We start from the raw sequence: 97,428 nt of genomic DNA on the forward strand, positions 1-97,428 counted from the left end.
AAGGCCGTACTGAAGGCCGTTGTCCCCATCAGTTGATCATGACCGCGACGCCGATTCCGCGCACGTTGGCGATGAGCGCCTACGCCGATCTTGACACCTCGATCATCGACGAATTACCGCCCGGTCGCCGTCCGGTCAAAACCGTGGCCGCGCCTGATCATCGCCGCGATCAGATTATCGAACGAATTCGTCAAGCTTGTCGCAACGGTCGCCAGGCGTACTGGGTCTGCCCGCTGATCGAAGAGTCCGAGACGCTGCAATGTCAGGCGGCTACCGTGACCGCCGAACAATTGACCGAACTGTTGCCGGAACTGCGCATTGGCCTAGTGCATGGCCGGCTGGCGGCCAACGCCAAGGAGGCGGTGATGGCCGCTTTCAAGGCCGGGGAGCTGGAGCTGTTGGTCGCTACCACCGTCATCGAGGTCGGGGTCGACGTACCCAACGCCAGCCTGATGGTTATCGAGAATCCCGAGCGCCTGGGCCTGGCGCAACTTCATCAACTGCGCGGGCGCATTGGGCGCGGCAGCATCGACAGCAGTTGTGTGCTGCTCTACAAACCGCCGCTATCCCAGGTTGCGCATACCCGGCTGGCGGTCTTGCGGGAATGTCACGACGGTTTTGAAATCGCTCGCCGCGATCTGGAATTGCGCGGTCCCGGCGAAGTGTTGGGCACCCGGCAAACCGGCGAGCAAAGTTTGCGCATTGCCGATCTGTTGCGCGATCAGGATTTACTGAATGTCGTGCGTCATACCGCCGATTTATTGTTGCGCGACCATCCGGACTGCGTAGAGCCGCTGATCCGCCGTTGGATTGGCGCCGGGGCGCGTTACGGCGAGGTGTAACCAACGGCCCGCCTTGTCGAGAAGGCGAACGACTGGAGGAAGGGCTGTTGTTGGAAGCAGTGACCGCCGACGGTGCGGTTCTACGTCAAGGCAGTCAGCGATTTCAGTTGCCGGTGCGGTGATCTATCGTAATTCCTTCGGCAACGCAAACACGACGTTTTCCTCCCGGCCTGCGCTTTCCACTACGGTTTCTGTCCCCAGTTCCCGTAGCCGGGCGATGACCTGTTGCACCAGCACCTCGGGCGCGGAAGCGCCCGCAGTGACGCCGATCGCGGTTTTACCAACCAGCCACAATGGATCGATATCGTCCGGCCCGTCGATGAGTTGCGCTGGCGCGCCTGCCTTCTCGGCCAGTTCCCGCAAGCGGTTGGAATTGGAACTGTTGCGCGAACCCACCACCAGGAGCAACTCACAATCTCGCGACAAATCCTTGACTGCATCCTGACGGTTCTGGGTGGCGTAACAGATATCGTCCTTACGCGGACCCTGGATCGCCGGGAAGCGTTCGCGCAAGGCGGCCACGATCCGCGCTGTGTCATCTACGGATAAAGTGGTTTGGGTAACATAAGCCAGTTCAGCAGGATTGCGCACCTCCAATGCTTGCACATCCTGAACTGTTTCCACCAGATACATCCGTCCGCCGGCGCTCTCGTCATATTGGCCCATGCTGCCTTCGACTTCGGGATGGCCGGCATGGCCGATCAGGATCACCTCGCGCCCGGCGCGGGCATGGCGGCTGACCTCCAGATGAACTTTAGTGACCAGCGGACAGGTTGCGTCGAAGACCTTCAATCCCCGCTGAGCGGCTTGTTCCTGGATGGCGCGCGACACGCCGTGGGCGCTAAAAATGACTGTCGCTCCATCCGGCGCTTCGTCAAGTTCTTCGACGAACACGGCCCCGCGTTGTCGCAAGTTGTCGACTACAAAGCGGTTATGCACCACTTCATGGCGCACATAGATCGGCGCTCCAAAAAGATCCAGCGCCCGCTCGACGATGCCGATGGCGCGGTCCACACCGGCGCAGAAGCCGCGAGGGTTAGCCAGGTGAATGTGTGCGGTCATGGGGTATCAGGCATCCGGTTCAGGTTTTGGAGGGCCGCAGCCAGAGACTTTCTACGATCAGCAGCACTGCGCCAGCGGTAATGGCGGAATCGGCGATATTAAAGGCGGGCCAGTACCAGCGGTCATAGTAGATCTGGATAAAATCAATCACCTGGCCCAGCCAAGCCCGGTCAATCAGATTGCCAATCGCGCCGCCTAGAATCAGCGCAAGTGCGACTGCTAGCCATTTTTCCTGCGGTTTAAGCCTCGTCAGCCAAATTACCAACCCAATGCTGACCAACATACCCAGTCCCAAAAAGAACCAACGTTGCCAACCGCCTGCGTCAGCCAGGAAGCTGAAAGCCGCACCGGTATTGTAAGTCAGCATCAAGTTGAAAAAGGGTATCACGGGTACTGGCTGATGCATCACCAGCAGCGTCTCCGCAAGGTATTTGGTGGCCTGGTCAAGGACGATGACCAGCAGGCTCAGCCAGATCCAGGGTTTGATCATTGGTTTTTTCCAGGCAAAGCATTAATCTGCCTGGCGCTGCTGTTGTAGCACATTGGCCTATTCCTAAAAACCCCTTCAAGGGTATCAGTTTTCAGCAACCGCTTGGCCCACTGTTCCAGTTGCGGCGCAGTTCCTTCAGCGTTTTCCACGGCGAATCAAAGTTGCCCAGATGATCCGGCAGCTTGCGGTGCTTGCGGGAGGGATGGCTGCTGTTGTGCCAGAATGCGATCATGTGATTGCTCCAAAACTCGACAAACGTCGAAAACCCTCAATCGCCCCGCTCCACCTTGACCACCTTGATCATATTCGCCCCACCGGATACGCCCACCGGCACCCCGGCGGTGAACACCACGATTTCCCCTTCCTGAACCATACCCTTGTTCAACAGAAACTCGGTCGCTGAACTCAATAAATCATCCACCGAGGTCACGACCGCGCCTAGTTGCAACGGCTCCACGCCCCAGACTAATGCTAATCGTCGCAAAGTCGCCGGCTTCGGACTGAACGCGATCAGCGGCATTGAAGGCCGGAATTTGGCCAGTCCCAGCAGACTCGACCCACTGTTGGTGAAACCGACCAGGTAACGGGCACACACCTTGTCGGCCAGGTCCATCGTCGCGAAATGCACCGCATCCTCGATACGCAGACAGGCGTTAGCCAGCAATTCCTCCTGGGTCAGCACATTCTTGCGCATCAGGGTTTTGAAAATCTCGCTGGCCTCGACGTTAAGCGCAATGTTCTTCATCATCCGCACCGCGTCCACTGGATACTGACCCATCGCCGTTTCCGCCGACAGCATGACCGCATCCGTGCCGTCCATGATCGCGTTGGCGACATCGTTCGCCTCGGCGCGGGTCGGTCGCGGGTTGTTGATCATCGATTCCAGCATCTGCGTTGCCGTGATCACCGGCTTGCCGGCAATGTTGCATTGACGAATCAACGTCTTCTGCATCAACGGCACTTCCTGTGGCGAAGTTTCCACGCCCAGATCGCCACGCGCCACCATGATCGCGTCCGCAACGGCAATAATGCCCGCACTGGACCGGAAGGCTTCCGGCTTCTCAATCTTGGCGATGATCGGAATCTTGCGGCCATGCGTGGTGAGCATGACGTTGATTAGTTCCTTGACATCGTCAGCGTCGCGCACAAACGACAACGCCACGTAATCCAGTTCGTGGTCGTAGGCAAACTGCAAATCGCCGCGATCCTTGTCGGTCATCGCCGAAATTTTCAACTTGACGTTCGGCAGATTGACGCCCTTGCGCGGCTTCAGTCGTCCGCCGTTAACCACGCAGGTGAAAATTTCCTGTCCCTCAATGCGATCAACCGTAACTTCAAACAAGCCATCGTCAATCAGCACACGGTCGCCGGGGTGTACTTCTTCATGCAGAGTGCGGTGATCAATGGCGACTTTCTTAACGCCATCGTGGACGCCGCCCGTCACATCGTTGGTCGTCAACACCAGAGTCTCGCCGGCAGCGACCTCTAGAAACTCCCCATCCAACTGACCCAAGCGAATCTTCGGACCTTGCAAATCCTGGAAAATCGCCACATGCCGGTTCAGCTTCCGCGCAGCCTCCCGCACCATCTGGACAGATAGCGCATGGTCTTCATGATTGCCGTGCGAGAAGTTCAACCGGATCACATCCACGCCTTCCCGCAACAGGGACTCGATGGTGTCTGCGTTGTGGGAACTCGGCCCCAGCGTCGCAACAATCTTGCTGAATTTCATAACTTTGGACATATTCGCGATGATCCAGGCATGGAAAAATCCGTTGGTTTGCAGGGACGCATATCTCTACGCCCCTGCAATGAATGGATCAATCCGGCGTGCGACAGAATTCGATCAACCCCACGGTCGACGCATCATGCCCAGCGACCGGTCGTTCGCCCTTCAATTCCGGCAGGATCGCATTGGCCAATTGCTTGCCCAGCTCCACGCCCCACTGATCGAAGGAATTGATATTCCAGATCACGCCCTGGGTAAAGACCTTATGTTCATACAGCGCCAGCAGGGAACCGAGCACTTTCGGGGTCAGGCGACGATAGAACAGGCTGGTGCTGGGCCGGTTGCCAGGGAACACCTTGTACGGTAGCAATTGCTCCAGCGCCTCGCCGCTCAGGCCCTGCTTCTCCAGTTCCGCCCGGGCCTGCGCCTCGGTCTTGCCGACCATCAGCGCCTCGGCTTGCGCCAGACAGTTGGCCAGCAGAATCGGGTGATGATCGCCAATCGGATTCGGACTGTGCGCCGGGGCCAGGAAATCCGCCGGGACCAGGTGCGTGCCCTGGTGCAGCAACTGATAGAACGCATGTTGACCATTATTTCCCAGACCGCCCCACAGAATCGGGCCGGTGTTGACCTGCACAGTCTGGCCTTCCCGGTCAATGCTCTTGCCATTGCTCTCCATATCCAGTTGTTGCAGATAATCTGGCAAGGAGCGCAGGTAATCATCATAAACCAGCGTCACCTGGCTATCCGCGCCGAAAAAGTCGATATACCAGACGCCGAGCATGCCCAAAATCACCGGCAGGTTTTCCTCCAGCGGCGCGGTGCGGAAATGCTCGTCCATTTCATGTGCGCCGTCCTGCAATTCCAGGAAATTCTCCATGCCCAGATACACAATGATCGGCAGGCCAATCGCCGACCATAGCGAATAACGCCCGCCGACCCAGTCCCAGAACTCGAACATGTTGGCGGTATCAATGCCGAACTTGCTGACGCCTTCCGCGTTGGTGGACACGGCCACGAAATGCTTGGCCACCGCCGATTCATCACCCAGTTCACGCACCAGCCAGGCCCGTGCGGTATGGGCGTTGGTCATGGTTTCCTGGGTGGTAAAGGTCTTGGAAGCGACGATGAACAGGGTGCTTTCCGGATCGCAATCGGCCAGCACATGACTGATGTGCGCGCCGTCCACATTGGAAACAAAGTGCATCCGCAAGGTCGGGTCGCCATAAGGCTCCAGCGCCTGACACACCATTTTCGGCCCCAGATCGGAACCGCCGATACCGATATTGACCACGTCGCGAATGCGCTTGCCGGTATGGCCACGCCATTTGCCCCGGCGAATCTGCTCGGAGAACTTGCGCATGTGCTCCAGAACTTCATTGACGCCCGGCATGACGTCCTGACCCTTGACCAGAATGGGTCGATTACTGCGATTGCGTAGCGCGACATGCAGCACCGCCCGCTTTTCGGTGTGATTAATGATCTCACCGCTGAACATCCGCTCGATCCAGACCGGCAACTGCGCCTGACGGGCCAGTTCAGTCAACAAACCAAGCGTCTCCCCCGTTATGCGGTGCTTGGAGAAATCGACCAGCAAGTCGCCGAATCGTCGGGAGAAAGTGGTGAAACGTCCGGGATCGGCAGCGAACAGATCGCGTAGATGCAGGTTGGCGATCGCATCATGATGGGCTTGCAGTTCTTGCCAAACCGGCAGGTTGCTGGGAACAGACATGGACAGCTTCCTTATTCAATGTGTTTAAATGCGGGCAAAACCGGATGGAGCAAACCGCCCCGCTGCAGTCGATTAACGACATTGCGTGATCGATTTTCCGATGCGGGGTTCCTGATTACTATAGTTTCTCCTGAAATTCCTGTCGAATGCTGACAGCTCTTTCCCTATCGTAACCGTTCAGTCCCCCCTTTTAGCAAAGGGGGTGAGGGGGGATTTTGGCCCCGTCGCTCGTGCGCAATCCCCTCCGGCTCCCCTTTTCCAAAGGGGGGAGGTGAACGCTCACTCCCCCCATCATAGATAGCGGATTTATCCTGAGTATAAATTTTCAGGGCGATCTGCAATATAATGCGGCCCTTGCTTAAAATCAGCACTTAACGCGTTACTCAGACCACAAGATCACTGCCCCTATGGTGGATATAGCCCCTCCAGAAATTGACGTGGACCTGCTCATGCGCCGGGTGCGCGAGGACGCTGAACGCTTTCGGCGAGGGTTGCCCCTGCAAAACGGCCTCCCGATGGCTTTCGCGACTCCATCAAACGCCACCTTTAACCTGCCTCGCCTGTCTGAAACCGCCAGCGAATTGGCGTTCAAGGCTCGTTATACGCTGGATGAATTGCTTGACCGTCACGATGAGGATTTTCTCCGCACAGCCTACCGGGTTCTGCTGGGCCGTATGCCCGACGCCAGCGGCCTGCAAAGTTTTCTGGGAGGCTTGCGCGCCGGTCGTCTTTCCAAGATTGACATTCTCGGACGATTGCGTTTTTCCCAGGAAGGCCGACAACGCAGGATTCCCGTGCAGGGACTATTGTTACCTTGGCTGGCACAGACCGCCTACCGTCTGCCGGTGCTGGGTTATATTTTGGCGTGGTTGAATTACCTGGCGCGTCTGCCTCGTCTCGTAGGTCACTGGAGCCGCTTCGAAGCGTTTGTCATGTTCCGCCAGCAGGAACAAACGGCCCGACTCAACGACCTGCTGGCGCAATTGGAAACCGAATTGCGGACTACGCGGCAACGGTTGGCCGTCTGTGAAATGCGACTACAACAGTGGGAGCAATCCAGCCGTGATCCTCGATCCAAAGATAAAGGGTGACTATGTCTTCCAAGCGGCGCACGCTCGCGCTGGTGATCCCCTGGTTTGGCCATAACCTCAAGGGCGGCGCCGAGCAACAAGCCTGGCAGATCGCCACCCGGCTCGCGGCGCGCGGTCATCAGGTCGAGGCATTGACGACTTGTTGTCGCTCGTTTCTCAATGACTGGGCGGAAAACCATCTGCCGGCTGGCGAGACGATTGAGGATGGCGTAACCATTCGTCGTTTTCCAGTAGATCGACGCGACCATGTCCGCTTCGAACGCCTGAATGCAGAGCTGCTGGCCTTGCCTCGTGACTGTCTCAAACCCGGTGTACCTCCAGTCGAACCGGAATGGGGCGCTATCTGGACGCACGAGAACATTCACTCCCAGGCGCTCTACCGTTACTTGGACCAGCAGCGCGCCACTGACACCGTTTTCCTGTTCATCCCGTATCTATACGGCCCAACGCTGACCGGCTTACCCCAAGTCGCCGACCGGGCCTGGCTGCAACCCTGTTTGCATGATGAAGCGTATGCCTATTTACCCGAAGTAAGTTACGTTTTTCATCAGGCGCGTGGCCTGCTATTTAACTCGGCGGGAGAACAGCAACTGGCGGCGCGGTTATATGGCCCCCACGTCTGGGCCAGGAGTCTGGTGACGGGCGAAGGCATTGAGTTTGCCGACATCGCCGATGATCATCGCGCGTCGCTGCCGGAATCCTTGCACAGCCAGCCCTTTCTGCTGTGCCTGGGGCGGCGCGATCCCGAGAAGGGCGTCGAACGCCTGATAGACGCTTTTCACCGTTTCCAGGCGGCGCAACTGGCAAGTCCCCTCGCTTTGGCGCTGGCCGGTCCCGGAGTCCGTGATTATGGCGATCCGACGGCTGGCGTCATTGATCTCGGTCTGGTCGACGAATCAACCAAGGCCGCGCTACTGCAAGGTTGCCGTCTGCTGTGTCAGCCCAGCACGAACGAAAGTTTTTCCCGGGTGCTGTTCGAGGCTTGGTACTGCGGCAAGCCGGTCATCGTGCACCGTGATTGCCTGGCGACCGCGTTGGCCGTGCGCGATGCCGATGGAGGTTGGCTGGCGGGTTCAACGAAAGAGTGGAGCGAACTGCTGGCCGATTTGGCGACATTGCCGGAAACCGAACTAGCCGCACGGGGTGAGCGCGGACGGCAATACGCCTTGACGCACTGTGACTGGGAACGAGTGATCGACCGTTATGAACAGGCGCTGGGCCTGATTGCGAGCGATGCCCGGTCAGCGGTTTCTCTTGCATCTGGTGCGTTGTCCCGGCAACCCGCAATTCATCAGCTCTTGCCCAATTTGTCCTACGGCGACGCCATTTCCAACCAGGCCATGCAGTTACGCGACGAATTACGCACTCAGGGCTACCGTTCAGATATCCTGGTTCGTTTCATCGATCCCCGTGTGGCTGGAGAATGTCAGCGTTACACAGAGGGCGATCTCGCTCCAGAGGATGGCTTGTTCTATCACCATTCCATTGGTAGTGAGCTAACCCCCGTCGCTGTGGCGCATTCCGGCCCAAAGTGCCTGATCTATCATAATATTACACCCGCCGAATTTCTTACTCCCTATCGTCCTGATCTCGCCAGGCTGCTGCGTGAAGGACGCGAAGCGCTTTGGCGACTGGTTCCGGCGTTTTCTTATTCAGTGGGCGATTCCCATTACAATGCCGAAGAACTGGCTTTATTCGGCTTTTCCGAACCGGGGGTATTGCCGCTGGTAATCGATCCGGGCCACTGGCGAGTTCCTGCCGACCCGGCGCTCATGCGCCAACTTCAGGATGGCCAGCGCAATCTGCTGTTCGTTGGCCGTTACGCGCCTAACAAATGCCAGCACCAATTGATTGAAGCTTTTACCCATTACCTCAGGATGGACCCCCAGGCCCGGTTGATTCTGATCGGCGGCGGCGAACCGGAAGATCCTTATGCGCACTATCTGCAATCGATGATCAATGCCCTGGGCTTACGCGAACAGATCGTGTTGCCGGGTCAGATCAATGATGCCGAACTCCAAGCCTATTATCGGACTGCGCACCTGTTCTGGAGTATGAGCGAGCATGAGGGTTTTTGTGTGCCGCTGATTGAAGCGATGTGGTTCGATGCGCCCATTCTTGCCTTCCACAGCTCTGCAATTCCTGAAACGCTGGCAGGATCAGGCGTTCTGTTTACCGATAAAGGCGATTTAGCGGCAGTCGCAATGCTGGCCCAACAACTGGCTGGCGACGACGCGCTCAGATCGACGGTGCTGGAAAAACAGCGCCAGCGCCGCTGGGCTTTCGCGCCCGAAGCCATTCGTCCGCGCCTGATCGAACTGCTGGCGGGTTTAGCGCCTGCCGATACAGGATGCGCCCATGCCTAGAGTCGCCTTCGTTGTGCAGCGCTGTGGGCGCGAGGTCAATGGCGGCGCCGAGGCGCTTACACTGGCGATTGCCCGGCGAATGGCGGATTATTGGGATACCGAGGTTCTAACCACCTGCGCATTGGATTATATCGATTGGAAAAACCATTATCCGGAAGGCGTCGAAGCTATAGATGGCGCGCTAATTCGTCGTTTTCCGGTCGCCGCGCCACGCGATATCGAATCGTTCAACCGCCTGTCTGATCAATTGCGCACCCGTTGCCGGGACGCCAAACTGGAGGAACAGGAACATTGGATGCGCGCTCAGGGGCCTTGGTCGCCAGCCCTGTTCAATTATATTGAACAGCAGGTCAACGCCTATGATGCTTTCATCTTCTTTGGCTATCTTTATGCGCAAACCTGGTTTGCCTTGCCCAAGGTCGCTCATAAAGCGGTTCTCGCCCCATTGGCCCATGACGAGTGGGCCATTTATCTGAACTTCTGGGACCGCTTGTTCAAACTCCCACGAACTTTCATCTTTAATACGGTAGAAGAGCGTGAATTTCTGCATCAGCGCTTTCCTGACGCTCGTCTGGAGGGAGCGGTAGCCGGGGTGGCGGTCGACCGTCCAGCGAGCATCGACCCAGGCCGTTTTCGTAATGAATATGGCATCGATGAGGATTTTTTGCTGTATGTGGGAAGGATCGATCCCTCGAAAGGCTGCGATGAATTATTTGACTTTTTTATTCGCCATCGCAAACAGGGCGGAATACCCGGCAAGCTGGCGCTGCTTGGCAAACCGGTGATGACCATTCCCGATCATCCCGATATTCTTCCGTTAGGCTTTGTCACCGAACAGACCAAGTGGGACGCCCTGGCGGCCTGTGCAGCGCTGATTATGCCGTCGCCGCATGAGAGCTTGTCCATGGTATTGCTGGAAGCCTGGTCGGTGGGCAAGCCGGTGTTAGTGAATGGACGCTGCGCAGTGCTAGTCGGTCAGTGCCGACGCGCCCATGGCGGTCTCTGGTATGAAGATTTTGCCGAGTTCACGCGAGGACTGGCGACCCTGCTGGAAGGACGAGTTCCCGGCGTGTTGGGCCGCCAGGGCTGGCGCTTTGTCAGGGAGAATTATTCCTGGCCGGTGATCGAGAAAATCTATCTGGATACCGTCGATGCGATGGTTGCCGTAAATAATTTGCGAAGCGGAGAATGAAGTCCATGGAACTTTCCTTCTGGCATGAACGCTGGGAACGCAGCGAGATCGGTTTCCACCAGCAGGACATCAATGTTCATCTTCAGCAGTTCTGGACTCTGTTGGGCCTGCAACCCGGCCAGCAAGTCTTTGTTCCCTTGTGCGGTAAAAGCCGGGATTTGCTGTGGCTGGCGGGTGAAGGTCATCCTGTGACGGGAGTGGAAATCAGTCCGATTGCTGTCGCGGCCTTTTTTCAGGAAAACGGCTTGCAACCACGCCGCTGGCGGGAAGGAGCGTTTGAGATTTGGCAACAGGACGAACTGCGGATCATGCTCGGTGATTTCTTTGCTCTAGAACCGCGGCATTTGGCCGATATCGCCGGAGTCTATGATCGCGCCTCGTTGATCGCGCTGCCACCAGCGATGCGTGAACGCTATGTTCGTCATCTCGACGCCATCCTGCCGACAGGCATTCGGACCTTGCTGATGGCGCTGGACTACGATCAAACGGTGCTGAGCGGCCCTCCCTTCGCTGTTAGCGAAGCGGAAGTGCGCACACGCTACGAAGCCACACACGAGATCGAGTTGCTCCATATCCGTGATGCGTTGTCCGAGGAATCGCGCTGGCGGGATCGCGGCCTGACCTGGCTGTTGGAGCGGGTTTATCGACTCACTCATCGCTTGGATGGTCCGCACACCGCGCCATGAGCGTTGCAACGCCGCGTTCACCCGCCGCCGTCGTGTTGCGGGTGTTTCTGCCTTTCGCCGCGGGTTACTTTCTTTCCTACCTGTATCGCACCATTAATGCCGTGTTGTCGCCTTACTTGGTGGCGGAACTGCATCTGGATGCAACTGATCTGGGACTGCTGACCAGCGTTTATTTTCTGACCTTTGCGGCGTTTCAACTCCCGCTGGGAATGCTGCTGGATCGCTTTGGGCCGCGCTGGGTGGAAGCCATTTTGTTGCTGTTCGCCGCGAGCGGAGCGGGTTTGTTCGCGTTGGGCGATAGCGCGATGGAGTTGGTTATAGGCCGGGGCCTGATTGGTCTGGGCGTGTCCGCCTGCCTGATGGCCAGCTTCAAGGCTTTCGTCCTCTGGTTTCCACCCGCGCGCCTGCCAGTGGTCAACGGTTGGGTGCTGGCGGCGGGCGGGGTGGGCGCGCTGGTCGCCACGGCGCCGATTGAAGCAGCGCTGAAACTGACCGACTGGCGCGGCTTGTTTATGCTGTTGGCCGGTCTAAGTCTCGCGGTGGCTGTTGCCCTGCTGGCGATCGTGCCTAAGCGCAGTAGCGGCGCGGCGGCGCACGGTTGGCGGGAGCAGTGGCGCGAAATGCAGGGTATCTTTCGCCATCGCCGATTTTGGTGCATCGCGCCGGGCGCGGTGCTGTCGCAGGCGTCCTTTCTAGCGATTCAAGGGTTGTGGGCCGGGCCGTGGCTGCGCGATGTGGCGGGTCTGGATAAAGCGACAGCGGCGAGTTATCTGTTTTGGATTGCGGCGGCCATGGTCGGCGGTTTTCTCGGCATGGGGCAGTTGACCTACAGGCTGTCGCGCCTGGGCGTTCCGCCACTGGGCGTTGCCAGCGGCGGCATGGCGTTATTCATACTGACCCAGTTGGCGATTCTATACAGCGGCGGGTCGTTGCTACCGTTGTGGGCGTTGTTTGGTTTTTTCGGCACCAGCGGCGTGTTGAACTACGCGATCTTGTCGCAATCTTTCCCGCCAGCGCTGGCGGGGCGAGTGAACACTGCCTTGAATTTACTGGTCTTCGTCGCTGCGTTCGCTGGACAATGGGGTATGGGCGCCATTATCAATCACTGGCCGGTCGCTGGTGGCGGTTATGCAGATGTCGGCTATCGCTGGGCGTTTGGGTTAGTGCTGGCGTTGCAGGCGATGACCTGGGGTTGGCTGGCGCTGGACGGGCGGCGCACTGCTTCAGGTCAACAGGATTTCCAGAATAATAAGGCTTATGATGAATGATATACTGTAACTCAACAACCACCGGCTTTTAGCCGGTGGTTGTTGAGTTACAGTTCCTTACCAAAATCGCAACCTCTCAGCTTAATATAACAGAGCCGTTGCTCTAGCCACCAGAGTCCGTAGCCGAGCAGCAGCAGCAATGGAACCAAGTTGGCGATGCCGAAGTACAGCGCCAGTTGCCGCCAGGCATCGGCGCGCAGCGTCTCGGGTACGGCGACAGCCTGGAATACCAAGGGCCGGCAACCGCGCTCGGTGTCGTTTGGCCCACCGATGGCGCGGCGGTAGCGGTCTTCGTCATCATGTCCAGCGACATCCTTCCAAATCACCTCACGCAACCAGCGCGGTTCGGTCTCACTCAAGCGTTGCGCACGGTCGCGGCGTACGCTTTCGATCAGACCTCGCGCCGCGCCGTCAGGTCGGGCCGAGAAGTCGTCATGCCGAACCCCGAGCCAGACGCAGGCGTTGTCCAGAGTGACGGTATTTGTACCCAACGCAGCGCGGCGACGATCTGTCAGAGGCGTCACGTAAACGCGATAATGATTGATCTGGGTAATACGATCGGCGCCCCGAACCCGTTCGCTCCAGCCGTAAGACCGAACTCTCGGGGGATGCCTGGGAACCACGCCCTCGACGCCGAGCAGCACATTACGCCCGCCATAGGCCGGTAGATCGGCCAGGCGCAACGCATCGACCACCTCGACGCGCTGCAAAAACCCGGCCTTGACCGCCTGCAGGGAACCCACGACGCCCAGCCACAGGGCGGTGAATCCTAACAGAAAATAGTAACCGGTCCCCGGACCCCAAGCTTTTTCGTTGCGCGAGACCGCTGGGCGCAGCCGCGCGGAGAGACCCTGGAGGAGAAAGGGGAACATGAGAAACAGGGGCGCGCTGAGTAAGAAACCGGTCAGCTCACCGGCAAACGCGCCGAACCCAGCGCTGACCCCGACCGCCAGCCCGAGGATCGCGAGCATGACCAGATTGAACGCCCCGTGCGCGCATCCGACGATCGGCAACCAGGCGCGGACGGTGGCGCCGATGGCCAGCGCCTCCGGGCGCTCCGCCAGCACAACTCGGCGCTGGTTCCACGCCGGCCGGATGCGCCACGCTGACCAGAGACACCCGCCCGCCAGCAGCAGCGCGAAGACGGCGGTATCCGCTTGGACCTGGCCTACCAGTAGATTCCATCCCAAGACCATCAGTAGGCTTAAACAGCCGAGCCCCACCAACACTGGAGTCAGCAAGGGAGCAAGCGGTTCTGGCGACGGGTCGGGTGTCGGCATGGGACGCGCGCTCGCCTTAACGGGGAGCGTGTTTTCCCAAGATTCCTTGGTCAGCGTTAACCGCTGGCGTCGCTGGCGCCGCCGCTGACCCCAACGACCGCCGAGCGCCGCCAGCACCGCCAGCACCGCTAGGTTGCCTATTACTTCGACCCGCAGCGCGGCATCGACCCGCGCCTGATTGACACCCAGCCAAAGCGCTATGGTCAACAACGTCGGCGCGGCCAGCAATAGCCCCCAGAGCGCGCCATGTCGAGGCCAGCGGGAGGCGAAACCGAACGCCAGCGCGCCCAGTGCGCCCGCGGCGGTCAGCGCCCCGAGCCAAGACGAGAAAACGTCCGCCCCCATTCGCTCGAACAGACTCGCCAGGTTTCCAAACAGCCAGACGCTGGGCAGCGCCAGCGCTAGCGCCAGGACGTAGACCCACCCGGTGGGTCGCCCGGCTTGAGGTAGTTCGGACGCCATCTTGTAATACTCGGAATGTCGTGGTCAGCACGAGCAACAATACGACTGCCTTGGCGATCTGGTCATGGTGGCTGTCAGTCGGTTGCGGACTCCACCGGAAGGGCGGCTTCCTGCCGCCGTTGGTTGGCTCTCTCCGTGATCGCCTCCAGACGTTGTCGGGCTTCCTCTCGCGAAGCGGCCAGGTTTTCCTGCATGCTCACGCGCGCCTCGTTCATGCGCGCGGCAGACTCCTCCCGCAGTCGAGCCGACTGCGTTTGGCGTTCCGCCCGCAGCGCATCGAGTTCCTTCTGCAGGGTGGTCCGAGTTTCTTCCATCCCGCGGGTGATGCCCTCGGTGGAAGGCAATTCGATGTCCAGTTTGGGAACGTCAATCTTATAGAAGCGGGCCAGGCGCGGTTGTTCCCCCTCCAGCCCGTTGACGATATCCAGCGCGCGCTGGACGTCCAGCCGCATGGCGCTGTTGAACAGGCCGGGGTGAAATTCCGCGCTGATGGATTGGTTTATGGCTTGGGCCAGCGACCCCGTTTCCAAGCCGGAGGTAAAGAAGGCATACAGGCCAGCCAGCCCCATCCGGTAGTCGTCCATCGCCGCCAGGCGCGCCACAAGCGGGGCGGTGAAGGGTGGACGGGGCGGGGCGCTGTCCCCCATCCAGGTCGGCCACCCTGGCGCCGTCTCGAAAGCGATAAGGATTCCGAAATGGCGCGCCGCTATGTTCAGGTTGGTCTTGCCGGGACGGTAGAGGGCCAACTCACGCACCGTATATTCAAATAGCCAGAGTCGGGCGCCGTCCTCGTCGCGGGTGAGGATCGGCCCCAGCTCGCCGATAGAGCCGGTCAGGGGTTCAAACGCGGTCAGCGCGTCCCGCAACGCGGATTTCGAAGCGTCGTCATTGCGTTGCGCTAGTCCCAGCTCCCCTTCGAGAGTGGAGAGCTGCTCTTGAGTGGAGGGTTCGTCCTTCCGCACCACAAACTTGTCGATAGCCAGAATCACTCCGCCAATCATCATAATGATTGTGCATACCTGCAATATCCATTTTTGCGATGTGCTGAGTACAGTTCTTGGTTTTTTCAACGTACTGGACATGGTTCCTTATTTCTTCTGAGTGGTTTTTCGCTATCAGGCAATGGTTGCTCGGAATGCTCCCATCGTCGCTCTTTGGTGCGATCCGGCGAGAAATATCTGTAGAACTCGACTATCAAGGATTTTGGGTTGACCTTTTTGGATAAGATCGAGCGATACCTTATCACAACGGTTTGCGCAGGAGGACCCGAATGATTTTCACCCAGCCCCTCGCGTTCATCACGGAATTTGTTGAACAATTGGATCAGGGAATTCGGGAATGTGCGGCAAACCGCAAACTATCGACCATCCAGCGTTACTGGCTGAGCTTTTGTGTCACCGGGATTCTGCTCTCTAATCAGGTGTGTTGGGCAGGATTTGAACGCGTCGGCTTAGAGACTAATGGAATGGTCCGCCCCGCTCCTCCAACGAGCCCAAAGCGGGCAAGATAGTGAATGCTGACTCACATCATATTAACCGAGATAACGGAGCGGACCCATGAAAGAGTATACCAATGAGCGCGTCATTAAGGTTGTCGGCATTGATCTGGCCAAGCGGAGTTTTCACGTTTACGGCGTGGACGAGAACGGTCAACGGGTGATCCGCAGGACCTTCAACCGGGTACGTCTGAGTGAATTCATGGCGAATCTGCCCGCCTGTACGGTGGCCATGGAAGCCTGTGGCAGTGCGCACTATTGGGCGCGGCAGTTCCGGGAGGACGGCCATGAGGTACGGTTGATCGCGCCCCAGTTCGTGAAGCCCTTTGTGAAATCCAATAAAAACGACGCCGTCGATGCCGAGGCGATTTGCGAAGCGGCCCAGCGGCCCAGGATGCGGTTGGTGGCGATCAAGAGCGTGGAACAGCAAGATATCCAGGCGATTCACCGGATGCGCAGTTTGGGGGTGGAACGCCGCACCGCCCAGGTCAATCAGATTCGCGGTTTTTTGTTGGAATACGGCATTGAAATCCCGCAGGGGCGTGTGGCGGTGAACCAGCGCCTGCCGGAGATTCTTGAGGATCCAGAGAACGGCCTCAGCGAGCGCTTCCGGGCTGAGCTACGCGAGTTGGCTGACGAACTCCGTCACTTGGATGAACGGGTTGCTCATTATGACGCCCAGATTGAGACCCTGGCGGAAAGCCATCCGCAGGCGCAAGCGTTGATGACGATCCCCGGTCTGGGCGCCAAGGGCGCGACCGCGTTGGTAGCGGCCGTCGGCGAGGATCCCCGACTCTTTAAGAACGGGCGGGGTTTGGCGGCTTGGCTGGGCCTGGTGCCGCGCCAGCACTCCACCGGTGGACGGGACCGCTTACTGGGTATCAGTAAACGGGGGGATGTCTACCTGCGGCAGTTGCTGATTCATGGCGCCCGCGCCGTGTTGCGCTGGGTCGAGCGCAAGGACGATCCGACGAGCCGCTGGGCCCGGGGACTGAAAGGCCGTCGCCATGCCAACGTGGCGGCCGTCGCGTTGGCCAACAAGATCGCCCGGATCGCCTATGCGGTGATGACGACCGGCCAGCCCTATGATGCGGCCAAAGGCGCTCTGGCTCCGGTTTGAGTCTTTCTACGCTTCATCCGCGACCCGGTCGCTACGACCACCCCAGTACCTCCCACCATAAGTTGCGAAGAGTGAATCTCACGGTGATGGCATGAAAGACCAGTTCTGCATTTCCGAAAACCTGATTCGTACAAAAGCCGGCTCTGCCGAGACTGCGAGACTGATAAGGACGGAGATGCGCGCGAATTCCATCAGGGCACGAGGGCAGGCGAGCGCCTCAACACGATGCCGGATATATGGCCGCAACTTTTCCTTCAGCCAAACGGCGATTTCCTCTTGCATCGCGGGGCGGACCATATATGTACGAAAAATAACATATTTATTTTATTTATTGTTTTTTTGATAGAATTACCCAAAAAAGCCCAAATTATTTTAGTTTCGAAATTTTTGTTCGAGGTACGCGATGTCTTGGCCGAAGGAAAAACCGTTTAATCGCTATCCCAGTGATCTCACCGATGCGGAATGGGAGAGGGTTCAACCCCTTTTGGAAGAACGCGAGCCAAATACGCGAGGACGTCCCCGAGAAGTGGATCTCCGCGAGATTTTAAATGCAATTTTTTACATCAATAAAACGGGTTGTCAGTGGCGATATCTTCCCAAAGATTTTCCGGCGTATACCACCGTCAGCACTTATTATCATCAATGGATCAATAACGGTGTTTTCGAGAAAATTAACACGGCGCTTCACCAAAAATTTCGTCAAGAAGTAGGGCGAAATGAGACCCCAAGCGCCGCGATCATTGATAGCCAATCGGTGAAAGGCACTCAGGAATGTGCGGATGAAACAGGATTGGATGGAGGCAAGTTAGTTAAAGGAAGAAAAAGGCATATTCTAGTGGATACAATGGGTTGTCTAATTTATGTCGGGGTGCATGCCGCGAATATTCCGGATGTAAAAGGCGCACCACAGGTATTACAAGGTGGGCTATCCATCGCCAATACGATCCGGAAAGTTTGGGCCGATGGTGCTTATCAAGGTGAGCCCCTGGCTCAATGGCTTGAGAAAAACTTTAACTGCACGATTGAAGTTGTTAACAAAAATAAAGAAGAGAAAGGATTTCAGGTTTTACCTCGGCGATGGGTTGTTGAAAGAAGCCTCGCTTGGTTGGGGCGATCTCGTCGATTAAGTAGAGATTACGAAAGGAAGCCTGCATCGAGTCAAAGTCAAGTCTACCTTGCTTCAATTCGATTAATGTTGCGAAAAATATTTAAGAATCGTGAATTATTGCAGGAACCCATTTTAGAGGCTGCGTAGGATATTAAGTTTTCGTACATATATGGTCCGCCCCGCGATGCAAGAGGAAATCGCCGTTTGGCTGAAGGAAAAGTTGCGGCCATATATCCGGCATCGTGTTGAGGCGCTCGCCTGCCCTCGTGCCCTGATGGAATTCGCGCGCATCTCCGTCCTTATCAGTCTCGCAGTCTCGGCAGAGCCGGCTTTTGTACGAATCAGGTTTTCGGAAATGCAGAACTGGTCTTTCATGCCATCACCGTGAGATTCACTCTTCGCAACTTATGGTGGGAGGTACTGGGGTGGTCGTAGCGACCGGGTCGCGGATGAAGCGTAGAAAGACTCAAACCGGAGCCAGAGCGCCTTTGGCCGCATCATAGGGCTGGCCGGTCGTCATCACCGCATAGGCGATCCGGGCGATCTTGTTGGCCAACGCGACGGCCGCCACGTTGGCATGGCGACGGCCTTTCAGTCCCCGGGCCCAGCGGCTCGTCGGATCGTCCTTGCGCTCGACCCAGCGCAACACGGCGCGGGCGCCATGAATCAGCAACTGCCGCAGGTAGACATCCCCCCGTTTACTGATACCCAGTAAGCGGTCCCGTCCACCGGTGGAGTGCTGGCGCGGCACCAGGCCCAGCCAAGCCGCCAAACCCCGCCCGTTCTTAAAGAGTCGGGGATCCTCGCCGACGGCCGCTACCAACGCGGTCGCGCCCTTGGCGCCCAGACCGGGGATCGTCATCAACGCTTGCGCCTGCGGATGGCTTTCCGCCAGGGTCTCAATCTGGGCGTCATAATGAGCAACCCGTTCATCCAAGTGACGGAGTTCGTCAGCCAACTCGCGTAGCTCAGCCCGGAAGCGCTCGCTGAGGCCGTTCTCTGGATCCTCAAGAATCTCCGGCAGGCGCTGGTTCACCGCCACACGCCCCTGCGGGATTTCAATGCCGTATTCCAACAAAAAACCGCGAATCTGATTGACCTGGGCGGTGCGGCGTTCCACCCCCAAACTGCGCATCCGGTGAATCGCCTGGATATCTTGCTGTTCCACGCTCTTGATCGCCACCAACCGCATCCTGGGCCGCTGGGCCGCTTCGCAAATCGCCTCGGCATCGACGGCGTCGTTTTTATTGGATTTCACAAAGGGCTTCACGAACTGGGGCGCGATCAACCGTACCTCATGGCCGTCCTCCCGGAACTGCCGCGCCCAATAGTGCGCACTGCCACAGGCTTCCATGGCCACCGTACAGGCGGGCAGATTCGCCATGAATTCACTCAGACGTACCCGGTTGAAGGTCCTGCGGATCACCCGTTGACCGTTCTCGTCCACGCCGTAAACGTGAAAACTCCGCTTGGCCAGATCAATGCCGACAACCTTAATGACGCGCTCATTGGTATACTCTTTCATGGGTCCGCTCCGTTATCTCGGTTAATATGATGTGAGTCAGCATTCACTATTTCGCCCGCTTTGGGCTCGTTGGAGGAGCGGGGCGGACCATTCCATTAGTCTCTAAGGCGGATTATGTTGCATCTCTTTATTAGGATTAATTCTCATCCATTTATTACTGTGACCAACGTTAATATTCCAAGTCCTAAAAGGACTAGGGACGCAGTAAAGAGAAGTATCGTGTTCTTAGAGTGGGCATGCTTTGGGTTTCGCGGATTGATAAGAATAGGAATCTTTTGGCCGATCACGTATTGACACGGCGAGATCCAAATGGGATTTTGACACTCGAAGACTTCTGTTTCTCCTGGCAAGTAATATGCTATTGTCTTGCTAATAGTTATCCCCACAAAAATCATGCTGGAGCTTTTTCAGGATTAGCGTATTGAGTATCAGGGAGCCTAAAAAATGATTTGACCCTTTCCTGAAATTCTTTTAGCTTTTCCAAAGCAGAATAAACGCGCGCTCTGAAATCAGCCCGGTTTTTAATTGGCTCCTTTTCCAGATGATCATTTTTGATCTCATTCCAAACCTGTTCATCCGGATTTAACTCTGGCGAGTGGGGGGGAAGAAAGAACAAGCGGATTTGTTTTCGATGCGTCTCAAGAAAGGCTTTGACTTCTTTCGAGGTATGATAAGACGCATTGTCCGTGATGACAATTAATGGGCGCTCTCGACCCTCTAATGCCTTCTCTAAAAAGGCAATGAAAACCCCACTCACTCATTTTTGAGTGGTCACTTCAAATATTAACTCGCCCGTCGCCGTAACCATCGATAAAATGTGAAACCCACCCCGGTCATCACTCACTTTAATTTCAGGCGGATGACCGACTAAGCCCCACGTCCGTCCAGAACGCGTATGGCCTTGAACCCATGACTCATCCTGAAACGCAATATCCGCTCCAAGTTCTTGAGCCCGCTTCTGAATCTCTTTAAATTCTTCATTAATAAACTTTTTAACTTCCTCCTGATCCTGGTTTAAGGCATGATAACAAGGTTTTTGACAACTCAGTCCTAATTGATGTAAATGCAGACGAACCGTGGCATCCGATACCCATAAACCAAAGTACTCTTTCAATAAATTAACCATGATCTCTAAAGTCCATAAAACCGTATCATAGCCATGATCCGCCGGCGTCGTATTGAGTATCGTTTCTTTTAACCATCGATCAATATCCGGAGTCATCACACACGTGGCGCCGAGCGCTTTCCGGGTATCCAGGGCTTCTTCTCCTTCATAACGATAGTTGCGAAGCCAATCATAAATACTCGTTCGGTCGATACCCAAAAAATCAGCAACAAGCTCCGGACCATAATGCTTCTCTTCGACCGCGCGAACCGCAATACGCCGGATGTAATTCATCACTTCATCCGGTATTTTACGTGCATCAAACATCCATTCCGCGTTCATTGCCGCACCTCCTCTATAAATTTAGAGTCTCTAAAGAGGTCTTCTATAGTTATTAGACAATTTGATTAACGCTCAGTTCGTTGATAATGTAGGGATAATCGTTGGCAAGCCTATAGTCTTGATTCTTCAGGGTATTGAAGACTTGGTTTTCAATATGCCAACGGCTGCGACTTCCTTCCATCACAAGGGATACATTTTTTGCGGTGAGTTTAATCTCAGTTACCCAGGAAAAGTTAAATTCTTTGCCGTCGCGAATTTCCCAATAATCGAGAAAATTGACGAGTAAATCGGGATGGGATTTATTCAAAGGAATCTCATTAATCCACCAATAGCCCTGGAGAATTTTGTCATCTCCCAAGACCTCAAATTCTTCATATTGACCCTTGAGAATACGACGTTTAACCTCCGCAAAGAGCGCGTCTTGACCCTCAGGTTTTACAGAAATAATGTAACCAACAATTCTTTCAATAACTTGATGTGCAGACCGTTTGCCGATAGGCGATCTTCGACCACCCGCAAAGGCCACTTTGGAAACGCTTCACGCAGTGCTTTTAACAGGCGTTTACTGGCATTCGCTTCACAATCGTTTTTGGTTTGACCGTCTTGATGCGTAATGGCTTCAGGAAACAGGGGTATGACTTGTTTCTGGTCAGGATGAACCATCACCGCACCTAACAATTGATGATAATCACTGATTTCACCATTTCGATGCTGGCGGGTACAGCATTGCGGGCAATGAATGTGTGATGAAGCGAATTCTCCTGTGCCATCAATACTGATTAAAAAACACCCAAGATAACGAAAACCTTCCAAAATATCTCGCTCATAAAGTCGCTGGTTAATTTGAATGAAGGGTGCGCGAACTTCGATCGGATCGACCCGATCAAGCATCGACCGCATCTGTGTATCACAGGGCGCTTGTTGAACACCATCTAATGCTTTTAGATTCGCACGAATTCGCGCTTCATTGCGGTGCTCATCAAATTTTAACAAGGAGGGATACTTTAAACAGAAAACTGCTAACCCAGACATCAGAACATCGGTTAATGAAAATTGCTGACCATAACGGCAGGGGTCAGGGATCTTTTCAAAAGCCTGGCATGCTTGGTTTAACAACGCCGGTGCTGACACCGATTGATTTAAAGCGTTTGGTAAAGGGCGAGAAGGTAATTTCTTCATGATCAAACCACACCGGATGCGTCTTAAATCCAAACATGCCAAAAAATTCAAAATTGAGGCCAAGAAACGACTTTTTATAATACACTGATTAAATAGAACTTTTCAAGAGGCCGGGAATTGCTGTAAATACTCGTTCGATCAATACCTAAAAAATCAGCAACAAGTTCTGGGCTATAATGCTTCTCTTCAACCGCTCGAACCCCAATTCACCGAATATAGTTCATCACTTCATCAGGAATTTTACGTGCATCAAACAGCCATTCAGCGTTCATCGTAGCACCTCCTCTATAAATTTAGAGTCTCTAAAGAGGTTTTCTACAGTTATTAGACAATTTGATTAACACTCAGTTCGTTGATAATGTAGGGATAATCATTAGCAAGGCTATATTAGAACGCACGCGTCGTCGGTGTGTCCGAGCGTTGGCTCCAAGGTGAACTCAGGATTGATAAATACTCATCAGCAAATCGTCCATAGAATACGCAGGCAATTCGCCAATCAACCGGCGTAATTTGTGATTATCGCCAATGAGCCGATGCACCTCGTTGGCGCGAACGAAGGCGGGATTGACCCGCACCTCGATTGAGTAACCGGCAATCCGGTTCATACTTTCTATGATTTCACCGAGCGCTACGCCCACGCCGGAGCAAATGTTGACCGTTTCCCCGGCGACCTCACTGTCCAGTAACCGTCGATAGGTTTCCACCACGAAACGCACATCGGAGAAATCGCGGATCACCTCCAGATTACCCAGTTCAATGGTCGGTTGCCGCTGACGGTAATGGCTGACGATCTTAGGAATCAGGAAACGTTCGTCCTGACCCGGTCCCGTATAGTTAAATGGACGAGTGATCAGAATCGGCAGCCGGTCCTGATAAATGCGAACGATATGCTCCATCGCCAGTTTACTGTTGGCGTAATGATTGACCGGCGCTGGGCAGATGGTTTCGTCGATCACCTCTACGGGGGGATTGCCATACACATTAGCGCTGCTGGCGATCAGCACCTTGTGGGGTTGCCCGCCGATTGCCAGAATGGTGTCGAGCAGATTGAGCGTACCCAACAGGTTGGTCTGATAAATCTCCAGAGGATCGCCGTGAGGGACGAAAGTGATGGCGGCTAGATGGACGATGTAATCTGGTTGAACCGTCTCCAGGGCGGCGCGCAGTTGCTCAGGATGCATCAGGTCAGCGCAAATGTCGTCCGCGTCATGCGCTGATTCACGGACCAGTCCGACGACCTGCCAGCCAGCGTTTCGCAAATGCGCGCGGAGATGTTGACCGGTAAAACCGCGCGCGCCAGTGATCAGAACAGTTTTAGAAGGAGAACCCACGCCGGTTTCTCCGCAGATCAGCCTCGACCATCAAACGACACAACTCGGCTAGATCGGTGTGCGGCTCCCAACCCAGTTGCTCCCGGGCCTTGGCCGGACTGCCTTGCAGGATGTCCACTTCGCAGGGTCGATAGTAACGGGGGTTGACCCGGACCCGGACCTGGTGAGTTCGCGCGTCGCGCCCGACCTCGTTTTCCGCCTGCCCTTCCCAGGTCAGTTCGATGCCGACCGCCTGAAAGGCCAACTCCACGAAATGACGCACGGTCCAGGTCTGATTCGTGGCCAGAACGTAGGTGTCCGGCTCGGAATGCTGCAACATTCGGTACATGCCCTCCACATACTCCGGCGCATAACCCCAATCGCGCTGGGCGTCGAGATTGCCCAGTTCCAGCATATCCTGTTGCCCCAAGTGGATGCAGGCAGCGGCGTCGGTGATCTTGCGCGTGACGAACTCCTTGCCGCGCAAGGGAGATTCATGATTGAACAAGATGCCGCTGCAAGCGAACAGTCCGTAGGATTCACGGTAATTGACGGTGGCCCAGTGGGCAAACAGTTTGGCCACGCCGTAGGGACTGCGCGGATGGAAAAACGTGGTCTCGGTTTGCGGCAGTTCGTGGATTTTGCCGTACATTTCCGAGGTCGATGCCTGATAGAAGCGAATGTTCGGGTTGACGGTGCGGATCGCTTCCAACAGGTGCAATGGACCGATACCCGTGATCTGGGCGGTGGTGACCGGCTGTTCGAAAGAGACGCCGACGAAACTCTGAGCAGCCAGGTTGTACACTTCTTCAGGTTCCACCTGTTGCAACAAACGGATGCTGGCGCCTGGATCAGTCAAATCGTATTCGACCAATTGCAGTTCCGGGTGATCGAGCAGCCCCAGCTCTTCCATTCGCCAGAAATTGACGGAACTGGTGCGGCGATACGTTCCATAAACTCGATAGCCCCGGTCAAGCAGGAGTTGGGTCAAATACGCGCCGTCCTGACCAGTGACGCCCGTGATAATTGCACGTTTCATCGGTTCCTCGATTGGATGAATCTGGTAAAGTTTAAAATTTAAACGGGTCGACTTCCCGAAATCCGGCGCAGCCGGTCCCCAATCCTCAACTCCTAATCCCGGTTCCCCGTTGTAGTAGCCATAGACTGTAGCCAAACAGGGCGGCAATGAACAATAGGATGAGGGTAAACGCTACCTGGATATCGATATCGGAAACGCCCAGGATACCGAAGCGGAAGGCATTGATCATATACAGGATGGGATTGAACAGCGAGACCTGCTGCCAGAAATCCGGCAGCATCTTGATGGAGTAGAAAATCCCGCCCAGATAGATCAGCGGCGTCAACACAAAAGTCGGGATGACGGAAATATCGTCGAAGCTCTTGGCGTAAATGCCGTTGATCAATCCCGCGAGCGCGAACAGCACCGAGGTCAATACGATCACGGCGAAGGTCAGCACGGGATGTTGCCAATGCAGGTCGGCGAAGAACAGCGAGATTGCGGTGACCGCGATGCCCACCGCCAGACCCCGCGCCAATCCGCCGCCCACGAAGCCGAGTACAATAATCGCGTTTGGCAGCGGCGAGACCAGCATTTCCTCAATATGGCGCTGGAACTTGGCGCTGTAGAACGAGGACACCACGTTGGCGTAGGAATTGGTGATCACCGCCATCATGATCAGACCCGGCGCAATGTACTGGGTATAGCTCAGCCCTTCCACCGGGCCGATTTGCGCGCCGATCAATTTGCCGAAAATGATGAAATACAGGGCGGTTGTCACTGCTGGCGGCAGAATGGTCTGAATCCAGATGCGCAGAAAACGCAGAGTTTCCTTGATCAGGATAGTTTGCAGGGCGATCAGTTGGGCGTGAATAGGCATGGGAGCGTCAAGCGGTTGTCAAGGGAGCGTCAAGTGTCCGGGTATCGCCTGGCATTTTAGGCGATTTCCGGCGGGAAGGGCTGGCGCTTTTAAATCCGCCTCACATCGAATAGCCGGCTTGGCGCGAGTCGCCGGGCGCTCCAGTGGGAATTTGAACGGATTCGCGTGTCCACTTCGCTCAGCACACGCTCTGCCCAACCGCGATCCTCTGGCGAAATGACCAAGACTGCAAACTGATGATCCATACCCTCCATGGCAACCCCCAGCGAATCGTCAATATGCAGGTCAATTTGGAAGGCTGGCGGGTATTTCGAGGGGCCACGCAGGCCGACCTTTTGTTCGTGCCGGGTCTGGTTAATCACCCCCTCCACTGGAATCCCCATGCTTCTGAACCAGGATTTCAGGTAGTAAGCAGGGCGATCCGAACTGGTGTAAATCCAAATCCGGCAGCCTCTCCGGGTTAATTCATTCATGAGTTCGCGGGTTCCACTGCGCAGGCGTTCGGTATATCGCCAGCGCGCCCACCAGGGAACGTATTGCTCGGTGGGCGTGGACGGCCCGCATATCAACGTATCGTCAATATCAAAAGAAATCCGCACATATTTATCCACAGTAGAGTTAATCGGAAGCCGATGGGTCGCAAATCCATAATCGGCGCAATCATTCAATACAGCGTCAGGACGACCTCAAACACTCAAATGAATCCGGAGCGAGAAGATAAACCTCATCGGTATGTTCTTCCAGAAATCGGGCAAAGCGCTTTTTGATGCCCGGCAAGCGGAACAGCGCCATCGCGCCAAGCTTGCTGGTATCGCGGATCACTGTCGAAGGATCGAAATAGGCCAAGGCATTGTCCACGCTGAGCACAAAAGGCGGCTTACCCTTGCGCAGCAACACATAGCTCATGATCAGCACACCGGTGCGGTGATTGCCTTCGATAAAAAGCTGCGGTTTGCTGAGAATGCGCATGTAGGCGCCTGCAGCCAGTTTCCAGACCGATTCGTTCCAATGACGGGAGCGCCACTCCACAAGATCCTCGATGCCGCCTTCGCGTTCTTCATAAAACCGGCGCTCGGTAGCGGCGATATGCGGGGCAAATTCGGCGCGACGAGCCGGATTTTGACCACATAGGACAAGTGTATTCAATTCCAGCAGATGGTGATGCTGACCCATCGAAAAAACGTCGATGCCGGACTCAACCAGGGCATCGACGAACTGATAACCGGCCAACAAATTTTCAACAACCTCATCGCTCAGCGGGTCACGCTGGGCGTTTAACCGCTGGTTGATGACTTCAAACTCCTGCTGCACCCGGCGTAAAGACGCCTCAATCGCCAGGAGATTCAACAACAATCCTGTAGTTCCTTACTGCACGGCGTTGACCGCCACGCGGGCAGTGGTCGCCACAGCATCCGGCAGGGGAATATAACCCATATCAGCGCTGTAGCCCTGCCCATCGGTCAGCGTCCAATCCACGAAGCGCTTGACCGCAGCGCCTTTCCGTGAATCCTCATACCGCTCATGCAATAAAAGCCAGGTGAAAGTCACAATCGGGTAGGCATCCTCGCCTTCCGGGTCCGGGAGAAATACACGCAAATTGCCTGGGATCAGGTCGACATTCGCCGCGATCGCTGCTTGGCCACTCTCTGGGGCAGGTTCAACGAACCGTCCGGCTTTGTTTTCCAGATAGGCCATGGGCAGACCCAGATGCTTAGCGAAGCCGTATTCTACATAACCGATGGCTCCCCAACTGCGCTTGATGCGGGCGGCAACGCCTTCATTCCCGGAAGCCATCATGGTATTGCCTGGCCAGTCAACGAGCTTGCCCACGCCGGGACCTTTTCGCCACTCCTCGCTGATGGCGTTCAGATGATTGGTCATGGCATAGGTCGTTCCGCTGCTGTCCAGACGAGCGACCAGCGTAATGGTCTGTCGGGGCAACTTGAGGTCAGGGTTGAGCGCCTGAATGCGCGGATCGTTCCAAACGCGGATTTTGCCCAGGAAGATATCGGCGTAAACCTCCCGGCTTAATTTCAACGCTCCCTTTACATCCGGCAGATTGTAGGCGAGCACCACGATGCCTGCCGTGGCAGGAATTAATTTGACCCCCGCCTTCGCCTGACTGATCTGCTCATCGCTCATCGCGGCGTCGCTGGCACCGAAATCCACGACGCCCGCCAGAAACCGCTTAATTCCCTCGCCGCTGCCGACCGCTTGATAATCAATGGCGACGTTCGGATTCATCCGGGTATAAATATCGATCCATTTGCGGTAGAGCGGCGCGGGGAAAGTCGCTCCGGCCCCCTGCAACGCAACGCCTACGCCCTCTACCAAGGTTTGCCCAAATGCCGTAGATACCCCGCCCATCAATCCAAACGCGGCCATCGCCGCTAATAGCCAGCGCATCGCCATGACGCCTCCTTGGGCTTTAACTGAATTCGCCACGGACATATTCCCGAGTCAATTGCTGCTGGGGATTCTCGAAGATTTGCTGAGTCGGCCCCATTTCCACCAGATAACCGGTGCGGCTGCCTTGAGAAATGTCCACTGCAAAAAAAGCTGTCGTGTCGGCGACGCGCATGGCCTGTTGCATGTTATGGGTAACGATGGCGATGGTGTAATTCTCCTTGAGTTCCAGCATCAGCTCTTCGACTTTGCGGGTGGCGATCGGGTCCAGCGCCGAACAGGGTTCGTCCATCAACAGCACATCCGGTTCCGTCGCAATGGCGCGGGCAATGCACAAGCGTTGCTGCTGGCCGCCGGAGAGCGATAACCCGCTGTTTTTGAGCTTATCCTTGACCTCATTCCACAGCGCCGCGCCGCGCAGCGCTTTTTCCACCCGTTCATCCATATTGTCCTTAAAGCGGTTCAGGCGCAGGCCGAAAGCAACGTTATCGTAGATGCTCATCGAGAACGGATTCGGTTGCTGGAACACCATGCCGATATAGCGGCGCACCACGACCGGATCGACTTTTTTGTCGTAGATGTCCTGACCGTGGTAAGTAACCTTACCCTCGAAGCGGAAGACCGGGATCAGATCGTTCATCCGGTTCAGGCTGCGCAACACGGTGCTCTTGCCACAACCGGAGGGGCCAATAAAGCCAATGATCTTGTTTTTCTCAATCGGCACATGGCTGTTGCGCACCGCCAGAAAATCGCCATAGAAGATTTTCTGGAGTTCGCAATTCATCACCACATTGCCGGGGGTGATAGCCGGGGCGGATTCAACCGCCGCCGTTTCTGCTATTGCATTCATCATTCGATGACCTCACAAGCCTTAGAATTTCTGGCGACCAATAAAACGGGCGGTAATGTTCAGCACCAGGACGATCAGCACAAGAACCAGCGACGCCGCCCAGGCCAGTTCAATTTGGTTGTCGTAAGGCATACCCGAGAAATTGAAAATCAGGATGGACAGCGAAGCGGTCGGTTCGGTCAGGCTCGACAGGAAATAGTTACTGAACAGCGCAGTGAACAACAGCGGCGCCGATTCACCAGCGGCGCCGGCCACCGCCAGCATCACCCCGGTTAAAATGCCGGGCATTCCGGTGGGCAACACGACTTTCCAAATGACCTGGGCGCGAGTGCAGCCCATGCCAAACGCCGCATCCTTCATTTTCTTCGGCACAGTGGTCATGGCCTGTTCCGCAGCCAGCACCACAGTCGGCAACATCAGCACGGCCAGAGCAACGCCGCCTGCCAATGCGGAATAGGTCTTCATGGTCACAACCATAGCGGCATAGACGAACACGCCGGCGAGGATGGATGGAAAGCCGGTCAGCACCTTGGCCAGAAAGCGCGCGGTGTGCGCCAGCTTGCTGTCGGGATCAAGGATTGCCAGATAAATGGCGGCGAACAGACCGATGGGCACGCTGATCAGCGTGGCAATGCCGACCATGACTAGGGTGCCGATAATCGCGTTGCCGAAGCCGCCGCCCATTTCAAAGGCGGAAGGCGGCAGGGCGGTGATGGCTTCCCAATCCAGCCGCGAACCGCCTTCAACCAGCAGCATATAAATCACAGAGAACAAGGGAATGCTGGCGAGCACCGCCATCACCCAGGTTAAGCCGGTTAGAAATCCGCTTTTCAGCGCCCGGCCCTCGAAAGGCGTGCGGCGGAGACTGGGCAAGCGTGGCGCGGTAGCTTGAATCATCGATTCAGCCATTAAATTAGGCTCGCTCATCGTTCAGCCTCGAATTTCCGGGTGGCGAATTTCATGACCGCCAAGCCAACCACATTGACAATCAGCGTGATCGCCAACAACGCCAGGGCGGCGTACATCAGCGCCTGGACCTCAACTTCACCGGCTTCCGGGAAATTGGACGCCAGCAAGGCCGCCAGGGTGTTAGCGGGAGCAAACAGCGATAGGCTGATCTGATTGGAATTGCCGATCAGCATGGCCAAGGCCATGGTTTCGCCCAGGGCGCGACCGAAGCCCAGCACCAGCGCGGCGAGAATGCCGGAGCCAGCGGTCGGCAGCATAACCTTAAGAATGGCTTCCCAGCGCGTCGTCCCCATGCCATAGGCCGCTTCCTTGACCTTGTAGGGAATCTGGCGCATCGCATCCACAGAAATGGATGCGACCGTCGGCAGGATCATGATGGCCAGCACCAGCGCGGCGGGCGCGAGTCCAGGACCGCTCATCGAAGTGCCAAAAAATGGGATAAATTCAAATTCGTCGTGCAGCCAGTTTGCCGCCGGACGAAGTAGCGGAATGAGCACATAGATGCCCCAGAGGCCGAACACCACCGAGGGAATGGCGGCCAATAATTCAATAATGGTGCGGAAGACGACCGCCAGGCGGCTGGGCAGGAAATCCTGGGTCAGAAAAATGGCGATCGCCACACCGAACAGGCCGCCGAGGACCAAGGCCAGCAGCGAACTGTAAAGTGTGCCCCAGATTTCCGGGAGGATGCCAAATTGTTCTGCCTGAACATTCCAGGTGGTCGACGTCAAAAAACTCAGGCCATATTCAGTCATTGCTGGCAGCGCCTTGCCGCCGATCTCGACGATGATGTAAGCCACCAACGCGAGGATCAGCGCGGCGCTAGTCCAGGCGATGCCGCGAAATCCCCGGTCAAACGCATAATCGATTCCAGAGGGAGGGCCGGTGACCGATCCAGTCCGGTCAATGTGATCAAATTGATATGATGCCATGGTTCACTCAGCAAGTTCCGGTTTTAATAACAGATAACAAAACCCTCCCGCTTGGCGAGGGGAGGGCTGGGTATCAAACGCGGGATTACTGGATCAACGCGGCGGCGGCTCTGACTTTCTCAACGACATTGTCCGGCAAGGGGATATAACCCATCTTCGGCGCCATCGCCTGGCCCTTGGTCAGGCCGTACTCGACGAGTTCACGCAACGCCTTGGCCTTGTTGTCGTCCTGATCCTGGTAAAACAACATCCAGGTGAAGGTAGCGATGGGGTAAGCCTGATCGCCAGCGGGATCGGAGACCCAAACCCGTAAGTCGGGGGTATCGGAACCAGGTAACGTACTGGTCGGAAACTCAGCGCTGGCCAGGGCGGCCTTGCCGGATTTGTCGCCAGGGGCCACGAAGTTACCCGCCTTGTTCTGTAGGACCGCCATCGGCTGCTTGGTCGCAATGGCGTAGCCGTATTCGATATACCCGATTGCGCCGGGAGTCTGCTTAATGGTGGCGGTGACGCCATCGTTCTTGGGCGATTTCACAAAGCTTTTCGGCCATTGCACGGTCTTGCCATGCCCAACGGTATTCTTGAACTCTTCGCTGACCGCGCTGAGGTGACCGGTAAATACATAGGTCGTGCCGCTGGAGTCGGAGCGGGCGACGACGGTGATTTTCTCATCGGGGAGTTTGACGCCGTGGTTGGCCGCAGCGATCTTCGGATCATTCCATTTCTCGATCTTGCCCATGAAGATATCCACGTACACATCGCGCGGCAGTTTGAGTTCCTTGACGCCGCTGAGATTGTAGGAGAGCACAATCTCGCCGGCGGTCATGGGCAACAACACCACGCCCTGCTTGACTTTAGCGATTTCCTCGTCGTCCATCGCCGCGTCGCTGGCGGCGAAATCAACGGTGTTATTAACGAAATCCTGGATGCCAGCACCGCTGCCCTTGGCCTGGTAGTCAACGGTGACGCCCTTGGTCTGCTTGCTGAAGTCCTTGAACCAGGAAGAATAGATCGGGAACGGAAAGCTGGCGCCGGAACCTGTCAGTCGGAGTTCTTCGGCAGAGGCTGCGGTCATACTGACAACCCCCACGGAAAAAGCGAAAACGGCTGCGGATATGAAAGACTTATTCAAGATATATTCTCCCGTAGGCTGACTTGTTAAAAAAAACCAATAACTAACTACTCCCACCTATTATGCTTGGAGAATATTTCGGAATTGTTACAGCCTATGTAACATTTAAGTACTTTAATGTGAAAATGTTCCGTTCCCCCTTTAGTAAGGGAGGGTGAGGGAGGAGGTTCTGCGGTAGCGCCTCTTGCAATGTCATTTAAATAGTATTATTCCTAGTGCAACATATCTTTGCGACACAAACGGCAACACTTGCACGACGTGCTTGGAATCCCGGCAGGCAAAATCTCATGAACGCTCAACCCCCGACCACTGACTCGAACGGCCGTGAACCGGTACTCGATCTCAGCAACTTTACAGAAATCGCCCTCTGGCTGGCGAGCGCCGTGGCTAGCGGCGTGATCGGCACCGCTGCCTATAATTATCTGAAGGCCGTGCAGCGCCGCTTCGGCCGCGACCGTGTCGCCGAATTGCAGGAACAGGTCTACCAGGCGCTCAAGCGGGTCAAGCGCAAACCGAACGTCTCCGATCAGGACTTGCGCTTGCGCGTCGAAGCCCTATTCCGCGACTACGAAGACTATTGATCCTCTCACGCAGCAGCAGGGCATCCCATGAGTCTGTTCGCGCCGGTCGAACCGCATCCGCTATTTCTGTTCGCCAATCTTGACGACAGTTCGATCCGCCACCAGGTCCACTTGATCCTGCACGACAACCAGGGCCATCAGGGCGCGCTGGAACTGGATTTGAACGCGGTTCCTCCCCTGCCGGACGGCAAGACCTGGGATGAGTTCCAGCGCGCCTACGTCAGCAACGACACCGGCGATGCCCAGCATCAGGCGTTCGGCCGGCATCTGTTCGCAGCGCTGTTCGGGAACGCCGCGATGCGGGAAACCTGGCAGGGCATCCATAGCGCCAGCAGCGCGGCGGGGCAACCGCTGGCGTTGACCGTGATTTTCGGTCCCGGTACGGAACGGCTGGCGCGGCTACCGCTGGAACTGCTCCACGACGCCGCCGGCTTCCTGTTCGCCCGGCCCGGCAGCGCGGTGAGGCGTTGCTTCGCGCGTATGCCGCCGCGCGCCTTCGAGCATCCACCGCAACCCCGCCTGCTGTTCGCCTGGGCCTGCCCGCCGGGCGCGGGCGATCCGTTCGATCCCGCGCCGCACGAGGAGGCGTTGCGCGGGCTGTTCGGCGATCATCTGACCGTGTGCCCGCAGGCGAGTCTCGATGACATTGGCCGCGCGCTCGCTGCCACGCCCTGCCACTTCGTGCATATCCTGGCGCATGGATTCCGCGATGAAGATTTGGGCGGCATCGCGCTGCACGGAGCGCAGGGCGAACTCGATCTGGTGGACGCACAACGGCTGGCGAACGAGTTACAGTGCCGCAACGTCCAGTTGGCGTTTCTGTGCTCCTGCCGGACGGCACAGGTAACGGCGCACATGCTGTCCGGCGTGGCGCAACAGTTGCTCGCGCCGAGCGGGGCCGATCTGCCGGCGGTGGTGGCGACCCAGGCCAATCTACCAGTGCGGGGCAGCGCGCTGCTGGTCGGGCAGTTCTACGAATTGCTGTTGCATCAGCGACAAGATCCAGCCGCCGCGCTGGCCCGCGCCCGCGTGAAGGCGTATCAGAACGGGACCGGCGCCTGGAGCGTACCGGTGTTTCTGGGTCGGCCGCCGGTGCTTGCCGAGCCACGCCCGGCGCCGGTGGCGACGGCGGCGCTGCCGCCGCGGCGCACGACCTTTCTGGAGCGGCCGCAGGAGATGGCGGAGATTCTCGGCAAGCTGCGCGGGCATCGACTGGTGTCCATCGTCGGGCTGCCGGGCATCGGCAAGACCGAACTGGGACTGGAAGCGACCCGCCGGTTGCTGGCAGAGGATTTCCGGCGACGGCTGGTGTTCTGCAAGATCGAGCGGACTTTCAATCCGGGGATTCTGCGCGGGCTGATCGGTGCCCGGCTGGGTCTGGAAAAGCCGCCGGAAACCGATGAAGCGCTGGCCGGCGCGCTGGCGGCGGAGCCGGCGACGCTGCTGCTGCTGGACAACACCGAGGACATGATGGCGGACGAGCACAGCCAGAGCGCGTTCCGCGAGCAGTTAAACGCATGGCTGGCGGGCGCGCCGGAGCTGGTGGTGCTGCTGACGACCCGTTGGCCGGTTAGCTGCACGCAGGAGCGGGAAATTCAGGTCGATATCCCGCCGCTGTCGCCGGAGCAGACCGAACAGTTGCTGCTGTCGGAGTTGCGCGAGATCGGCGCGTTGCGGGAGGACTGGCCGCAACAGCCGGAATGGCAGCGTCTGCTGGGTTTCCTGGACGGGCATCCGCGATCCATCTGGCTAGTATCGCATCACTTCGAGGGGCGCAACCCGTCGCTGTCGCGGATCGTGGAGCGGCTGGAACGACTGAAAGCCCAGGCTATCGCCGACCCGGCGTTGATCGGGCGGGCGGACGTGTTCGACTCGCTGTCGTCCGCCAGTCAGGACCGCATACGCAGTCTGGTGGCGTCCATCGACTTTTCCTTCGACGTGCTCGGGCGGCGACATCCGGACGCGGCGGAAGCGTTTCTGGCGCTGTCGCTGTTTCCTGCCGGACTGCCGGAACCGGTGGCGCTGGCGGTGACCGGCGGACCCGATAGCCTGGCGCTCGATCACCTGTACCGCTATCACCTGCTGGAATGGAACCGGGAACGGACGTTCTACCCAGTGCCGCTGCACTGGTACGCTGAACACCGGCGGCAACAGGCGGCGCTGGCGCGCGATACGTATTTCGCCCGGGCGCTGCCGGCGTATGCGGATTACATCGAGCAATGCAATGAGGGTCTTATTCGCGATCAGTCGCCGGTGTGGACGGAACGCTGGCTGCTGGAGGAAGACACGCTGCTGGCGTTGAGCGGCTGGGTCGTCGCATGGGAGACACGATCGCCGGGAGGTTCGGCGCTGGCGCAGATTGCGAGCGCCGGGAAGAACCTGCTGAATTTGCTTGATCGCCTGGAAAGCTGGGCAACGCTGGCGGGACGAGGACTGCGCGACGCCGAACGGCAGGGGGATCGCGGCGGCGAAGCCAACTGCTAGAAAGCGCTGGGCGATCTGGCGCTGCGGCAGGACGACCTGGCCGCCGCCGACCGGCACTACCAAGCCGCTCTGCCCCTCTTCCGCGCCATCCAGGCCCGCCTGGGCGAAGCCAACTGCCAGAAAGCGCTGGGTGATCTGGCGCTGCGGCAGGCCGACCTGGCCGCCGCCGACCGGCACTACCAAGCCGCTCTGCCCCTCTTCCGCGCCATCCAGGCCCGCCTGGGCGAAGCCAACTGCCAGAAAGCGCTGGGTGATCTGGCGCTGCGGCAGGCCGACCTGGCCGCCGCCGACCGGCACTACCAAGCCGCTCTGCCCCTCTTCCGCGCCATCCAGGCCCGCCTGGGCGAAGCCAACTGCCAGAAAGCGCTGGGTGATCTGGCGCTGCGGCAGGCCGACCTGGCCGCCGCCGACCGGCACTACCAAGCCGCTCTGCCCCTCTTCCGCGCCATCCAGGCCCGCCTGGGCGAAGCCAACTGCCAGAAAGCGCTGGGTGATCTGGCGCTGCGGCAGGACGACCTGGCCGCCGCCGACCGGCACTACCAAGCCGCTCTGCCCTCTTCCGCGCCATCCAGGCCCGCCTGGGCGAAGCCAACTGCCAGAAAGCGCTGGGTGATCTGGCGCTGCGGCAGGACGACCTGGCCGCCGCCGACCGGCACTACCAAGCCGCTCTGCCCCTCTTCCGCGCCATCCAGGCCCGCCTGGGCGAAGCCAACTGCCAGAAAGCGCTGGGTGATCTGGCGCTGCGGCAGGACGACCTGGCCGCCGCCGACCGGCACTACCAAGCCGCTCTGCCCCTCTTCCGCGCCATCCAGGCCCGCCTGGGCGAAGCCAACTGCCAGAAAGCGCTGGGTGATCTGGCGCTGCGGCAGGACGACCTGGCCGCCGCCGACCGGCACTACCAAGCCGCTCTGCCCCTCTTCCGCGCCATCCAGGCCCGCCTGGGCGAAGCCAACTGCCAGAAAGCGCTGGGTGATCTGGCGCTGCGGCAGGCCGACCTGGCCGCCGCCGACCGGCACTACCAAGCCGCTCTGCCCCTCTTCCGCGCCATCCAGGCCCGCCTGGGCGAAGCCAACTGCCAGAAAGCGCTGGGTGATCTGGCGCTGCGGCAGGCCGACCTGGCCGCCGCCGACCGGCACTACCAAGCCGCTCTGCCCCTCTTCCGCGCCATCCAGGCCCGCCTGGGCGAAGCCAACTGCCTGCAAAGTCTGGGGCGGCTGCTGCTGGCCCGAAACGAGCCGGCGGCTGCGTTCGGCCGGTTTCTGGATGTCCTCGCAGTTTTCCAGGAAATTCGGAGTAGCCTGGGCGAACAGGCCGCGTTCGGCTATCTGGCCCGCACCGTGGCGACGGCGGGCCATGTCGATCAGGCGCTGGCGCTTGCCGAACGGTCGCGGCAAATCGGTCGCGCCATCGACGACCGCTTCGGGCAATTGATCAACCTGGAACTGCAAACCTCATTGCTAGGGAACGCAGAGGAAATGGAGGCGGCGCTGGCGGCGGCGTTGCTGCACCAGCAATTGGCGGTAGCCATCCAGGATCAGAACAAAATCGAGCGTTATCGCCCTTGGCTGGAGCAGGTCCGGCAGGAAATTCCGGCTGATGTCTGGGAGCAGTTCGAGCAGAATGCGGAAGCCCTTCTCGCGCAAGCGGCCGCGGCGGCCGAACAGCGGTTGGGCGGGCGCGATCCGCTAGTGTGGGTGGAGTCGATCATTCCCCAGTGAAATGTTGTTGAACTCAACGCAGGATGAAACCTTCGATAATCTTAGGTAACTGCAAGAATTTACGTAAAAAAACGTAATAGACCCTGACATAAATCCAATCTTGGCGTCTTTCTTGTATGACTTGCCCTGACTGGGTCTCAACAGGAATCGCTAAAATGCAGACTGATCTTACTGCAATCATTTCTCACCTTGATGTTGCTCTATCGGCGACCCGCGCCGCACTGGATACGCTATCTGACGATGAGAATGCCCATCACAACGACCGCGCCTTGGCGGCGGTGGTGATCCGGCTTCAAGAGTGTGTTAGTACGCTATCGGTCGAAGAAATGCGTGCGCAGCAGTCGCGAGGCGCCCTTAGAACAATGTCGCTTGAACGCCGGCGGCGCTTTATCCTCTGGCTGGAAGCCGGCGCAAAAGAGATTTTGGGGCTGAATGATGCACAGCTCGCGCAAATTTTTAGTACCGAGAAAGGCCCCCCCTTTAATAGCTTGAACTGGCTTGAGTCGTGTGGTCATCATAATCGCTATGCCCTGCCCGATGGCGAAAGCTCGCTTTGGATTTGCGATGAATGCAATCAATTGCATGACCCTGATGATGACGATTGTCCTCAGTGTTTCTCATCCAAAACGACGTCACAACCTGCAATCGGCGCTTATGTTGAATGACGCTGTTGTGGAACCTCCCCCCTTTGAAAAAGGCAGGGCTGTTAAATTCTGTGTAGGGCGGATTAGGGCTAGGACTTACGCAGTTGCTGGTAACGTGTAAAGCGGATTGGCTAGATAGGCGCGTACTGCCGGTCGGATGATGGCTATTTTGACTTCGAACCAACTGATACCCGCGTGATAACAATACCGTTCCAGGCGAAGAAACGCGCGCAAGCACAAGCCGATGTGGTTGCGCTGGGCACGGGCGGCGCGCACTTGCGCCCGCTCGACGCCGCAGAATTGTTTGATCCCCCAGTGATAGTGCTCGATGGTCCAGGCATAACCGGCCATCCGCACCCGCATCAACCCCGTCAGGTTCAAATCGTGGGTGGCCCACCATTCTCTGCCGCCGTCTGGGGCGGCGATCGTAAACAGGCGAATCAGCCCAGAGCCTTTCAGATGCACGATAGTCCCCTGGGCATCGGTAACGACCCGCGCCACCGGGCACCAGCCATTGCGGTCGGGGTTGACCCAGCGATTAGCCTTCAGCCGGGTCAGCCACACCCATCCCAGCTTATTGATCAACTTAAAATTCTCCAATCTACCGTACCAACTATCAAAGACAATACATTCCGGCATGAACCCACGCGCCTGCGCCGTCTTGATATGGAACGCGAGGCGACGGTGGCGGTGCCGCCCCGAGAGAATGCCGTGCCGTGGGAAGCCGATCATCCTCGCACCCAAGCGCTGGCCGCCATCACCGAGCAGGGGTTGTCCACCTGGAAACAAGCCGTCGGCTATCATCGCCGCAGTCTCGCCGAACATGGCATCTACCGCTTTAAACAACGGTTCGGTGAGCGCCTGGCCTCCCGCCTTTTCGAAACCCAGGTCACGGAGGTGCATGTCCGAGTGGCCGCCTTGAATGTCATGACCTACCTCGGCATGCCCGTTTCCGTCCCTTGCAGGGCTATTCTGTCTTGAAAAAACAGAGAGAGGGGAAAATATCGCCCTCAGTTTATTTATGCACCAACGCCCCTCCCTGGTGCTGATTATTGGCCTGTTCGACCTGATAAACACTGGCCACAAGCGTTAGGAATTTCTCCCAATGAACGCATCAACAACCTCTACTGTTCTTACTACCCCGCCGCTATCTGATCAAGTGATGATTCAAATGGAAAGCGTCCACAAATGGTACGGCGCTTTTCACGTTCTCAAAGACATCAACCTGACGGCCCAGTTTTTGAGTCAGATTTTGCACAATTGACTCAACCTATCCGAATTTCTCTACTCTAAATAAGGGAATTTTATCGACGGTACGCTCACTATGACTCACAAGAGGTCTCACTATGTTGCCTCATATCCTGAGTATCAGAGTTATTCTGCTCCTGTTATTGGCGCTAAGCGCGATCTGCATTCCCGCCAACGCCACGAACCGGCTGACTACTAACGACTTTACCTACCTCGGCGCATTCCGCCTGCCCGGCGATGAAACCCCGCCGCAAACCTTCGCTTATGGCGGCAACGCTATGACCTTCAATCCGGACGGTGATCCCGAAAATACCGACGCCTACCCCGGCTCGCTGTTCGTCATGGGTCACGACCGCATCGCCTACGGAGCCCTCCCCAATGGCAATCAAGTCGCCGAGATCAGCATTCCCGAACCGGTTATTTCCCGCAACCTGACCGATCTGCCCTACGCCAGCTTTATCCAGAACTTTCATGAAGTCGTCGCCAATTACTTTCACGACATGGAGGAAATCCCCAAGGTGGGCCTGGCCTACCTGAATCATCCCACCACCGGCCCCAAGATCCATTTGACTTGGGGCCAGCATCTGCAACCGGAAAACACCCCATCCCAAGGCTGGTTCAATCCTACTTTAACCAACCCGGATTTTCAGGGCGTTTGGTTCATCGGCAATCAGAACTTGTACAGCGTCAACGCCTATTTGTTCGAAATCCCCGCTACCTGGGCGGATGCCTATGCCCATGGTCGTTATCTAGGTACTGGACGGATGCGCGATGGCGGCCAAGGCGGCATGGGGCCGACGCTATTCGCCTATCGCCCTTGGCGGGATGATGGCACAGCGCCGCCTTCCGGGACCGTGCTGACCGAAACACCCTTGCTGCTCTACGAAAACGCCTACAACACCGATCAGATCGTGCGCGCCATGAACGGCTACCAACATCCCGACGAATGGGAAGGCGGCGCGTGGATCACGACGACCTCGGGCCAATCCGCGGTGCTGTTCGCCGGCGCCAAGAGCACGGGCGCCAAGTACTGGTATGGTTATATCAATGCGCGCGGCTCGGAATACCCTTGCGTGGATCACCACGTCACAGACTTCGTGACCTGCCGCCTGGCGAATGGAGACGCCTGTCCTGCCGAGGATTTCGCCGGTTGTTGCGATGAAGCCGAGGGCAACTGCGCCAGTTATCGCGGTTGGTGGAGCACCCGCTTCGACGCTCAGTTCATTCTTTTTGATCCAGCGGATCTGGCACGGGTCGTGTCGGGAGAACTGGAATCGTGGCAACCCCAACCTTACGCCTCGCTGGACATCGACCAGCACCTTTACTTAAATCCCCCCGTTTGGGATGAAATCAGCGTGGGAACAGGCAACCAGCGCCGTTATCGCATTGGTGACGTCGCCTATGACCGCGCACACGATTTGCTGTACGTCCTGGAGTATCTGGCCGATGGCGGCAAACCGGTGGTCCATGTCTGGCGGGTGGGCAGCGACCATGACGCGGCTACCACACTCATCATCCACTACTACGAGTCCATTCTCGAACGCCCTCCGGAAGCGGAAGGACTGACCTATTGGCAAGATTTGATCGCGGAGAGTCAGACGCAGCCCATCGACGTTAAGCCAATCTTCCGGGAAATGGCCAACTTTTTCTTTAACAGCGACGAATATCTGGCGCGCAATACAACTGACCAGCAATTCATCACGAACCTGTATCTCACCTTCTTTCAGCGCGAACCGGATGAAGCAGGCTATGCATTCTGGCTGGAGCAGTTGGCCGGCGGTGCGCGACGCAATGACGTGATGACATTCTTCTTGTATTCACAGGAATTTCTGGACTTCATGCTGAATCTCGGATTCTGAAGAAGCAGGTGTATGGGTACGCAGTGCGTACCCTACCAGCTCATCGGATGGGTTCCTCTGGAAAAAGCATCTATCCGACTAATTTTAACCCCGGTGGCAGCGTCTCGCCGAAGATCCGGCCTGTATCGGCTTCATCAAGCTCCACAACGTTCTCGATCATTTGCAGCCACGCCGTCGGCGCTTTCGTTGACCGTAATTGCTGGATTACACGCAGTCGCAACACCTCGTTCAAATCCCGTTCCCGGTCGCCGCTGAGCCTGGCAAGCAGGGTCGCGGCGAACGCGGCGGGAGTCACGGTCTTCCAGTCCAGCGCCATCACCCGCTCCAGCCACTCCTCGGCTACCGTGACGGGTACAACGTCGTGAGCGCTGCCATAGGCGGGAATGCGGGTTCCCAACCGACCGACCGCCCACCAGAGATGCGGCGACTCGCCCTTGCGCGCCAAGCGCTTGAGCAACAGTTGCCCCAATTCAACCTTGCGCGCGGCGGGCAACCGTTCCAGCACCGCCGCCAGTCGCGCCATGTCCTCTACGCCGGGTTGCTTATCCTTAACCGCCTTGCCGGTTAGGGGGCGCAAGCTGATCAACAGCTCTTCGCCCAGTCGCGCCTGCGCCGCCGCATCCAGTCCACCGGCCACTCGTCGCCACAGGGTCCACCACTCCAACATGTTTTGCGCATCGCGGGTGAATTGCACTCCCACGTCATAGATGGTCCATAATTGTCCTACCTGCCATTCGTCGAGGGGAAATCCAAAGCCCGGCCGTAAACAATAGCCGGCCAGGCTAAACCAGAGCCGTTCATGATCGGTCGAACGCCGCCGCCGCCGCGCCCCGGCCCACAACACGTTAAACAGTTCGCGCAACAAGGGCGTCTCCCATGTCTCGCGTTTGCCGAGCAGTCGCTCCAGTTCGCCGCGCAATCCCTTGATTTCCTTCTGCTCCACATCGGGTGCGCGGGCGCCGTAGAATCGCTCCAGCCGCGCCGCCGCTTCGGAAAAGTTTGGATGCAACCGCGCCAAGGTGGCCATATCACTACCGCGCAGTTGAAAGGCCAGCCGCCAGCGCTTCTGGGCGCTTCCTTCTGCCGGCAGGAGAGAAGTTGGGGGTAAGGGTGCGATAGCAACGCAATCCACCTCCAGCGTTCCGACTTCGGTCAACTGTGCAATCAGTTGCACAGGAACCTCGCCGGCGCTTTCGCTTTCAATGACGGTAGCCACCGGCGGCAGGGGAACCAGCGCCTCAGCGTCCAGCGTTACAACCTCGCCGGGATGGCGCAAAGCATCGCCGGTGGAAGACAGGAGATTGAATTGCACCGGCGCCCCTAACCGTAAGGAAAAGGTTTGCTCCAGACGGATTTCCCGCCCCTCCTCCGTCCCTCTCGGCAACAAACAGACGCCCTGCTTCCGGTTGCGTCCGCTGTCCACCGCCAGAAAGTAGCTGCGCGCCGAACCACCGCCAATTCTCAGTCCTCGTCCCCGGCGTGCTAATCCATAAGCCACTGCGCCGCGCGCCACCGCCAGATCCGGTTCAGGATTGTCCAACCGCAACAGGGGTTTGCCGCGCCAATGGTGGAGAATCTCCAGCAGCCGTTCGACCAGGACAGCGCCATGGAAAACGCCGCCATTGAGCAACACGGCGTCCGGCATTAGCGGACCTTCAACCAGCGCTCGTTCCCCCAGCGCGCGCCGCGCCGCTGCAACATGACCGGTTAAAAACGCCGCCAGATGACGACTGATCGCCGCATCCGCCGCATAAGGCAAGCCAAATTCGATGACCGCCGCCCGTCGACCTTGCGGTCGCTCGTTCAGACCGACCAGCGGCATGAAACCGTCCACCAGGAGCGTCCGCACTTCATCACGGCTCAATTCCGCAGAACGCGCGCCGCCGATCAAGCGCGCGCCGCCACCCAACAGGGTCACCGTCACTCGCTCGGGCGCATCCACGGTCAGCAATCGTTCCTTGGCGTTCCGGCATTGTTGCAGGAGTTGGGAGAGTTCGCCGGCGCTCAATCGCCCGCCGCCCAGCCGCGTTTCGACCAGGCGTGCTAGAGTCAGATCCATGTTATCTCCGCCCAGCATCAAATGGTCGCCGACCCCAATGCGGGTCAGTTGCAGGCCAGCTTCTTCCTGTTCGATTTGAATCAGCGTCAGGTCCGTCGTGCCACCGCCGACGTCGCACACCAGCAATAATCGCGATTGGCCCAGCGCCGTCTTCATTTCATGTTGATGGCGGTGCAGCCAGTCATAACAAGCAGCCAGCGGCTCTTCCAGCAGGCGCAGTTGCGGTAAACCCGCCAGTCGCGCGGCCTCCACGGTCAGCGCGCGCGCCGCCTCGTCAAAGGAAGCGGGCACGGTGAGCACGACTTCCTGCCGCTCCAGTAGCTGGCGAGGGAAACGCTGATTCCACGCTGCGCGGACATGGGCAAGAAAACTGGCGCTGGCGGCCAGAGGGGAAACTTTGGCGATCTCCGCCGCCGCACCCCAAGGCAAAATTGAGGCGGCGCGGTCGACGCCAGCATGGGACAGCCAGCTTTTGGCGCTGACCACCAGTCGGCCTGGCGTCCGTGAACCTCGCTCCCGCGCTAGTTCACCGATGATGAGAGGGGCGACTGCGCCGGGATCAGTGAACGTCCACGGCAGTTGCGTGTCCGCGGCCAGCAGTTCGCTCTCAGCCGGATGATAGCGCATGGACGGCAACAGGGGCCGGGCCGCCACTGCGCCAGGAGCGATCAATTGATCGATGGCAAAGGGATGAATCCGGGCGGGGCTGCGCAGGTCGGCATAGGCAACCACGGTATGGGTTGTGCCCAGATCAATGCCGACTAGATAACGGGGGGCGTTCGAGCGAGCGATGGTTCAGACCCTTTTCGTAATATCCGTGAGTGCATTTGATTTGAAGTTTTTCAGAATCGCCTGTGTCTCCGCAGCCGGGATGCGCGGCCCCAGGCTCGTGACCAGCTTCGCTGATGCCGCCGCCGCCAAATCCCCCGCATGCCGATGTTCCCAACCCTGAGTCAACCCATACAGAAAAGCCCCAGCGAACATATCGCCCGCGCCGACAGTATCCACCGCCTCCACTTTAACGGGATCAATATCAATCAGCCTGTTGCCATCCCAAATTAGCGCGCCCTGAGGACCACGGGTGATCACGAACTCTTTGCTCAAGGTTCTCAAGTAATCCACTACGCTGTCCAGCTCATCGGTCCCCGCCATGCCCCTGGCCTCCTCCTCGTTGGCGAACAGCAGATCAACACCGGAACCGATCATGTCCAGCAACCCGGTCTTGAAGAACCTGACCATATTGGGATCGGACAGCGAGATCGCCGTCTTGACGCCAGCCGCTTCAGCAATGCGCTTGGCCTCGATGGAAGCGCGGCGGGCGTTTTCTGAAGTGACCAGATAGCCTTCGGTGTAGAAGTAATCGGAGTTGCACAGGGCATCCTCGACCAGTTCCTTGCTGGACAATTCGCCGCTGATGCCCAGGAAAGTGCAGAGGGTGCGATCGCTGTCGGGGGTCACCAACACCACGCAACGGCCGGTATGACCTTGCTCCTTCTCAGTGTGATGGTTGGTGTCCACGCCGCCATCGAGCAAGTCCTTCATATAGAAATGCCCTAGTTCATCCTCCGCAACCTTGCAGGAGTAGAAAGCGGTTCCGCCAAACTGACTGACAGCAATAATCGAGTTAGCCGCCGATCCACCGGAGCCGCGCTGATGGCGCCGTTCGGCCAAGTGATTCATGATCTTCAATTGATGCTCTTCACTGACCAGGGTCATCACTCCCTTGTCGATACTTAGTGTTTCCAAGTCGGAAATTTCTACTTCATATTCCATGTCCACCAAGGCATTACCGATGCCGTAAACGTGATACTTCGCCATTCATATCTCCTGTTCGAGTCATCATAAGGGGGATTTGCTACCTATATCTTGCGCCCCTGGGCGGCAGCATTGCCGGTATAGTGCGCTGGAGTAAGATTCAGCAGATGTTGCTTCGCTTCCTCGGGAATCGCCAGATCGGCGATAAATTTGCGCAACGTCTCCCGCTCCACCCGCTGGCCGCGCGTCAGCGCTTTAAGTTTTTCATAGGGCTGGTCGATGCCATAACGGCGCATCACCGTTTGAATGGGTTCGGCCAGCACTTCCCAATTCGCATCCAGATCCGCCTCCAACATCGCTGTGTCGACTTCCAGCTTGCCCAGGCCCTTCAATGTCGACTGATACGCCACGAGGGTATGCGCCAGCCCCACGCCTAGCGTCCGCAACACGGTGGAATCGGTCAGATCCCGCTGCCAGCGCGACACCGGCAACTTATTCGCCAGATGATCCAGCAGCGCGTTCGCGACGCCCAGATTGCCCTCGGCGTTCTCGAAGTCGATGGGATTGACCTTGTGCGGCATGGTTGAAGAGCCGATTTCGCCGGCGACCGTCCTTTGCCGAAAATAGCCGATGGCGATATAGCTCCAGATATCCCGACAAAAATCCAGCAGCACCGTATTAGCCCGCATCACAATATGGAAAAACTCCGCCATATAATCATGCGGTTCGATCTGCGTAGTGTAAGGATTCCAGTCCAGCTCCAGGTCGTCGGCGACAAAGCAGCGGGCGAAATCTTCCCAGTCGATCTCCGGGTAAGCAGCCAGATGGGCGTTATAGTTGCCGACCGCACCATTGATCTTGCCCAGCAAGGGCGTCGCCGCCAAATGCGCCCGCTGCCGCTTCAAGCGATAAGCGACATTGGCCATTTCCTTGCCCAGCGTGGTCGGCGAGGCCGGTTGCCCGTGGGTGCGCGCCAGCATCGGTTGATCGGCATATTGACGCGCCAGCCGACTAATGGCGTCGACGAGTTCATCCAGCCCCGGCAACAGCGCCTGAGTCCGTGCTTCGCGCAGCATCAGCGCGTAAGCCAGATTATTGATGTCCTCGGAGGTGCAGGCGAAGTGGATAAACTCGCTGACCGCTTCCAGTTCGGCATGACCAGCGATCCGCTCCTTGAGCCAGTACTCCACAGCTTTGACATCATGATTGGTCGTGCGCTCGATGTTCTTGATGCGCTGGGCGTCGGGTAAGGCGAAGTTTTCCACCAGTCCGTCGAGCAAGCGCAGCGCGGATATGCTGAGCGGCGGGACTTCGGGGATGCCTGGGTAACGGGCCAGCGCCTGCAACCAGCGCACTTCAACCTGCACCCGATGGCGGATCAGGCCATATTCGCTGAAAATCGGTCGCAGGTCGGCAGTTTTGTCGGCATAGCGGCCGTCGATGGGGGAAATCGCGGTGAGTGTGGTGAGTTCCATAAAAACCCTTTTTAATATATACGTCACGAAAATAGGGTTATCGTTAAACTGGATGAGTAGAATATCATCCTCTTCGTAAGGTAATTTGCATTATCCATCCTCCAACCGCTCATTGAATCGTTGCCGCGTCAGGGAGTTCGCTTTTCATGTCCTTGGCAGGTCGCCCGGTACATCACGGTACCCAGAATGATTGCGCCGCCGAGCAAGGCCCAGGCGCCGGGCTTCTCACCCAACAAGAGAAGCACCCAGACCGGATTCAGCACCGGCTCGATCATAGGAATCAAAATGCCTTCGACGGCGCGGACATGGCGCAAGGCCAGCGCGAACAGAATATAGGGCAAGCCCAGTTGCACCACGCCCAACAAGCCCAGACCAATCCAGCTCGATAGATCCGGCATAGACTGAAACATAAAGGGCAAACCAATCGCCACGGCGATCAGATTGCCCAACAACAGCGAGGACAGCGCGGAACCATCCTTCTGCCGGCGCATGAACAGCGCCATCCAGCCGAAACAAAATCCATCGATCAGGGCAATAATGTTGCCCCAGTACCCGGTCAGAGTCAGCTCATCCAGGAAAAACAGCACCATGCCGCCCATCATGACCAACAGGATCAGCCAGTCGCGGCCATGCGTCCGTTCCCCGAGAAACCAGGGGCTAAACAAAGTCACATAAATCGGCGCAGTATATTGCAACAGAATCGCATTCGCCGCCGTAGTCATTTTGTTAGCGACGACAAACAGTACGACCGTACCCGCGTAAGCCAACGCCCCGCCGATCTGATTGAACGACCTGTCGATATGCAGTTCGCGGCGAAACACGATCCAGATCAGAGCCGCGCCGATCAGGCTGCGCATCCCGGCGATAGCGACCGGATTCCAGTCGATCCATTTGATCAACAACCCGCCCAGGCTCCAGAACAGCGCGGCCCCGAGCAACATCAGCACCGCGCGGCGATGGATAGCCGCCGGTTCCGGGGACGCCGTTTCGGGCAACGCTACTGCAGTAAGTTCTTCATCGGGAATGACCGGGGGAGCGGCGACCGGCGGCGGTTCAACCGCGAGAATTTCATCAGCCAATGAAGGCGTAACGGCACTGTCGCCGGTAGACGGCAACGAAGGTTCGTGCAAAGGTTTATTCTCCCGCTGTCTGACCGCCCAAATACGCCTCACGCACCTGGGGATTGGCCAGCAAGGCCTCGGCGCGGTCCTCCAGCACGATGCGCCCGACTTCCATGACATAGCCGCGATGCGCCAGTTTCAGGGCGGCGCGGGCGTTCTGCTCGACCAGAACAATGGTCACGCCTGCCTCGTTGATTTCCCACAGCGTCTGGAAAATCGCCTTGACCAGCAGCGGTGCCAGTCCCAGGCTCGGCTCATCGAGTAACAGGATGCGCGGCTGTGCCATCAACGCCCGGCCAATGGCCAGCATTTGTTGCTCGCCGCCACTCAGCGTGCCGGCCAGTTGTTCGCGACGGTTCGCCAGCACCGGGAACAGTTCGTGAATCCAGCGCCGGTTTTTGGCGATGCGCGTCGGGTCGGTCTGGGTGAATGCACCCAGGTTCAGGTTTTCCTCTACGGTTAATGTACCGAATATGCGACGACCTTCCGGGGCTTGAGCAATGCCGAGCGCGACTAATTGATGAGCGGGCGTTTTGTGAATCGGACGGCCCTCGAAACGAATTTCCCCCGCTGATGGACGCAAAAGGCCGCTGATCACGCTCAGGGTGGTGGTTTTGCCTGCGCCATTCGCGCCCAGAAGAGTAACGATTTCACCCTGACGAACAGATAGATTAACGCCATGTAGCGCATCGACGTTGCCGTAGCGAACATGCAGGTTTTCGACCTCAAGGAGCATTTTTAGAATTATCCTTTTTTAACATGTACCAAAAAAATTGGTCCTGTAAATTTTCCTGTGATAGACAAACCATAGGGTATACTGATATCTAACTTTTTGCTTTTTCAAGAACTCTTTTGGAGCCGGCCTATTAGGGCATTGATTGATTTTGAAAAAGGGCGAAATCCATGGAAGGCTGCCGATCGGGCGGCGGCTGAGGATGCGTCCAGAAATTCTGTAAAAAACCACGCCTCCTCTTTGATCTGGAGAAGCGCCATGCCGACCGTTGAATTGATTCTTCGTGATGATGAAGGTCGTATTATTGATCATCGATCCACACGAACATATTCTTTGGATTGGAGAAATCAAAGCTTGCATTGTATTGAAGGTGCAGTTGAAGAATTTAAGAAAAATGCACTACCGGATCTTCAGGCTGATTTGTTAGAAGCGGCTCAAAACATCTTTATTCAGGATAAAAAAAAGACTTGATTTGCAATGGGACAACACCCATCAAGATTAAGACGCTTCATGGACCTTTTGAATTTAGACTTCAGCGATTTATTGATCGAGAATACCCTAGTTTGCCTCATCGAACCTACTTTGATTTGACGGATCAATTTCAGGAAGATTATGTGAGTGATCGGTTAAAAGAATTCTCCGCTTATTATAGCAATCGCTTAAGCTATATCGATGTATCCGATTTAATAGAGAGGGTCACCGGGTTCCGACAACTCAGTGACCAAAAAATCCACCATGTGGTGGTTGAAAAGGCGCAAGCGCTCAGTCAAGCGTGCGTCGCGCAAGTGGAAGAAACCTTATCGAAGACGAGTGGTTCTGTCATCAACATTGACCCTGATGTTGATATTTACGACCCAGAAAGTCGGGAAATTCTGATTTTCGAAGATGCCATTCAAGTCCGTGGTCAGAAAGAAAATCGTATAAGAAAACAATCAGTTATAAAGGAAGAAGTGCCAGAGAAATCCGCACCGAAGAAGACGTCTGCCGTATCGAGTGACGTCATTCTCTTTGAAAATAAAGACGGCGATCTTGAATACCTGACCGCACCGATTGATCGACAGGGGAAAGCGATCATTCCGGTTGCTGATATTCTGAAAAGCCGGGTGATTGAAGATTATGGGAAAGAAGAAAAGCCATTGCCGATTATCGCGATTACAGATGGCGCAAAAATCATTCGTGAGCATCTTTGGGCGGTATTTGGTATCACCGTGCTGATTATCCTGGATTGGTACCATCTTGGTAAAAAAATTCGTGATTTAATGAGTATGATTGCCTTGAATAAGGATGAGAAGAATCAGCATCTAAAGTTTATGTTCTATCACCTCTGGCGTGGTGATGTTGTCACGGTTTTGAATTACTTAGTCGAGCAGGTGCAACCCAAAAATGCAGAAAAGCATCTTGAACTGATCAATTATCTTGAAAAACATCAGCATGAAATTATCGATTATCGAAGTCGTCAGATTGCAGGCAAACCCATCGGAAGTGGTTCTATCGAGAAAGGCTGTGATCAAGTTATCGGACGTCGTCAGAAGAAAAAAGGGATGAGTTGGCGTCCTGCAGGAAGTCGAAGTTTAGGCATTTTAAAGGTGATCGAACTCAATAATGAATGGGATTCTGTCTGGTTTCCTCAAGAAGCCGCGAATGATCCGTCAAACTTGCGGTTAGTTTCAAACGCATAGAGCATCACAGGAAAATTTACAGGAGGAAAAAATTTGGCTTCTAAAAGGAAAGCATAGTCCACCTCACCACCTATCAGTTCCGCATCAAAGACCGTTGTAGATGTTGTAGCCCGGATGAAGCGAAGCGAAATCCGGGGCTACGAGTTACGAGCTGCAAGCTATCGATCTGTCCGCGATGAGGAACTGTAGTATTCCGGGTAGTGTTCCAGACATGGTTTTTATACTAAAACTCCGAATTCATATCGATGAATAAATAGACCAACAACGATGTCATGCATTTTGTCCAGCGTAGAGAAACAAATGGTCTTTCTCGCGAATCGTTTAATGCGTGTCCGCAGGGTGAGGTGCTTCCGTTCAATCTTCTGCGTATGGGCTTTACCCACCGTATGCTGTCCAGAGAACAAGTGGCGTTCATAGGCTCCCCACCCATCCGTGTAAAATCGGTGAATTCCGGAAGGGTCTAGCAGCGCTTTAAGCGTTAAAAACACTTCGTCTTTGTGATCACCGAGGGTATAAGCCAGAATGTTCCCGGTCGGGTGATCGATGGTATGCCACAGCCAACGCGGATGGGCTTTGCACTGGACGAAGCTCCACCTCTCGTCCAGCTCAACCTCTTGAGCTTCAACTTTTTGAACCTCAACGATGGCTTCCTGTGGATTGAGGCGGTTCAACACAGTTCGATGGACGGATTCAAGGCAAAATTCTTTTTTTTAATTCATTAGACGACGGTCGTCGGACTGATTTGTAAAACGCGCGCGGTATCCCGAATGCCACTGCCATTAATCGTCCTATCAATACTCTAATTTTTGATTTCAGGCAAATAGCTATGATAATCGTAGTCTAAAATAAATGTTTTGACCGAGCATTCCGGATTCTGACAAAGGTAGCGTTGTTTTCCATTCTCCGTTTTTCCACGTTTTGCGATTTGTTCATGACGACAGCCGGGGCAAAGGACAGGATTTAAAACCATATTTGAATGCCTTAAAAAATATTATTGTCTTGCTAATAGTTATCCCCACAAAAATCATGCTGGAGCTTTTTCAGGATTAGCGTATTGAGTATCAGGGAGCCTAAAAAATGATTTGACCCTTTCCTGAAATTCTTTTAGCTTTTCCAAAGCAGAATAAACGCGCGCTCTGAAATCAGCCCGGTTTTTAATTGGCTCCTTTTCCAGATGATCATTTTTGATCTCATTCCAAACCTGTTCATCCGGATTTAACTCTGGCGAGTGGGGGGGAAGAAAGAACAAGCGGATTTGTTTTCGATGCGTCTCAAGAAAGGCTTTGACTTCTTTCGAGGTATGATAAGACGCATTGTCCGTGATGACAATTAATGGGCGCTCTCGACCCTCTAATGCCTTCTCTAAAAAGGCAATGAAAACCCCACTCACTCATTTTTGAGTGGTCACTTCAAATATTAACTCGCCCGTCGCCGTAACCATCGATAAAATGTGAAACCCACCCCGGTCATCACTCACTTTAATTTCAGGCGGATGACCGACTAAGCCCCACGTCCGTCCAGAACGCGTATGGCCTTGAACCCATGACTCATCCTGAAACGCAATATCCGCTCCAAGTTCTTGAGCCCGCTTCTGAATCTCTTTAAATTCTTCATTAATAAACTTTTTAACTTCCTCCTGATCCTGGTTTAAGGCATGATAACAAGGTTTTTGACAACTCAGTCCTAATTGATGTAAATGCAGACGAACCGTGGCATCCGATACCCATAAACCAAAGTACTCTTTCAATAAATTAACCATGATCTCTAAAGTCCATAAAACCGTATCATAGCCATGATCCGCCGGCGTCGTATTGAGTATCGTTTCTTTTAACCATCGATCAATATCCGGAGTCATCACACACGTGGCGCCGAGCGCTTTCCGGGTATCCAGGGCTTCTTCTCCTTCATAACGATAGTTGCGAAGCCAATCATAAATACTCGTTCGGTCGATACCCAAAAAATCAGCAACAAGCTCCGGACCATAATGCTTCTCTTCGACCGCGCGAACCGCAATACGCCGGATGTAATTCATCACTTCATCCGGTATTTTACGTGCATCAAACATCCATTCCGCGTTCATTGCCGCACCTCCTCTATAAATTTAGAGTCTCTAAAGAGGTCTTCTATAGTTATTAGACAATTTGATTAACGCTCAGTTCGTTGATAATGTAGGGATAATCGTTGGCAAGCCTATAAAATACTTAAGCGAATTCTAGACCAAATATAGCATATCCAAGTCTAGAACACTACCCAGCGTTCATCAATCGATCAACCCATCGTCGTGCTGCGGGTCAATGCACACGATCAGCCGCCCTCTGGAACTCTATCAGATGCCCACAGGTCGTAAGCCGTTAAGTTCATTTTGCACTCCAGGCTAAAAAAGACGCCATGAACACCGACTTACCGACACCATCCTCGACAATCCCTTCAACCACTCTGGATATCCGGGATCTACTGGATTACCTGAACCAGCGCATCTTGGGCCAGGAAGCGTTGAATATCCGGCTCTTGGTGGCGCTGCTGGCCGATGGGCACCTACTGGTTGAAGGAGCTCCTGGGTTAGCCAAAACCACTGCCATCAAGACCCTGGCCGGAGGGCTGGAAGGCGATTTTCACCGCATTCAGTTCACCCCGGACCTGCTGCCAGCAGATCTGACTGGCACCGAGATTTATCGGCCCCAGGAGGCTTCCTTTCACTTCCAGCACGGCCCCATCTTTCACAATCTGTTATTGGCTGACGAGATCAACCGGGCGCCCGCGAAAGTGCAATCCGCCCTCCTGGAGGCTATGGCCGAGCGCCAGGTGACGGTCGGTCGCACCAGTTATCCGTTGCCCAACCTGTTCCTGGTGATGGCCACCCAAAACCCCATCGAGCAGGAAGGCACCTATCCATTGCCCGAAGCGCAACTGGACCGGTTTCTGCTCTATGTACGCATTGGCTATCCCGACGCGCAAACTGAACACGCCATCTTACGCCTGACGCGCGAACAGGCGCTGCAAAGCGCTGCAACCGCCAGAGAACCCCCCCGGGTGTCTCAGCAACGGGTATTCGCGGCGCGGCGCGAAGCGCTGGCGCTGAACCTGTCGCCGGCGCTGGAGTCGTATATCGTGGCTTTGGTAATGGCGACGCGCAATCCGGCCTCCTATGGCGCAGAATTGTCCGGCTGGGTCCGCTATGGCGCCAGCCCACGGGCGACCATTGCCCTGGATCGATGCTCCCGCGCCCACGCCTGGCTTCAGGGCCGCGATTATGTCAGTCCCGAGGATATTCAGGCGATTGCCCCCGATGTGTTGCGCCACCGCGTATTGCTGACCTTCGAGGCGGAAGCCGATGGCATCGATACCGAGCGCTTTATCGCCGAACTGCTTGACCGGGTTCCCGCGCCTTAACGAGCGCATTCCGTGAACTCAGCGCAGACCCGCGCTGACTTTGCAACGCGACTTGATCTTTGTGTTCTCAACGATTACGCCATGTGGAAAGAAATCGGCAAACGTCTCTGGCCGAACGTCGTTTCGAGCCAATCGACCCCGAGCGGGCCGCTTCCGTCAATGCCAACCCATATCCCGGGACTGACTGTTTCCATTCAAGAACTGCTACAGCTGCGCGATCAGGCAGTCGGTCTTGGATTTTCTCGCCAACGCAAGGCGCTATCCGTTCAGGCCGGCGGCTACCTTTCGCCTTACCGGGGTCGCGGCATGGAATTCGAGGAAGTGCGCGCCTACCAGCCTGGCGATGATATCCGCAATATGGACTGGCGGGTCACCGCGCGCACTGGGCGGCCTCACACCAAGTTGTTTCGGGAAGAACGCGAACGACCGGTGCTGTTCCTGGTGGATTTAGGGCCGAGCATGGCCTTTGGCGCACGGGTCGCCCTGAAATCGGTCGCGGCGGCGCGGGCAGCGGCGTTGCTGGCCTGGGCGGCCCGCGATAACGGCGACCGCATCGGCGGGGTGGTGTTTGCCGGGGAGCGACATCGGGAATTACGGCCCGCTGCGCGGGAACGAGGTCTGTTGCCTTTTTTCAAGGCGCTGGTCGAATTGCAGCCGCATGTTCCGACGCCGATCGCGACACCGGCAAGCACCTCGCACAGTCCTTGGGCAAACGCATTGCAGCGGTTGACCGGCATTGTTCGCCCCGGCAGTCTGATCTTTCTCCTGAGCGATTTTCGCGGCGCGTCGCGCCAAGCTGAACAAGCGTTTGCCCGCCTGGCCGCCCATAATGAGATGGTCGTTATCCTGGTGCACGATCAATTGGAAGCCGAAGCGCCGCCCCCTGGCTATTATCCAGTATGCGATGGGCAACGCTTCACTGTCCTGGACACGGGTGCTCCCGGCGTAGCCGACGCTTATCGACAGCGATTTACCTTGCGACGCGATGCGGTTCGCGCGTTGTGCCACCGGCATAGCGGGCATTTCCTGATGCTGGCCACCCATCAGCCAGCCCCGGAATCCTTGCGCCATGGCCTGGCGATCCATCGCCGGCGTCCCGGCGCCTTGGCTCGACGCGCTTAGCCCCATGCCTACAGCTAACCCTCTGGCGAATTTGCGGGATATTCATCTTCCCGATGCAGTTTCCTGGTGGCCTCCGGCGCCGGGTTGGTGGCTGTTGACCGTGCTGTCGCTGATGATCATCGCTGGGCTGATCGCGATCTGGCGTCGCTATCGGCGTGAGTCGCCTCGGCGCGCTGCGCTCACAGAACTGGCGCGGTTACGCACCGACTTTCTGCGCGATGGCGATGGAACCGCCGTTGCCGTGGGCGTCTCCCTGCTATTGCGCCGGCTGGCGCTGGTTTATTTCCACAGAAATGAAGTCGCTGGCCTGGTCGGCGCAGCCTGGCTGCAATTTCTGGATCGCACCGGCGGCGGCGGATTCAGCGAAGGACCGGGACAGGCGTTGACCCGCGCGCCTTATCGACCCAGCGAAGCCTTCGCCGTGGAAGAACTGCTGAAGATCGCCGAAACCTGGATCAAGCGGGCTGGTAAACGCGGGAGGAGGGTCACCTCATCATGATTCACTTGGCATGGCCGTGGGCGCTGCTGGCGTTGCCCTTGCCCTGGCTCGCGATGCGCGGGTTGCCGCCTGCACCTTCCAGCAAGGGTTCGGCGTTGCGGGTTCCGTTTCTGGAAGAAATCCTGGCGCTGCACAACGAAACGGACGGGCGCAGGATGCGGCGGCAGCGCTGGACAAGCGTTGCGCCGTGGCTGACCTGGTTGCTGCTGGTGCTGGCCGCTGCTCAGCCGCAATGGCTGGGCGAACCGGTGAGTTTGCCGACCAGCGGGCGAGATCTGCTGCTGGCGGTCGACCTCTCGGGCAGTATGGCGCAGGAGGATTTCATGCTGAACGGACAGCCAGCGAATCGTTTGCAAGTCGTCAAAGCCGCCGCCCAGGACTTCATTGAACGACGCACTGGCGACCGACTCGGACTGATTCTGTTTGGCGCGCAGGCTTATTTACAAACCCCGCTGACCTTTGATCGCGACGCCGTCGCGACTCTGCTTAATGAGTCCGTCGTGGGTCTGGCGGGAAAAGAAACCGCCATCGGCGACGCCATCGGGCTGGCGCTGAAACGGCTGCGAGATTCCAACGTTCAGGATCGGGTGCTAATTTTGCTAACGGACGGGACGAATACCGCCGGAGAAGTGACGCCGCGCCAAGCCGCTAAACTGGCGGCTGAACACGGCATGCGCATTTACACCATCGGCCTGGGCGCTAAACCGATGCGCCGCGACACCTTCTTCGGCCCGCAAATCATCAACCCTTCCGCTGACCTGGATGAAGCGACGCTGCAAGCCGTCGCCAAGATGACCGGTGGCCGCTATTTTCGCGCCACAGATCTTGCCTCCCTGGAAGCCATCTATCAGGAACTGGACCAACTGGAACCGGTTGCTCGGGACACGGAATATTTCCGTCCGCGCCAATCCTTGTTCGTTTGGCCACTGAGTTTCGCGTTGTTGATCTCAGTCCTTCTCGCCGCCCGCCGCCTGTACTGGCCCGCGATAGCGTACGCTAGAGAAGCAAGGGCCGCACGAGTTGGAGTCAACCGGTGAGCGCTTTATCCGAATTTCATTGGCTGCGCCCAATCTGGTTATGGGCCTTGTTGCCATTGACGTTTATTGTCTGGCGGTTGCTGCGCCAGTCCAGCGGAGCGTCCGCTTGGGACAATCAGTGCGACCCGCACTTACTGGCGCGGCTACTGGTGCGCCGCACTTCACATCATCATCTGCCGTTGTTGTTGCTAGCCGTGGGCTGGGCGCTGGCAGTAATCGCCCTGGCGGGTCCGGTGTGGCAAAAGCTGCCCCAACCGGTTTTCCAGGCTCAGGCGGCGCGGATCATGGTCCTCGACCTCTCTCCCTCCATGAATGCGCCGGACCCGCGTCCCTCGCGCATCGACCGCGCCCGCTTCAAGGTGCTGGACCTTCTGGCTCGCTTTCGGGAGGGTCAAACCGGTCTGGTCGTTTTTGCTGGGGAACCCTTCGTCGTCGCGCCGTTGACGGATGACACGAAAACCATCGCCGCCCTTCTGCCGGCGCTTGCTCCAGAATTGATGCCGGCGCCGGGCGACCATGCCCATACTGCATTGCGCATGGCTGACGATTTGTTAAGTCAGGCAGGCATCCAGGATACCGGGGAAATCATCCTGGTAACCGATGGTTATGATGATCCGGCGGCGGTTCTGGAGGCGGTGGCTGCGCTGCGCGCCCACGGTCGGCGGGTGTCGGTGTTGGCGGTGGGCACCTCGGAAGGCGCTCCGATTCCGCTGCCGGAGGGTGGCTTCCTGAAAGACGCATCTGGGGCGATTGTCATACCACGCCTGGACCAGGCGACGTTGACCGAGTTAGCGCGCCAGGGTGGCGGCCGTTTTGCTCGTCTCAGCGTCGACGACCGGGATATTGAAACCCTATTGTCTGCTCAGGAGCGCCCTCGGGAAATTCGTCAGGAGCCCTCGCATCAACGGTCCACGGATCGCTGGCGGGAAGAAGGGCCGTGGCTGGTGCTGCTTCTGTTGCCATTGGCAGCTCTGGCCTTCCGGCGTGGCTGGCTGATGGTCATTGTTCTCGGCATCTTAGTCACACCGCACCCGGCGGCGGCCTTCGGCTGGAAGGATTTATGGGCGCGTCCTGATCAGCAAGGCGTTCAAGCGCTCCAGGCCGGCGATGCGCAACAGGCAGCAAAGTTACTTCAGGATCCGGCCTGGAAAGGTTCGGCGCAATACCGGGCCGGCGACTACGAAAAGGCCCTGGAGAACTTTGGGAAACAGGAGACCGCCGACAGTTTTTATAATCGCGGTAATGTCCTGGCGCACCTGGGGCGATTGCAGGAAGCCATTGGTGCTTACGAGCAGGCGCTGAAACGGAACCCGAATCACGCCGATGCGCAGCATAACAAGGCGCTGATGGAGCAGTTGCTTGAACAGCAAAAACAGCAGCAAAAACAGAAACAGCAGCAGAAAAACGCCCAAAACTCGCAAAATCAGCACAGCGATCAGAACTCACAGGCGCAACAGGATCAGAAGTCATCCAACAAGCCGGACTCGCAGTCGTCAAGCGGTCAGAACAACCCGCAGAAAGATCAGCAGAACGGCAAAGAAAACAAGCCATCCGCAGCCGGTAAAGAAAACTCCAAGCAAGATCAGCAGAAGGGCAAAGAAAACAAGCCATCCGCAGCCGGTAAAGAAAACTCCAAGCAAGATCAGCAGAACGGCAAAGAAAACAAACCATCCGCAACCGGTAAAGAAAACTCCAAGGAAGACCAGCAGCAAGGCAAAGAAAACAAGCCATCCGCAACCGGTAAAGAAAACTCCAAGCAAGATCAGCAGAAGGGCAAGGGCAATCAGCAATCCCCGGATTCCAAGCCATCGACTGCTCAAATGGAACAGAAAAAAGCGGATGAAAATAAGGAAGCTCAACAAAACACTCTGACGCCCTCCGCTTCGGAAGCGCCGCAGGATTCCCCGCCGGAAGCCCCTGCCGCTCCTTCCCCGGAACTGACTCAACCTTCGGAAAATGAGCAGGCGCTGAATCAGTGGTTACGGCGCATACCCGATGATCCTAGCGGATTGCTGCGGCGAAAATTCTGGCTGGAACATCTGCGCCGCCAACAACAGGCCCAATAAGGCCGGGAGTCATCATGAAACACTGGCTTTCCATTTTGTTGCTGAGCCTGGTTCAGACTTTATGGGTTTATCCAGCCCTGGCGGCTCAGGAGATCAACGCCTTCGTCGATCGGAACACGGTCGCCGAAGGAGAAACTTTACGTCTGATCATCGAAGTGGCGGAACGCAATCCCAGTGGCGATCCTGATTTATCGCCGCTGTCGAAAGACTTCCAGGTGCTGGGGACCACCAGCAGTAATCAGGTCAGCATCGTGAACGGCGCAGTGAGCGCCAAGACCCGCTGGGTGGTGACGCTGGCCCCGCAACGCAGTGGGACGCTCACCATTCCAGCGATCACCGTCGGTCAACAGCAAACGCAGCCGATCACCCTTCAAGTCGCCAAGGCCGGCGCTGCCCCTGCTGACGGGGCGACGCCTGATCTGTTCGTCGAGACGGAGGTCAAACCGGATGCGCCCTATGTACAGCAGCAAATCACCTATGTCGTCCGCATTTATTACGCGGTGAACCCACGCACACCGCAACTGACGGATCCCACAGCGGCGAATGCGCTGATCGAACGGTTGGGTGATGACCGGCAATACCAGACCCAGCGCGGCAGCCGACGCTATGGCGTCATCGAACGCAGCTACGCCATTTTTCCGCAAAGCAGCGGCGCTCTCACCATTGAATCGCCAATTTTCGCGGCTCAGATTCCCGATACTCGCCAGCCCTCGCACACTAACCCTTTCTTTGGCTCGGGCAGCAGCTTTTTTGGCGCCGATCCTTTCAATTCATTGTTTCAGGCCACCCGCCCGGTGCAGGTGCGCGGTCAGCCCGCCGAAATCAACGTCAAGGCGCGTCCGCCCCAATCCGGTGTTGGCCCCTGGCTACCGGCGGAAAATTTAACCCTTGATGAAGCCTGGTCGCCCGACCCGCCCAAGTTCCAGGTGGGGGAGCCAGTCACGCGAACACTGACCTTGAAAGCGCGTGGACTAACCGGCGCCCAGCTTCCCGAACTGCCCTTACCTTCTCAGGACGATTTGAAGCTTTACCCTGACCAACCAGTGACTGAAACCCAATCCGACCCCACAACCGTGATAGGGAAGCGCGAGCAGAAGATCGCTATCGTCCCCACGCGCCCCGGCGATTTCGTGTTGCCGGAGATCCGCATTCCCTGGTGGGACACTCAAGCCAATCAAATGCGTGAAGCCGTCGCGCCCGCCCGGAAAATTACCGTTGTGGGCAAAGCCCCGGCTTCAGCACAACAAACGCCGGCCCAACCAGCTCTGGCCCAAGCGCCGATTGTGAATCCCAAACCGCAAACTCAGGAATCCCTCTCTCCAGTGGCCAAGGAAACACCGCCGCAACCTGCATCAACTCCGTCAATTCCGCCTGTGGTCACACCGGCCTATTGGCCCTGGATTGCGTTGGCTTTTTTGTTGGCCTGGATCGCAACCTTGTTCCTGTGGTGGAAGACGCGCCGGGAGGCGCGCACCGTATCCATATCAACAAACGAACAGGAACATAGCGTCCTCTCTCAGCAACAAGCCCTGCGTGACTTGAAACGGGCTTGCCAGACCAATGACGCCGAGCGGATGAAAAGCGCGCTTTTGCATTGGGCAACGATTCGATGGCCCGAAAATCCCCCGCGGTCCGTGTTAAGCATGGCGGCGCGAATCAACGACGACGGGGCGCGTCAGGCGTTGAAGCAGTTTGATCGGTGGCTATATCGAGACTCTGGAGAAATCCTGGATGGCGCTGCGTTCTACCAACAAATTTCCACAGCATTCAGGATGAAGGCAGATAAGGTCGAGCACGGAGCGAAAGGAGAGGCACTGCCAACATTGTATCCAGCATGACTGATCATGGATTAAAGCATCGGTAGCTGTAGAAAGAGTAGTGGACTCTTACGCAACGGCGACGGACAGGGTTTTATTGTAATGATGAATAAAAGTTGCATACCGCATTTTCCCGGTTACGCTACTAATACCGCTTCTCGATAAGTTTTGAATCATAGGTTCCCCCCTTTTTCAAAGGGGGGAGCTTCTGCGCTGACCCTATCCGCTACATTCGCTAACATAACGAGAATTGGTATGATAATTTTCATCCAGCATCGGGCGCATGAGCACAAGTGCGGTAATCCGCCGCGCGATCCAGGTCAATTCCAGGGCTTCATCAGCGGACAAGGGCCGTCCCAGTAATTCCAGCTCCCGATACGACAGCCATTTTTTAATCACCTGATAGCCGCCCAGCGTGAATTCCCAGACCGGGCGCGGGATATTTTTCCAGTAGCATTGTGCATTCAGGTAAATATCCAGGGTTTCCGCGCCTAAACCCGGCTGTTCGGCGTCGGTTAAGGCGCGGCTGACCGCTTTCCCTTTGCCGGGCATGGTGACGCCGCCTTTGCCGGCATGACCCCAACCGGCGGTGACTTTAAGATGTTCCGGCGTGAGTGCGACATCATTCGGAAGAGTCAGCAGGGCGATGGCCGCCAGTTCCGGGCGTGGTTTACCTTGAGTGATGCCGGGCAAGGGTGTTTCAATATCGAGCAGGGCGGCGATTTTCTGACCTAATTCAGCGGAGGCGAGCAGCCGCTCTCGCGTGGCGGGTAATGGAATGCGCGGCCAGTCCTGTTTCAGCGCTCCGGCATTGTCGGTGCGATAGGCGGGGGCGTGAAGAATGGCGACGATGTGGTGAAACAACGCTGGCGCGTCGGCATCGAGGCGGGTGAGGTAGTTGGCGGCGGCAGGGCTGAGATTGGGTTGGTAAGTGCTTTGGCTGGCGAAGGGCTTGAGATAGATGGGAAAAAGATTTGCGCCTCTTTCAATCAAATGTCCCGCGCCAATTCGCTGAATCACAACGGGCGGATCAAAGTCGCGCCGTAGTTTTTGGGCAGAAGCAACCCATAAATTATGTTGGAAAACATGCGGAATGTATTCGCTCCGATTTCGATCAAGCAATTTGGTTTCCGCTTCCCAGTACAACCACCGAACATCAAAGGGCCGATAAACATAACGCACGATATTTTCCGGCCTGAATCCACGTTTTTGCAGAGTTGCGCGTGTTGCTTTCGGATCAAAGCTGCTGGTTTTCTCCATCAAAGCAGGCGCAATTCTTCGTATTTCTTCATCGCTGACCTTCGGATCGAAATACTTGCGCATCCGTTGTTCCAGCGCGGCGCGGTCAATGTCGACCAAGGCATCGTCGCGGCTGGTTTTGACGCCGGGGTAGGAGGCGGGCAACAATTCGGGCAGGCGTGGCCAAGCGAGATAATACGCCTCCACCTGCATGGGCATGAAGGGCAGGCCCAACGCTAGTGGCGGTTGCAGCACCGAGTAATGAGATTCCGGCGACGGGTCGAGGCTTTCGGCAAGTTCTTCACGCTTGCGCTTGCCCCACCAGTGACGGAAATGGAGCAAAGTCTTTTCAGTTCCCCCCTTTGGCAAAGGGGGGCTAGGGGGGATTTCTGAGTCTGCACTAAATCCCCCCCGACCCCCCTTTTTCAAAGGGGGGAGATCCGCATGAGTGATTTCCAAAGGGGGGAGATCCGCATGGGTGATTTCCAAAGGGGGGAGATTATCGCTCATGGGAGTTTCTGTATTTTCAGGGATTTTCCGCGCCATCAAGGCAATCGCCGTCCCGACCTGTATCCCTTCCGGGTTGAAATCGGTGGAAAAAACGCTGGGATCAGGCAACCCTTCCGGGGTCAGCTTGCCGGTTTTGTACTTGTCGCCATTCAGGCAATCAATCCAAATCCGGTCAAACTTCTCCAGATAGCGTTCCCGCATTCCAGTAAACGACAGCCCATCCAGCCAGGAATAATTTGAGATAAAACAAACCACGCCCCGCCCACTGTGTTCGACGATATGCCGCTCCGCCATCCGGTAAAACCGCACATACAGATCATTCAAACCCTGCCCTTGCGGCGCGGGCGCATGGCGGGTTTGCCGATAGGCGCGGGTCAATTCCTGTTCCTCGTCCACCGCCACCCCGGCGAATCCGTTGTAGGGCGGATTGCCTAGAATCACCAGAATTCGCTGTTCCTGTTTCACTCGACGCGCCGCCTGATTCTCCGTCATCAACTCCGGGAAGTTCAGCATCAGTTGCGCCATGCGCCGCTTGCCTTCCTCATCCGGCGGTTCCCAACCGGTCAGCGCATTGGTTAGATAAACGCCTAGCCGCTCCATTTCGCTGGTCAACGGATCGGTTTCCAGCGTCGCGCCCCCCTGTTGCAGCAGCAAACCCAGTTGCAAATGCGCCACCACATACGGCGCGGGCAATAGCTCGAAGCCAAACACCCGCTTCAGCGCCGCCTGTTTCAACTTCGCCCCGGCCAAGCTGCCCAAACCCTGTTCATCCAGCCGGGCCTTGATCAAGCGCAACACCTCGGTCAAATACGCGCCGGTGCCGCAACACGGATCGAGAATGAACACGCCCGGATCGGCCAACCCGTCCGCAATGCCCAATTCTTCCCGCAACACCGTATCCACCCGCGCCACCATATAGCGCACGATCTCCGGCGGCGTGTACCACACACCCAACTGCTTGCGCAGTTCCGGGTCAAATGCTTGCAGGAACGGCTCATAGAAATACTGCACGGCGTTACCGGCGGCGAACAGGCGGAAAAACGCCTCCCGATCCACCCGGTTCAACACCCCATTCACCCAGTCCAGCACCTCGGTCAGTCCCAGCGGCAACAACCGGGACGGCTGCGACAATTGTTCAAACAACCCGCGAATCATCGGTACGCGCAAGATCCAGCTGGCCAGCCGCCAGTCGAAACGATCTTGCCGATTCGGTTGTTCCTGAGACCACAACACCCAGGCGGAAAACACCCCATAGAACAAGGTCTGAATCAGCGTAGACCGGAAAAAATGCTCACCCTCCTCCGCCTCGAAATGCAGGCCCAGCGCATTCTCCAGCGCCGACCGCAGCGCCAGCAGCGCCGGCAAATCCGGCTTATCCGCCAATCGCGTCCTGGCCTCGCGGGCATACGAGGCCAGGAACCAGGCCACGTCACGCGGACTGTTCAACGGCGCAGCGCATAACATGACCCGCTGCAAATACTCCACCAGGCGTTCACCGTGGGTTTGGGCAAACGCACGAGGCTGTTGCAGCCGGGACTTGAATTCATCAACCGATTCCGCGAGCCGCAAGGTTTCCAGCATCACCGACTGCCCCTGCCGATCCGCACCAATCAACAGAAAATCCCGATAATTGGTCACCAGCACCAGCCGGTAGCGCTCCCAATACTTGCCGACCTGCGCCCCACCCGCCGTTAGCCAACTATCGTCCGCCATCCCCTTGATCTCGACCACGCCGCGTTCCGGCAACTGGCCGGGCAACGGTTCGGCGACGCCTTTGGGTAGTTGATTCGCGGTGAACAAGCCTACATCCGGGTTGCCCGCCCCGGTATTCTGCAATTGCGACACCGCCAGCACACGCGGCTTCAGCATCTCGCCGACCGCATTCAGCAACTGGATCAGCGCCGGATAATAGGACGTTTCCTGAACGCCGCCGCCCGTGGCGCGAATCTCAGCCAGGACAGTAAAGTAGGTTTCGGCAGGGGAGGTCATCGTGGGGGAGTGTTGGGGTTAGGGAGTATCCCCCTAACCCGCTTGCTAAAGGTGAGGAAACCATAGCAGGGACGCTTTGCTCCCCTTTGAAAAAGGAGATCTGGGGATTCCTCTTCTGCGCCGCTACGCCAGATACACCCGCTCCAGCGCACTGCGTGAGAAGTTCCCCTTGCTGTCTTCCGCCTCGATGTAGTAACGCACATCACCCGCGCCGACTGGCAACTTCGCCGTGTAATAATTTCCGGTGATTGCCGCACTGGTTTGCGTGGGATACGGGCCATGATCGGTCATCGCCAGCCGCGTTTCGCCGTTCGCATCGCGCAATATCAGCGTCACCTGCTTCAGCCCGCTGATGTCGTAAACGAAGGTATGCACCGTACCCTCGCGCGGCGCATCCAGCAGACAACCTTGCCCCCAACGCTTGCCGCCGGGATTTTCCGGGGTCACCCACGGCGCAAAAATGGTCGGTCCAGTGCGATCTTTGCCAGCGGCTAGCAGGGCGTCAACCTGACTCTTCACCACGCGATAACCCTGATTGGCGGCGTTGGTGACTTGCTGATCCCAAACGTGTTGCCCGGTCCAGTACCAGTAGCAACTGGTCTCGGCAGCCAGCATCAGCCAGGTAATATCATGCAGTCCAGCCTGGTTGGGATCGACGTCTTCCAGGGTATGCACGACATTCTGGAACGCAGTCAGCACCGCCCAGGAATTGAGATCCGGCGAATAGGGCTGATCGTAACGGCTGAACCACTTCATGAACTGCGGATCGCCATTGTCGGCCCCGCTCCAGGAACCCGGTTCGATATGCGCCGCTTGTTCTGGATCAGGCGGGAACCGATCGAGGTAGTCATGCACCGAGGTCAGTTCAAAGCGCGGATCGCCTTGCAGCCAACGCACCATTTCCCCAGTGTTGTGGTTGTAGTAGCTGTCCGCGCCGCCGCCGTGATTGTCGCCGTCGGAGTGCAGCAAGAAAAACGGCGGATGCTTGGGGTCAAACGTCCCAGTGTCGACGATCCGGTTATAGACCTGGCCCAGCACGTCGGGATATTGCAGCGCCCCGAAGCCGCCCCGGGCGTCCTCGTTGCCGATATAGCGCTCCGCTGGCACCGCGATGATTTTATGAACCTTGCCCTCTGGGTCTTCATACTGCACATATTCCGGTTTCAGCAAGCTCGGCGAGATTTTCGACCCGGCCCAGATATTGTGCAGTTGCAGCCAGTCATTGACCGGCGGATTGACCTGTTCGGCGGGATTCGGCGGCAACATGCCCTCATTAATGCCTGCGTAAGGATAATCCTGGCAGGCCCGGAAGCGATGGATCGAATCATAAATCACCGCCTTGACTCCGGCCTGATTCAGCGCCGGGATCATGCGAATATGGAAAGCGGTTTCCGGGGGGAACATCACGCTGGACGCTTCCACGCCAAACGCCGAGCGGATGATGTTCCGATGCCATTCGACCTGCTTGACGATGTCCCGCTCCGGGATCAGCGCCATCAATGGATGAAAGAACCCGAAGGCCACGAAATCCACGCGGGGATGACCCAGCACGGTTTTTTCCTGGGCGATGGCGCGCAACTCATGATTCCAGTTGCCGAACCGCCCGCCGCACAGACCATCGGTGGCGCAACGGTCCAGTTGCTCGATCAGCGAACCGCTCCAACTGGTCGACAGACCCCCATGCGGCAGGCCGCCGCTGATGTATTGACGCGCGGCGGTGGGAATGAAATGCGTGTAGGGGCCGCCGCGCGCCCCGAAGATGCCGTCCTTTTCGCCATCCCAGTAATACTGGTCAGTGACGTTATAGTAGGGCTGGTGCATGTGCTTGTGGATGCCAAAGTACAGCTTGACCGGAGTATCGCCCGGCCCGGTGGCGACCCGAATCACCGGCTTGGCCTTGACATTCGGCGCGATGCGCAACTGGCGAAATTCCTTGATCCAGTCGCCGCCGCCGGCCTGTTGAATATCGGCCTTGCGGCAACCTTCCGCCTGTACAGTGATCGTGTTGGGCCACAACAGTCCCGCTGGAACGGTGGCTGTGTAGTGGTAATCGCCATCGACGACCGTTTCCTCCAACGCCTCACCGGTGATCAGGCGCTGTCCGTCCGGCGCGTGCAGGATCATCTGGGGAAACGGAACCTGGCCATCAGCGACGAACGTGAGGGTAAAGGCCGGATTTTTGCCAGATTCGTCACATTCCAGCGTTTCGGGCAGTTCAATCTGCAGAATACGGTTAAAAACATCAGCCATTGCATAACCTCGCGTTGATGGGAGTGGTAGCAGTCTTCGTTTCACGGTAGAAATTTGTCTAAGTCAAAATTGTTGCTATTAAACTCTACAAGTCTAATCCAGTCTATCGCCCCGTTTTCATCACAGAAACGGTCGATAAATTCCTTGGTAAATCGGTTTGTTACATTGCTCTTCCCAATGAAAAACATTGCATTGTGTTCTTGGGCCATATATCCAACAGGTTCGATAATTTCTGTATAGAGATGCTGATTCCCGCTAACAAGATACCAGAAGTTCTGCCCTACTACTTTCATATATCCGCGAACGTAGCTTGTTTTTGTTTTTCCATAGCAGATACCCAGCACAGGTTGAACATTCATGCCTCGCTTCGATTGCTTGACTCGGGTTACGGCATTTTTCAGATCCTGTTCCAATTTGTTTTGTTGAGAGCTGTTACCCCAATTTGTTCCTGATTTTACGGAGATCACATAATGAACGCTGTTATTGATGAATTCCAAATCCACTCCTGGAGCAGTAGACTTGTGGCCTCCACAGGTCATCTCGGCAATGTAAACAGCTAATCCTTCTAAAAAATCCCCAAATAGCTTTTCTTCGGAAGAAGATAAGAAAGCCTCAAGCAGGTTAGATATTAACTCACTTGCAGTAGCGACATTTTTTGCCTTGAAGAGATAAGGATTTTTAGTCAACAGTTTATCAAGTTTAAGTTCTTCAAGTGATTTAATGCGACGGTGGTGAAAGTCTGCCACATGCTCATTAACATAAGTACAAACCTTATCCAGATCAAGAAGATTCATTAGTGGAACACTTTTTAAGAAAGATATTTAAGAGGTTTAATAAATTTCTTGTTCTTCCACAGTATCAGGCAATTGAATTCGTATTTGAGTTAAACGGTTCATAGAAACATCGATATATTCAGGATTAATTTCAATTCCTGAATAGCAACGCCCCATCTGCGCTGCTGCTACAGCCGTTGTGCCAGAGCCAACAAATGGATCGAGCACAACATCACCTTGCTGAGTAAAAAGTCTGATGAACCACTTAGGTAAGTCAATGGGAAAAACAGCGCTATGATTTCGATTAGAGCATTCGGTAGCCATGTGAATAACATTCGTCGGATATACCAAATTACGCCCTAACCAGTTTGAGATATTTTTTCCAAAACCGCTGCCTACTTTGGATTCATCTCTCATTTTGTCGGTTTGACTCAAATTAGACAAGCGATCTTTTGCCCAGTCCCCTACTGGAACCATAACTTCTTGCTGATACATATTAAATTTCTTATTTTTATTAAACTGAATGAGTCTTTCCCAGTTATCCCGAAACCGGTTCGGCCATTTACCAGGATATGAATTTTTTTTATGCCAGATAAATTCCTCAGTCCAAAGCCAGCCTTGTTTTTGCATGGCCAATATAAGTTCTATAACATAAGTATGTCGTTCTCCATCTACGACTCGCTCTTTAATGTTGAGTATAAAAGTCCCGGTAGGCTTCAATATACGGAGTAATTGTTCCGATTTTGGCAAAAACCAATCAACATATTCATCAGGATTGACTCCACCATAAGTTTTTTGGCGTTGATCTGCGTAGGGTGGCGACGTAAAAATTAAATCCACTGAGTTATCAGGGAATGCTTTTAGGACATCACCACAATCACCAGGAAAAATTCTGTTCAGAATTTCCACCGTTACGCTCCTACACAGGTTTTAACCGAAAACCTAAACACTAAGACAGTTTGTGAAAGATTTTACCAAAATGGTCAGGCAACCCGCCGCCGCCAATTGCCGAAAATAAATTTGCTGGGTCCTACAGCAAAAAAATCGTTGCCAGCCCCAGAAAAATGAAAAATCCCATGCCATCGGTGATAAAGGTCAGTAAAACGCTGGAACCTAGCGCCGGATCACGACCCAGACTGTGCAAAATCAAGGGAATGGCCACGCCCATTAGCGCAGCCAGCAACAGGTTCAGCAGCATTGCCGCGGCCATAACGCCCCCCAAGGGCAGGTTCCAGTATAGCAGGTAGGCGAACAATCCCACGGTGGCCCCCCACACGATGCCATTAAGCAGCCCCACGCCCAACTCCTTAAATACCAGATGCCAGGTATTCTCCGGGGTAATTTCACCCAGCGCCAGGCCACGCACCACCAGGGCCGTAGTTTGATTGCCGGAATTGCCGCCGATGCCCGCGATAATCGGCATCAAGGTCGCCAGAGCCACAATTTGCGAAATCGTCCCTTCAAACAGACCAATCGCTCGGGAAGCGATGAACGCAGTACAGAGGTTGACCGACAGCCACAGCCAGCGGTTACGGGCGCTGTCCCAGATCGGCGCGAACAGATCCTCGTCGCCGCGCAAACCCGCCATGTTCAGCACATCCTCTTCCGACTCCTCGCGGATGTAGTCCACTACTTCATCCACCGTCAGCCGGCCCACCAGCCTACCCCGTTCGTTGACCACCGGCGCGGATACCAGATCGTAGCGTTCAAAAGCGCGGGCGGCGTCATCGGCGTTGTCCGTGGCGTTAAAAACCACGGAATCCGTTAGCATCAGCTCCGCCACAGACGTTTGCGGTTCATTAAGCAATAGCGCCTGCAACGGCAACACGCCTTTGAGCAGATGACGGGCGTCGACCACGAACAGGCAATCGGTGTTCGGCGGTAAATCCTCGCGGCCACGCAGCAGCCGTAACACTTGTTCAACCCGCTGATTCTCGCGCACGGTGAGGACATCCTGACTCATCAAATGACCGACCTGGTCTTCGGTATAGGCCATGGTGGTCCGCAACCAGTCGCGGTCGCGGGCGTTTAATGACTGCAGGACTTCCGTTAGCACGTCGTCGGGCACGGCCTCGGCGAATTCCGTCAAATCGTCGGCGTCGAGTTGACCTAGCACCCGCACCAGGGCAGGCCGTTCCAGAATCTCGATCAGCGAATCCCGCACGGCGTCCGAGACTTCCAGCAAGACCTCTCCACCCTGCTCATCGGGCATCTGGCGCCAGACCAGCAACCGGTCATCGACCGGCAACGCCTCAAGGATGAAGGCAATATCGGCTGGATGCAGACTGCGCAGTTTAAGTTGCAATTCCACCAAGTGCTGACGATGCACCAGCGATTCGATCAGATCATGGCGAGGACTGCGCCGGTCACGGTCGATCATGATCTCGACCAGCTGATGCTTCTCCAGTAGCTTGACGATTTGCCGCAGATGATCCTCCACCTTATGGGAAGATTGGCGGGTCATGGCGGCAGAATCAGAATCGGTCATCGGAAGTTCACATTAAGTCGTCTTGAGCATTTAGCCTTGGGCCTCGTAACGCCGCGCCACATAATCCGCGACAATTTGCTGGAATTCGACGGCGATGCTTTCACCTTTCAGGGTCACCGTCTTCTGGCCATTCACGTAAACCGGGGCCACGGGAACCTCTCCGGTACCGGGCAGACTGATGCCGATATTAGCCTGTTTGCTTTCGCCAGGGCCGTTCACGACACACCCCATCACTGCCACTTTCAATTCCTCGACTCCGGGATAACGCTCACGCCACATCGGCATTTGTTCACGCAACCAAGTCTGAATGTCCTGGGCCAGGCGCTGGAAATAGTCGCTGGTGGTGCGCCCGCACCCGGGACAGGCAGTGACCTGGGGGGTAAAAGAGCGTAGCCCCATCGCTTGCAGAATCTCCTGGGCGACCTGGACTTCCTGACGACGATCGCCGCCCGGTTCCGGGGTCAGCGAAATGCGGATGGTGTCGCCAATGCCCTCCTGCAACAGCACCGCCAGCGCGGCGGTGGACGCCACGATGCCTTTGCTGCCCATGCCGGCTTCGGTCAGCCCCAGATGCAACGGATAGTCGCAGCGCGCCGCCAATCGACGATAGACCGCGATCAAATCCTGCACTCCGCTCATCTTCACCGACAGAAGGATGCGATTGCGACCCAGACCGATTTCTTCAGCCCGCTGGGCGCTTTCCAGCGCCGACCGGATCATCGCTTCATGCATCACTTCACTTGCCGGTTCTGGCTTCGGCAAACGCGCATTCTCATCCATCAGCCGCACCGCCAGCTCCTGATCCAGGCTGCCCCAGTTCACCCCGATACGCACCGGCTTGTCATGCCGACAGGCGATTTCAACGATCGTGGCAAACTGCTCGTCCTTCTTCCGGCCACGCCCGACATTGCCAGGATTGATGCGGTACTTGTCCAGCAACTCGGCGCAGGCAGGATATTTGCTCAGCAATCTATGGCCATTGAAATGAAAGTCCCCGATGAGCGGAACGCTCACCCCTTGCGCAGCCAACCGTTCCCGGATAACTGGCACGGCGGCGGCGGCCTCCTCGGTGTTGACGGTGATGCGCACCAGTTCCGAACCCGCTTCAGCTAATTCGGCGATCTGTTGGACTGTGGCCTCGGCGTTGGCGGTATCAGTATTGGTCATCGACTGGACGACGATGGGCGCATCGCCGCCCACAGTGATAGGGCCAATGCGCACGGCGATGCAGGGCCGGCGCGGGAGAGGAGAAGCAGCAAGAGCCATAGGGAGTATTCCTGTGCGGACTTAACGCAGAAATTCACGACTGATCTCGCGAAACCGATCCGTGCCGGACTGATGCAGCCACTCAAAGGCAACCATTTCCCGGCTGACCACGCGCACCCCCTCGACGCGCATCCGCTCCAGCGCCAGATCCACATCGCGTGGCGATCGTGAGGAAACCGCGTCAGCGACCAGGTAAACATCCTTACCCGCCATTCGTAAATCCAGCGCAGTTTGCAATACACAAACATGGGCTTCGGCACCGATGACGATAATTTGCTGACGACCGAGCGCATCGATGCGCCTCATGCAATCTCGTTCGGCGGCGCAGGAGAAATGGGTTTTTTCCATAAATGCTTCCACTGGCAGTAGATCGCGGATCGCCGCTACTGTAGCGCCAAGTCCTTTCGGATACTGTTCCGAAGCGAGCACCGGCACCTCCAGTCGCTGGGCGATCTGGATCAACCAAGCGCCATTGGCCACAACGCGGTCAGCCTCGTGAATCGCTGGCATCAGTCGTTCCTGGAAATCAACGACTAACAAGCAGGAAGTTTCGGCTCTCATCAACATCGGTCAATCCTCTCAATCAGCAATCAAGATAATAAATTCTTTGGGATTGGAACCCGTAACCCGCTGGGTTTGCAAGCCTCGCCAGGCGGGGATCAGTAAATCCATCGGAACATGAGAGCGTGGGTCATCCACCGCGAAAGTGAAGAGGCGCATCCGGGGTTCGCGCTTCTGACGACTGATGCTGCCGACCCAGATCGGCGCATCACTTTCCCGCAACCGCTCGCCGATATCCCAGAACCGCAGCAGCCAGCGGGTTTCAGCATGGCTACTGTAATGAACCATGATGAACTCATCTTCGCGTCCATTGTGGAGTTGCGGCAACACTGGAAGCTCCTCCAATGTGATTTGGGGATTTAGCCAGAGTAGCATGCTCTTAAAATTCAGCTTTGGCGCTAGGCGCCAACCGGTTTCCTGCAACCGTTGTTGCAATTGTTCGCGGTTTCCCGCCCATTGCAGCAACAAATCTTGGCGGCGATGTCCCTGGAAATCCAGCCGTTGCTGGGGTAATTCCCGCCAACCGCCTTGCCACCACTGATCCCGCGTCTGCGTATGCAGCACGGTTTGCGGCTGATAACGATGCAGATCGGCCTGGTAATCAAGACTGACATGCAGAAAATCAGTGGCCAATAAGGCAACTACACCGTAAGCCAGCAGTCCGCGCCAATGCAGGTTCGTTTTCGGATGACGGTTATACGCAATGGCTAGCACCGTTACCCAAATCAATCCGAGGCATAGACCCGCCAGGGTATCGGTCAGCCAATGGATACCCAGATAAAGACGAGCGAAGGCAATGGATATAATAATGAATGCTACTGCCAGGTAAACGAGCCAGCGGCGAACCAGCGGAATCTCTCGGGCAATCAGCGCTGCCAGGAATCCAAAGACCAGGGTGCTGAACGTCGCGTGGCTCGAAGGGAAGGAGTAGCCTTGTAAACCGTGTGCGACATCATCTGGACTGGAAACGGGTAATAATATACGGAACAGCAAATTAGTCGCCATGCCAAAACCCAGCGCTGCCAGCCAGTGCCAAATCGCTGAGTGGTTGCGCTGCCAGACCAACCAGCCGAAAACCACTAGACTTACAGGTAAAGTTACCTGATAATCACCTGCTTCAGTGATAAACACCATCACGGCATCGGCCCAAGGCGTGCGTAACTCCTTAAAAAAGTGATAGAGACTTTGATCCAGACCACTGGGCAACTGTCGACCGGCAGCGCTCAGACTCAGGCCGAGGAGCACTGTCCCACCCAGTAACAGCGTCGCCAGGGTCGCTAAACCGCGCAACTCTCCTTCGCGGGGATCAAGCAGCGAGGCGCTGATCGGACCGATAAAGCGCCGGCCCTGGCTCCAGACGGTGAATCGCTGCAACCAATCCGTGGCGTGGGCCTGGAATATCCGTACTACATGAGTGACTAACCAGACAGTCAGCCACAGCAGTATAGCGACGATCAGGATTAACACGACTAACCGTCCAGCCACACGCGAGGCGATGTCCAGTGAGGCGCCGAACGCCATACCGGGAATCAGATAAGCCGGCGCCCACAGGATTGCCGAGATCACGTTAGCGATCATGAAATGCCGCCAAGTCATGTCCATCATCCCGGCCACCGTAGGAATCGTCCCACGCACCGGCCCGAAGAAGCGACCAAACAACACGCTTTTACCACCATGCTTGCGGAAGAATTCCTCGCTGCGGGCAATCATCCCGGGGTGCTTAGTGAAAGGCCAGACTTGCCGAATACTCTGATGGAACGCGCGACCCATCCAGAAACTGATGGCGTCGCCGACAATAGCGCCTCCGGTTGACCACCAGTAAGCGGTCCAGAACTCCAGATGTCCCAAGCCGATCAGCGCGCCCAGACTGAACATCACCAAAACGCCGGGGATGATGACGCCGATAATGGCCAGTGATTCCGTCATGGCAGTGATGAAGATGACGAGACTCATCCAGCCAGGATGGGCGGCTACCCAGACAAACAGCGCATTGACGAATTCGGATTGCATCGGTTTCGGATAGATAGGCAGCAGTAAATGTTAACTATAGAGGTTCCAAGTATCAGGAATGGAAACAGGGAGTTGTTCCCGAATTTGTCCGGTTTCCATCTGGAAAGACAATAAGATCGCAGGTCAACATTTCATTTTAGGGTTGGAATAATGAGAGCGAACTCTACATCGGGCCAAACTGGCCCGTTTCCGGTTAGATACTGTCACTCGCTGATAAGTCTGGTCAATCATCCTATATTTGAAGGTCATCTGGTCCATGGAAAATTCGGTTCAAGATGACAGGAGGTGAGGTGAATCATTCGTAAAATTCATTATCTAACAAGGCTCTCAAGGCAAACTGAAAATTAGGTACGATGTTTGCATACCAAATAAATTGTAATAAGTAACAAATCATTTTAGGATTGGATTACAGGAGCCAGTTTTGATGAACACGCAGATCCACCGCAAACAACTTATTATTTTGATGCTGGCTATGGCGCTCGCTGCAGTTTCCTACTGGATTCCCCTGCCGCAGCAATCCGAATCTTATCCATCACCATCGATATTGCATGAATCGACCCGTTTAGCAGCGCCAAAAGAAGAGATTACTTATGCACGCGAGCCTGCAACGATCTGGCGATTTCCGGTAACCATCCAGGCGCCGCGCACTCCGGTGCGAGCTGCTGCCACGCCGCAGACAAAAGATATCCAATCAGTTCAGACATCACCCGCGACGCAGCTGATAGATCCGCGGGATTTTGCCAATGGGATCGGCATGCCAATAGTCAATCCTTCTCTGGTGCCAGTTAAAGAGCTGAATTACGATCTGAAACGCTAGATTATAGTCTGGCAACCTGTTTAGCCTGCATTCCAAGGTACGCGGTGCGTACCCTGCATCGACTACGTCGACGACGTTGATACCGATCATTCAAAAGTAGGGTACGCACCGCGTACCGCTGCAGTGAATAGCCATGACCCGGAATGTAGGGATAACGGCGAGCAAGACAATAAGAGATAGATTCTTTAGGAGCCGGTCATGATTGACCGGTTTGTAGCGCCCGCTCAGACTTATCCCCTCTCTATCTTCTTCAAGTCATCGTCAGTATTTGCATTTCCCTCTGTTATTCTGCTTGAATTCTTGCTAACCCGGTTCATTCTGGCCTGTGGTATCATTTGCCATCACTTATTGTAGGCAAAAGCGAATCGCGCACGGCGTTCTCGTGCAATCCGCGCTGTGGCGGTTGCCCCCAGAATCAAACTGGCCTCGCCCATCACCGTTCGGTAAGGAGAATAAAGCATGAATTACGAAAATATCCGGGTCGAAACCCGCGGCCCGGTCGCCCTGATTACCCTGAACCGGCCCAAGGCGTTTAATGCCTTGTCCAACGATCTGATGGATGAGCTGACCCAGGCGCTGGATGCTGTCGAAGCGGATGAGGCGATTCGCGCTATCGTCCTGACCGGCGGCGAGAAGGTGTTTGCCGCTGGCGCTGACATCAAGGGCATGAAAGATTACTCCTACATGGACGCCTATAAGGCCAACTTCATCACCCGCAACTGGGAGCGGGTCAGCCGTTGCCGCAAGCCGGTGATTGCTGCAGTAGCCGGCTATGCGCTGGGCGGTGGTTGCGAGCTAGCGATGATGTGCGATTTCATTCTGGCCGCTGATACTGCCAAATTTGGTCAGCCGGAAATCAAGCTGGGCATTCTGCCCGGCGCTGGCGGCACCCAGCGCCTGACCCGGCTGGTCGGCAAGTCCAAAGCCATGGAACTCTGTCTGACCGGGCGGATGATGGATGTTGAGGAAGCTGAGCGCGCCGGTCTGGTCAGCCGAATCGTGCCGGTTGCCGAACTGATTGAGGAGGCGGTTAAAACCGCCGAGACGATTGCGGGCTATTCGCTGCCAGCGGTGATGATGACCAAGGAATGCGTCAACCGCTCTTATGAAACGAGTCTTGCCGAGGGGCTGTTGTTCGAGCGCCGGACTTTCCATGCGGTATTCGCAACCGAGGATCAGAAGGAAGGCATGGAAGCGTTTGCCGGCAAACGCGCGGCGCAGTTCAAGCACCTCTAAGGTTTGAAGAGACTGATCCGGCCAGTGACGCGCCGTGGATTGGGTTGACCGGATCGTTGATTAAATCCACTATGTTTGATGTTGTTAATGCCTGGCGCTTCTCGGTCGCCAGGAATTCGTGTTGTTAAAATCTAGAAGGAATAGACAATGGAAATCAAAAAAGTTGGCGTAATGGGTTGTGGAGCGATGGGATTGGGCGTAGCGCAGGTCTGCGCACAGTCGGGCATGCCGACGGTCGCGGTTAAAGCGACGCCGGGTTCAACAGACAAGATTCGCTCAGGACTGGAAAAATCATTGGGCAAGATGGTCGAACGCGGCAAAATGACCGCCGAGAAAAAAGACGAAACCCTCAGCCTGTTGCAATTCACAACTCAGGAAGAAGAGGTTGCGGGTTGCGATTTGATCATTGAATCCATTATTGAAGATCTGGACACCAAGAAAGCGCTCTTTCAGCGGCTGGAGGGTATCGTCTCGCCACAGGCGCTGCTGACCACGAATACTTCGACGCTTTCGGTGACCGCAATGATGGCGGTCTGCGAGCATCGCAACCGGGTGGCGGGTCTGCACTTCTTTAACCCGGCGCCCGTGATGAAACTGGTCGAGATCATTCACGGCTTTGAGACTTCCGATGACGCGATTGAAACGCTCGATACGTTTTGCAAGAAACTGGGCAAAGACCCGGTTATTGTGCAAGACACGACGGGTTTTATCGTTAACCGCCTGCTAACGCCTTATATGCTGAGCGCTATCCGCCTCCTGGAAATGGGGACGGGCACGATTGGCGACATCGATCACGCGATGAAGTCGGGCGCCGGACATCCAATGGGGCCGTTTGAACTGGCTGATTACATCGGTTTGGATGTTGTGGAAGCCATGACGCTGAACATTTATCAGGACATGCATCAGCCCCATGTATCTTCGCCACATACTCTGACCCGGTTAGTCCAGCTCGGCTATCTGGGCCGCAAGACCGGCAAGGGTTTCTACGATTATTCAACCAAGCCGCCGATGCCGAATCCGGCGTTGCGTCATCCAGTTGCATGATGACCTATTGATGCAAGAAACGCTTCCAGTCGGGCGACCCGGTTGGAAGCCGGTTCATGGGTTACCACCCGCCATAGCGCTGTTCCAGCCAGCTAAACACCGCGCGCAGAGTCATCGCTTCGCCGCCTTCCGGGCGTCCGGGTTGCGTTTTGAGGTTCCATGCCATCAGATCAAAATGCGCCCATGGAATGCCGTCCGGTACAAATTCCTTCAAAAACAGCGCTGCGGTAATGGCTCCAGCATACGAAGAATCCGAGGCGTTGGCGAGATCGGCGATCTTGCTATCCAGCATTTCGCGGTAAGGGGAATACAACGGCAATCGCCAACAGGGGTCCTGTTCGCGTTCCGCCGCCGCCAGCAGACCGGATGCAAGCGTCTCGTCATTGCAGAATAGCGCCGGTACTTGTGTTCCCAGCGCCACTCGCGCCGCGCCAGTCAATGTAGCGAAGTCAATGATAACCGCTGGTTGCTCAGCACCCGCTTCGGCCAGGGCATCGCTAAGGATCAGGCGGCCTTCGGCGTCGGTATTGTGAATTTCCACGGTTAATCCCTGGCGCGAGCGAACAACATCGCCGGGTCGAAACGCGTTGCCCGCCACCGCATTGTCCACCGCCGCGACCAGCAGGCGCAACCGCACCGGCAGTCGAGCGCTTATGATCAGGCGAGCTAGACCCAGCGCGGTCGCCGCCCCCCCCATATCCTTCTTCATCAACCGCATGGCGCTGGATGGCTTCAAGTCCAGTCCTCCGCTGTCGAAACAGACGCCTTTGCCAACCAGAGTTACTTTGGGGTGCCCCGGATCGCCCCAGCGCAGATCCAACAAGCGGGGCGGATGGGCGCTGGCCCGGCCCACAGCATGAATGAGCGGAAAATTGCGCGTCAGCAGCTCCTCGCCAACCGTTTGCTCGAACGTCGCACTGAATTGTTGGGCAAGCGTTTGCATCGTCTCGGCAAGCTGCTCCGGCATCAAATCTTCCGCCGGGGTATTGATCAGATCGCGAACTAGAGTAACCGCATCGACCATGCGCTGAATACGGTCAGCGTCGCAAACGGGATTCAGCGCCAGCCGCGCGATGGTACGTTTGGACGCCTTGTAGCGAGTAAATTGATAGGCGCCTAACGCCCAGCCCAGGGTTAACCGCTCTAGCTGCTGGGGGTCAAATGCCGCTTCCAGCGCGTAATCGCCTTCGGGTAACACCGTGGGCAGACCGCCCAGCGCCCACAGGTGGTCAGCTTTGCCGATCACGATAATCACGACTCGCAGCTGACCCTCCACGCTGGGAACCAGGCTGAATTGACCCGGCTTGGCTTTGAAGCTGGTCGCGCTCAACCAACGGCGCAAGGGTTCATCCTGCTGTTCCAGCCAGGTTGCGAACTCGCTCTCGGTGACCGGGATCACGGGAATATTGCCGTTAGTACGACTTGAGATTACGTTGTTCATGAGTTTTCAGTTCTACAAAAAGTAGGGTTTTTAGCGCTGCTTTATCAGATTATGGAGCGGATGGAAGCGGGGGCGCCGGAAGCGGATCACCAAGCGTTACAGCACCTGTTGAGTCCGTCAGCGTGGCCTGAGCGGGCGGTTCTCGACCCCATTGCCCAAGAGGCCAGCTAGCGGCGGTTAGGGGATAATGAGAAGACTTCGTTAACGATTGATATCAGAGGCACTCTTACTTCACCGGGATGTATCCGTTGTGTCGGATGATCTCGGCGCCATCAGGACTCAACAAATATTCGACGAACCGCCTGGTGAGTTCACTTACCTTTGTTATGTCGGCAGGAAGATATATGTATATTTTACGGGCAAGAATGTACTTTCCTGATTGTGCATTGGAGAAGTTGGGCACCACACCATTCAAGGCAAGGGGCTTCACCTTGGACTCGTCGACATGCCCAAGGCTCATGTAACCAAGGGCATTTTTGTCCCAGGATACCACTACCTTCATTTTATCGTGGTCGTCGATAATATTAGCCGTCGTTGTTGGAGTCTCGTTGGGCATAACCTTTTTGAGGAAGACGGACCGGGTTCCGCTTCCGGCGTTTCGGTCGTACAGCGAGATCGGGCTGTCGTCTCCCCCGACCTGCTTCCAGTTGGTGATTTCACCGGCGTAAATCTTCCTTACGGTATCAGTGGACAAATTCGATATGGGATTCGATGGATGGACAACCACGGCGATCGCATCGATGGCAAGGGGTATCGTTTGCAGATCATAATGCTGCTGCTCCTTCGGCTTCAGCAAGCGTCCTGCGTTGCCGATGTCGATGAGGCCCTTGCCAATCTGCTCGATGCCAAAGGTGGAGCCGCCGCCTCTGACCAGGATATGGATATTCGGATTGAACTCTTCGATTCTGTGCTTTAGCTCGTACATGATCGGCAGATGGGCCGTGCCGCCGGCAATCAAAATATTGCCTTCTAATTGGTTGAAGCTTTCAAGACCGTCGGCTACAGCATGCGAAAAGAACAGCAAAGTTGAAGCCATCAAGCCGACAATGTTTAGAACTTTCATAACAAATCTCCATACGGTATTGCTTTAGTTCAGTTATCATTATAATGTGACTTCTTACCCAAATGTCTGATTAAAAACCTTATCTCAAAAATTCTACTGAACCGCTGCCTCGTCGGTCGCGGTCGGCAACCATTTGATGAGGCACTCATTGAGTTGGGATAAGGGCGTTGGCTTGGCCAGGTACTCGTCCATACCGGCGGCCCGACAGCGCTCGGCTTCGCCCTTCAACACATTGGCCGTCAGGGCCAGAATGTGCGTGCGGCCGGCGCCGCGTTTTGCCTCCTCATCCCGGATCGCCTGGGTGAGCTGGTAGCCATCCATGTACGGCATATGGATGTCGGCCAACAGCAGCCCATAGTCGCCGTTCAGCCATTTACCAAAGGCCTCGCGCCCATCGGCGGCGATGTCACAGCAGTAGCCCAGCAGGGTGAGCTGCTGCTCGATTACCGCCTGGTTGGTCTCATTGTCCTCGGCGACCAGGATCAGCCGCCCCTGGCGGATGGCCTCCTCGCGGCTGGGAAGGCTCGTCTGGGCCAGCGACAGGTCCCCGGTATCGGTGGCGGTGGCCATCAGCTTGGCCTTGTCAGCACGGGGAAAGGGCAACCGGGCGGTGAAGGTGCTGCCGACATCCGAGATGCTTTCCACCCGAATCGCACCGCCCATCGCCTCGACCAGCCGCGTGCTGATGACCAGCCCCAGCCCGGTGCCGCCGTACTGGCGCGTAGTCGAGGTGTCGGCCTGGGTGAAGGGATGGAAGACGCGGTCGATGGTTTCCGCGTCCATGCCGATGCCATTGTCGCGCACCGACAGCGTGACCCAAACCGGATCGCCTTCTCCTTCGGCCAACCGGACGGTCACCGTGACCTCCCCGGGGCGGTCCAGACCGCTGGAAAACTTGATGGCGTTGGAGAGGAAGTTGGTGAGGATCTGGCGCACCCGCAGGGCATCGCCCTTGAGGATGTGGGGGATGTCCGGATCCACCGCATGGCGCAGCGTCACCGCCTTCTGCCGGGCCTGGCCGGCGAGGGCGGCGCAGGTCTTCTCGACCATGTCAGTCAGAGCGAAGGGTTCGACGGAAAGGTGGAGCTTGCCGGCCTCGATCTTGGAGAAATCAAGGATGTCGTTGAGGATGCCGAGCTGCGCCTGGGCGGAGTCGTAGATGACCTGAGCCATTCGGCGCTGTTCATCGGTCAGGCGCGTTTTGAGCAGCGCCTCGCTCATGCCGATCACGCCGTTCATCGGCGTGCGGATCTCATGGCTCATGTTGGCCAGGAACAGAGACTTTGCCTGGTTGGCAACCTCGGCCTGCCTTTTTGCCAATTGGAGCGTTTCTTCGGTATTAATCCGTTCCTCTATGAAATCGGCGATGGTTTTACTTAGAAATTCAAACTCATTAATTCCCTTGTAATCGGGTTTTGCGCCACATTGGACAGGTTCAATCAACTGGCGAATCGGTTTCGAAACAGTATTTACTATGGTCAGCACAAGCATAACAATTGCGGCGATCAATAGTATGGCGAGACCAGCAAGTACATATAGCGCGTCACCCATAAACTCATAATATGCGCTATCGTCCATAATAAAATCAACCCGCCAGTCCCAGGGTTTGAAATATAAAGATTCGGAGTAATCGATACGAAATACCTTGGCCAACATATTTACCAGTTTGGACTCAGCCAGTGACGCGCGATTAGCGAATATGGACGTATTGTCTATCTCGTAAATGATTCTGTCTCCTTCACTGATTTGTGCCCAAAGTATCATGTTTCTGGAAAAGGTTTCTATGTTTGCCATGCCCTTGGCCTTTTGGATAAATACTCCCTTGGACTTGGCAGTCCGGCTCGCCATGAAAAACGATTGATTGAGGGTATTGAATATCTGCTCCCCAATATTATGCTTGACTTCCTGAACTTGGTTGAGCGCGTAGCGGTGGAAAATCATAAAAATGGCTATCGCCACCACCAGGATGAGAACGGCCATGTGGATGGCCGTTGGCACGAGAAGCCGGTAGGCAAGGCTGTTCTTTTTGAACAGGTTGGTAATGCTCATAAGGCGCCAGCCCGGCTGCTTCGCGAAAAAGATAACTTGTCGATTTTGTAACACAACGATATTTCGGTCTTTCTGTAAGACACTTTGGATTACTCGCTACCAATTCTATTTTTCAGATTTATACTTTTGATTTATATTTATAAATAAACATAATCCGATTTTGATCGAAAGGCAAGGTGGATTAAGGTAGCCTATGAAAGGACTTTCCCAGAAGCAGGAAAAAACGCGACCGTGGCCCAAAGCCCACTTCAAAGCACGATGACTGCATCGTCAAGCCCATCCCTTCATGCGTGGCCGGGATTCGGACGCTCTTGGACCCATTCTGACCGCGACTAGGGTCTTCAGAGATGGAGTAAAGGAATGTTTGAATGGATGGCCTGATCTCACTCGCTGCTGTCCCGGCATCAGTGCTATCATCCATAGAAACTGCAAAATTGCGGAAACTCTCATCAGCCAATTTCCGCCCCAACCAGCGACGAGCGCGACGCATGAACGACCCGCATTATGATGTCATCGTAATTGGCACCGGCCCGGGAGGAGAAGGGGCCGCCATGAAAGCCGCTAAGGAAGGTCAATCCGTAGCCGTGATCGAGAAGCATCACCTGGTGGGGGGCGGTTGTACGCACTGGGGCACCATTCCCTCCAAGGCCCTGCGGCACGCTATTAATCGAATGCTGGAATTCAACACCAGCGCGACCTTCCGCAGCGCCCTGGGACATGCCCTGAAACTGTCCTATCCCGAATTGCTGCGCTCCGCAGAATCAGTCATCGCCCGTCAGACCGCTATGCGCCGGGATTTCTACGAACGCAACCGAGTCACGCTCTATCACGGTCATGCCAAATTTCTCGATGCGCATACCCTGGAAGTTCGCGCTGGCAATCAGGGCGAACCGGCGGTGCTGGCCGCCGACGGTTTTGTCATTGCCTCCGGTTCTCATCCCTTCCGGCCCCGCGATATCGATTTCAACCATCCGCGCATCTTCGACAGCGACACGATTCTCAGCATGTCCACCACGCCGCGCTCGATCCTGATCTATGGCGCTGGAGTGATCGGTTGCGAATACGCCAGCATCTTCCGCAATATGGGCTGCAAAGTGGATCTAGTGGATACTCGTTCGCAGTTGCTTTCCTTCCTCGACGATGAGATCAGCCACGCGCTCAGCTATCACTTGCGCGACCAGGGGGTGATGATTCGCCATAACGAGGAATATGAAAGCGTCGAAGGTTTGCCGGATGGCATGTTCATGCACTTCAAGTCTGGCAAGAAGATCAAGGCGGACGCGCTGTTGTGGGCGAATGGCCGCACTGGCAACACGGCGAACATGGGCTTGGAGGAGCTGGGCATCACCCCGAACAATCGCGGCCAGATTAAAATTGATGACAACTACCGCACCGCCCTGCCGCACATCTACGCGGTTGGCGATGTGGTCGGCTACCCGAGTCTGGCCAGCGCCGCCTATGATCAGGGCCGTTTCGCCGCAACGCATCTGGTGCAAGGCAGTTGCGACCATCACCTGGTGGATTACATCCCGACCGGCATTTATACTTCACCCGAGATCAGTTCCATTGGCCGCACCGAGCGCGAACTGACTGAAGCGCGGATTCCCTATGAAGTCGGACACGCCTATTTCAAGAGCCTGGCGCGCGCCCAGATCACCGGACGCACTGTTGGGATTTTGAAGCTGTTGTTTCACCGCGATACGCTGGAAATTCTGGGCATCCACTGTTTTGGCGACCAGGCGGCGGAAATCGTGCATATCGGCCAAGCCATCATGGCGCAACAGGGTGAAGCCAACAACATTCAGTATTTTGTTAACACGACTTTCAATTACCCCACCATGGCCGAAGCGTACCGGGTTGCGGCGCTCAACGGTCTGAATCGGTTGGCCTGAGAGAGGACTCTATCTTGGATATCACTCCCTATCTCAAACTTATGGTTGACAAGGAAGCCTCTGACCTGTTTTTCCATGTGGGCGCGCCGGTCAATATCAAGATTGGCGGCGTAGTCCGGCCCATTGGTAATAAAGTGCTGGGTCCCGGCGGCGTGCGCGAAGTCGCCTATTCGGTGATGAAAGATGACCAAATCAAGGATTTCGAACACGACTGGGAACTCAACTTCGCCATCCCGCTGCATGGCGTAGGCCGCTTCCGCGCCAACGTGTTCAAGCAACGCGGCGAAGTATCGATGGTGATCCGCTACATCAAGGGCGACATCCCCCAGGTCGAGGAACTGGGCCTGCCGCCGCTGCTGCGCCAGATCGTGATGGAAAAGCGCGGCCTGATTTTGCTGGTCGGCGCGACCGGCTCGGGTAAATCGACCACCCTGGCGGCAATGATCGATCATCGCAACTCCAGTTCGCCAGGGCATATCATCACCATCGAGGATCCGATTGAATTCACCCACCAGCATAAAAAATCGGTGATCGCTCAGCGTGAAATCGGCATTGACACTCATAGCTACGAGTATGCGTTGCGCAGCGCCATGCGCGAAGCGCCGGACGTGATCCTGGTCGGAGAAGTTCGCGAACGCGATGTGATGAAATATGTGTTGACGTTCTCGGAAACCGGCCATTTGGTGCTGTCCACCCTGCACGCCAACAACGCGAATGGAGCGCTGGAGCGCATCGTCAACTTTTTCCCCGAGGATGCCCGGCCTCAGTTGTTGATGGACCTGTCGCTGAACCTGCGCGCCATCATCTCCCAACGCCTGGTGCGCGCCCTGAACGGCGGCATGGTGCCTGCAGTAGAGGTCCTGCTAAACACGCCCTACATTGCTGACCTGATCCAAAAGGGCAAGATCGATTACGTCAAGGACGCTATGGAACAATCCACGGAAGCCGGCACCCAGACTTTTGACCAAGCGCTGTTCAAGCTGTATAAGGAAGGCAAGATTTCCAAGGATGAGGCGATTAAGAATGCAGATTCCAAGAACAACGTCGGCCTGCAAATCCGGCTGGCGGAAGGGATGGAGTCGAGCAACAAATCGTCGGCTAACATCGCTGATCTGGTGCTTCACGACGATGATCAGGAAAAGAATCGGATGTTTGGGATATGAATATCCCTCCTCGCCCCCAGCCCCCCTTCCCAGCTAGGAGAGGAGAGTTCATCGGACTCGCCCGGCGGATGGCGGATATTGCGCCGTTTCATGTCATGGCGCTATTGGCGCGCGCCCAGGAACTGGAGGCGACAGGCCGTTCCATCATCCACATGGAAATCGGCGAGCCGGATTTTCCAGCAGCGGAGCCGATCATCGCCGCAGGTCAACAAGCGCTGGCGGAAGGACGCACTCGTTATACCCCCGCTGCCGGTCTGTCGGCACTGCGCCAGGCGATCAGTACTCATTACCGGGAGCGCTACCAGGTCGCGGTTCCAGCCCGGCGTATTCTCATCACCCCCGGCGCATCTGGCGCGTTGCAATTGGCTACGGCGGTGTTGATTAATCCTGGCGACCGGGTATTGGTGGCTGATCCGGGCTATCCCTGCAACCGGCATTTTGTGCGGCTGGTGGAGGGCGAAACCGTCGGGATTCCGGTCGGACCGGAGACCGGCTATCAACTCACTGCAAGTCTGGTTGAACAATACTGGGATACGCAGACGGTAGCGGTGTTGCTGGCCTCGCCGGCTAATCCCACGGGCGCCGTGGTTCCTCCCGAGGAACTGGCGGCAATTGTCGCAACGGTTGAGGCGCGCGGTGGGCGAGTGATCATGGACGAGATTTACCACGGGCTGGTCTATAGCGCGCCGCTGCAAACCGCGCTGGCGTATTCGGACCAGGTCTTTTTGGTCAACAGTTTTTCCAAGTATTACGGAATGACCGGTTGGCGGCTAGGTTGGTTGGTCGCTCCCGAGGACAGTGTTGACGCTGCCGAAAAGCTAGCGCAGAACCTGTTTCTAGCAGCGTCTACCCCGGCGCAACACGCCGCGCTGGCCGCTTTTACCCCAAAGGCGCAGGCGATTTTCGAGGCGCGGTGTCGGGAATTCCAGGCGCGGCGGGATTTTCTGCTGCCCGCCCTGCGCGAACTGGGCTTTGTCATGCCCGTGACTCCAGATGGCGCATTCTATCTCTATGCCGATTGTGGCCGTTTCACCGACGACAGCTACGACTTTGCGTTGCGCTTGCTGGATAAAGCGGGCGTCGCCATCACTCCCGGCATTGACTTCGGCTGCCATCGCGCGAGCCAGCATGTGCGTTTTGCTTACACCAACGCCATCCCGCAGCTGGAGAAGGGCGTAGAGCGCATCAGACAGGCGTTACAGAATTGACGTGTTGTAAAGCGCGTTCCGCCGCCGTCATGTTGGCCCGCAAATGCTCCGGATTCAGCGTTCCTACTACTACGCTGCTGACCCCCGGTTCCGCGAAAATCAGATTCAGCGCAGACTGCACCGGGTCAGTGCTCTCTACCAGATCGAGATGGCCGCTGAGCAAGCCCTTCTTGATGAACACGCCCTTGCCCGCGGCGTGAGCAGCCTGGATAACGGGCAATTCTTCGCGCTGGGCCAGATTATAAGTGACCATCACCGCATCACAGCACTCCACCGCCCGCAAGCCGCCGGCAACGGTCTTGCTGGACATTCCTACCGCGCGGATTAAACCCGCCTGCTGCAGATCGCGCAGGGTCGGCAACACCTCCTCCTGCTCCAGGATAGCCAGGTCGTCACCGCTGGAGTGGATCAACACTACATCCAGCGTCTCCACTCCCAATCGCCGTAGACTGCGCTCCACGCTGGCGTAGGCAGCGGCAGCTGAGAAGTCGAATCTGGAGACGCCATCGTGGAATTCTTCGCCGACTTTGGTCACGATCACCCAGTCCCGTCGGCATTGTCGCAGCAACCGGCCTAGCCGTTCCTCGCTTTTATTGTAAGCCGGCGCTGTATCCAGCAGATTAATGCCCAGATCCCAGGCCAGCTCCAGCAACGTCAGCGCCTCCTGATCCGAAGGCAGTTCAAATGGTCGAGGATATTTGACACTCTGGTTACGACCGAATTTGACTGTACCCAGCCCTAGCGGACTCACCTGCAGACTGGTTGATCCTGGTAATCTCATGCTTGTTATCATCAGATGCGTTTACCATTCAAGGGCATTACAGCTAATAGGTAATCCCTCAAAAGATCGAAAATCATATTGGAGCGATCTGGTGTTTTATCCATCATTATAACAAAATCTTGTCGATCTCTGCTGTATAAAGGTTCACTATAACCTGCAGGACTACCACAAATCATAGGCAATGCTATGAGATAACACGATAGCGTATGGGATGGCAAGAGTGATTATAAACTGAATTTGAAGTATTTTTTAGATCATATAGAGTTCGATGAAGTGAAAATTAAAATTGCGACCTGGAATGTCAACTCCTTGAAAGTGCGCTTACCACAGGTGCTGGACTGGCTCGCACAGCACCAGCCTGATATGTTGGCCCTCCAGGAAACCAAGCTGATCGACGCCGATTTCTCGACTCTGGATATCTCCAACGCTGGCTATCAATCCGTGTTTGCCGGGCAGAAGACCTACAATGGCGTAGCAATTCTCAGCCGGTTGCCGGCCAGCGATGTGATCACCGACCTGCCGAACATGGATGATCCGCAACGTCGGGTGCTGGGCGCGACCTTGGGCGAACTGCGCGCTATTAATCTTTACATCCCCAACGGTCAGTCGGTCGGTTCCGACAAATACGCCTACAAAATCGCTTGGCTCGAAAGACTTATCGCCTGGGTGGAAACCGAGTTGGCGCGTTATCCAAAACTTGTCATCCTGGGCGATTTCAACATTGCCCCAGAAGATCGCGATGTGCATGATCCAGTAGCCTGGACCGGGCAGGTGCTGTGTAGCAAATCCGAGCGAGCGGCGTTTGAACGGCTATTGAATCTGGGACTGCGCGACGCCTTTCGTTTGTTCCCTCAGGAAGAGCACAGTTTTAGCTGGTGGGACTACCGCGCTGCTGCATTCCGGCGTAATCTTGGCTTGCGTATTGACCATATTCTGGTCAGCCCGGCGCTGGCGGCGGACTGCGTCGCCTGTAGGGTGGACAAGAAACCGCGTCAACTGGAACGTCCTTCTGATCATGCCCCTGTCGTGGCTGAATTCACAGCACCCTCTGATGCCTGATACCTGATGCCTTGCTCATGAACCACCATCCACGCAATGTTCTCGTCACCGGCGGCGCCGGCTTCATCGGCTGCAACTTCGTCCGCTATCTGCTGGTTGCTGATCCCGATATCCGCATTGTCACGCTTGACCTGCTAACCTACGCGGGTTCAATGGACAACCTGTGCGACCTGCCTGATCCCGCCCGACATCTCTTCATCCAGGGCGATATTTGCGATCGGGCGCTGGTCGACCGCCTGCTGCGCGAGCATCAGATTGACACCATTGCCCACTTCGCCGCCGAGAGCCATGTCGACCGTTCGATCACTGGGCCTGCGGCGTTTGTGCAGACCAATCTGGTTGGAACATTTACCCTTCTGGAAGCGGCGCGCATCGCCTGGTTGGAGGAAAAAATTGCTGAATCTCCCCGCTTCCACCACATTTCCACCGACGAGGTGTACGGTACGCTCCAGCTCAGCGACCCGCCATTCACCGAAACGACTCCTTACGCGCCCAATTCCCCCTACTCCGCCTCCAAAGCCGGCTCCGATCATCTGGTGCGGGCTTATTTCCACACCTATGGCCTGCCGGTCGTCACTACTAATTGCTCCAACAACTACGGTCCCTTCCAACACGGCGAGAAGTTTATTCCAACGGTCATTCGCTCCTGCCTGCTGCAAACCCCGATTCCGGTCTATGGCGATGGCAGCAATATCCGCGACTGGCTCTATGTTGAAGATCACTGCCGAGGCATCGAAACCGTCATTCGCCAGGGCCGATTAGGAGAAACCTATAACATAGGGGGTTGCAATGAATGGGCGAACATCAATATTACTCGGCTGATCTGCCAGTTACTTGATGAGCGTCGCCCGGAGCACGCACCGCATGAACGATTGATTACCTTTGTAACCGACCGGCCAGGTCATGACTGGCGCTACGCTATCGACGCCAGTAAGATGGATCGCGAACTGGAGTGGCAACCGCTGGAAACTTTCCAAACCGGTATTGCTAAAACCGTGGACTGGTATCTCAAGCGCCATGCTGCTGATCCCGCTTGGGGCGGCATGACCGGCTGAGTTTTGACAGGTATGGGACAGGATTTTTCGCAGGTCTGGCCCCGAACGCGCTCGACCGGCGAACTCTTGTCAGGCAACGCTCCGCTTATGCCCAACCTATCATTGTCTCGCTAATAACAATCCCTACATCCCAGAACAATTAATTTTATATTAATTAAGCAAAATCAATTTCTTGCTTAAAATCTGACCTGATTTCTACACTAGCAACACTAGATATTTATTGCGAGTTACCCTAATAGAGAGGCCCTCCGGCATTGTCGTCAAGGGGCGCCATTGCATCGCTATACTATGTGAATACCGTTGATCGCTGTCCAGCCCGAAACACAAGGAGCGCCAATGCAACTCTCTAATTCCAGTAATCTTCTACAGCGTCTGGAACATCTTAACCGCATCGGCATTGCATTGTCCAAGGAGCGGGATACGCTAAAGCTGCTGGACATCATCCTGATCGCCGCCAAGCGCCTGCTCAATGCGGACGGGGGTACGTTATACCGACTGGTGGAAGAGCAAGGTCGCCAACAACTTCGTTTCGATGTGGTCTACAACGATTCGTTGCATATCCATATTGGCGGCGCCACGGGTACTGATTTCCCTGATGGCTTTCCCCGCTTTATTCCACTCCATGATGCTTCCGGTCAACCAAATACCGGCATGGTGGTCACTTACGCCGTACTGAACAATACCACGGTGGTGATTGACGATGCCTATGTCGAACAAAGTTTCGATTTCTCAGGAACCCACCGCTTTGATCAACATACCGGCTATCGTTCCCGCTCCTTCCTGACGGTGCCGATGAAGAATCATGAGGAGGAAATCATCGGCGTCTTTCAACTCATCAACGCTCTCGATCCGAAAACCGGACAGGTGCGCACCTTTTCACCCGCCGACCGGCAACTAGCAGAATCACTGGCCTCCCAGGCCGCCATCGCGTTGACGAACCGGCAACTGATCAAGCAACTTGAGAATCTGTTCGAAGCACTAATTGCCCTGATTAACACCGCTATCGATCATAAATCTCCTTACACCGGCGGGCACTGCCAACGGGTGCCGATTCTCACCATGATGATCGCCGAGGCTGCTCAACGCTCTAAACGAGGTCGGCTCAAGGATTTCTGTCCTACTCCGGAGGAATTGTACGAACTCAAGATCGCCGGACTTTTACATGATTGCGGCAAGATCACCACTCCTGTACATGTAGTGGACAAAGCAACTAAACTCGAAACCCTCTTTGACCGCATTCACTTGGTGGATACTCGCTTTGAGGTGCTCAAGCGTGATGCCGAAATTGAAATGCTTAAGGGGAAACTGACTGCCCTGGAAAGTGGCGATCTGACCACTATTTCCTGCTTGGAACAGCAGTTTAGTGAAAAATTGACTCAATTGGAGGAGGAACGCGCCTACGTGCGCCACAACAATATTGGCGGCGAGTTCATGAGCGCCGCAGATCAGGAGCGGATTCGACAAATCGCCGCCCGCCGCTGGGTCGGACCCGATGGTCAGGATAGCGCCTTCCTGTCCGAGGACGAGGTTCATAACCTTTGTATTGCCAGAGGCACCTTGAATCCGGCGGAACGCGCCATCATCGAGGAGCATGTAGCACTCACCATGAGGATGCTCAATCAACTGCCGTGGCCCAAAAACCTGCGCAATGTCGCCGAATATGCCGGCAGCCATCATGAAAAACTCGATGGCCACGGCTACCATCGGGGTTTGAATGAATCATCGTTACCGTTACCCTCACGCATTATCTGCCTGGCCGATGTATTCGAAGCGCTGACCGCGCGCGACCGCCCCTATAAACCGGGAAAGAAAATGAGCGAAGTACTCACTATTCTTGGCCGAATGGTGCAAGACCATGAAATCGATTCCGATTTGTTCGATGCGTTCGTTCGAGAAGGAGTCTGGCTGGACTATGCCCGCCAGTGGGTGCAACCGGAGCAAATGGATGCGATAGACATTAGCCAAATTCCGGGTTATACCCCTTGATGATTGGCTGCATTGTTCTCCGCTCTCCAGGAAACTCGACATGCAAATTTATAAAAGCGGCGACGCCCTGAGCAAGTTAAGTGAACAATTTAAACGCATTCCGCTATTGCGCGCCTTCGCGGGGGAGCCTCTCAAGGAAATCCTCAATGCCAGCCGCATGCTGGTCTATGGCCAGGATGAGGTTATTATTCCCGAAGGCGAATTCGGAGATCATCTGTACGTACTGATCAACGGCAAAGTGCGCGTCGTCAAGAACCAGCGATCTATCGCGGTGCTCGACCAGGTAGGAGAGGTGTTTGGCGAAATTTCCGCGCTGGACCATGAGCCGCGCACTGCCTCGGTCATCGCCGCCAAGCTGACCTGGTGCCTGGAACTCAATCCAAGCGCTCTGGAAAATCTGCCCTCTGAGGACCAGGATGCCTATTACGCTTTGCTTTACCGTTTTATTGCTCAGGTCATCGCTGAACGACTGAAGAAAACCACTGATGAACTGGCTCTGGCTGTTAAAGAACTCGAAACGACCCGATGCAAGCTGAAGGAATTGCGGCAAGACTCCGGTCAAGAAAAGATGGATGACGAACTGGAATTGGCCATTGAACAACTGCGGCGCACCAAGGAAAAACTGTCGCGGCTGGGAGGCGCGACTGAACCATTGTCGATGGCCTGACGCTATCGGCTATGCCTTGGAGGATATCATCATGCACTCTGCATTGATTCTTGGAATTTTTTTAGGCGCTATGTCGTGGATGTCGCCTGCGCCAGCCAGCAAATCGGCTCCAGAGGAATTCATCGTACCGTTGCAGGCAACCACCTCACGCTCAACGCTACGCAATTCTGGCCGGGTGCGCCTGGTGAAGAAGGATGAACTCACCGGGAAACCAGCGTTTCAGGCGAAAAACGCGCAAACAGCCATCATCGCCGCAATCAATCAGAAAACTTCGGGCTGCTGGATGATCCGTTATGGAACAGATTTCGGCTGGGTGGCTGCCAGCAACATCCACTATTCCGCCTCTGATAATCCCGTGACATTGCGCCGCTCTCAACAAGAAGCCCGCTTCAAGGCGTTTACTGATGCCCGAACCCAGTTGGCAGGCTGTTTGCGCGCGTTGTCGCCAGAGGCGCGACGCGCTGTTGCGAAACGTCTGGAACAGGATAGTTCGATCCAGTTGGCGTTGATCAATCTGGCGACTAACGATGCGGAAAAATGGGAACAGGCGTTGCGTATTCTGGCGCGCGGTTTCGTCGCTTATTCGGTCGAAGAAGATACCGCCAAGCACTCGCACTCGATCCAGGTCAACCTGGTCACTACTTTAAAAACTGCGACCCAGCTAACCCGTCCTGCGGCGAACGCTATCGAAGCAACGTCGATTCAGGAAGGACTGGCGCAGTTGTTGGCTGAAATACAGGCCGGTTTAATTCCGCCGGTCGGCAACCGGTTGATTGTGGTCAATGCGTCGGGCGAACTCACACTGGTGGGCTATGCCATTAACCTGATTGGGGTACATCCGAATGCAGCGGCCCAGGACAAGCTTCGCGTTGATGCCGAGAAAATCGCCACGGCGCGCGCTACTGAAGCCATCATTGGTCTGGCGATCGGTGATGATACCCGATGGCAACACAACTTGGACGAGATCAGCCAAAGAGAGGTCAGAACCGCTGCCAGTGGCTATGATGATAACGAACCCAGCGCCAACCGTTTCAGGCAAATTCGTGATTTGGTCATGGCTTCGGCCAAGGATGACCCAGGGTTGCAAACGCTGGTTGAGGGAAATCTGCCCTCATCAGCGGCGATCAAGCGCTTTGGCGAGGAGGACCGGGTCGCGGTAGCCGTGATTTACACTCCGACAGTTAGGAAACCCGCACCACCGCCACCGCCACCGGCTACGCCTGTCGTTGAACCTGCCAATGATTCACCCGTCATGCCATCGGTCACCGAGCCATCGCCAGGTAGTTCACCCCCGCCGCCCGTCCCGCCTGCCGCCGAGTCATCCACTACGATACCCCCCGTGATTGAATCTTCAGAGCCGACCGAAACCCGTTAAAGCTGACAACGCGGACAAAAATAGGTCGACCGTTGCCCCAGCCGGCAGCGGTCAATCGGCTCCCCACAAACCCGGCAGGGCAATTGGTAGCGACCATAAACGCATAACTGTTGTTGAAAGTAACCGGGTTTACCCTCGCCGCCGACAAAGTCGCGCAAGGTCGTACCGCCCTGGCGAATGGCCTCGCCTAAAATCTCGCAGATGGTTTCTGCTAACCGCTGGTACTCATCCAGCGCCACTTGTCCAGCCGGGCGCAAAGGGTTGATTCGGGCGGCGAACAGCGATTCACTGGCGTAGATGTTGCCCACGCCGACCACGATATGGTTATCCATAATGAAAGGCTTGACTGCTATTAAGCGACCTCGTGCTCGCTGGTGCAACCAGTCACCGGAAAATCCCTTGTCCAGTGGTTCCGGCCCCAGCGCCCGAAGCAGGGGATGCCGCTCTGGCGGCTCGACCGTCCACAATACAGCCCCGAAGCGACGGCTGTCGTTGAAGCGCAGACAGTGACCATTAGATAGCGTCAGATCAACGTGATCATGCTTTTCATAAGGCGTGTCGGCGCGCAAGATGCGTAAACGTCCGGTCATGCCCAGATGAAAGATGACGGTTCCGATATGGGTATGCAGCAACAGATATTTAGCCCGTCTTTCGACCTGTTGAAAGATCTGTCCAGACAATACCGTTGCCAATTCATCCGGCGCTGGCCAGCGTAACCGGGGTTGCCGCACTACAACGCGAACGACCTGTTGACCGATGAGGTGAGGGGCAATGCCGCGCCGGACGGTTTCGACTTCAGGCAATTCAGGCATCATTGACTCTTTGGAGCAAGCGACTGCCGGGATTCAATGGGCGGCGCCAGAAAACTTGCCGCCGCGCTGGTTAGCAACCGATATAGGCGATCAGGGCAGAGATGAACCATCGCTCCGGTTTGCACATAGCGCAAACCATCGGTGGGCGCAGTCGCGCCGAAGCGGATTTCCTGACTGTCGAACCTGAGTCGCAACCGGGGTGGATCAAGGGATAACGCTTTCAGATCAAGCTCTCCGCCCAGATATCGACGTGGACAATGCATGGTTGCTTCTTGAAGCAACTGGTTGATTAAAATTGGATTGGCAGGCCCACTGTTGGGCGCGGTCATCCACCAGCGTCCCTCCTGTTGTGTAAATGCTATCGTTTCCTGATCTGGCCGCAGCACTTCGATGTGTTTTATTTCAGTAGGCGATACCTCTAACAGCGATGGAATCACCGACGATTCCTGGCTTGGCCCCAAAAGTTCCAGCATCACCAATCCACCCGCCAGAATTAGCAGCCCCAGATTAACCGCCCACTGTCGCGTCAGCGCATTCATGATCAACTCAACGTCGCCGGCGGCGGAACCACCAGATTAGCCAGCCGCTGCTCATCAGTCCTGCGGGCAAAATCACCAGGAACAGCGCCGCCAGTAGCGCCAGAGCGCTTTCCGAAAGGCGCAGAGTTGGATCGGGAACGGATCGGGGCGGAAGCGCAATCAACGCCTCATCCAGCACCAGCCAATTAAAAATATTCAAACCCAGTTCCAGATTAGCGCCATTACCCAAATAGGTGTTGGATAGAAAATCACCATCGCCGATGATAACCACCCGTTGCCGGGCGGCATCTCCAGGTTCTTCACCAGGTTTTAGCCGAGATAGCGCCAATCCTAAGATCAGTGGACCCGGTCGCTCAAGGGTATTCGGATCGAACTGAATCTGACCTTCCAGCGCGCCGGTTTCGCTCCAACTGGAAGACCGACTTTCCAGCAGTACGTCCGTTTGCCAACCGGCTAACGGTTGGCTGTCCAAGGCGACCGACTGGGGCAGCAGAGCGGGAGCGCGCAGGGGTGCGGTGATCGGATGGGGGCCATAATCGGCGATGGGAATAAAGGTTGGATGGTGAATGCCCAGTCGGAGCGTATCCGCATCCACCACCACGCCCGGTAGAAGGGTGATCCCTAGCAACGCCGCCAGCGCGTGCAGGCCAGAGGGGTCCTCTGGCTCCAGCAACCACAGCAGATGGCCGCCGCGTTGCACATAGCTAAGCAGGACCCGGATTTCACCCACTGCTAATGCTATTTGCGGTCCAGCGATCACCAGTCCATCGGCATCAGCGGGGATATCCGGTTCTGTCGCCAGATTGAGTCCACGCGTCTGGATGCCAATTTTCGCCAATTCGCGCCCGAACGCGCCCAGATCGTGATTAGCAACGCCCTGTGGTTGGCGTTCACCATGACCTTCGAGGAACAGCACGAGCCGATCCTGACGGCGGCTCAGGCGCTGCAATATCTGGGTCAAGGCTTGTTCGCCGGGGTGTTGCAATGTTTCACGGCGTCCGGCGTATTCCACGGATAACTCACCATCCTCGGTAATTCCCAGTTGACGCACTTGATCCGGCAACAGATCGGGATTAACGAAGGTCAGCGTCATATCAGGCTTGTAACGCCGATAGCGGTCGACTAACCGGCTAATGCCCTCCCGGAGTGGCGAATGATCGTGGATATAGGCTGTTATGCGGACCGGTCCATCGAGGCGCATCAACCATGCCTGGCTGGCTTCGGACAAGGTATTGCGACCACTGGCGGTCCAGTCAGCCTGCACCGGATAGCGGACGCTCAGCCAGGCTAAAAGGCCGATCACCAGGCTAAACAGCAGTAGAAATAGCAGATGCTGAAGCCATAGTCGGCGACGCACAGAGGAATCAAGGCGCATGGGGATTAATCCCGCAAGCGCAGATCATCCAGCCGACGAATCGCTAGGCCTAGAAACGCCAGACTGAATAGAAAATAATAGGCAAAGTCAGTGCTGTCGAATAACCCAAGCAGGAAGGAATCATAATGACGCCGCAGTGATAGATAGCCTAACAGATTGCTGCTGGCTGTTTGATCAACGCGGGCCGCGTCCACCATCCACAGCGCCAGTAATACCCCTAGCGTCGCGACCGCCGCTACAGCGGGCTGGGTCGTCAACGTGGACAAATACAGACCGACCGCAGTTGCCGCCGCCGTCAGCAGGGTTAGCCCCAGCGCTCCCGACAGCAATTTGCCAAAATCAAGGGTGGCGCCGACAGCCAGCGACAGCGGCATCAATGTGATCAAGGCGATGGCGCTTAGAAAAAAAGTCAGCGCCCCCAAATACTTGCCCAACACAATCGCAGGAATCCCCACCGGAGCTGAGAACAGCAGATCGAGGGTACGGGTTCGGCGTTCCTGACTAAACAGGCGCATGGTCAATAGCGGAATCAGCAATAGCAACACCCAGGCGGCGACGCGGAATAACGGCGCGGCTATCAGATCAGTCACACCAGGCGCATTATCCAGCCCGGTCAATTGCCCCTGTAAATTTCGGAAATCCTCCACCAACAACACAAATATCCAAGCCAGGAGTCCCTGAACCACTGCCAGCAAAGTCCAGGCCAGCGGCGATAGAAACAGACTGCGCCATTCACGGGCGGCAATGGTAAGAATCATCGGTCCGTGTCGGTTTCCAGAATCAGTTCAACGAAAACCTGCTCCAGATGGGCAAGTTCCGGTGTCATTTCCCAAAGCCCCCAGTCATTGGCCTGCTGAATTAATGATGCCGTAAGCGCAGTGGCGGCGCTATGATGGAGACGGAAACGCCCCTCACCCAGTTCATCGACCCGGTTCACACTGGGTAATTGCTTCAGAAAAGTCAGCGGTGGCGGCGTTTTCAGACCAATCCGCAACCGGGTAGACTGCCGACATTCCAGGTCGCTCAGAGTGCTGGCATATACCAACCGCCCCGTGCGCATGATCTGCACATGGGTGCAAAGCGTTTGAACCTCCGCCAGTAGATGCGAGGACAAAATCACACCGCGCTCCTGCCCCAGTTCGTGAATCAACTCACGGATTTCCCGTGACTGGATCGGATCGAGTCCGACCGTGGGTTCATCCAGCACTACCACTGCTGGATCGTGCAGCACGGCCTGAGCAATGCCGACCCGCTGGCGGTAACCCTTGGACAAATGACCAATCAGACGGCGACTGACCTCGGTCAACCCACAGCGTTGCTTGATGCTCGCCACGGCCTGACGGCTGGCTCTGTGGTTCAGCCCGCGTAGACGCGCGCTGTAATGGAGTTGCTCATCCACAGTCAGTTCGCTGTACAGTGGCGGATGTTCAGGCAAATAGCCCAGCGCCCGCTTAGCCTGCACCGGTTGGTCCAGCAGATCAATGCCATTAATCATAATACGTCCGGCATCCGGGGCCAGTACGCCAGCCAATATGCGCAAAGTTGTGGACTTTCCCGCGCCATTGGGACCCAGAAATCCCAGAATCTGTCCGCGAAACAGGGTAAAACTGACATCGTCAACCACCCGCACATCGCCATAACAACGGGTTAGTCTCTCTACTTGCACGAGAATTTCATCCATCATCACTTCTTCCATACACATGGAACGATATGGGACGAATTGCATGTGATTACCCGCTTCTGCGTGCGAATTTTGGCGGTGCTAATGAACTTGGTAATTATGTGGAGCGTTGCTAACGTAGGGTGGATGTTCTACCAGCGAGCGATGATATCGCCGGTGGGATTGCTGAATGTCAATGATATTTTGGCCAGCTTCAGCGCGCTCATGGCGAGGAAAACGTAAACGAGAAACCCGCCTGACAGCGGGTTCATTTCAATCGGACGACCCTCCATAAGCCAGCCTCTACTTGATCTTGGCTTCCTTATAGGGGACATGTTTGCGAACTACCGGATCGTATTTTTTCATCTCCAGCTTTTCCGGCGTGGTCCGCTTGTTCTTGGTGGTGGTGTAGAAATGTCCGGTACCTGCAGTAGATACCAGTTTGATCTTGTCGCGCATGGTGAATGCTCCTCAGAATTTCTCGCCTTGGGCGCGCAGTTCAGTGAGCACTGCGTCAATCCCTTTCTTATCGATAATACGCATACCGTGCGCCGACACGCGCAACTTTACGAAGCGCCGTTCGCTTTCGACCCAGAAGCGATGCTCGTGCAGATTAGGCAGAAACCGACGGCGAGTCTTGTTATTGGCATGGGATACATTGTTTCCGGTAGTCGGGCCTTTACCCGTTACCTGACACACTCTGGACATTGAATTTCTCTCCAACCGGCATAACCGGATTAATACTGTGTGGGGCTTATAACAAATTTTGCAATCCATCACAACGAGATGCTTGCGCATCACAAAAAACCCTCACTGCAATGCGCGAGTGAGGGTTTGGGGGAAGGCGCCTGGCGATGACCTACTTTAGCATGAGTAACCTCACACGATCATCGGCGCGGCGCGGTTTCACGACCGAGTTCGGGATGGGGTCGGGTGGTTCCCGCGCGCTAGGATCGCCAGGCAAAAAAGGGCGAGACATGCGATTCGAGTGAGGGGAGGGGGATCGCCCCCCCCAAGGCTTGGGTGTTAGCGGATCAAGCCGCACGGTCGATTAGTACGGGTCAGCTTCACGCCTTACGGCGCGTCCACCGCCTCGCCTATCCACGTGGTGGTCTGCCACGGACCTTCAGGCGTCTCAAGGACGCGGGAGAACTGATCTTGGGGGAGGCTTCCCGCTTAGATGCTTTCAGCGGTTATCCCGTCCGGACGTAGCTACCCGGCGGTGCGTCTGGCGACACAACCGGTACACCAGCGGTCCGTCCATTCCGGTCCTCTCGTACTAGGAACAGCGCCCCGCAATTCTCCAACGCCCACGGCAGATAGGGACCGAACTGTCTCACGACGTTCTAAACCCAGCTCGCGTACCACTTTAAATGGCGAACAGCCATACCCTTGGGACCGACTACAGCCCCAGGATGTGATGAGCCGACATCGAGGTGCCAAACACTGCCGTCGATATGGACTCTTGGGCAGTATCAGCCTGTTATCCCCGGAGTACCTTTTATCCGTTGAGCGATGGCCCTTCCTTTCGGAACCACCGGATCACTAAGACCGGCTTTCGCCCCTGCTCGACCTGTCCGTCTCGCAGTCAAGCACCCTTGTGCCTTTGCACTCACCGCGCGATTTCCGACCGCGCTGAGGGTACCGTCGCACTCCTCCGTTACGCTTTGGGAGGAGACCGCCCCAGTCAAACTACCCACCATGCACGGTCCCTGAACCCGTTTCAGATCCGAGGTTAGAATCCCGAGCATTCCAGGGTGGTATTTCAAGGTTGGCTCCACGAGAACTGGCGTTCCCGCTTCAATGCCTCCCACCTATCCTACACAAGAAGGCTCAAAATCCAGTGCAAAGCTGTAGTGAAGGTTCACGGGGTCTTTCCGTCTTGCCGCGGGTACGCTGCATCTTCACAGCGAGTTCAATTTCACGGAGTCCCGGGTGGAGACAGTGTGGCTATCGTTACGCCATTCGTGCAGGTCGGAACTTACCCGACAAGGAATTTCGCTACCTTAGGACCGTTATAGTTACGGCCGCCGTTTACCGGGGCTTCGATCAAGAGCGTCGCCTTGCGGCTAACCCCATCACTTAACCTTCCGGCACCGGGCAGGCGTCACACCCTATACGTCCACTTGCGTGTTGGCAGAGTGCTGTGTTTTTAGTAAACAGTCGCAGCCACCTGGTCACTGCGGCCCGCCTCGGCTCGACCCGCAAGGGGCTTCACCTACTACAGGCGCACCTTCTCCCGAAGTTACGGTGCTATTTTGC

At 56.2% G+C, this 97,428-nt stretch carries 85 protein-coding genes, 2 rRNA genes and 2 pseudogenes (2 of these 89 only partly in view); 35 read left to right on the forward strand and 54 right to left on the reverse strand.

What is annotated here, in order from left to right; translation table 11 throughout:
- Window positions 1–842, forward strand: partial view of an ATP-dependent DNA helicase RecG gene (gene recG / locus H6973_03690; protein ID MCP5124758.1) — the 3' end only. Its footprint begins 1,237 nt before the window's first position; 842 of the gene's 2,079 nt are visible here — the last part of the coding sequence; its start codon lies off the left edge, out of view; the stop codon is at window positions 840–842.
- Window positions 806–964 (forward strand): general secretion pathway protein GspB, encoded by a 159-nt coding sequence (locus H6973_03695; protein MCP5124759.1) that lies wholly within the window; start codon window positions 806–808, stop codon window positions 962–964. Before recG ends, H6973_03695 begins: the two co-directional genes overlap by 37 nt.
- A 1-nt stretch (window position 965) precedes the next feature.
- On the opposite strand, the gene ispH is transcribed toward H6973_03695, so the two are convergent.
- From ispH to pgi, 5 genes are all read right to left on the reverse strand, one after another.
- Window positions 966–1,904 carry a 4-hydroxy-3-methylbut-2-enyl diphosphate reductase gene (gene ispH, locus H6973_03700; protein ID MCP5124760.1) on the reverse strand — a complete coding sequence of 313 codons (939 nt, stop codon included), beginning with the start codon at window positions 1,902–1,904 and terminating at the stop codon, window positions 966–968.
- A gap of 19 nt (window positions 1,905–1,923) precedes the next feature.
- Window positions 1,924–2,394, reverse strand: coding sequence for a lipoprotein signal peptidase (locus H6973_03705; protein MCP5124761.1), 471 nt, complete (start codon window positions 2,392–2,394; stop codon window positions 1,924–1,926).
- Window positions 2,395–2,485: 91 nt separating this feature from the next.
- Complete coding sequence (locus tag H6973_03710; protein MCP5124762.1) at window positions 2,486–2,626, reverse strand: hypothetical protein; 141 nt, start codon at window positions 2,624–2,626, stop codon at window positions 2,486–2,488.
- Window positions 2,627–2,662: 36 nt separating this feature from the next.
- The gene (gene pyk, locus H6973_03715; GenBank protein MCP5124763.1) at window positions 2,663–4,138 is read right to left on the reverse strand and encodes a pyruvate kinase; all 1,476 of its coding nucleotides are present in this window, start codon (window positions 4,136–4,138) and stop codon (window positions 2,663–2,665) included.
- 76 nt (window positions 4,139–4,214) lie between these two features.
- Window positions 4,215–5,855, reverse strand: a complete 1,641-nt coding sequence (gene pgi, locus H6973_03720) for a glucose-6-phosphate isomerase (protein ID MCP5124764.1) — start codon at window positions 5,853–5,855, stop codon at window positions 4,215–4,217.
- Window positions 5,856–6,262: 407 nt separating this feature from the next.
- Between pgi and H6973_03725 the strand changes: the two genes are divergently transcribed.
- The 5 genes from H6973_03725 to H6973_03745 are packed head-to-tail and all read left to right on the forward strand — an operon-like array spanning window position 6,263 to window position 12,458.
- Window positions 6,263–6,946 carry a DUF4214 domain-containing protein gene (locus H6973_03725; GenBank protein MCP5124765.1) on the forward strand — a complete coding sequence of 228 codons (684 nt, stop codon included), beginning with the start codon at window positions 6,263–6,265 and terminating at the stop codon, window positions 6,944–6,946.
- A 2-nt stretch (window positions 6,947–6,948) separates the two neighbouring features.
- Window positions 6,949–9,312: a glycosyltransferase gene (locus H6973_03730; protein MCP5124766.1), complete on the forward strand. Its 2,364-nt coding sequence runs from the start codon at window positions 6,949–6,951 to the stop codon at window positions 9,310–9,312.
- Window positions 9,305–10,504 carry a glycosyltransferase family 4 protein gene (locus tag H6973_03735; protein ID MCP5124767.1) on the forward strand — a complete coding sequence of 400 codons (1,200 nt, stop codon included), beginning with the start codon at window positions 9,305–9,307 and terminating at the stop codon, window positions 10,502–10,504. The genes H6973_03730 and H6973_03735 overlap by 8 nt, the downstream gene beginning before the upstream one ends.
- A 5-nt stretch (window positions 10,505–10,509) precedes the next feature.
- A complete protein-coding gene (locus H6973_03740; GenBank protein MCP5124768.1) occupies window positions 10,510–11,190 on the forward strand; it encodes a thiopurine S-methyltransferase in 681 nt (226 codons plus the stop codon).
- The gene (locus tag H6973_03745; GenBank protein MCP5124769.1) at window positions 11,187–12,458 is read left to right on the forward strand and encodes an MFS transporter; all 1,272 of its coding nucleotides are present in this window, start codon (window positions 11,187–11,189) and stop codon (window positions 12,456–12,458) included. The genes H6973_03740 and H6973_03745 overlap by 4 nt, the downstream gene beginning before the upstream one ends.
- A gap of 47 nt (window positions 12,459–12,505) precedes the next feature.
- Here the strand turns inward: H6973_03745 and H6973_03750 are convergent, their stop codons facing one another.
- Window positions 12,506–14,200, reverse strand: coding sequence for a hypothetical protein (locus tag H6973_03750; GenBank protein ID MCP5124770.1), 1,695 nt, complete (start codon window positions 14,198–14,200; stop codon window positions 12,506–12,508).
- Window positions 14,201–14,274: 74 nt separating this feature from the next.
- A complete protein-coding gene (locus tag H6973_03755; GenBank protein MCP5124771.1) occupies window positions 14,275–15,204 on the reverse strand; it encodes a hypothetical protein in 930 nt (309 codons plus the stop codon).
- Window positions 15,205–15,756: 552 nt separating this feature from the next.
- Between H6973_03755 and H6973_03760 the strand changes: the two genes are divergently transcribed.
- Window positions 15,757–16,815, forward strand: coding sequence for an IS110 family transposase (locus H6973_03760; protein ID MCP5124772.1), 1,059 nt, complete (start codon window positions 15,757–15,759; stop codon window positions 16,813–16,815).
- A gap of 403 nt (window positions 16,816–17,218) precedes the next feature.
- Window positions 17,219–18,070, forward strand: a complete 852-nt coding sequence (locus H6973_03765) for an IS5 family transposase (protein MCP5124773.1) — start codon at window positions 17,219–17,221, stop codon at window positions 18,068–18,070.
- A gap of 319 nt (window positions 18,071–18,389) precedes the next feature.
- Here H6973_03765 and H6973_03770 read toward each other — a convergent pair whose 3' ends face one another.
- From H6973_03770 to pstS (H6973_03840), 15 genes are all read right to left on the reverse strand, one after another.
- Window positions 18,390–19,448, reverse strand: a complete 1,059-nt coding sequence (locus tag H6973_03770) for an IS110 family transposase (protein MCP5124774.1) — start codon at window positions 19,446–19,448, stop codon at window positions 18,390–18,392.
- Between the two features lie 391 nt (window positions 19,449–19,839).
- Entirely contained in the window at window positions 19,840–20,205 is a 366-nt protein-coding gene (locus H6973_03775) for a transposase (protein MCP5124775.1), read from the reverse strand.
- Entirely contained in the window at window positions 20,206–20,895 is a 690-nt protein-coding gene (locus tag H6973_03780) for an IS630 family transposase (GenBank protein ID MCP5124776.1), read from the reverse strand.
- A gap of 52 nt (window positions 20,896–20,947) precedes the next feature.
- Window positions 20,948–21,421 (reverse strand): hypothetical protein, encoded by a 474-nt coding sequence (locus H6973_03785; protein MCP5124777.1) that lies wholly within the window; start codon window positions 21,419–21,421, stop codon window positions 20,948–20,950.
- On the reverse strand, window positions 21,331–22,074 hold the full coding sequence (locus tag H6973_03790; GenBank protein ID MCP5124778.1) for a hypothetical protein: 744 nt from the start codon (window positions 22,072–22,074) through the stop codon (window positions 21,331–21,333). The genes H6973_03785 and H6973_03790 overlap by 91 nt, the downstream gene beginning before the upstream one ends.
- A 437-nt stretch (window positions 22,075–22,511) precedes the next feature.
- Window positions 22,512–23,405 (reverse strand): GDP-mannose 4,6-dehydratase, encoded by an 894-nt coding sequence (locus H6973_03795; protein ID MCP5124779.1) that lies wholly within the window; start codon window positions 23,403–23,405, stop codon window positions 22,512–22,514.
- On the reverse strand, window positions 23,389–24,423 hold the full coding sequence (gmd, locus tag H6973_03800) for a GDP-mannose 4,6-dehydratase (GenBank protein ID MCP5124780.1): 1,035 nt from the start codon (window positions 24,421–24,423) through the stop codon (window positions 23,389–23,391). The genes H6973_03795 and gmd overlap by 17 nt, the downstream gene beginning before the upstream one ends.
- Before the next feature lie 85 nt (window positions 24,424–24,508).
- Window positions 24,509–25,282 (reverse strand): ABC transporter permease, encoded by a 774-nt coding sequence (locus tag H6973_03805; protein MCP5124781.1) that lies wholly within the window; start codon window positions 25,280–25,282, stop codon window positions 24,509–24,511.
- A gap of 89 nt (window positions 25,283–25,371) precedes the next feature.
- Window positions 25,372–25,881: a hypothetical protein gene (locus H6973_03810; protein MCP5124782.1), complete on the reverse strand. Its 510-nt coding sequence runs from the start codon at window positions 25,879–25,881 to the stop codon at window positions 25,372–25,374.
- A gap of 76 nt (window positions 25,882–25,957) precedes the next feature.
- The gene (locus H6973_03815; protein ID MCP5124783.1) at window positions 25,958–26,635 is read right to left on the reverse strand and encodes a hypothetical protein; all 678 of its coding nucleotides are present in this window, start codon (window positions 26,633–26,635) and stop codon (window positions 25,958–25,960) included.
- A 12-nt stretch (window positions 26,636–26,647) separates the two neighbouring features.
- Window positions 26,648–27,688 (reverse strand): phosphate ABC transporter substrate-binding protein PstS, encoded by a 1,041-nt coding sequence (gene pstS / locus H6973_03820; GenBank protein MCP5124784.1) that lies wholly within the window; start codon window positions 27,686–27,688, stop codon window positions 26,648–26,650.
- A gap of 22 nt (window positions 27,689–27,710) precedes the next feature.
- The gene (locus H6973_03825; protein ID MCP5124785.1) at window positions 27,711–28,538 is read right to left on the reverse strand and encodes a phosphate ABC transporter ATP-binding protein; all 828 of its coding nucleotides are present in this window, start codon (window positions 28,536–28,538) and stop codon (window positions 27,711–27,713) included.
- A gap of 21 nt (window positions 28,539–28,559) precedes the next feature.
- Entirely contained in the window at window positions 28,560–29,465 is a 906-nt protein-coding gene (pstA, locus tag H6973_03830) for a phosphate ABC transporter permease PstA (protein MCP5124786.1), read from the reverse strand.
- Entirely contained in the window at window positions 29,462–30,439 is a 978-nt protein-coding gene (pstC, locus tag H6973_03835; GenBank protein ID MCP5124787.1) for a phosphate ABC transporter permease subunit PstC, read from the reverse strand. Before pstC ends, pstA begins: the two co-directional genes overlap by 4 nt.
- 85 nt (window positions 30,440–30,524) lie before the next feature.
- The gene (gene pstS, locus H6973_03840) at window positions 30,525–31,514 is read right to left on the reverse strand and encodes a phosphate ABC transporter substrate-binding protein PstS (protein MCP5124788.1); all 990 of its coding nucleotides are present in this window, start codon (window positions 31,512–31,514) and stop codon (window positions 30,525–30,527) included.
- Window positions 31,515–31,858: 344 nt separating this feature from the next.
- Here pstS (H6973_03840) and H6973_03845 point away from each other — a divergent pair, with 344 nt between their 5' ends.
- Both H6973_03845 and H6973_03850 read left to right on the forward strand, forming a co-directional pair.
- Window positions 31,859–32,152, forward strand: a complete 294-nt coding sequence (locus tag H6973_03845) for a hypothetical protein (protein MCP5124789.1) — start codon at window positions 31,859–31,861, stop codon at window positions 32,150–32,152.
- Window positions 32,153–32,179: 27 nt separating this feature from the next.
- Window positions 32,180–34,636: a CHAT domain-containing protein gene (locus tag H6973_03850; GenBank protein ID MCP5124790.1), complete on the forward strand. Its 2,457-nt coding sequence runs from the start codon at window positions 32,180–32,182 to the stop codon at window positions 34,634–34,636.
- A 536-nt stretch (window positions 34,637–35,172) separates the two neighbouring features.
- Here the strand turns inward: H6973_03850 and H6973_03855 are convergent.
- Window positions 35,173–35,991 carry a hypothetical protein gene (locus H6973_03855; protein ID MCP5124791.1) on the reverse strand — a complete coding sequence of 273 codons (819 nt, stop codon included), beginning with the start codon at window positions 35,989–35,991 and terminating at the stop codon, window positions 35,173–35,175.
- Here H6973_03855 and H6973_03860 point away from each other — a divergent pair.
- Both H6973_03860 and H6973_03865 read left to right on the forward strand, forming a co-directional pair.
- Window positions 35,974–36,354, forward strand: coding sequence for a hypothetical protein (locus H6973_03860; GenBank protein ID MCP5124792.1), 381 nt, complete (start codon window positions 35,974–35,976; stop codon window positions 36,352–36,354). The genes H6973_03855 and H6973_03860 overlap by 18 nt on opposite strands.
- Before the next feature lie 155 nt (window positions 36,355–36,509).
- Window positions 36,510–37,019: a hypothetical protein gene (locus H6973_03865; GenBank protein MCP5124793.1), complete on the forward strand. Its 510-nt coding sequence runs from the start codon at window positions 36,510–36,512 to the stop codon at window positions 37,017–37,019.
- A 75-nt stretch (window positions 37,020–37,094) separates the two neighbouring features.
- Here H6973_03865 and H6973_03870 read toward each other — a convergent pair whose 3' ends face one another.
- The gene (locus H6973_03870; GenBank protein MCP5124794.1) at window positions 37,095–37,583 is read right to left on the reverse strand and encodes a hypothetical protein; all 489 of its coding nucleotides are present in this window, start codon (window positions 37,581–37,583) and stop codon (window positions 37,095–37,097) included.
- Between the two features lie 126 nt (window positions 37,584–37,709).
- Here H6973_03870 and H6973_03875 point away from each other — a divergent pair, with 126 nt between their 5' ends.
- The 3 genes and pseudogenes from H6973_03875 to H6973_03885 all read left to right on the forward strand — a co-directional run bounded on the left by H6973_03875 (window position 37,710) and on the right by H6973_03885 (window position 40,105).
- Window positions 37,710–37,979, forward strand: coding sequence for a hypothetical protein (locus H6973_03875; GenBank protein MCP5124795.1), 270 nt, complete (start codon window positions 37,710–37,712; stop codon window positions 37,977–37,979).
- Between the two features lie 124 nt (window positions 37,980–38,103).
- Window positions 38,104–38,226: pseudogene (locus H6973_03880) on the forward strand (amino acid ABC transporter ATP-binding protein).
- Between the two features lie 118 nt (window positions 38,227–38,344).
- On the forward strand, window positions 38,345–40,105 hold the full coding sequence (locus tag H6973_03885) for a DUF4214 domain-containing protein (GenBank protein ID MCP5124796.1): 1,761 nt from the start codon (window positions 38,345–38,347) through the stop codon (window positions 40,103–40,105).
- Between the two features lie 70 nt (window positions 40,106–40,175).
- Here the strand turns inward: H6973_03885 and H6973_03890 are convergent, their stop codons facing one another.
- From H6973_03890 to H6973_03910, 5 genes are all read right to left on the reverse strand, one after another.
- Window positions 40,176–42,956: a hsp70 family protein gene (locus tag H6973_03890; GenBank protein MCP5124797.1), complete on the reverse strand. Its 2,781-nt coding sequence runs from the start codon at window positions 42,954–42,956 to the stop codon at window positions 40,176–40,178.
- Between the two features lie 3 nt (window positions 42,957–42,959).
- Window positions 42,960–43,982: an adenosine kinase gene (locus H6973_03895; protein ID MCP5124798.1), complete on the reverse strand. Its 1,023-nt coding sequence runs from the start codon at window positions 43,980–43,982 to the stop codon at window positions 42,960–42,962.
- 41 nt (window positions 43,983–44,023) lie between these two features.
- Complete coding sequence (gene purB / locus H6973_03900) at window positions 44,024–45,394, reverse strand: adenylosuccinate lyase (GenBank protein MCP5124799.1); 1,371 nt, start codon at window positions 45,392–45,394, stop codon at window positions 44,024–44,026.
- Between the two features lie 128 nt (window positions 45,395–45,522).
- Window positions 45,523–46,335: a DMT family transporter gene (locus tag H6973_03905; protein MCP5124800.1), complete on the reverse strand. Its 813-nt coding sequence runs from the start codon at window positions 46,333–46,335 to the stop codon at window positions 45,523–45,525.
- Between the two features lie 193 nt (window positions 46,336–46,528).
- Window positions 46,529–47,251 carry an ABC transporter ATP-binding protein gene (locus H6973_03910; GenBank protein MCP5124801.1) on the reverse strand — a complete coding sequence of 241 codons (723 nt, stop codon included), beginning with the start codon at window positions 47,249–47,251 and terminating at the stop codon, window positions 46,529–46,531.
- A gap of 138 nt (window positions 47,252–47,389) precedes the next feature.
- Here H6973_03910 and H6973_03915 point away from each other — a divergent pair, with 138 nt between their 5' ends.
- Both H6973_03915 and H6973_03920 read left to right on the forward strand, forming a co-directional pair.
- Complete coding sequence (locus tag H6973_03915) at window positions 47,390–47,719, forward strand: hypothetical protein (GenBank protein MCP5124802.1); 330 nt, start codon at window positions 47,390–47,392, stop codon at window positions 47,717–47,719.
- Between the two features lie 92 nt (window positions 47,720–47,811).
- Window positions 47,812–48,927 carry a hypothetical protein gene (locus H6973_03920; GenBank protein ID MCP5124803.1) on the forward strand — a complete coding sequence of 372 codons (1,116 nt, stop codon included), beginning with the start codon at window positions 47,812–47,814 and terminating at the stop codon, window positions 48,925–48,927.
- A 218-nt stretch (window positions 48,928–49,145) separates the two neighbouring features.
- Here the strand turns inward: H6973_03920 and H6973_03925 are convergent.
- From H6973_03925 to H6973_03935, 3 genes and pseudogenes are all read right to left on the reverse strand, one after another.
- Window positions 49,146–49,897 (reverse strand): annotated as a pseudogene (locus H6973_03925) (IS1 family transposase).
- 54 nt (window positions 49,898–49,951) lie between these two features.
- Entirely contained in the window at window positions 49,952–50,317 is a 366-nt protein-coding gene (locus H6973_03930) for a transposase (protein ID MCP5124804.1), read from the reverse strand.
- Window positions 50,318–51,007, reverse strand: coding sequence for an IS630 family transposase (locus H6973_03935; GenBank protein MCP5124805.1), 690 nt, complete (start codon window positions 51,005–51,007; stop codon window positions 50,318–50,320).
- A 308-nt stretch (window positions 51,008–51,315) separates the two neighbouring features.
- Between H6973_03935 and H6973_03940 the strand changes: the two genes are divergently transcribed.
- The 6 genes from H6973_03940 to H6973_03965 all read left to right on the forward strand — a co-directional run bounded on the left by H6973_03940 (window position 51,316) and on the right by H6973_03965 (window position 58,879).
- On the forward strand, window positions 51,316–52,317 hold the full coding sequence (locus tag H6973_03940; protein ID MCP5124806.1) for a MoxR family ATPase: 1,002 nt from the start codon (window positions 51,316–51,318) through the stop codon (window positions 52,315–52,317).
- Window positions 52,318–52,476: 159 nt separating this feature from the next.
- Entirely contained in the window at window positions 52,477–53,439 is a 963-nt protein-coding gene (locus H6973_03945; GenBank protein ID MCP5124807.1) for a DUF58 domain-containing protein, read from the forward strand.
- A 4-nt stretch (window positions 53,440–53,443) separates the two neighbouring features.
- Window positions 53,444–53,938, forward strand: a complete 495-nt coding sequence (locus H6973_03950) for a DUF4381 domain-containing protein (GenBank protein MCP5124808.1) — start codon at window positions 53,444–53,446, stop codon at window positions 53,936–53,938.
- Window positions 53,935–54,975 carry a VWA domain-containing protein gene (locus tag H6973_03955; GenBank protein MCP5124809.1) on the forward strand — a complete coding sequence of 347 codons (1,041 nt, stop codon included), beginning with the start codon at window positions 53,935–53,937 and terminating at the stop codon, window positions 54,973–54,975. Before H6973_03950 ends, H6973_03955 begins: the two co-directional genes overlap by 4 nt.
- Window positions 54,972–57,041, forward strand: a complete 2,070-nt coding sequence (locus H6973_03960; protein MCP5124810.1) for a VWA domain-containing protein — start codon at window positions 54,972–54,974, stop codon at window positions 57,039–57,041. The genes H6973_03955 and H6973_03960 overlap by 4 nt, the downstream gene beginning before the upstream one ends.
- A 14-nt stretch (window positions 57,042–57,055) precedes the next feature.
- Entirely contained in the window at window positions 57,056–58,879 is a 1,824-nt protein-coding gene (locus tag H6973_03965; protein ID MCP5124811.1) for a protein BatD, read from the forward strand.
- 198 nt (window positions 58,880–59,077) lie between these two features.
- Here H6973_03965 and H6973_03970 read toward each other — a convergent pair whose 3' ends face one another.
- The 8 genes from H6973_03970 to H6973_04005 form a co-directional block, all read right to left on the reverse strand.
- Window positions 59,078–62,596 carry an N-6 DNA methylase gene (locus tag H6973_03970; GenBank protein MCP5124812.1) on the reverse strand — a complete coding sequence of 1,173 codons (3,519 nt, stop codon included), beginning with the start codon at window positions 62,594–62,596 and terminating at the stop codon, window positions 59,078–59,080.
- Window positions 62,597–62,719: 123 nt separating this feature from the next.
- Window positions 62,720–64,846, reverse strand: coding sequence for a glycosyl hydrolase family 57 (locus tag H6973_03975; GenBank protein MCP5124813.1), 2,127 nt, complete (start codon window positions 64,844–64,846; stop codon window positions 62,720–62,722).
- Between the two features lie 41 nt (window positions 64,847–64,887).
- Complete coding sequence (locus H6973_03980) at window positions 64,888–65,640, reverse strand: cytosolic protein (GenBank protein MCP5124814.1); 753 nt, start codon at window positions 65,638–65,640, stop codon at window positions 64,888–64,890.
- A 36-nt stretch (window positions 65,641–65,676) separates the two neighbouring features.
- Window positions 65,677–66,528: a site-specific DNA-methyltransferase gene (locus H6973_03985; protein MCP5124815.1), complete on the reverse strand. Its 852-nt coding sequence runs from the start codon at window positions 66,526–66,528 to the stop codon at window positions 65,677–65,679.
- 121 nt (window positions 66,529–66,649) lie between these two features.
- Window positions 66,650–68,107 carry a magnesium transporter gene (gene mgtE, locus H6973_03990; protein MCP5124816.1) on the reverse strand — a complete coding sequence of 486 codons (1,458 nt, stop codon included), beginning with the start codon at window positions 68,105–68,107 and terminating at the stop codon, window positions 66,650–66,652.
- Between the two features lie 30 nt (window positions 68,108–68,137).
- Window positions 68,138–69,373: a flavodoxin-dependent (E)-4-hydroxy-3-methylbut-2-enyl-diphosphate synthase gene (gene ispG, locus H6973_03995; protein ID MCP5124817.1), complete on the reverse strand. Its 1,236-nt coding sequence runs from the start codon at window positions 69,371–69,373 to the stop codon at window positions 68,138–68,140.
- Window positions 69,374–69,394: 21 nt separating this feature from the next.
- Window positions 69,395–69,940, reverse strand: coding sequence for a hydrolase (locus H6973_04000; protein ID MCP5124818.1), 546 nt, complete (start codon window positions 69,938–69,940; stop codon window positions 69,395–69,397).
- 12 nt (window positions 69,941–69,952) lie between these two features.
- On the reverse strand, window positions 69,953–71,944 hold the full coding sequence (locus tag H6973_04005; GenBank protein ID MCP5124819.1) for an LssY C-terminal domain-containing protein: 1,992 nt from the start codon (window positions 71,942–71,944) through the stop codon (window positions 69,953–69,955).
- A 424-nt stretch (window positions 71,945–72,368) separates the two neighbouring features.
- On the opposite strand from H6973_04005, the gene H6973_04010 reads away from it, so the two are divergent.
- The 3 genes from H6973_04010 (at window position 72,369) to H6973_04020 (ending at window position 75,041) form a co-directional block, all read left to right on the forward strand.
- Window positions 72,369–72,761, forward strand: coding sequence for a hypothetical protein (locus H6973_04010; GenBank protein MCP5124820.1), 393 nt, complete (start codon window positions 72,369–72,371; stop codon window positions 72,759–72,761).
- A 459-nt stretch (window positions 72,762–73,220) separates the two neighbouring features.
- Window positions 73,221–73,997, forward strand: a complete 777-nt coding sequence (locus H6973_04015; protein ID MCP5124821.1) for an enoyl-CoA hydratase — start codon at window positions 73,221–73,223, stop codon at window positions 73,995–73,997.
- A 147-nt stretch (window positions 73,998–74,144) separates the two neighbouring features.
- Window positions 74,145–75,041 carry a 3-hydroxyacyl-CoA dehydrogenase family protein gene (locus H6973_04020; GenBank protein ID MCP5124822.1) on the forward strand — a complete coding sequence of 299 codons (897 nt, stop codon included), beginning with the start codon at window positions 74,145–74,147 and terminating at the stop codon, window positions 75,039–75,041.
- Window positions 75,042–75,102: 61 nt separating this feature from the next.
- On the opposite strand, the gene H6973_04025 is transcribed toward H6973_04020, so the two are convergent.
- From H6973_04025 to H6973_04035, 3 genes are all read right to left on the reverse strand, one after another.
- Window positions 75,103–76,482: a leucyl aminopeptidase family protein gene (locus H6973_04025; GenBank protein ID MCP5124823.1), complete on the reverse strand. Its 1,380-nt coding sequence runs from the start codon at window positions 76,480–76,482 to the stop codon at window positions 75,103–75,105.
- Between the two features lie 226 nt (window positions 76,483–76,708).
- A complete protein-coding gene (locus tag H6973_04030) occupies window positions 76,709–77,545 on the reverse strand; it encodes a phosphate ABC transporter substrate-binding protein (protein MCP5124824.1) in 837 nt (278 codons plus the stop codon).
- A 93-nt stretch (window positions 77,546–77,638) separates the two neighbouring features.
- Window positions 77,639–79,594 carry a response regulator gene (locus H6973_04035; protein MCP5124825.1) on the reverse strand — a complete coding sequence of 652 codons (1,956 nt, stop codon included), beginning with the start codon at window positions 79,592–79,594 and terminating at the stop codon, window positions 77,639–77,641.
- Window positions 79,595–80,082: 488 nt separating this feature from the next.
- On the opposite strand from H6973_04035, the gene sthA reads away from it, so the two are divergent.
- From sthA to H6973_04050, 3 genes are read left to right on the forward strand one after another with little or no spacing between them, the layout of a single operon-like run.
- Window positions 80,083–81,486 carry a Si-specific NAD(P)(+) transhydrogenase gene (sthA, locus tag H6973_04040; protein MCP5124826.1) on the forward strand — a complete coding sequence of 468 codons (1,404 nt, stop codon included), beginning with the start codon at window positions 80,083–80,085 and terminating at the stop codon, window positions 81,484–81,486.
- Between the two features lie 14 nt (window positions 81,487–81,500).
- On the forward strand, window positions 81,501–82,649 hold the full coding sequence (locus H6973_04045) for a PilT/PilU family type 4a pilus ATPase (protein ID MCP5124827.1): 1,149 nt from the start codon (window positions 81,501–81,503) through the stop codon (window positions 82,647–82,649).
- The gene (locus tag H6973_04050; protein MCP5124828.1) at window positions 82,646–83,857 is read left to right on the forward strand and encodes a pyridoxal phosphate-dependent aminotransferase; all 1,212 of its coding nucleotides are present in this window, start codon (window positions 82,646–82,648) and stop codon (window positions 83,855–83,857) included. Before H6973_04045 ends, H6973_04050 begins: the two co-directional genes overlap by 4 nt.
- Here the strand turns inward: H6973_04050 and H6973_04055 are convergent.
- Window positions 83,835–84,650 (reverse strand): aldo/keto reductase, encoded by an 816-nt coding sequence (locus tag H6973_04055; protein ID MCP5124829.1) that lies wholly within the window; start codon window positions 84,648–84,650, stop codon window positions 83,835–83,837. The two genes, H6973_04050 and H6973_04055, sit on opposite strands and share 23 nt — an antisense overlap.
- Window positions 84,651–84,917: 267 nt before the next feature.
- Between H6973_04055 and xth the strand changes: the two genes are divergently transcribed.
- From xth to H6973_04080, 5 genes are all read left to right on the forward strand, one after another.
- Window positions 84,918–85,697: an exodeoxyribonuclease III gene (xth, locus tag H6973_04060; protein MCP5124830.1), complete on the forward strand. Its 780-nt coding sequence runs from the start codon at window positions 84,918–84,920 to the stop codon at window positions 85,695–85,697.
- Between the two features lie 17 nt (window positions 85,698–85,714).
- A complete protein-coding gene (gene rfbB / locus H6973_04065) occupies window positions 85,715–86,752 on the forward strand; it encodes a dTDP-glucose 4,6-dehydratase (GenBank protein ID MCP5124831.1) in 1,038 nt (345 codons plus the stop codon).
- A 336-nt stretch (window positions 86,753–87,088) separates the two neighbouring features.
- Window positions 87,089–88,738: a GAF domain-containing protein gene (locus tag H6973_04070; GenBank protein MCP5124832.1), complete on the forward strand. Its 1,650-nt coding sequence runs from the start codon at window positions 87,089–87,091 to the stop codon at window positions 88,736–88,738.
- A 40-nt stretch (window positions 88,739–88,778) separates the two neighbouring features.
- A complete protein-coding gene (locus H6973_04075) occupies window positions 88,779–89,405 on the forward strand; it encodes a cyclic nucleotide-binding domain-containing protein (protein MCP5124833.1) in 627 nt (208 codons plus the stop codon).
- A 31-nt stretch (window positions 89,406–89,436) separates the two neighbouring features.
- Window positions 89,437–90,780, forward strand: coding sequence for a hypothetical protein (locus H6973_04080; protein MCP5124834.1), 1,344 nt, complete (start codon window positions 89,437–89,439; stop codon window positions 90,778–90,780).
- On the opposite strand, the gene mutM is transcribed toward H6973_04080, so the two are convergent.
- The 10 genes from mutM to H6973_04130 form a co-directional block, all read right to left on the reverse strand.
- Window positions 90,777–91,592 carry a bifunctional DNA-formamidopyrimidine glycosylase/DNA-(apurinic or apyrimidinic site) lyase gene (gene mutM / locus H6973_04085; protein MCP5124835.1) on the reverse strand — a complete coding sequence of 272 codons (816 nt, stop codon included), beginning with the start codon at window positions 91,590–91,592 and terminating at the stop codon, window positions 90,777–90,779. The two genes, H6973_04080 and mutM, sit on opposite strands and share 4 nt — an antisense overlap.
- Window positions 91,592–92,131, reverse strand: a complete 540-nt coding sequence (locus H6973_04090; protein MCP5124836.1) for a hypothetical protein — start codon at window positions 92,129–92,131, stop codon at window positions 91,592–91,594. Before H6973_04090 ends, mutM begins: the two co-directional genes overlap by 1 nt.
- Before the next feature lie 7 nt (window positions 92,132–92,138).
- Complete coding sequence (locus H6973_04095) at window positions 92,139–93,506, reverse strand: GldG family protein (protein MCP5124837.1); 1,368 nt, start codon at window positions 93,504–93,506, stop codon at window positions 92,139–92,141.
- Between the two features lie 5 nt (window positions 93,507–93,511).
- Window positions 93,512–94,264, reverse strand: coding sequence for an ABC transporter permease subunit (locus H6973_04100; GenBank protein MCP5124838.1), 753 nt, complete (start codon window positions 94,262–94,264; stop codon window positions 93,512–93,514).
- Entirely contained in the window at window positions 94,261–95,190 is a 930-nt protein-coding gene (locus tag H6973_04105; protein MCP5124839.1) for an ATP-binding cassette domain-containing protein, read from the reverse strand. The genes H6973_04100 and H6973_04105 overlap by 4 nt, the downstream gene beginning before the upstream one ends.
- Window positions 95,191–95,318: 128 nt before the next feature.
- Window positions 95,319–95,459 (reverse strand): hypothetical protein, encoded by a 141-nt coding sequence (locus H6973_04110; protein ID MCP5124840.1) that lies wholly within the window; start codon window positions 95,457–95,459, stop codon window positions 95,319–95,321.
- Window positions 95,460–95,469: 10 nt separating this feature from the next.
- Window positions 95,470–95,625, reverse strand: coding sequence for a 50S ribosomal protein L33 (gene rpmG / locus H6973_04115; protein MCP5124841.1), 156 nt, complete (start codon window positions 95,623–95,625; stop codon window positions 95,470–95,472).
- A 12-nt stretch (window positions 95,626–95,637) separates the two neighbouring features.
- Entirely contained in the window at window positions 95,638–95,874 is a 237-nt protein-coding gene (rpmB, locus tag H6973_04120) for a 50S ribosomal protein L28 (protein MCP5124842.1), read from the reverse strand.
- A 138-nt stretch (window positions 95,875–96,012) separates the two neighbouring features.
- A 5S ribosomal RNA gene (gene rrf, locus H6973_04125) occupies window positions 96,013–96,127 on the reverse strand.
- A 56-nt stretch (window positions 96,128–96,183) separates the two neighbouring features.
- Window positions 96,184–97,428: ribosomal RNA gene (locus H6973_04130) — 23S ribosomal RNA — on the reverse strand; it runs 1,669 nt beyond the window's last position.

Source organism: Gammaproteobacteria bacterium (genome assembly GCA_024235095.1).
In the GTDB taxonomy this organism is placed as follows: Bacteria; Pseudomonadota; Gammaproteobacteria; order Competibacterales; family Competibacteraceae; genus UBA2383.

Excerpts from the sequence above, each read along its gene's own strand:
- ispH (MCP5124760.1), bottom strand. The coding sequence starts at position 1,904 with ATGACCGCACACATTCACCTGGCTAACCCTCGCGGCTTCTGCGCCGGT.
- H6973_03705 (MCP5124761.1), bottom strand. The coding sequence starts at position 2,394 with ATGATCAAACCCTGGATCTGGCTGAGCCTGCTGGTCATCGTCCTTGAC.
- H6973_03710 (MCP5124762.1), bottom strand. The coding sequence starts at position 2,626 with ATGATCGCATTCTGGCACAACAGCAGCCATCCCTCCCGCAAGCACCGC.
- pyk (MCP5124763.1), bottom strand. The coding sequence starts at position 4,138 with ATGTCCAAAGTTATGAAATTCAGCAAGATTGTTGCGACGCTGGGGCCG.
- pgi (MCP5124764.1), bottom strand. The coding sequence starts at position 5,855 with ATGTCTGTTCCCAGCAACCTGCCGGTTTGGCAAGAACTGCAAGCCCAT.
- H6973_03725 (MCP5124765.1), top strand. The coding sequence starts at position 6,263 with ATGGTGGATATAGCCCCTCCAGAAATTGACGTGGACCTGCTCATGCGC.
- H6973_03730 (MCP5124766.1), top strand. The coding sequence starts at position 6,949 with ATGTCTTCCAAGCGGCGCACGCTCGCGCTGGTGATCCCCTGGTTTGGC.
- H6973_03735 (MCP5124767.1), top strand. The coding sequence starts at position 9,305 with ATGCCTAGAGTCGCCTTCGTTGTGCAGCGCTGTGGGCGCGAGGTCAAT.
- H6973_03740 (MCP5124768.1), top strand. The coding sequence starts at position 10,510 with ATGGAACTTTCCTTCTGGCATGAACGCTGGGAACGCAGCGAGATCGGT.
- H6973_03745 (MCP5124769.1), top strand. The coding sequence starts at position 11,187 with ATGAGCGTTGCAACGCCGCGTTCACCCGCCGCCGTCGTGTTGCGGGTG.
- H6973_03750 (MCP5124770.1), bottom strand. The coding sequence starts at position 14,200 with ATGGCGTCCGAACTACCTCAAGCCGGGCGACCCACCGGGTGGGTCTAC.
- H6973_03755 (MCP5124771.1), bottom strand. The coding sequence starts at position 15,204 with ATGATGATTGGCGGAGTGATTCTGGCTATCGACAAGTTTGTGGTGCGG.
- H6973_03760 (MCP5124772.1), top strand. The coding sequence starts at position 15,757 with ATGAAAGAGTATACCAATGAGCGCGTCATTAAGGTTGTCGGCATTGAT.
- H6973_03765 (MCP5124773.1), top strand. The coding sequence starts at position 17,219 with ATGTCTTGGCCGAAGGAAAAACCGTTTAATCGCTATCCCAGTGATCTC.
- H6973_03770 (MCP5124774.1), bottom strand. The coding sequence starts at position 19,448 with ATGAAAGAGTATACCAATGAGCGCGTCATTAAGGTTGTCGGCATTGAT.
- H6973_03780 (MCP5124776.1), bottom strand. The coding sequence starts at position 20,895 with ATGAACGCGGAATGGATGTTTGATGCACGTAAAATACCGGATGAAGTG.
- H6973_03790 (MCP5124778.1), bottom strand. The coding sequence starts at position 22,074 with ATGAAGAAATTACCTTCTCGCCCTTTACCAAACGCTTTAAATCAATCG.
- gmd (MCP5124780.1), bottom strand. The coding sequence starts at position 24,423 with ATGAAACGTGCAATTATCACGGGCGTCACTGGTCAGGACGGCGCGTAT.
- H6973_03805 (MCP5124781.1), bottom strand. The coding sequence starts at position 25,282 with ATGCCTATTCACGCCCAACTGATCGCCCTGCAAACTATCCTGATCAAG.
- pstS (MCP5124784.1), bottom strand. The coding sequence starts at position 27,688 with ATGCGCTGGCTATTAGCGGCGATGGCCGCGTTTGGATTGATGGGCGGG.
- H6973_03825 (MCP5124785.1), bottom strand. The coding sequence starts at position 28,538 with ATGAATGCAATAGCAGAAACGGCGGCGGTTGAATCCGCCCCGGCTATC.
- pstA (MCP5124786.1), bottom strand. The coding sequence starts at position 29,465 with ATGAGCGAGCCTAATTTAATGGCTGAATCGATGATTCAAGCTACCGCG.
- pstC (MCP5124787.1), bottom strand. The coding sequence starts at position 30,439 with ATGGCATCATATCAATTTGATCACATTGACCGGACTGGATCGGTCACC.
- pstS (MCP5124788.1), bottom strand. The coding sequence starts at position 31,514 with ATGACCGCAGCCTCTGCCGAAGAACTCCGACTGACAGGTTCCGGCGCC.
- H6973_03845 (MCP5124789.1), top strand. The coding sequence starts at position 31,859 with ATGAACGCTCAACCCCCGACCACTGACTCGAACGGCCGTGAACCGGTA.
- H6973_03850 (MCP5124790.1), top strand. The coding sequence starts at position 32,180 with ATGAGTCTGTTCGCGCCGGTCGAACCGCATCCGCTATTTCTGTTCGCC.
- H6973_03855 (MCP5124791.1), bottom strand. The coding sequence starts at position 35,991 with ATGGCCCGCCGTCGCCACGGTGCGGGCCAGATAGCCGAACGCGGCCTG.
- H6973_03865 (MCP5124793.1), top strand. The coding sequence starts at position 36,510 with ATGCAGACTGATCTTACTGCAATCATTTCTCACCTTGATGTTGCTCTA.
- H6973_03885 (MCP5124796.1), top strand. The coding sequence starts at position 38,345 with ATGTTGCCTCATATCCTGAGTATCAGAGTTATTCTGCTCCTGTTATTG.
- H6973_03895 (MCP5124798.1), bottom strand. The coding sequence starts at position 43,982 with ATGGCGAAGTATCACGTTTACGGCATCGGTAATGCCTTGGTGGACATG.
- purB (MCP5124799.1), bottom strand. The coding sequence starts at position 45,394 with ATGGAACTCACCACACTCACCGCGATTTCCCCCATCGACGGCCGCTAT.
- H6973_03905 (MCP5124800.1), bottom strand. The coding sequence starts at position 46,335 with ATGTTGCTCGGGGCCGCGCTGTTCTGGAGCCTGGGCGGGTTGTTGATC.
- H6973_03910 (MCP5124801.1), bottom strand. The coding sequence starts at position 47,251 with ATGCTCCTTGAGGTCGAAAACCTGCATGTTCGCTACGGCAACGTCGAT.
- H6973_03935 (MCP5124805.1), bottom strand. The coding sequence starts at position 51,007 with ATGAACGCGGAATGGATGTTTGATGCACGTAAAATACCGGATGAAGTG.
- H6973_03940 (MCP5124806.1), top strand. The coding sequence starts at position 51,316 with ATGAACACCGACTTACCGACACCATCCTCGACAATCCCTTCAACCACT.
- H6973_03945 (MCP5124807.1), top strand. The coding sequence starts at position 52,477 with ATGCCAACCCATATCCCGGGACTGACTGTTTCCATTCAAGAACTGCTA.
- H6973_03950 (MCP5124808.1), top strand. The coding sequence starts at position 53,444 with ATGCCTACAGCTAACCCTCTGGCGAATTTGCGGGATATTCATCTTCCC.
- H6973_03955 (MCP5124809.1), top strand. The coding sequence starts at position 53,935 with ATGATTCACTTGGCATGGCCGTGGGCGCTGCTGGCGTTGCCCTTGCCC.
- H6973_03965 (MCP5124811.1), top strand. The coding sequence starts at position 57,056 with ATGAAACACTGGCTTTCCATTTTGTTGCTGAGCCTGGTTCAGACTTTA.
- H6973_03970 (MCP5124812.1), bottom strand. The coding sequence starts at position 62,596 with ATGACCTCCCCTGCCGAAACCTACTTTACTGTCCTGGCTGAGATTCGC.
- H6973_03975 (MCP5124813.1), bottom strand. The coding sequence starts at position 64,846 with ATGGCTGATGTTTTTAACCGTATTCTGCAGATTGAACTGCCCGAAACG.
- H6973_03980 (MCP5124814.1), bottom strand. The coding sequence starts at position 65,640 with ATGAATCTTCTTGATCTGGATAAGGTTTGTACTTATGTTAATGAGCAT.
- mgtE (MCP5124816.1), bottom strand. The coding sequence starts at position 68,107 with ATGACCGATTCTGATTCTGCCGCCATGACCCGCCAATCTTCCCATAAG.
- ispG (MCP5124817.1), bottom strand. The coding sequence starts at position 69,373 with ATGGCTCTTGCTGCTTCTCCTCTCCCGCGCCGGCCCTGCATCGCCGTG.
- H6973_04000 (MCP5124818.1), bottom strand. The coding sequence starts at position 69,940 with ATGTTGATGAGAGCCGAAACTTCCTGCTTGTTAGTCGTTGATTTCCAG.
- H6973_04005 (MCP5124819.1), bottom strand. The coding sequence starts at position 71,944 with ATGCAATCCGAATTCGTCAATGCGCTGTTTGTCTGGGTAGCCGCCCAT.
- H6973_04010 (MCP5124820.1), top strand. The coding sequence starts at position 72,369 with ATGAACACGCAGATCCACCGCAAACAACTTATTATTTTGATGCTGGCT.
- H6973_04015 (MCP5124821.1), top strand. The coding sequence starts at position 73,221 with ATGAATTACGAAAATATCCGGGTCGAAACCCGCGGCCCGGTCGCCCTG.
- H6973_04020 (MCP5124822.1), top strand. The coding sequence starts at position 74,145 with ATGGAAATCAAAAAAGTTGGCGTAATGGGTTGTGGAGCGATGGGATTG.
- H6973_04025 (MCP5124823.1), bottom strand. The coding sequence starts at position 76,482 with ATGAACAACGTAATCTCAAGTCGTACTAACGGCAATATTCCCGTGATC.
- H6973_04030 (MCP5124824.1), bottom strand. The coding sequence starts at position 77,545 with ATGAAAGTTCTAAACATTGTCGGCTTGATGGCTTCAACTTTGCTGTTC.
- H6973_04035 (MCP5124825.1), bottom strand. The coding sequence starts at position 79,594 with ATGAGCATTACCAACCTGTTCAAAAAGAACAGCCTTGCCTACCGGCTT.
- sthA (MCP5124826.1), top strand. The coding sequence starts at position 80,083 with ATGAACGACCCGCATTATGATGTCATCGTAATTGGCACCGGCCCGGGA.
- H6973_04050 (MCP5124828.1), top strand. The coding sequence starts at position 82,646 with ATGAATATCCCTCCTCGCCCCCAGCCCCCCTTCCCAGCTAGGAGAGGA.
- H6973_04055 (MCP5124829.1), bottom strand. The coding sequence starts at position 84,650 with ATGATAACAAGCATGAGATTACCAGGATCAACCAGTCTGCAGGTGAGT.
- rfbB (MCP5124831.1), top strand. The coding sequence starts at position 85,715 with ATGAACCACCATCCACGCAATGTTCTCGTCACCGGCGGCGCCGGCTTC.
- H6973_04070 (MCP5124832.1), top strand. The coding sequence starts at position 87,089 with ATGCAACTCTCTAATTCCAGTAATCTTCTACAGCGTCTGGAACATCTT.
- H6973_04075 (MCP5124833.1), top strand. The coding sequence starts at position 88,779 with ATGCAAATTTATAAAAGCGGCGACGCCCTGAGCAAGTTAAGTGAACAA.
- H6973_04080 (MCP5124834.1), top strand. The coding sequence starts at position 89,437 with ATGCACTCTGCATTGATTCTTGGAATTTTTTTAGGCGCTATGTCGTGG.
- mutM (MCP5124835.1), bottom strand. The coding sequence starts at position 91,592 with ATGCCTGAATTGCCTGAAGTCGAAACCGTCCGGCGCGGCATTGCCCCT.
- H6973_04090 (MCP5124836.1), bottom strand. The coding sequence starts at position 92,131 with ATGAATGCGCTGACGCGACAGTGGGCGGTTAATCTGGGGCTGCTAATT.
- H6973_04095 (MCP5124837.1), bottom strand. The coding sequence starts at position 93,506 with ATGCGCCTTGATTCCTCTGTGCGTCGCCGACTATGGCTTCAGCATCTG.
- H6973_04100 (MCP5124838.1), bottom strand. The coding sequence starts at position 94,264 with ATGATTCTTACCATTGCCGCCCGTGAATGGCGCAGTCTGTTTCTATCG.
- H6973_04105 (MCP5124839.1), bottom strand. The coding sequence starts at position 95,190 with ATGATGGATGAAATTCTCGTGCAAGTAGAGAGACTAACCCGTTGTTAT.
- H6973_04110 (MCP5124840.1), bottom strand. The coding sequence starts at position 95,459 with ATGGAGGGTCGTCCGATTGAAATGAACCCGCTGTCAGGCGGGTTTCTC.
- rpmG (MCP5124841.1), bottom strand. The coding sequence starts at position 95,625 with ATGCGCGACAAGATCAAACTGGTATCTACTGCAGGTACCGGACATTTC.
- rpmB (MCP5124842.1), bottom strand. The coding sequence starts at position 95,874 with ATGTCCAGAGTGTGTCAGGTAACGGGTAAAGGCCCGACTACCGGAAAC.